Origin of the sequence: Variovorax boronicumulans (genome assembly GCF_030812215.1) — a bacterium.
Taxonomy (GTDB): domain Bacteria; phylum Pseudomonadota; class Gammaproteobacteria; order Burkholderiales; family Burkholderiaceae_C; genus Variovorax; species Variovorax boronicumulans_C.
The window spans coordinates 1-111,449 of record NZ_JAUSSG010000001.1 but is presented as its reverse complement, the minus strand read 5'-3'; the positions used below and the strand labels follow the sequence as shown (position 1 = coordinate 111,449).

Annotated in this window: 107 protein-coding genes, 3 tRNA genes and 1 pseudogene (1 of these 111 running past the window's edge); 71 read left to right on the top strand and 40 right to left on the bottom strand. The window is 66.6% G+C overall.

Going from position 1 to position 111,449, the window contains the following annotated elements; genetic code table 11:
- The 15 genes in view from J2W23_RS00555 to J2W23_RS00485 are tightly spaced (at most 21 nt apart) and all read left to right on the top strand, a layout consistent with a single transcriptional unit that may run on beyond the window.
- Positions 1–1,756, top strand: partial view of a TonB-dependent receptor domain-containing protein gene (locus tag J2W23_RS00555; RefSeq protein ID WP_307647297.1) — the 3' portion only. It extends 206 nt beyond the left edge of the window; only the last 1,756 of its 1,962 coding nucleotides appear in the window; the start codon falls outside the window, past its left edge; its stop codon occupies positions 1,754–1,756.
- A complete protein-coding gene (locus J2W23_RS00550; protein ID WP_307647296.1) occupies positions 1,741–3,168 on the top strand; it encodes a cobyrinate a,c-diamide synthase in 1,428 nt (475 codons plus the stop codon). Before J2W23_RS00555 ends, J2W23_RS00550 begins: the two co-directional genes overlap by 16 nt.
- The gene (locus J2W23_RS00545; protein ID WP_176657884.1) at positions 3,158–3,733 is read left to right on the top strand and encodes a bifunctional adenosylcobinamide kinase/adenosylcobinamide-phosphate guanylyltransferase; all 576 of its coding nucleotides are present in this window, start codon (positions 3,158–3,160) and stop codon (positions 3,731–3,733) included. The genes J2W23_RS00550 and J2W23_RS00545 overlap by 11 nt, the downstream gene beginning before the upstream one ends.
- Positions 3,733–4,602, top strand: coding sequence for an ABC transporter substrate-binding protein (locus J2W23_RS00540; protein ID WP_307647295.1), 870 nt, complete (start codon positions 3,733–3,735; stop codon positions 4,600–4,602). The genes J2W23_RS00545 and J2W23_RS00540 overlap by 1 nt, the downstream gene beginning before the upstream one ends.
- An 11-nt stretch (positions 4,603–4,613) precedes the next feature.
- Positions 4,614–5,624, top strand: coding sequence for a FecCD family ABC transporter permease (locus J2W23_RS00535; RefSeq protein WP_307647294.1), 1,011 nt, complete (start codon positions 4,614–4,616; stop codon positions 5,622–5,624).
- Complete coding sequence (locus J2W23_RS00530; protein WP_307647293.1) at positions 5,621–6,397, top strand: ABC transporter ATP-binding protein; 777 nt, start codon at positions 5,621–5,623, stop codon at positions 6,395–6,397. The genes J2W23_RS00535 and J2W23_RS00530 overlap by 4 nt, the downstream gene beginning before the upstream one ends.
- 15 nt (positions 6,398–6,412) lie before the next feature.
- Positions 6,413–6,982, top strand: coding sequence for a cob(I)yrinic acid a,c-diamide adenosyltransferase (gene cobO / locus J2W23_RS00525; protein ID WP_307647292.1), 570 nt, complete (start codon positions 6,413–6,415; stop codon positions 6,980–6,982).
- Between the two features lie 5 nt (positions 6,983–6,987).
- Positions 6,988–7,683 carry a 5,6-dimethylbenzimidazole synthase gene (gene bluB, locus J2W23_RS00520; protein ID WP_307647291.1) on the top strand — a complete coding sequence of 232 codons (696 nt, stop codon included), beginning with the start codon at positions 6,988–6,990 and terminating at the stop codon, positions 7,681–7,683.
- Positions 7,683–8,156: a MotA/TolQ/ExbB proton channel family protein gene (locus tag J2W23_RS00515; RefSeq protein WP_176657878.1), complete on the top strand. Its 474-nt coding sequence runs from the start codon at positions 7,683–7,685 to the stop codon at positions 8,154–8,156. The genes bluB and J2W23_RS00515 overlap by 1 nt, the downstream gene beginning before the upstream one ends.
- Positions 8,153–8,509 (top strand): DUF2149 domain-containing protein, encoded by a 357-nt coding sequence (locus J2W23_RS00510; RefSeq protein WP_307647290.1) that lies wholly within the window; start codon positions 8,153–8,155, stop codon positions 8,507–8,509. The genes J2W23_RS00515 and J2W23_RS00510 overlap by 4 nt, the downstream gene beginning before the upstream one ends.
- The gene (cobN, locus tag J2W23_RS00505; protein WP_307647289.1) at positions 8,506–12,537 is read left to right on the top strand and encodes a cobaltochelatase subunit CobN; all 4,032 of its coding nucleotides are present in this window, start codon (positions 8,506–8,508) and stop codon (positions 12,535–12,537) included. The genes J2W23_RS00510 and cobN overlap by 4 nt, the downstream gene beginning before the upstream one ends.
- 21 nt (positions 12,538–12,558) lie before the next feature.
- Entirely contained in the window at positions 12,559–13,527 is a 969-nt protein-coding gene (gene cbiB, locus J2W23_RS00500) for an adenosylcobinamide-phosphate synthase CbiB (protein WP_307647288.1), read from the top strand.
- Positions 13,524–14,534 carry an aminotransferase class I/II-fold pyridoxal phosphate-dependent enzyme gene (locus J2W23_RS00495; protein WP_307647287.1) on the top strand — a complete coding sequence of 337 codons (1,011 nt, stop codon included), beginning with the start codon at positions 13,524–13,526 and terminating at the stop codon, positions 14,532–14,534. The genes cbiB and J2W23_RS00495 overlap by 4 nt, the downstream gene beginning before the upstream one ends.
- Positions 14,535–14,538: 4 nt before the next feature.
- Positions 14,539–14,892 carry a CidA/LrgA family protein gene (locus J2W23_RS00490; protein WP_307647286.1) on the top strand — a complete coding sequence of 118 codons (354 nt, stop codon included), beginning with the start codon at positions 14,539–14,541 and terminating at the stop codon, positions 14,890–14,892.
- Positions 14,889–15,617, top strand: a complete 729-nt coding sequence (locus tag J2W23_RS00485; RefSeq protein WP_176657872.1) for an LrgB family protein — start codon at positions 14,889–14,891, stop codon at positions 15,615–15,617. The genes J2W23_RS00490 and J2W23_RS00485 overlap by 4 nt, the downstream gene beginning before the upstream one ends.
- 10 nt (positions 15,618–15,627) lie before the next feature.
- Here the strand turns inward: J2W23_RS00485 and J2W23_RS00480 are convergent, their stop codons facing one another.
- Both J2W23_RS00480 and J2W23_RS00475 read right to left on the bottom strand, forming a co-directional pair.
- On the bottom strand, positions 15,628–16,473 hold the full coding sequence (locus tag J2W23_RS00480) for a PhzF family phenazine biosynthesis protein (RefSeq protein ID WP_307647285.1): 846 nt from the start codon (positions 16,471–16,473) through the stop codon (positions 15,628–15,630).
- Positions 16,474–16,496: 23 nt separating this feature from the next.
- Complete coding sequence (locus J2W23_RS00475; protein WP_307647284.1) at positions 16,497–17,471, bottom strand: Bug family tripartite tricarboxylate transporter substrate binding protein; 975 nt, start codon at positions 17,469–17,471, stop codon at positions 16,497–16,499.
- 121 nt (positions 17,472–17,592) lie between these two features.
- On the opposite strand from J2W23_RS00475, the gene J2W23_RS00470 reads away from it, so the two are divergent.
- Together J2W23_RS00470 and J2W23_RS00465 are read left to right on the top strand one after the other, a co-directional pair.
- Complete coding sequence (locus J2W23_RS00470) at positions 17,593–18,432, top strand: helix-turn-helix domain-containing protein (protein ID WP_307647283.1); 840 nt, start codon at positions 17,593–17,595, stop codon at positions 18,430–18,432.
- Positions 18,433–18,462: 30 nt separating this feature from the next.
- Positions 18,463–18,942 carry an OsmC family protein gene (locus tag J2W23_RS00465; protein WP_307647282.1) on the top strand — a complete coding sequence of 160 codons (480 nt, stop codon included), beginning with the start codon at positions 18,463–18,465 and terminating at the stop codon, positions 18,940–18,942.
- 68 nt (positions 18,943–19,010) lie between these two features.
- Here the strand turns inward: J2W23_RS00465 and J2W23_RS00460 are convergent, their stop codons facing one another.
- On the bottom strand, positions 19,011–19,925 hold the full coding sequence (locus tag J2W23_RS00460; protein WP_176657867.1) for a LysR family transcriptional regulator: 915 nt from the start codon (positions 19,923–19,925) through the stop codon (positions 19,011–19,013).
- 182 nt (positions 19,926–20,107) lie between these two features.
- On the opposite strand from J2W23_RS00460, the gene J2W23_RS00455 reads away from it, so the two are divergent.
- The 4 genes from J2W23_RS00455 (at position 20,108) to J2W23_RS00440 (ending at position 27,247) form a co-directional block, all read left to right on the top strand.
- Entirely contained in the window at positions 20,108–20,983 is an 876-nt protein-coding gene (locus tag J2W23_RS00455) for an alpha/beta hydrolase (RefSeq protein ID WP_176657866.1), read from the top strand.
- Between the two features lie 151 nt (positions 20,984–21,134).
- The gene (locus tag J2W23_RS00450) at positions 21,135–22,391 is read left to right on the top strand and encodes an efflux RND transporter periplasmic adaptor subunit (RefSeq protein WP_307647281.1); all 1,257 of its coding nucleotides are present in this window, start codon (positions 21,135–21,137) and stop codon (positions 22,389–22,391) included.
- A gap of 53 nt (positions 22,392–22,444) precedes the next feature.
- Entirely contained in the window at positions 22,445–25,738 is a 3,294-nt protein-coding gene (locus J2W23_RS00445; protein WP_307647280.1) for an efflux RND transporter permease subunit, read from the top strand.
- 30 nt (positions 25,739–25,768) lie between these two features.
- Positions 25,769–27,247 carry an efflux transporter outer membrane subunit gene (locus J2W23_RS00440; protein WP_307647279.1) on the top strand — a complete coding sequence of 493 codons (1,479 nt, stop codon included), beginning with the start codon at positions 25,769–25,771 and terminating at the stop codon, positions 27,245–27,247.
- Here J2W23_RS00440 and J2W23_RS00435 read toward each other — a convergent pair.
- Positions 27,222–27,449 carry a hypothetical protein gene (locus tag J2W23_RS00435; protein WP_307647278.1) on the bottom strand — a complete coding sequence of 76 codons (228 nt, stop codon included), beginning with the start codon at positions 27,447–27,449 and terminating at the stop codon, positions 27,222–27,224. The genes J2W23_RS00440 and J2W23_RS00435 overlap by 26 nt on opposite strands.
- Positions 27,450–27,508: 59 nt before the next feature.
- Entirely contained in the window at positions 27,509–27,643 is a 135-nt protein-coding gene (locus J2W23_RS00430) for a hypothetical protein (protein WP_307648075.1), read from the bottom strand.
- Between J2W23_RS00430 and J2W23_RS00425 the strand changes: the two genes are divergently transcribed.
- The 4 genes from J2W23_RS00425 to J2W23_RS00410 all read left to right on the top strand — a co-directional run bounded on the left by J2W23_RS00425 (position 27,603) and on the right by J2W23_RS00410 (position 31,621).
- Positions 27,603–29,153: a cobyric acid synthase gene (locus J2W23_RS00425; protein ID WP_307647277.1), complete on the top strand. Its 1,551-nt coding sequence runs from the start codon at positions 27,603–27,605 to the stop codon at positions 29,151–29,153. The two genes, J2W23_RS00430 and J2W23_RS00425, sit on opposite strands and share 41 nt — an antisense overlap.
- Positions 29,150–30,190: a nicotinate-nucleotide--dimethylbenzimidazole phosphoribosyltransferase gene (gene cobT, locus J2W23_RS00420; RefSeq protein WP_307647276.1), complete on the top strand. Its 1,041-nt coding sequence runs from the start codon at positions 29,150–29,152 to the stop codon at positions 30,188–30,190. The genes J2W23_RS00425 and cobT overlap by 4 nt, the downstream gene beginning before the upstream one ends.
- A gap of 64 nt (positions 30,191–30,254) precedes the next feature.
- Positions 30,255–31,049, top strand: a complete 795-nt coding sequence (locus tag J2W23_RS00415) for an adenosylcobinamide-GDP ribazoletransferase (RefSeq protein WP_307648038.1) — start codon at positions 30,255–30,257, stop codon at positions 31,047–31,049.
- Entirely contained in the window at positions 31,046–31,621 is a 576-nt protein-coding gene (locus J2W23_RS00410) for a histidine phosphatase family protein (RefSeq protein ID WP_307647275.1), read from the top strand. Before J2W23_RS00415 ends, J2W23_RS00410 begins: the two co-directional genes overlap by 4 nt.
- A gap of 10 nt (positions 31,622–31,631) precedes the next feature.
- Here the strand turns inward: J2W23_RS00410 and J2W23_RS00405 are convergent, their stop codons facing one another.
- The 3 genes from J2W23_RS00405 to nth form a co-directional block, all read right to left on the bottom strand.
- Positions 31,632–32,543 carry a hypothetical protein gene (locus J2W23_RS00405; RefSeq protein ID WP_307647274.1) on the bottom strand — a complete coding sequence of 304 codons (912 nt, stop codon included), beginning with the start codon at positions 32,541–32,543 and terminating at the stop codon, positions 31,632–31,634.
- A 120-nt stretch (positions 32,544–32,663) separates the two neighbouring features.
- Positions 32,664–33,512 (bottom strand): Ivy family c-type lysozyme inhibitor, encoded by an 849-nt coding sequence (locus J2W23_RS00400; RefSeq protein ID WP_307647273.1) that lies wholly within the window; start codon positions 33,510–33,512, stop codon positions 32,664–32,666.
- A gap of 18 nt (positions 33,513–33,530) precedes the next feature.
- Complete coding sequence (nth, locus tag J2W23_RS00395; protein ID WP_307647272.1) at positions 33,531–34,178, bottom strand: endonuclease III; 648 nt, start codon at positions 34,176–34,178, stop codon at positions 33,531–33,533.
- Between the two features lie 144 nt (positions 34,179–34,322).
- Here nth and J2W23_RS00390 point away from each other — a divergent pair, with 144 nt between their 5' ends.
- Positions 34,323–35,510: an aminotransferase-like domain-containing protein gene (locus J2W23_RS00390; protein ID WP_206179001.1), complete on the top strand. Its 1,188-nt coding sequence runs from the start codon at positions 34,323–34,325 to the stop codon at positions 35,508–35,510.
- Positions 35,511–35,525: 15 nt separating this feature from the next.
- Here the strand turns inward: J2W23_RS00390 and J2W23_RS00385 are convergent, their stop codons facing one another.
- On the bottom strand, positions 35,526–35,753 hold the full coding sequence (locus J2W23_RS00385; protein ID WP_013541760.1) for a hypothetical protein: 228 nt from the start codon (positions 35,751–35,753) through the stop codon (positions 35,526–35,528).
- A 57-nt stretch (positions 35,754–35,810) separates the two neighbouring features.
- Here J2W23_RS00385 and J2W23_RS00380 point away from each other — a divergent pair, with 57 nt between their 5' ends.
- Positions 35,811–36,134, top strand: a complete 324-nt coding sequence (locus tag J2W23_RS00380; RefSeq protein ID WP_307647271.1) for a DUF6172 family protein — start codon at positions 35,811–35,813, stop codon at positions 36,132–36,134.
- Positions 36,135–36,138: 4 nt separating this feature from the next.
- Here the strand turns inward: J2W23_RS00380 and J2W23_RS00375 are convergent, their stop codons facing one another.
- Genes J2W23_RS00375 through mfd form a run of 3 tightly spaced genes read right to left on the bottom strand, consistent with a single transcriptional unit; the run spans position 36,139 to position 41,398 of the window.
- Positions 36,139–37,212: an Ldh family oxidoreductase gene (locus J2W23_RS00375; RefSeq protein WP_307647270.1), complete on the bottom strand. Its 1,074-nt coding sequence runs from the start codon at positions 37,210–37,212 to the stop codon at positions 36,139–36,141.
- On the bottom strand, positions 37,209–37,919 hold the full coding sequence (serB, locus tag J2W23_RS00370; protein WP_307647269.1) for a phosphoserine phosphatase SerB: 711 nt from the start codon (positions 37,917–37,919) through the stop codon (positions 37,209–37,211). The genes J2W23_RS00375 and serB overlap by 4 nt, the downstream gene beginning before the upstream one ends.
- Positions 37,916–41,398, bottom strand: a complete 3,483-nt coding sequence (gene mfd, locus J2W23_RS00365) for a transcription-repair coupling factor (protein WP_307647268.1) — start codon at positions 41,396–41,398, stop codon at positions 37,916–37,918. Before mfd ends, serB begins: the two co-directional genes overlap by 4 nt.
- Positions 41,399–41,514: 116 nt before the next feature.
- Here mfd and ispD point away from each other — a divergent pair, with 116 nt between their 5' ends.
- Together ispD and ispF are read left to right on the top strand one after the other, a co-directional pair.
- Positions 41,515–42,228 (top strand): 2-C-methyl-D-erythritol 4-phosphate cytidylyltransferase, encoded by a 714-nt coding sequence (gene ispD, locus J2W23_RS00360; RefSeq protein ID WP_176657850.1) that lies wholly within the window; start codon positions 41,515–41,517, stop codon positions 42,226–42,228.
- 61 nt (positions 42,229–42,289) lie between these two features.
- A complete protein-coding gene (ispF, locus tag J2W23_RS00355; protein WP_307647267.1) occupies positions 42,290–42,781 on the top strand; it encodes a 2-C-methyl-D-erythritol 2,4-cyclodiphosphate synthase in 492 nt (163 codons plus the stop codon).
- A 10-nt stretch (positions 42,782–42,791) separates the two neighbouring features.
- Here ispF and J2W23_RS00350 read toward each other — a convergent pair whose 3' ends face one another.
- On the bottom strand, positions 42,792–44,204 hold the full coding sequence (locus J2W23_RS00350; protein WP_176657848.1) for a sensor histidine kinase: 1,413 nt from the start codon (positions 44,202–44,204) through the stop codon (positions 42,792–42,794).
- An 83-nt stretch (positions 44,205–44,287) separates the two neighbouring features.
- Positions 44,288–45,019, bottom strand: a complete 732-nt coding sequence (gene ompR, locus J2W23_RS00345) for an osmolarity response regulator transcription factor OmpR (RefSeq protein WP_007837017.1) — start codon at positions 45,017–45,019, stop codon at positions 44,288–44,290.
- A 172-nt stretch (positions 45,020–45,191) separates the two neighbouring features.
- On the opposite strand from ompR, the gene J2W23_RS00340 reads away from it, so the two are divergent.
- Together J2W23_RS00340 and J2W23_RS00335 are read left to right on the top strand one after the other, a co-directional pair.
- Positions 45,192–45,548, top strand: a complete 357-nt coding sequence (locus J2W23_RS00340; protein WP_176657847.1) for a hypothetical protein — start codon at positions 45,192–45,194, stop codon at positions 45,546–45,548.
- 49 nt (positions 45,549–45,597) lie between these two features.
- On the top strand, positions 45,598–46,299 hold the full coding sequence (locus J2W23_RS00335) for an SIMPL domain-containing protein (RefSeq protein WP_176657846.1): 702 nt from the start codon (positions 45,598–45,600) through the stop codon (positions 46,297–46,299).
- A gap of 109 nt (positions 46,300–46,408) precedes the next feature.
- Here the strand turns inward: J2W23_RS00335 and J2W23_RS00330 are convergent, their stop codons facing one another.
- Complete coding sequence (locus J2W23_RS00330) at positions 46,409–47,179, bottom strand: 3-hydroxybutyrate dehydrogenase (protein ID WP_307647266.1); 771 nt, start codon at positions 47,177–47,179, stop codon at positions 46,409–46,411.
- 26 nt (positions 47,180–47,205) lie between these two features.
- On the opposite strand from J2W23_RS00330, the gene J2W23_RS00325 reads away from it, so the two are divergent.
- The 6 genes from J2W23_RS00325 to rimO all read left to right on the top strand — a co-directional run bounded on the left by J2W23_RS00325 (position 47,206) and on the right by rimO (position 53,237).
- Positions 47,206–48,201 (top strand): alpha/beta fold hydrolase, encoded by a 996-nt coding sequence (locus J2W23_RS00325; protein ID WP_307647265.1) that lies wholly within the window; start codon positions 47,206–47,208, stop codon positions 48,199–48,201.
- Between the two features lie 14 nt (positions 48,202–48,215).
- Positions 48,216–50,456: a RelA/SpoT family protein gene (locus J2W23_RS00320; RefSeq protein WP_176657843.1), complete on the top strand. Its 2,241-nt coding sequence runs from the start codon at positions 48,216–48,218 to the stop codon at positions 50,454–50,456.
- Positions 50,457–50,505: 49 nt separating this feature from the next.
- Positions 50,506–50,582, top strand: a tRNA-Val gene (locus J2W23_RS00315).
- A 170-nt stretch (positions 50,583–50,752) separates the two neighbouring features.
- Positions 50,753–51,121, top strand: a complete 369-nt coding sequence (locus J2W23_RS00310) for a hypothetical protein (protein WP_307647264.1) — start codon at positions 50,753–50,755, stop codon at positions 51,119–51,121.
- Between the two features lie 70 nt (positions 51,122–51,191).
- On the top strand, positions 51,192–51,752 hold the full coding sequence (gene phaR, locus J2W23_RS00305) for a polyhydroxyalkanoate synthesis repressor PhaR (RefSeq protein ID WP_013541748.1): 561 nt from the start codon (positions 51,192–51,194) through the stop codon (positions 51,750–51,752).
- A 78-nt stretch (positions 51,753–51,830) separates the two neighbouring features.
- Complete coding sequence (gene rimO / locus J2W23_RS00300; RefSeq protein ID WP_307647263.1) at positions 51,831–53,237, top strand: 30S ribosomal protein S12 methylthiotransferase RimO; 1,407 nt, start codon at positions 51,831–51,833, stop codon at positions 53,235–53,237.
- A gap of 78 nt (positions 53,238–53,315) precedes the next feature.
- On the opposite strand, the gene J2W23_RS00295 is transcribed toward rimO, so the two are convergent.
- Together J2W23_RS00295 and J2W23_RS00290 are read right to left on the bottom strand one after the other, a co-directional pair.
- Positions 53,316–53,400, bottom strand: a tRNA-Leu gene (locus J2W23_RS00295).
- 164 nt (positions 53,401–53,564) lie between these two features.
- Positions 53,565–53,649: transfer RNA gene (locus J2W23_RS00290), tRNA-Leu, on the bottom strand.
- An 81-nt stretch (positions 53,650–53,730) separates the two neighbouring features.
- Between J2W23_RS00290 and rnr the strand changes: the two genes are divergently transcribed.
- Together rnr and J2W23_RS00280 are read left to right on the top strand one after the other, a co-directional pair.
- Positions 53,731–56,001 (top strand): ribonuclease R, encoded by a 2,271-nt coding sequence (gene rnr, locus J2W23_RS00285; protein ID WP_373423851.1) that lies wholly within the window; start codon positions 53,731–53,733, stop codon positions 55,999–56,001.
- Positions 56,002–56,049: 48 nt separating this feature from the next.
- Positions 56,050–56,817 carry an SDR family oxidoreductase gene (locus J2W23_RS00280; RefSeq protein WP_176657755.1) on the top strand — a complete coding sequence of 256 codons (768 nt, stop codon included), beginning with the start codon at positions 56,050–56,052 and terminating at the stop codon, positions 56,815–56,817.
- Between the two features lie 7 nt (positions 56,818–56,824).
- Here J2W23_RS00280 and J2W23_RS00275 read toward each other — a convergent pair whose 3' ends face one another.
- A complete protein-coding gene (locus J2W23_RS00275) occupies positions 56,825–58,288 on the bottom strand; it encodes an NAD(P)H-hydrate dehydratase (protein WP_307647262.1) in 1,464 nt (487 codons plus the stop codon).
- Between the two features lie 30 nt (positions 58,289–58,318).
- Between J2W23_RS00275 and J2W23_RS00270 the strand changes: the two genes are divergently transcribed.
- On the top strand, positions 58,319–58,747 hold the full coding sequence (locus J2W23_RS00270) for a hypothetical protein (RefSeq protein ID WP_307647261.1): 429 nt from the start codon (positions 58,319–58,321) through the stop codon (positions 58,745–58,747).
- Here the strand turns inward: J2W23_RS00270 and J2W23_RS00265 are convergent.
- Complete coding sequence (locus J2W23_RS00265; RefSeq protein ID WP_307647260.1) at positions 58,737–59,990, bottom strand: D-amino acid dehydrogenase; 1,254 nt, start codon at positions 59,988–59,990, stop codon at positions 58,737–58,739. The two genes, J2W23_RS00270 and J2W23_RS00265, sit on opposite strands and share 11 nt — an antisense overlap.
- Before the next feature lie 53 nt (positions 59,991–60,043).
- The gene (locus J2W23_RS00260) at positions 60,044–61,369 is read right to left on the bottom strand and encodes an amidase (protein ID WP_307647259.1); all 1,326 of its coding nucleotides are present in this window, start codon (positions 61,367–61,369) and stop codon (positions 60,044–60,046) included.
- A 211-nt stretch (positions 61,370–61,580) separates the two neighbouring features.
- On the opposite strand from J2W23_RS00260, the gene rpsB reads away from it, so the two are divergent.
- The 21 genes from rpsB (at position 61,581) to J2W23_RS00155 (ending at position 83,305) form a co-directional block, all read left to right on the top strand.
- A complete protein-coding gene (rpsB, locus tag J2W23_RS00255) occupies positions 61,581–62,336 on the top strand; it encodes a 30S ribosomal protein S2 (protein WP_176657750.1) in 756 nt (251 codons plus the stop codon).
- An 81-nt stretch (positions 62,337–62,417) separates the two neighbouring features.
- Positions 62,418–63,341, top strand: a complete 924-nt coding sequence (gene tsf / locus J2W23_RS00250; RefSeq protein WP_176657749.1) for a translation elongation factor Ts — start codon at positions 62,418–62,420, stop codon at positions 63,339–63,341.
- A 96-nt stretch (positions 63,342–63,437) separates the two neighbouring features.
- Entirely contained in the window at positions 63,438–64,160 is a 723-nt protein-coding gene (gene pyrH, locus J2W23_RS00245) for a UMP kinase (RefSeq protein ID WP_176657748.1), read from the top strand.
- A gap of 11 nt (positions 64,161–64,171) precedes the next feature.
- Complete coding sequence (gene frr, locus J2W23_RS00240) at positions 64,172–64,732, top strand: ribosome recycling factor (protein ID WP_007836991.1); 561 nt, start codon at positions 64,172–64,174, stop codon at positions 64,730–64,732.
- Positions 64,733–64,740: 8 nt separating this feature from the next.
- Positions 64,741–65,460 carry a polyprenyl diphosphate synthase gene (gene uppS / locus J2W23_RS00235; protein WP_307647258.1) on the top strand — a complete coding sequence of 240 codons (720 nt, stop codon included), beginning with the start codon at positions 64,741–64,743 and terminating at the stop codon, positions 65,458–65,460.
- Positions 65,461–65,481: 21 nt separating this feature from the next.
- A complete protein-coding gene (locus J2W23_RS00230; RefSeq protein ID WP_176657746.1) occupies positions 65,482–66,327 on the top strand; it encodes a phosphatidate cytidylyltransferase in 846 nt (281 codons plus the stop codon).
- Positions 66,324–67,511 (top strand): 1-deoxy-D-xylulose-5-phosphate reductoisomerase, encoded by a 1,188-nt coding sequence (gene ispC / locus J2W23_RS00225; RefSeq protein ID WP_307647257.1) that lies wholly within the window; start codon positions 66,324–66,326, stop codon positions 67,509–67,511. The genes J2W23_RS00230 and ispC overlap by 4 nt, the downstream gene beginning before the upstream one ends.
- Before the next feature lie 24 nt (positions 67,512–67,535).
- Positions 67,536–68,906: an RIP metalloprotease RseP gene (gene rseP, locus J2W23_RS00220; protein ID WP_176657744.1), complete on the top strand. Its 1,371-nt coding sequence runs from the start codon at positions 67,536–67,538 to the stop codon at positions 68,904–68,906.
- A gap of 38 nt (positions 68,907–68,944) precedes the next feature.
- A complete protein-coding gene (bamA, locus tag J2W23_RS00215) occupies positions 68,945–71,407 on the top strand; it encodes an outer membrane protein assembly factor BamA (RefSeq protein ID WP_307647256.1) in 2,463 nt (820 codons plus the stop codon).
- Positions 71,408–71,953 (top strand): OmpH family outer membrane protein, encoded by a 546-nt coding sequence (locus J2W23_RS00210; RefSeq protein ID WP_176657742.1) that lies wholly within the window; start codon positions 71,408–71,410, stop codon positions 71,951–71,953.
- 14 nt (positions 71,954–71,967) lie between these two features.
- Positions 71,968–72,945 (top strand): UDP-3-O-(3-hydroxymyristoyl)glucosamine N-acyltransferase, encoded by a 978-nt coding sequence (gene lpxD / locus J2W23_RS00205; RefSeq protein ID WP_307647255.1) that lies wholly within the window; start codon positions 71,968–71,970, stop codon positions 72,943–72,945.
- 23 nt (positions 72,946–72,968) lie between these two features.
- Positions 72,969–73,418 carry a 3-hydroxyacyl-ACP dehydratase FabZ gene (gene fabZ / locus J2W23_RS00200; RefSeq protein WP_013541729.1) on the top strand — a complete coding sequence of 150 codons (450 nt, stop codon included), beginning with the start codon at positions 72,969–72,971 and terminating at the stop codon, positions 73,416–73,418.
- Positions 73,419–73,443: 25 nt separating this feature from the next.
- Complete coding sequence (gene lpxA, locus J2W23_RS00195; protein WP_307647254.1) at positions 73,444–74,232, top strand: acyl-ACP--UDP-N-acetylglucosamine O-acyltransferase; 789 nt, start codon at positions 73,444–73,446, stop codon at positions 74,230–74,232.
- Between the two features lie 10 nt (positions 74,233–74,242).
- On the top strand, positions 74,243–75,391 hold the full coding sequence (gene lpxB / locus J2W23_RS00190) for a lipid-A-disaccharide synthase (protein WP_307647253.1): 1,149 nt from the start codon (positions 74,243–74,245) through the stop codon (positions 75,389–75,391).
- Positions 75,363–76,082, top strand: a complete 720-nt coding sequence (gene rnhB, locus J2W23_RS00185; protein WP_307647252.1) for a ribonuclease HII — start codon at positions 75,363–75,365, stop codon at positions 76,080–76,082. Before lpxB ends, rnhB begins: the two co-directional genes overlap by 29 nt.
- 7 nt (positions 76,083–76,089) lie before the next feature.
- Complete coding sequence (locus J2W23_RS00180) at positions 76,090–76,875, top strand: TrmH family RNA methyltransferase (protein WP_307647251.1); 786 nt, start codon at positions 76,090–76,092, stop codon at positions 76,873–76,875.
- Between the two features lie 139 nt (positions 76,876–77,014).
- Complete coding sequence (gene carA / locus J2W23_RS00175; protein WP_307647250.1) at positions 77,015–78,208, top strand: glutamine-hydrolyzing carbamoyl-phosphate synthase small subunit; 1,194 nt, start codon at positions 77,015–77,017, stop codon at positions 78,206–78,208.
- Positions 78,201–81,452, top strand: coding sequence for a carbamoyl-phosphate synthase large subunit (gene carB / locus J2W23_RS00170; RefSeq protein ID WP_176657734.1), 3,252 nt, complete (start codon positions 78,201–78,203; stop codon positions 81,450–81,452). Before carA ends, carB begins: the two co-directional genes overlap by 8 nt.
- A 14-nt stretch (positions 81,453–81,466) precedes the next feature.
- On the top strand, positions 81,467–82,336 hold the full coding sequence (locus tag J2W23_RS00165) for a Kdo hydroxylase family protein (RefSeq protein WP_307647249.1): 870 nt from the start codon (positions 81,467–81,469) through the stop codon (positions 82,334–82,336).
- A 64-nt stretch (positions 82,337–82,400) separates the two neighbouring features.
- Positions 82,401–82,877: a transcription elongation factor GreA gene (greA, locus tag J2W23_RS00160; RefSeq protein WP_176657732.1), complete on the top strand. Its 477-nt coding sequence runs from the start codon at positions 82,401–82,403 to the stop codon at positions 82,875–82,877.
- Between the two features lie 11 nt (positions 82,878–82,888).
- On the top strand, positions 82,889–83,305 hold the full coding sequence (locus J2W23_RS00155) for a DUF4149 domain-containing protein (protein ID WP_307647248.1): 417 nt from the start codon (positions 82,889–82,891) through the stop codon (positions 83,303–83,305).
- 38 nt (positions 83,306–83,343) lie between these two features.
- Here the strand turns inward: J2W23_RS00155 and J2W23_RS00150 are convergent, their stop codons facing one another.
- Both J2W23_RS00150 and J2W23_RS00145 read right to left on the bottom strand, forming a co-directional pair.
- On the bottom strand, positions 83,344–84,063 hold the full coding sequence (locus J2W23_RS00150) for a glycosyltransferase (RefSeq protein ID WP_176658943.1): 720 nt from the start codon (positions 84,061–84,063) through the stop codon (positions 83,344–83,346).
- A gap of 41 nt (positions 84,064–84,104) precedes the next feature.
- Positions 84,105–84,584: a YhbY family RNA-binding protein gene (locus tag J2W23_RS00145; protein WP_042578204.1), complete on the bottom strand. Its 480-nt coding sequence runs from the start codon at positions 84,582–84,584 to the stop codon at positions 84,105–84,107.
- Between the two features lie 88 nt (positions 84,585–84,672).
- Between J2W23_RS00145 and J2W23_RS00140 the strand changes: the two genes are divergently transcribed.
- From J2W23_RS00140 to J2W23_RS00120, 5 genes are all read left to right on the top strand, one after another.
- Complete coding sequence (locus tag J2W23_RS00140) at positions 84,673–85,341, top strand: RlmE family RNA methyltransferase (RefSeq protein ID WP_307647247.1); 669 nt, start codon at positions 84,673–84,675, stop codon at positions 85,339–85,341.
- Positions 85,342–85,508: 167 nt separating this feature from the next.
- Positions 85,509–87,425 carry an ATP-dependent zinc metalloprotease FtsH gene (gene ftsH / locus J2W23_RS00135; RefSeq protein ID WP_176657729.1) on the top strand — a complete coding sequence of 639 codons (1,917 nt, stop codon included), beginning with the start codon at positions 85,509–85,511 and terminating at the stop codon, positions 87,423–87,425.
- Between the two features lie 124 nt (positions 87,426–87,549).
- A complete protein-coding gene (gene folP, locus J2W23_RS00130) occupies positions 87,550–88,347 on the top strand; it encodes a dihydropteroate synthase (protein ID WP_307648036.1) in 798 nt (265 codons plus the stop codon).
- A 29-nt stretch (positions 88,348–88,376) separates the two neighbouring features.
- Positions 88,377–89,717 carry a phosphoglucosamine mutase gene (glmM, locus tag J2W23_RS00125; protein WP_307647246.1) on the top strand — a complete coding sequence of 447 codons (1,341 nt, stop codon included), beginning with the start codon at positions 88,377–88,379 and terminating at the stop codon, positions 89,715–89,717.
- The gene (locus tag J2W23_RS00120) at positions 89,714–90,196 is read left to right on the top strand and encodes a GNAT family N-acetyltransferase (protein WP_176657727.1); all 483 of its coding nucleotides are present in this window, start codon (positions 89,714–89,716) and stop codon (positions 90,194–90,196) included. The genes glmM and J2W23_RS00120 overlap by 4 nt, the downstream gene beginning before the upstream one ends.
- 84 nt (positions 90,197–90,280) lie before the next feature.
- Here the strand turns inward: J2W23_RS00120 and J2W23_RS00115 are convergent, their stop codons facing one another.
- From J2W23_RS00115 to lexA, 9 genes are all read right to left on the bottom strand, one after another.
- Positions 90,281–91,552, bottom strand: a complete 1,272-nt coding sequence (locus J2W23_RS00115; RefSeq protein ID WP_176657726.1) for an acyl-CoA dehydrogenase family protein — start codon at positions 91,550–91,552, stop codon at positions 90,281–90,283.
- A 34-nt stretch (positions 91,553–91,586) separates the two neighbouring features.
- Positions 91,587–92,693, bottom strand: coding sequence for a phosphotransferase (locus J2W23_RS00110; RefSeq protein ID WP_176657725.1), 1,107 nt, complete (start codon positions 92,691–92,693; stop codon positions 91,587–91,589).
- 1 nt (position 92,694) lies between these two features.
- On the bottom strand, positions 92,695–93,414 hold the full coding sequence (locus tag J2W23_RS00105; protein ID WP_206179042.1) for a Crp/Fnr family transcriptional regulator: 720 nt from the start codon (positions 93,412–93,414) through the stop codon (positions 92,695–92,697).
- A gap of 60 nt (positions 93,415–93,474) precedes the next feature.
- Positions 93,475–94,254, bottom strand: coding sequence for an oxepin-CoA hydrolase, alternative type (locus tag J2W23_RS00100; RefSeq protein WP_176657723.1), 780 nt, complete (start codon positions 94,252–94,254; stop codon positions 93,475–93,477).
- Between the two features lie 32 nt (positions 94,255–94,286).
- Positions 94,287–95,807 (bottom strand): 3-hydroxyacyl-CoA dehydrogenase, encoded by a 1,521-nt coding sequence (locus J2W23_RS00095; protein ID WP_307647245.1) that lies wholly within the window; start codon positions 95,805–95,807, stop codon positions 94,287–94,289.
- Positions 95,808–95,951: 144 nt separating this feature from the next.
- Complete coding sequence (locus J2W23_RS00090) at positions 95,952–97,109, bottom strand: MFS transporter (RefSeq protein ID WP_307647244.1); 1,158 nt, start codon at positions 97,107–97,109, stop codon at positions 95,952–95,954.
- 60 nt (positions 97,110–97,169) lie between these two features.
- Positions 97,170–98,177, bottom strand: coding sequence for a D-2-hydroxyacid dehydrogenase family protein (locus J2W23_RS00085; RefSeq protein ID WP_176657720.1), 1,008 nt, complete (start codon positions 98,175–98,177; stop codon positions 97,170–97,172).
- A 100-nt stretch (positions 98,178–98,277) separates the two neighbouring features.
- Positions 98,278–98,634, bottom strand: coding sequence for a hypothetical protein (locus tag J2W23_RS00080; RefSeq protein WP_307647243.1), 357 nt, complete (start codon positions 98,632–98,634; stop codon positions 98,278–98,280).
- Between the two features lie 138 nt (positions 98,635–98,772).
- On the bottom strand, positions 98,773–99,456 hold the full coding sequence (gene lexA, locus J2W23_RS00075; RefSeq protein ID WP_013541704.1) for a transcriptional repressor LexA: 684 nt from the start codon (positions 99,454–99,456) through the stop codon (positions 98,773–98,775).
- 73 nt (positions 99,457–99,529) lie between these two features.
- Here lexA and J2W23_RS00070 point away from each other — a divergent pair, with 73 nt between their 5' ends.
- Positions 99,530–100,492: an asparaginase gene (locus J2W23_RS00070; RefSeq protein ID WP_307647242.1), complete on the top strand. Its 963-nt coding sequence runs from the start codon at positions 99,530–99,532 to the stop codon at positions 100,490–100,492.
- Between the two features lie 29 nt (positions 100,493–100,521).
- On the opposite strand, the gene adk is transcribed toward J2W23_RS00070, so the two are convergent.
- The 6 genes from adk to J2W23_RS00040 form a co-directional block, all read right to left on the bottom strand.
- Positions 100,522–101,178 (bottom strand): adenylate kinase, encoded by a 657-nt coding sequence (gene adk, locus J2W23_RS00065; protein ID WP_176657717.1) that lies wholly within the window; start codon positions 101,176–101,178, stop codon positions 100,522–100,524.
- Between the two features lie 124 nt (positions 101,179–101,302).
- Positions 101,303–102,088, bottom strand: coding sequence for a 3-deoxy-manno-octulosonate cytidylyltransferase (gene kdsB, locus J2W23_RS00060; protein ID WP_307647241.1), 786 nt, complete (start codon positions 102,086–102,088; stop codon positions 101,303–101,305).
- Entirely contained in the window at positions 102,085–102,267 is a 183-nt protein-coding gene (locus J2W23_RS00055; RefSeq protein WP_007836935.1) for a Trm112 family protein, read from the bottom strand. The genes kdsB and J2W23_RS00055 overlap by 4 nt, the downstream gene beginning before the upstream one ends.
- Entirely contained in the window at positions 102,248–103,279 is a 1,032-nt protein-coding gene (lpxK, locus tag J2W23_RS00050; RefSeq protein ID WP_307647240.1) for a tetraacyldisaccharide 4'-kinase, read from the bottom strand. The genes J2W23_RS00055 and lpxK overlap by 20 nt, the downstream gene beginning before the upstream one ends.
- The gene (locus tag J2W23_RS00045; protein WP_373423886.1) at positions 103,280–103,705 is read right to left on the bottom strand and encodes an ExbD/TolR family protein; all 426 of its coding nucleotides are present in this window, start codon (positions 103,703–103,705) and stop codon (positions 103,280–103,282) included. It abuts the gene before it with no gap.
- A gap of 11 nt (positions 103,706–103,716) precedes the next feature.
- Entirely contained in the window at positions 103,717–104,349 is a 633-nt protein-coding gene (locus tag J2W23_RS00040) for a MotA/TolQ/ExbB proton channel family protein (RefSeq protein ID WP_307648035.1), read from the bottom strand.
- Between the two features lie 313 nt (positions 104,350–104,662).
- Here J2W23_RS00040 and xseA point away from each other — a divergent pair, with 313 nt between their 5' ends.
- The gene (gene xseA, locus J2W23_RS00035) at positions 104,663–105,976 is read left to right on the top strand and encodes an exodeoxyribonuclease VII large subunit (protein WP_307648034.1); all 1,314 of its coding nucleotides are present in this window, start codon (positions 104,663–104,665) and stop codon (positions 105,974–105,976) included.
- Between the two features lie 50 nt (positions 105,977–106,026).
- Entirely contained in the window at positions 106,027–106,608 is a 582-nt protein-coding gene (locus J2W23_RS00030; RefSeq protein WP_013541695.1) for a superoxide dismutase, read from the top strand.
- A gap of 69 nt (positions 106,609–106,677) precedes the next feature.
- Here the strand turns inward: J2W23_RS00030 and J2W23_RS00025 are convergent, their stop codons facing one another.
- The 3 genes from J2W23_RS00025 to J2W23_RS00015 form a co-directional block, all read right to left on the bottom strand.
- Positions 106,678–107,145 (bottom strand): DUF192 domain-containing protein, encoded by a 468-nt coding sequence (locus tag J2W23_RS00025; protein ID WP_176657710.1) that lies wholly within the window; start codon positions 107,143–107,145, stop codon positions 106,678–106,680.
- A 94-nt stretch (positions 107,146–107,239) separates the two neighbouring features.
- Positions 107,240–107,428: a hypothetical protein gene (locus J2W23_RS00020; protein ID WP_176657709.1), complete on the bottom strand. Its 189-nt coding sequence runs from the start codon at positions 107,426–107,428 to the stop codon at positions 107,240–107,242.
- Positions 107,429–107,579: 151 nt separating this feature from the next.
- Positions 107,580–107,918 (bottom strand): cell envelope biogenesis protein TolA, encoded by a 339-nt coding sequence (locus tag J2W23_RS00015; RefSeq protein WP_176657708.1) that lies wholly within the window; start codon positions 107,916–107,918, stop codon positions 107,580–107,582.
- Positions 107,919–108,137: 219 nt separating this feature from the next.
- Between J2W23_RS00015 and icd the strand changes: the two genes are divergently transcribed.
- Entirely contained in the window at positions 108,138–109,397 is a 1,260-nt protein-coding gene (gene icd / locus J2W23_RS00010) for an NADP-dependent isocitrate dehydrogenase (RefSeq protein WP_307647239.1), read from the top strand.
- A 364-nt stretch (positions 109,398–109,761) separates the two neighbouring features.
- Positions 109,762–111,294, top strand: a pseudogene (locus J2W23_RS00005) (AAA family ATPase); the annotation flags it as partial.
- Positions 111,295–111,449 lie beyond the last annotated feature (155 nt).

Sequence of the window (111,449 nt, the reverse complement as noted above, 5' to 3'; positions counted from 1 at the left end):
GCCGCTGTCGGACCTGGTGGGCGACGTGTCCATCATCGACCGCGAAACCGTCGAGCGCAGCGGCGCGACCGGCGTGGCCGACGTGCTGGCCCGCCAGCCCGGCATCGAGATCACGCGCAACGGCGGCGTGGGCAACAACACCAGCCTTTACATCCGCGGGGCCGAGACGCGCTTCACCGCCGTCTACCTGGACGGCGTGCGCATCGACTCGCAATCGACCGGCGGCGCTGGCTGGGAAGGCATTCCGCTCGCGCAGATCGACCGCATCGAAGTGCTGCGCGGCCCGGCCGCCGCGGTGTACGGCTCGGACGCCATCGGCGGCGTGATCCAGCTCTTCACCAGGCGCGGCGAAGAGGGTGTGTCGCCCTACGCGGGCATCGGCTTCGGCAGCCACGGCCTTCGCAAGATCGAAGGCGGCGTGAGCGGCAAGTCGGGCCTGTTCGACTATTCGTTCGGTGTCGCGCATGAAGAAAGCAAGGGCTTCAACGTGCAGCCCGCCGACAAGCGCACGCCCTCGAAGGACGGCTTCACCAGCCCCGACCGCGACGGCTACCGCAGCACCTCGGGCAACCTGAAGCTGGGCTTCCAGATCACGCCAGACCAGCGCATCGAAGCCACCTTGCTCCAGAGCAACGTCGAGGCCGGCTACGACGCCTCGGTCAGCTTCAGGACCCGGCCGCCGATCCGCTTCAGGAACGACGTCTCGGACAACACGCTGCGCACCGCCGGCCTCACCTGGTCGGCCAAGTGGAACGAGATCTACAGCACCCGTGTGCAGGTGACTGACTCGCAATCGGTCTACAAGACGCAGCCTTCGTTCTATCGCACCGAGACCAACCTGCGCGGCTACCTGTTCCAGAACGAGTTCCGCTTCGGCCCGCACCTGGTGACGGCCACCCTGGAGCGCCGCGAGGATGCGCTGGAAAACGCACCCACCACCTCGGCCAAGCTGTTCTCGCAAGACCGCTCGCAGAACGCGCTCGCGCTCGGCTACGGCTTCGTGCAGGGCCCGCACTCGCTGCAACTGCATGTGCGCCGCGACCGGGACAGCGAGTTCGGCGGCAAGACCACCGGCAGCGCCGCCTACGGTTTCGCCATCCTTCCGTCGCTGCGCTTCACCGCATCGGCCGGCACCGCCTTCCGCGTGCCGACGCTCTACCAGCGCTTCAGCGAATACGGCGTGGCGACGCTGCAGCCCGAAGACAGCCGCAACGTCGAGCTGGGCCTGCACTACGCCAAGGACGGCACCACCGCCGGCATCGTGGTGTACCGCAACCGCGTACGCAACCTGATCAACTTCGTGGGCACCGCCACGGGCTGCGCCTCGACGTTCGGCTGCTACACCAACGTGGCCCGTGCCACGCTGCAGGGCGCGACGCTCTCGGCCAGCCAGCGCATCGGCGACGTCACGCTGCGCGCCTCGCTCGACGTGCAGGACCCCAAGGACGCAGACACCGGCAACCTGCTCGCGCGGCGCGCCAAGCGTCACGGCACGCTGGGCGCCGACTGGCGCGTGGCCGGCTGGACGCTGGGCGCGGAAGTGCAGGCATCGAGCCAGCGCTACGACGACGCGGCCAACAAGATCAAGCTGGGCGGCTATACGCTGCTGAACCTGTCGGCCAGTACGCAGATCGCACGGGACCTGAACCTCGTGGCCCGCATCGACAATGTGGGCGACAAGGACTACCAGTACGCACGCCTCTACGCCAACGGGGGCCGCACCGCCTACCTCGGCCTCAAGTGGACACCGCAGTAAACGACCTTTCGCCACGGCGCGACGGCACCGCAGCCTCTTGCGCCGCGGTGCTGATCGCTGCGCCCGCCTCGGGACAGGGCAAGACCACGGTGGCGGCTGCGCTCGCGCGGCTGCATGCGCGGCAAGGCCGGCGGGTGCGGGCCTTCAAGTGCGGGCCGGATTTTCTCGATCCGCACTGGCTGGCGCTCGCCACCGGCGCGCCGGTGCATTCGCTGGACCTGTGGATGACGGGCGAGGCCGATTGCCGGGGGCGCCTGCATGCCGCAGCGGCCGAAGCCGATCTCGTGATCGTCGAAGGCGTGATGGGTTTGTTCGACGGCACGCCTAGCGCGGCCGACCTCGCGGCGCGCTTCGGCCTGTCGGTGCTGGCCGTGATCGACGCGCACGCGATGGCCGGCACCTTCGGCGCGCTGGCCTACGGATTGCAGAACTTCAGGTCAGGCCTGCCGTGGGCCGGCGTGCTGGCCAATCGCGTGGCGAGCGAGCGGCATGCGGGCATGCTGAAGGACGCGCTGCGCGAGCCGTCGCAATGGATGGGCGCCTTGCCGCGCGATGCGCGGTTCGCATTGCCCGAACGGCACCTGGGCCTTGTCGGCGCGAACGAACTCGACGACGCGATGGCGCGGCTCGACGCGGCAGCCGACGTGCTGGCCGAAACGCCGCTGGGCCGGCTGCCGGTTTCGCAGTTGCCGCAGGTGCGCTTCGATGCGGCTCCTGCGCAAGATGCCGCCACGCCGCCACTGCTGGCGGGCCGAACCATCGCCATCGCGCGCGATGCGGCGTTCTCCTTCATCTATCCCGCCAACCTCGACGTGCTCTCGGCACTCGGTGCGCGGCTTTCATTCTTCTCGCCGCTGGCGGGCGATGCGTTGCCGGCCTGCGATGCCGTCTGGCTGCCGGGCGGCTACCCCGAGTTGCATGCCGAGGCACTGTCGGCCAACGAGCGGATGCGCGCCTGCCTGGCTGCGCATGTCGCCGCAGGCAAGCCCGTGTGGGCCGAGTGCGGCGGCATGATGGCGCTGTTCGACGAACTGGCCACGCACACCGATGCCGGGCCGCAGCAGGTGCGCCGCCTCTGGGGCCTGCTCCCCGGCCGCGTGACGATGCAGAAGCGCCTTGCCGGCCTCGGGCCGCAACAGCTCCAGCTTGGCAGCTACACCCTGCGTGGCCACACCTTTCACTATTCGAGCTGCGAAACGCCGCTCGCGCCTTCCGCCTACACCGCCCGGCCCGGCGCCACGCAGGCCGTCGGTGCGCGCGGCGGCGAGGCCTTCTATGTGCATGGCCCGGTGCGAGCCAGCTATTTCCATGCGTGGTTCGCTTCCAGCCCGGAAGCCACGGCGCGACTTTTCGGCGCCATGCCGATCGAGCTGGGCAACGATGCAGCAAAGGACGGGATCGATGAACGTTGAGCACGAATTCATCCTCGGCGGGCAAAAAAGCGGCAAGTCGCGCCGCGCCGAGCAGCGCGCCATCGACTGGCTGGCCGCCGCGCCCGGCGCGCACCGCGCGGTGCTGATCGCCACCGCACAGGCCCATGACGACGAGATGCAGGAGCGCATCGTGCGCCACCAGGCCGACCGCGCCCAGCGGGTGCCCGGCATGCGGACCATCGAGGAGCCGATCGAGCTCGGGCGCGCCATCGTCACGCAGAGCGCGCCCGAGACGCTGGTGGTGGTCGACTGCCTCACGCTCTGGCTCACCAATCTGCTGATGCCCATGCGCACAGAAGCCGCGCGCCCGGTGACGCGCACGCCCGCGGCGCACGCCACCATGCTGAAGATCGCGCTGCGCGAGGCGCGCGGACCGGTGGTGCTGGTCGGCAACGAGATCGGCCTGGGCGTGATTCCGCTCGGCCGGGAGACGCGCGCCTTCGTCGATGCGCTGGGCCGCCTGAACCAGGACGTGGCGGCCGCTTGCAGCCGCGTGACGCTGATGGCGGCCGGTCTGCCGCTGAGCCTGAAGGCGCCCGCCTGATGAAGATGAGTCGATTCCCCTCGCTCCTTGCCGCCATCGGCCTGTCGCTGTGCGCACTCGCGGCGCACGCCTTCGATGTGGTCGACGAACGCGGCATCACCGTGAGCCTGCCGCAGCCGCCGCAGCGCATCGTCTCGCTCTTGCCGTCGCTCACCGAATCCGTCTGCGCGCTCGGCGCCTGCGAACGACTGGTGGGGGTGGACAACTATTCCAACTCTCCGGCGTCGGTGCGCGCCCTGCCGCAGATGGGCGGCGGGCTCGAACCGAATGTGGAAGCCATCGTCGCGCTCAGGCCCGATGCGGTGCTGCTGGCCAAGTCGTCGCGCGTCACGCAGCGGCTCGAGGCGCTGGGCTTGAAGGTGCTGGTGCTCGAACCCAAGAGCCATGCCGACGTGCAGCGCGTGCTCGACAAGCTCGACCAGGTGCTCGGCACGCACGAGGCGCCGCGCGTGTGGCGCGTGATCGATGCGAGCGTGTCGGCGGCGGCGCAGTCGGTGCCCGCGAGCGTGCGGGGCAAGCGCGTGTACTTCGAGATCAACAGCACGCCGTATGCGGCGGGCGAGTCGTCGTTCATCGGCGAGACGCTCGCGCGGCTGGGCATGAAGAACATCGTGCCGGCCAGGCTCGGGCCGTTTCCCAAGCTGAACCCCGAGTACGTGGTGCGCGCGAATCCCGACCTCATCATGGTCAGCGTGCGCAGCGCGCAGGGGCTGGAGCAGCGGCCCGGCTGGGGCGGCATCCGCGCGGTGCGTGAAGGCCGCGTCTGCCGCTTCGATGCGCTGCAGTCCGATGTGCTCGTGCGCCCCGGCCCGCGCATGGACGAAGCCGCGCGCCTGATGGCGCAATGCCTGGTGGACAAGGGCAAGTGAGCGCCGCGCGCATGCACACCGCCCACCTGCGCCGCGTCGTGCTGCTCGGCGCGGCCTTGCTGGTGCTGGGCGCCGCGCTGCTGCTGTTCGGCCTCGGCATCGGCAGCACCGGCTTCGAGAGTTTGCTGGCCGCGCGGCACGACCCGGTCGCGCTGCAGATCGTGTGGGACATCCGCCTGCCGCGCACGCTCGGCGCGTGGCTCGCGGGCGCGCTGCTCGGGCTCGCGGGCGCGGTGGCGCAGGGGCTGTTCCGAAATCCGCTGGCCGATCCCTATCTGCTCGGCAGTGCCTCGGGCGCTTCGCTGGGCGTGGCAGTGGCGCTGATGCTGTTCGGCGGCTCTGCCGCGAGCACGCAGTGGGTGATGCGGCTCGGCCTTACCGGCGCGGCCTTCGTCGGCGCGGTGCTCGCGGTGCTGCTCACGCTCACGCTGGCGCGCGGTGTGCAGCAGACGCTGCGGCTGCTGCTTGCGGGCGTGATCGTCGGCGTGGTGCTCGGCGCCGCCAAAGACCTGATCACCATCGCCTCGGCGGACATCCTGCAGGCCATCCAGGGCTTCATCCTCGGCAGCACCGGCCTGGTCGGCTGGAGTGCTTGCGCCGTGATGGGCGCGGTGTGCGCTGCGTGCCTGCTGGCCGCATGGGCGCTCGCGCCGGTGCTGGACGGTTTGGCGCTCGGCGAGGCGACCGCCCGCAGCCTCGGCCTGCCGCTGGGCGCCATGCGCGCCGCGCTGGTCGTGGTGCTCGCGCTGGCCACCGGCGCGGCCGTGGCGCAGACCGGCCTGATCGCCTTCGTCGGCCTTGCGGCGCCGCACCTGGTGCGCTCGGTGGTCAAGACCACGCATGCGCGGCTGATCGTGCTCGCGGCGCTCATGGGCGGCCTGCTGCTGATGGCCGCCGACCTGCTGGCACGCTGGCTGATCGCGCCACAGGAACTGCCGGTGGGCGTGCTCACCGCGGTGCTCGGCGGCAGCTACCTGCTGTGGCTGATGCATCGGCGCAGCGCGCGCGGAGGCTTGTCATGAGCGTCACCGCCGCCATCGAGGCCCGCCAGGTCAGCGCCACGCTCGGCACGACCGAGGTGCTGCACGGCATCGACCTCGCGCTCGCGTCCGCCCGCTGGACCAGCATCGTCGGCCCGAACGGCGCGGGTAAGTCGACGCTGCTCAAGGCGCTCGCGGGCCTGCTCGCGCACCGGGGCGAGGTGCGGCTGTTCGGCGAGGCCGAGGGAGGGATCCCGGCCCGCATCCGCGCGCAGCGCCTCTCGTGGCTCGGCCAGAGCGGCACGGGCGAAGCCAGCGCCGACGACCTCATGGTCTACGACGTCGCCATGCTCGGCCGCCTGCCGCACCAGCGCTGGCTCGCTGCCCCGAGCGCGGCCGACCGCGAAGCCGTGGAACGGGCCCTGCGCAGCACGCAGGCCTGGGACTGGCGCGACCGGCCGCTCGGCCAGCTCTCGGGCGGCGAACGCCAGCGCGTGCTGCTCGCCCGCGCGCTCGCGGTCGAGGCCCAGGTGCTGCTGATGGACGAGCCGCTCGCCAACCTCGACCCGCCGCACCAGGCCGACTGGATGCAGACCGCCCGCGCGCTCGTGGCCGAGGGCCGCACCGTGGTCAGCGTGCTGCACGAACTGCCGATGGCACTGGCGGCCGACGAAATGGTCGTGATGGACAAGGGCCGCGTGGTCCACCACGGCGGCTGCGACGACCCGGCCACCCACACCGCGCTCGAACAGGTGTTCGACCACCGCATCCGCGTGCACCGCGTGGCGGAGCAGTGGATCGCGCTGCCGAAATAAGCAAGGAACACACACATGCAGATCGAAACTCCCCCCAGCGAAAAGCCCTACGAAAAGCCCGAAGGCGAGCGCCGCGGGATCGTCATCGTCAACACCGGCGATGGCAAGGGCAAGAGCACCGCGGCCTTCGGCCTCGCGCTGCGCGCCCACGGCCGCGGCAAGGCCGTGAAGATCTACCAGTTCATGAAGGTGCCCTCGGCGCGCTTCGGCGAACACCGGATGTTCGAGCAGATCGGCATTCCCATCGAAGGGCTCGGTGACGGCTTCAGCTGGAAGAGCCAGGACCTGGAGCGCTCGGGGCAGCTTGCGCGCGACGGCTGGGAGAAGGCCAGGGCCGCGATCCTGTCGGGCGAATTCTTCCTCGTGGTGCTCGACGAGATCACCTATCCGCTGATCTACGGCTGGCTGCCGCTCGAAGGCGTGCTCGAAACGCTGCGCGCACGGCCGAAGCACGTGCATGTGGCGCTCACGGGCCGCCGCTGCCCGCCCGAGATCATCGCGCTGGCCGACACCGTGACCGAGATGACGCTGGTCAAGCACGCGTTCAAGGCCGGCATCCCGGCGCAGCGCGGCATCGAGGATTGAACGCGATGCCGCAGCAGCCGCACGCATTCGCGGCCGACGAGGCGAGGGCGGTGTACCGCGCCATCCGCGAGCGGCGCGACATGCGGCACTTCGCGGGCGGCGAGGTCGCGCCCGAGGTGCTGCTGAGGCTGCTCGACGCGGCACACCACGCGCCCAGCGTCGGCTTCATGCAGCCGTGGCGTTTCATCCGCATTCGCGATGCCGCTTTGCGCCGGCGCCTGCACGATGCGGTCGAGCGCGAACGCGTGCTCACGGCGCGCGCCCTGGGCGAGCGCGAGGACGAGTTCATGCGCCTCAAGGTACAGGGCCTGCTCGATGCGGCCGAGCTGCTGGCCGTGTCGCTCGCCGACGACCGCGACAGGCACGTGTTCGGCCGCCGCACCTTGCCGCAGATGGACCTGGCCTCGGCCTCCTGCGCCATCCAGAACCTCTGGCTCGCGGCGCGCGCCGAAGGGCTGGGCATGGGGTGGGTGTCGTTGTTCGATCCGGCCGAGCTGAGCACCTTGCTCGGCCTGCCCGAAGGCGCCGAGCCCATCGCGCTGCTGTGCCTCGGTCCGGTGCATGGCTTCTACGAAGAGCCGATGTTGCAGCGCGAACGTTGGGCGCGGCGCGAGCCGCTCTCGGCGCTGGTGTTCGACGAACGCTGGGGCCAGCCGTCGGACCTGTTTTCCCTCACCCCGTCTTCCGTGGAACCCGCCTGATGCTGGCCTTCGATACCGTTCTTTTCGAACTCGCGCGCCTGTTCCTCTGGCCGGTGACGCTCGGCGTGCTGCTGTCGTTCGTCTACGCGGTGTACTGCCTCGGCGCGTTCGGCATCGAGTACCTGCAGCGCCGCCGCGACCCGTCGCGCGCGCTGGTGCTGCAGCGCCATGCCCACGCGAGCCAGGAGCAGATGGAGTTGGTGGTGCTGAAGCACCTCGAAGGCGTGCGCCTGTGCAGCCGTGTCGCGCCGATGCTCGGGCTGATCGCCACGATGATTCCGATGGGGCCGGCACTGGTCGCCGTTGCTTCGGGCGAATCGCAAGGCGTGGCGCAAAGCCTCGCGCCTGCATTCGCCGCCGTGATCGTTGCGCTGGCTTCGGCCTCGATCACCTTCGTGGTCTACACCGTGCGCCGGCGCTGGCTGATGCGCGAGCTGGTGACGGTGCTCGATGCGCGGGACCGCTTGTCATGAGCCGGAGGCAGTTCTCGATCTTGAGCAGCCTGGACAGCGACGACGACGACCCGGTGCTCTCGACCATCAACCTGATCGACGTGTTCATGGTGGTCATCGGCATGTTGATGATCGCGGTCATCAACAACCCGATGAACCCGTTCGCGCAGGACAAGGTCACGATCATCCGCAACGAGGGCAAGCCGGACATGGAGATCATCACGCGCGAAGGGCAGAAGGTCACGCGCTTCAAGGCCAGCGGCGCGACGGGGCAGGGCGACGGCGAGAAAGCCGGCACCGCCTGGCGGCTGAAGGACGGCACGATGGTTTATGTACCGGCCGATGCGGTGCCCGCGGCGCAGGGCGGGAAGTGACGCGGTTTCTTTTCGGGCTCTTGTGGATGGCGCTGGCGTTCTGCGCGCACGCCGAGCCGGACGAGCCTTCGCGCATCGTGGTGCTGAGCACGTCGCTCGTGTCGCCGGCGCGTGTGGTGCGGTTGCAGGAGGCAGCGCATGAGGTGGGGCTGCCGATGCAGGTGGTGTCGGCTGCGAGGGAGTCGCCTGAGGCGCTGGCCTCGGCGCTCCAGGGCGCGCGGCTGCTGGTGATCGATGCGCCGCACATCAGCGTGGCGCAGGCCGCGGCGGCGCGGTTCGGCGACATGGTTTCGCGCAGTGACGTGCCCTATGTGCTGATCGGCGAGTTCGCGCTCGTCGCCAAGGGGCAAGCCTCCAGCGCGGCGCCTCTTGCTGCCGAGCGCGGCGTCGATGCGGTCTGGGCCCAGCGGCTGCGGGCGTACTGGCGGTTCGCGGGCACGGCAAACCTCCAATCCGCGATGAAGGCGCTGGCGCAGATCGACGACGTGAACGGCCTGCCGTCGCCCGTGCCGACGCCGCTCTCGGGCTTCTATCATCCGCGCTGGCCGCGCGTCGAGACCGATATCTCCGCAATCGCCGGGCTCGCGGGCACCGCGGGAACCGTCGCCATCGCCATCAACAGCGCCACCGTGACCGGCGACGACACCGGCTGGCTCGACCGCCTGATCGGCGCACTTGAACAGCGTGGCCCGCGCGCCTACGCCTTCTACGGGCCGCGCCAGCAGAAAGACCTGTTCTTCCGCATGACGCACGCCACCGGGGCGGAGGAGCGGCGCGTGGCTGACCTGATCGTCAACGCCTCGCTGGTCTTCACGCCGAACGAGCGCAAGGCCGAGCTCGAACGCATCGGCGTGCCGGTGCTCCAGACGCTGCCCTCTCTCGCGATGGATGCCACACAGTGGGCGCAGAGCAAGGACGGCCTCGCGCAGACCGACATCGCCTCGTACTACAGCCCGAGCGAACTGGCCGGCATGACCGACCCGATGCTCGTGAGCGCGCGCGATGCCGCCTCCGGCACGCTTCAGCCGCTGCCCGCGCAGATCGACGCGGTGGCCGGCAAGGCGGCCGCACTGCTGCGGCTGCAACGCACGCCGGCCACGGACCGGCGCGTCGCGATGCTGGTCTACAACTACCCGCCGGGCGAGGCGAACTTCGGCGCGTCGTTCCTCAACGTGCCGCGCAGCGTGAACAACATGCTCGCGGCGATGCAGTCGGCGGGCTACCGCACCGAGATACCCGGCGCGGATGCGCTCGTCGCGCAAGTGCAGGCGACGATGAAGGCGTACTACCCGGTCGATGGCGGCGATGCGTTGCAGCCGCTGCTCGACAAGGGGCTGGCCGATTCGCTGCCGCTGGCGCGCTATGTCGCGTGGTTTCGTTCGTTGCCCGCCGAGACGCAGCGCCGCATCGAGGCTTATTGGGGGCCGCCTGAGACGTCGACCATGCTGCGGCCGGTGGCGGGGGAGCCGGCCTTCGTCATCCCGCGCGTGCAGTTCGGCAATGTCGTCGTGCTGCGCCAGCCGCCGCGCTTCGAGCCGGGCACGCAGGTGGCGGGCAAGGCCGAGCAGGTCTACCACCGCTCGGCGATTCCGCTGAGCCACGGCTACCTCGCCACCTACCTCTGGCTGCGCACGCAGTTCGGTGCCAGCGCGGTCGTGCACGTGGGCACGCACGGCACGGTCGAATGGTCGGCGGGCAAGGAGCGCGGGCTCTCGGTGCAGGACGATCCGCTGCTCGCGCTCGGCGACCTGCCCAACGTGTACCCGTACATCATGGACAACCTCGGCGAGGCCACGACCGCCAAGCGCCGCGGCCGCGCGACGATGGTGAGCCATTCGACGCCGATGTTCGCGCCGGCGGGCTTTCGGCCGGGTGTGCAGGCGATGCACGAGCGGATGCACGATTGGCAGACGCTGTCGCTCGGGCCGGTGAGGGCTGCGATGGAAAAGCAGCTTGCCGCGGAGTTCGTAGAGCAGCACTACGACCGCGACCTGAAATGGACGCCTGCACGCATTCGCGCCGACTTCATGGGCTTCATCGCGGTGCTGCATCCGTACCTGGACGAGCTGACGCAGACCGCGCAGCCGCTGGGCTTGGCGACCTTCGGGCAGGCGCCCGATGCGGAGCGGCGCCGCATGACGATCCTGCAGATCCTCGGCAAGCCCTTGGTCGCGGCGCTGGGCGAAGACGTCCATGAAGCCTTCCTCATCGACGCGAAGAACATCGCGGTTTCGCGTCCGGTGCGATGGATCGAAGTGGCGCTCAAGGATGCCGATGCCGCGAGCGCGATGGGCGCGAATGCCTCGAAAGCCGAAGCACTGCGAACCATGGCCGAGCGCGCCAGGAAGATCGACGCCGCACTCGCCCGCAACGAAGAAATCGAAGGCTTGCTCACCGCCCTCGACGGCCGCTACCTCAAGGCCAGCTACGGCGGCGACCCGGTGCGCAACCCCGACAGCCTGCCGACCGGGCGCAACCTCTACGGCTTCGACCCGAGCCGCGTGCCGACGCGCGCCGCGTGGGACGTCGGCGTCGCCGCAATGGATGCGTGGATCGCCGAGCACGCCAAGGGCCATGCCGGCAAGCCGCCCGAGAAGATCGCCTTCACCCTCTGGGCCGGCGAGGCCTCGCGCCACCAGGGCGTGCTGGAGAGCCAGGCCTTCTACGCCATGGGCGTGAAGCCCCGCTGGGACGATGCCGGGCGCATCGCCGGCATCGAGGTGCTGCCTGCTTCGGTGTTGAAGCGGCGGCGCATCGATGTGCTGGTCAGCGTTACCGGCTCGTACCGCGACCAGTTCCCGAACGTGATGCGCTGGCTCGACGAGGCGGTGCAGCAGGTGGCCGCCCTGAACGAACCCGGCAACGCCGTCGCGCGGCACAGCGAGGCGCTGGCCCGCAAGCTCCGCGCGGAAGGCGCCACGCCGGCCGAGGCGAAACGCTGGTCGACCGCGCGCGTGTTCTCGAACGAGCAGGGCAGCTACGGCGCCGGGCTCGAAGAGGCGGCGCTTGCGAGCGACGTGTGGACCTCGCAGCGGCGCGGCGGCGGCGATGCGCAGATGGCGCAGCTCTACATGGACCGCATGGGCCATGCGTACGGCCAGGGGCTCGACGGCACCGCGCGGCCGGGTGCGTACGCCGGCAATCTCGCGCAGGTCGATGCGGCGCTGATGGCGCGCACATCGAATCTGTATGGCGTGCTCACCAACGACGATCCGTTCCAGTACCTCGGCGGCATCGCGCAGGCGGTGCGGCAACTCACCGGCAAAGACCCGGCGCTCTACGTGCAGAACCTGCGCGACGCCGGCACGGTGCGCACCGACACCGCAGCAGGTGCCATTGCGCGCGAAATGCAGACGCGCTACCTGCACCCGCAATGGATCGAGGCGCAGAAGGCCGAGGGCTACAGCGGCACGCTGCAGGTGCTCAAGACCGCGCAGTTCCTCTGGGGCTGGCAGGTCACGGCGCCGGGCACCGTGCGGCAGGACCAGTGGCAGTCGCTGCACGATGTGTATGTGCGCGACCGATACAAGCTGGGCACGCGCGAATGGCTGGAAGGCGACAACCGCGCCGCTTTCGCGCAGACGCTGGAGCGCATGCTCGATGCGGTGCGGCTGAACTACTGGGCACCCGATGCCGCGACGCGGCGCGAGCTGGCGAAGGCCTACGCCGAGGCGGTGCGCGCCACGGGCCTGCGCGAGCGCAACACGGCGGTGCAGCGCTTCGTGCAGGCGGAGCTGGCGCCGCGGGTTGCCGTGCCGGTGGAGGCGCAGAAGGCGCCTGCGGCACCACCGGCCGCCGCGCCTTCGCCCGCGCCGACATCCGACAAGCCCAACGCGCATGACGGCAGCGTCCAGCCCGTGACCGGCCTCAAGCTCGACCCCACGCCCGACGAGGCACCACACCCGAAGGCCGAGGGCGTGGTGCTCCGCCTCTGGGTCGCCTTCGGCGCGGCGCTGCTCATCGCGCTCGGCGCCTTCGCGCAGTGGCGGCGCGGCCGGGCGCAGCACCCGGGTGCCACCGCCGGCTGATTCGCGAGAATGACGGCGCCCATGCCAGCTCTCTCCTTCGCCCATGCCATCGTCGCCGTCGCGGCGCTCTGGCTCGCGCTGGCCATCGACCGCTGGCTGGGCGAGCCGACGGCGCGTCTGCATCCGGTGGTGTGGATGGGACAGTACCTCGGCTGGATCGGCTCGCGCATCGCACCGGAGTCGCACCGGGTGAAGCGCGTGGACCTGCCGGTCTTCTTCATCGGCGCGCTGACGTGGTGCGTCGGCGGCATGGCGGTCTGGTGTGCGGCGCAGCTGCTGCAATCGCTCGTCACGCTGCACCTCCCCGCATGGGCCGCGGCTGTGTTGCTCGGGTTGTTGTTGAAGCCGCTCTTCGCATGGCGAATGCTGCGCGACGAAGTGCTCGCGGTCGAGGCGGCGCTGGCCGAGTCGCTCGACGCGGGCCGGGCGCAATTGGCCCGGCTGGTGAGCCGCGATGTTTCCGCGCTCGGCGAGCGCGAGGTGCGCGAGAGCGCGATCGAATCGCTGGCCGAGAACCTCAACGACTCGCTGGTGGCGCCGCTGTTCTGGTTCGTGCTGCTCGGCCTGCCGGGCGCCGCTCTCTATCGCTTCGCCAACACGGCCGATGCGATGTGGGGCTACCGTGGATTGCGCAGCGGGCGCGACTGGACCTGGCTCGGTAAATGGGCTGCGCGCGCCGACGATGTGCTCTCATGGCTTCCCGCGCGCATCACCGTGCTGCTGCTGGCACTGGCGGCACGGCGATGGCCGAGGGACCTGGGGCGTGAGGCGCGCCGTACGCCGTCGCCCAACAGCGGCTGGCCGATGGCGGCGATGGCGCTGCTGGTCGGCGTGCGGCTTGCGAAGCCCGGCGTCTACACCCTGAATGGCGAGGGCCGCAAAGCCGCGGCAGGGGACACGCGGCGCACCGCGGTGCTCGGCGGCAGGGCGGTGCTGGCCGCCGGCGTGTTCGCATCGGCGGCCATCGTTGCGATGGCGAGGTGGCCATGACATTCACCCCTGGCCTGCACGGCGGCCCCGATGAAACTGGCACGGCGCCGCACGACTTCTCGACCAACGGCAACGCGGTGGGCGCATGCCCGGCTGCGGTGGCTGCGTTGCGCGCGGCCGATGCGGCGCACTATCCCGATCCGCGCTACACCGCGCTGCGCGAGAGGCTCGCCGCCTTCCATGGCGTGACGAGCGAACGCATCGTGATCGCGGCGAGTGCGAGCGAATTCATCCACCGCATCAGCGCTGCTGTGGCGCAAGGCGGTGGCCAGCGGGTCTGGCTGCCGGCGCACAGCTACGGCGACTACGAGCGTGCGGCGTCGGCGTGGGGCCTGCAGGTGCTTCGCGCGCCCGAGCCGCATGAAGGCGCAGCGCTGCATTGGTGCTGCGAGCCATCGAGCCCGCTGGGCCAGGCGCAAGCCGATCTCGCACTGCATGCCGAGGCCGGCAGCACCTGCGTGCTCGACATGGCCTACGAGCCGCTGCGCCTCGAAGGCCGCGCTTCACTCGACGCCGCGCAGCGCAACCGCGTCTGGCAACTCTGGACACCGAACAAGGCCATGGGCCTCACCGGCATCCGCGCTGCCTATGCGATCGCTCCCGACGATGTCGGTGCGAATCCATTGCTGCAGCGGCTCGAACGACTGGCACCGTCGTGGCCGCTCGGCGTCCACGGTGTCGCGTTGCTTGAAACCTGGACCGGCGACGAGGCGCAAGCCTGGCTTGCCCAAAGCCTGCAGACCTTGCGCATCTGGAAGGCGCAGCAACGCACGCTTTGCGAATCGCTCGGCTGGCAGTGCCTTCCCAGCGACGCCAATTTCTTCTGTGCCCGCACCGACACGCCATACCCTCGGCTCGCAGCCGCGCTGCGCGCCGAGGGCATCAAGTTGCGCGACTGCACCTCCTTCGGCCTGCCGGGCCACGTGCGCCTGGGTGTGCTGCCGCCGCAGAGCCAACAGGCGCTGAAGGAAGCCTGGACACGCGCCGCCGCTTCGACCGAAGATTGAAGACATGCTCTACGCCATCACCTCGCTCTTTCTTTGCCAACTGGCCGGCGAACTGCTCGTGCAGTGGCTGGGCCTGCCGATTCCCGGTCCGTTGATCGGCATGGTGCTGATGTTCATCGCGCTGTTGGTGCGCGGCGGCGTGCCGCAGGCGCTGACCGACACCTCGGGCCATCTGCTGCGCAACCTGATGCTGCTGTTCATTCCGGCCGTGACCGGCGTCATGCTGCATTTCGAGCGGGTGGGGCGCGAGTGGCTGCCGTTCCTGGCAGCCGGCATCGTCGGGGCCGCCTTCACGATGACCGTTACCGCGCTCACCTTCCGCTGGATGATCCGCATCACCGGAAAGAATGCGGAATGACTGCGCCGGCGAAGCTCTCCGAGATCTGGGTCTTTCTTGCGCAGTCGCCGCTGCTGTGGCTGTCGCTCACGCTGCTGGCGTACCTGGGCGCGCTGTGGCTGCATCGGCGCAGCGGCGCGAATCCGATGGTCAATCCGGTTCTGATTTCGGTCGTCGTCATCGTGACGGTGCTGCTCGTCACGCGCACGCCCTACGACACGTATTTCGAAGGCGCGAAGTTCGTGCACTTCCTGATCGGCCCCGCGACCGTGGCGCTGGCGGTACCGCTCTACGGCCAGATCGCGCGGCTGCGGCGGCTGTGGCTGCCGATCGGTGTCGCGCTGCTGATGGGCTCCGTGGCGGCCATCGTCTCGGCCATCGGCATCGCGTGGGCGCTGGGCGGCTCGCACGAGCTGATCATGTCGCTCGCATCGAAGTCGGCCACCATGCCCATCGCGATGGGCGTGGCCGAAAAGATCGGGGGCCTGCCGTCGCTGGCTGCGGTGGCGGCTGCGGTGGCCGGCATCTCGGGCGCGATCATGGCGACGGGTCTTTTGAACCTGCTGCGCATCAAGGAGCCCGCGGTGCGCGGCTTTGCGGTCGGCATGGCGGCGCACGGCATCGGCACCGCGCGAGCCATCCAGGTGAACGAGACGGCTGGTGCGTTCTCAGCGCTCGCGATGGGGTTGAACGGCATCGCGACGGCGTTGCTGGTGCCGCTGCTGGTCAAGCTGCTGGGCGCCTGACGCCGCCTGCTCACATCGCCCGCGCTTCGCCGCGCAGCCAGCAGCCTTGCGCTTCCTTGCCGCGTGCGGGAAGCCGCACGCCGATCACCGAAGGCGAGCCCATCGCTTCGCCTTGCCGGACCGTCACGAGCGTGGCCGCATCGCCCGCCAGCGTCTGTTCGCGCAGGCCCCAGGCCAGCGCCGCAGCAGCGATGCCGGTGGCTGCGTCTTCCGGATAGCCGGACGAGCGCGGAAACTGCCGCGCGCTGACCACAGGGCCATTGCCGTCGACGAGCGCAAAGGGGTAAAGACCGGTTGATTCGAGCCGGTCGCACAGCGCCTCGACGCTGCCCAGGTCCACGCGCAGTGTGTGCAGCACATCGAGGCTTTCGAGGCGAACGAGCGTCTTGACGCGGCTCGTCGCCGAGTTGAGCACCGGCCCGACGATCTGCCGCATCTCCACGCCGAGGCAGCGCGCAATTTCCTGCACCAGCGCGTCGCCCACGACCTGGACTTCGGCGCGCGGCTGGCTGATCTCGACTGTGCCCTGCACGTAGCGGCCCCGGACTGTTCCGCTCAAGGTTTCGACCGCCACCGGTTCGCCGTTCCAGAGGCCGCGCGCGTGCAGCAGCCACAGCGCGCCGATGGTCGCGTGGCCGCACATCTCCATCTCGTGGCGGGGCACGAAGTAGCGCATGCGGAATTGGTGGTCGGCACTCGATGGCTTCAGCACGAACACCGATTCGTGGCCGCTCAGGCGCGTGTGTTCCTGCATCTGTTCAGTGGTCATGTCGTCGGCGCCGAGCCAGACGGGCGCCGGGTTGCCGCCGGTGTCGGCGCCGGGCAGGGCGAATACGCGAACGAGCTGCATGGTCATCTTTCTTTCCTTGTTCTTTTTCCTCAGTCGGCCTTCGCGTTGACGGCGCGGGCGATGCCGCCCCACAGCGCGATGTCGGCACGGATCCTTTGCGCGAACGCTTCCGGGCTCAGGCTTTCCGGGGCGACGCCCTTGCTCATCATCTCGGCGCGCAGGTTGCGGTCTTGCAGCACCTTGTCGAGCGCGGTGCGCAGGCGCTGCAGCACGTCCTTGGGCGTGGCGGCGGGCGCCATGAGGCCATACCAGAGCTCGGGCTTGAAGTCCTTGATGCCCGAGGCCTCGAAGGTCGGCAACTCGGGGAACACCGCTGAGGGCTGGCTGATCGCCAGCGCGCGCATGCGCGAGGCGCGCACCTGCGGCGCGAGCGCGACCGGGTTGTCGAACAGCGCCTGGATCTGCCCGGCCATCAGGTCGGTCTGCGCGGGCGCCGCGCCGCGGTAGGGGATGTGCGTCATGTCGACGCCGGTGCGCTGCTTGAAGAGCTCGGCCGCCAGGTGGCTCGCGGTGCCGTTGCCGATGCTGCCGTAGTTGAGCGTGCCGGGCTTGGCCTTGGCGTAGCGGATGAACTCGGCCAGGTTCTGCGCGGGCAGCGAGGGCGACACCACCAGAACGAAGGGCGTGGTGCCGAGCGTGCCGACCGGCGCGAGGTCGGCCAGCGGGTCGTAGGGCAGCTTGGGGTAGACGGCCTGTGCCGAGGCGATGGTGGTGGTCGTCGCGGCGACCAGCGTGTAGCCATCTGGCGAGGCCTTGGCTGCGTAGCCGGTGCCGACGGTGCCGCCCGCACCGGCGCGGTTGTCGATGATCACCGGCACGCCCAGTTCGGCCTGCAGCTTCACCTGCACCGAACGGAAGATCACATCGGTGCCGCCGCCCGCGGGGAAGGGCACGACGATGGTCACGGGCTTGGCCGGGTAGGCGGCGTGTGCGGCCGCTGCGGCCGTCAGCACACCGGCTGTCGCCAGGCGGAGGCCGGCGCGCACGAGGGACGAGGGGGTCATGAGGATTGTTCCTTGCAGGATCGACGGTGGGATGTGAGCTAGTCTTGTCGAAGGCGCCGCTCGGGGTGCGCCGGATCGCGACACCCGCGCGCACGAAAGCGACATTGGCGACAATCGGCCCATGCCACCGAAAGACGCCCCGCCCGGCCTGCGGATTTCGCCGTTCATCGACCGGCTCGCCCACAAGGCAACGATGGTGGCGAACGCGCGCGAGGGCTATGCGACCAGCACGCATGCGCACGATTGCGACATGCTCTTCGTGCCGCTGGCGGGCCGCTTCGACATCGTCGATGCACAGGGCGATCCACTCCAGTCTTCCCCCGGCCACTTTCTCTGGTTCGCTGCCGGCGCCGCCCACGCGACGAGCGCGCAGACGCTGCGGCAGACGCATGTCGCGGTGTACGTGGAATCCGAGTTCTGGGAGATGGCATTGCGTGCCCAGGGCGTGCATGCGCCGGCGCAGGGCATGCGCGCGGGCAGCGCCGCGCTCACCGCGCTGTCGCAGCAGATGCTGTCGCTCGCGCAGGCGGGGGAGGCCGAGGAGCGCGTCGTCGCCCATTGCGGCGCACTCGTCATGGAGGCGGCGCGGCTCACTGCCCATCCGCTCGTGCAGCCGAACGACCGGGGCGCGCCCGCGCAGGTGCTCGCGGCGCTGCTGGCCGACGACATCGAGGCGGACCTCGCGCGTGCGCTCTCGCTCGATGCGTTCGCCGAGCGGCACCGGCTCTCGCGGCGGCAGGTCGAACGGATCTTCAAGGCAGCCTTCGCCGCGTCGCCGCTCGAATTCCAGCAGCGCAAGCGCCTGGAGCGCGCGCGCTACCTGCTCGAGAGCACCGACGACTCGGTGCTCTCGGTCGCGCAGCAGGTGGGGTGGGAGTCGGGCTCCTACCTCTCGCGCATGCTCGGGAAGGCATGGGCCGTGACCGCCGCGCAGATCCGCGCTTCGGCACCGCGCCCCTGAACGAACACCTCATCACGGAGAACGACGACCATGTCCGAATACACCGCAGAAGTCCTGTGGCAACGAGGCGACCAGGACTTCCTGGCCAACACCTACAGCCGGAGGCACTCGCTGCGCTTCGACGGCGGCGCGGAATGGGCGGGCTCGTCGTCGCCGCACGTGGTGCCGCTGCCGTTCTCCGATGCATCGGCGGTCGATCCGGAAGAGGCTTTTGTCGCATCGCTGTCGAGTTGCCACATGCTGTGGTTCCTCACGATGGCGGTGAAGCGCAAGTTCTGCGTCGACCGTTACTTCGACGCGGCGACCGGCGTCATGGAGAAGAACGCGGAAGGCAAGATGGCCATGACCGTGGTCACGCTCCGGCCCGAGGTCACGTTCTCGGGCGAGAACCTGCCCACGCGCGAGCAGATCGAGCACATGCACCACCGCGCGCACGAGGAGTGCTTCATCGCGAATTCGGTGAAGACGGAGGTGCGCTGCGAGCCGCGGCTCCTGGGAGCGAACCATTGATTCGCTCGAGCGGGAGGGCGGGTCATGGCGGCTGCGTCAGCCGGCCATGGCCTCCCATGTAAGCGTATTCAGCGGCGCTGCAGCCGCGGGTTCTTGGCAAACAGCTCGGCCGCCCAATCCACGAATGCCCGCACCTTCGCGCTCAGGTGGCGATTCGGCGGATAGACCACGTGGATCGGCAGCGGGTCGCGGCTCCAGTCGGCCAGCACCTCGATCAGCTCGCCGTTTTCCAGGTGCGGTTCCGCCATGAAGGTGATGCACTGCGAAATGCCGAAGCCCCCGAGAACAGCGGCCATGTGCGCGTTGCTCTCGTTCACCGACACGCGGTACGGCCCGTTCAGCTCGATGCGCTCGTCGCCCTTGTGGAACTCGTGCGGGTAGATGCGCCGCGTGGTGCCCGAAAAGTAGCTCACCACCGTGTGGCGCTTCTCGATGTCGTTCGGATGCTGCGGTGCGCCATAGCGCTTGATATAGGCGGGCGAGGCCACGGTCACGAAATGCAGCGTGCCGATGCGGCGGGCCACCAGCGACTGGTCGCTGAGTTCGCCCGCACGGATCACGCAGTCGACGTTGTCGCTGATGAGGTCGACCGTGCGGTCGCTCACACCCAGGTCGACCTGGATGTCGGGGTAGCGGTCGCAGAAGCTGGCCAGATTGGGCAGGATGATCTGCCGGGCCACCGAAGTCCCGACGTCGATGCGCAGCCGCCCCGTGGGGCTGGCCTGCGCATTGGTCATGCTGGCCTCCATGTCGTCGAAGTCGTTCAGGAGACGGGCGGCGCGTTCGAAGTAGGCGGCGCCGTCGGGCGTGACCGTCACGCGGCGCGTGGTGCGATTGAGCAGCTTGACGCGCAGGCGCGATTCCAGCGCCTGGATCTGTTTGGTGACCGTGCCTTTGGGCAGGGCGAGCGAATCCGCCGCCCGGGTAAAAGTGCCGGCTTCCACCACGCGGACAAAGATCCGCATTGCCTGGATTTGATCCATTGAATGCCTGTTTCTGGAGGCCGGCCCACGCCGGAGGGAGGCGGATTCTCACACAAGGCGTTCAACCCCCTGTGGCATACGGATTGTTAGCCGTTTGGAAACAGAGTGGGGTCAGGTTGCCTGTTTCATGTCACACACGGCGCCTTATATTTCAACCATCGCCCATCACCCTGAGGTCGTCCATGTCACCCGTTCCATCGTCCCGTTCTGCCGAAGCTGCCGCTGCTGCTGCCGCGGTGCAAGGCGTGGAAGCCGATCTGCTGATCGAGCTGCCCGGTCGCGAACCGGTGGCCGCGCGTGTCTACGGACAGCGTGCCAAGAGTGAAACGGCGCCTCTGGTGCTGCATTTCCACGGTGGCACTTTTGTGTGCGGTGGCCTGGACAACGGGCGCAACGTGGCCCGGCTCCTGGCCGGCTCCGGCGCGGTGGTGGTCTCGCTGGCGTACCCGCTGGTACCGTTTCCGGAGCCCATCGAAGTAGGTTATGCCGCCCTCGAATGGCTCTACAAGCAGCGAAACAAGCTGGGCGGCAAGGGCGCGCTGATCTATCTGGCCGGCGAAGAAGCCGGTGGCAACCTGGCTGCGGCGGTTGCGTTGATCGCCCGCGACCGGGCCCATCCGCCGCTGGCAGGCCAGATCCTGCTGTCGCCGATGCTCGATCCGTGCGCAGGCACCGCGTCGCTGCGCAAGGCGACCAACGATGCGCCCGAATGCCGCTGGGCCAGCGGCTGGGAAAAGTATTTGAGCTGCCCCTCGAACGCGACGCACCCCTATGCGGTGCCGAGCGGCTCGCTGCGCCTCTCCGCCCTGGCGCCCGCACTGGTGCTGGTGGGGCAGGACGACGCGATGCGCGACGAAGCCATGACCTTCGCAGGCCGTTTGCGCGCGGCCGGCATCGAGGTCACCAGCAGCGTGCTGCCCGGCGCAGCGAATTGGCCCAAGGCGCTGTACGACCCTGAAAACGAGGGTTGTCGGGACTGTGCGGCCAACGTGCAGCAGCACTTTCGCGAGTTCTTCAGTGCGACGGCGGCGCCTCCCGCGGCGCCCGAGCCCAGCTAGACCCGCAAGAGTCAGAGCCACCCACTGACAGCCGCCGCCTCCCCTGAGGCGGGCGTCCGGCCCCTCTTTTCCCTGAAATCCGCCTCCTGGTGCCAAAAGCACCGGGGTGGCCTGTTGCATCCCAAAAAGTCATCGAGAAGGACGAAACATCATGTCGAACAACGAACAACAGAAGCTCTCTTCCGCCGCCCGCAAGGGCCTGTGGCCCGCCGTGACCGGCCTGACCGCACTGCTGGCGGTGGCCGCCGCAGTCGTCGGCATGTACAGCTTCAAGGCCGAGGCCACCGCGCCGGTGGCTGCGCAGCAGGGCACGCCGGTGTCGGTCGCGACCGTTGCCGCGAGCGAGATCAATGCATGGGACGAGTTCTCCGGCCGCCTCGAAGCGGTCGAACGCGTCGACGTGCGGTCCCGCGTGGCGGGCGCCGTGCAGGCGGTGCACTTCCGCGAAGGCGCGCTGGTCAAGCAGGGCGACCTGCTGATCACCATCGACCCCGCACCGTATGCCGCCGAAGTGGAACGCGCCGAGGCGCAGGTCGCCTCGGCGCAAGCCCGCCAGTCGTTCAGCCGCAGCGAGCAGGAACGTGCCAAGCGCCTCTGGGACGAGCAGGCCATCGCGCAGCGCGAACTCGACGAGCGCGTGAACGCCGGCCGCGAAGCCGAAGCCAACCTGCGCGCCGCGCAAGCGTCGCTGCAATCGGCCCGCCTGAACCTGGGCTACACCCAGGTGCGTGCGCCGGTCTCCGGCCGCATCGGCAAGCTCGAAGTGACGGTGGGCAACCTCGTCGCCGCGGGCCCCGGCGCACCGGTGCTGACCACGCTGGTGTCGGTGAGCCCGATCTACGCGAGCTTCGATGCCGACGAGCAGGTCGTCACCCGCGCCCTGAAGGACCTGCCGGCCAACGCCGGCGCACGCGGCCAGATCGACACGATTCCCGTGCAGATGGGCACTGCCGGCCTGGACGGCACGCCCTTCACCGGCAAGCTGCAGTTGATCGACAACCAGGTCGACGCCCGCAGCGGAACCGTGCGTGTCCGTGCTTCCTTCGACAACAAGGACGGCTCGCTCATCCCCGGCCAGTTCGCCCGCATCCGCATGGGCCAGGCGCGCAACGACACGGCGCTGCTGGTGAGCGAACGCGCCATTGGCACCGACCAGAACAAGAAGTTCGTGATGGTCGTGGGCGAGGACAGCAAGGCTGTCTACCGCGAAGTGACGCTGGGTGCCTCCATCAACGGCCTGCGTGTCGTGAGCAAGGGCCTGAAGGCCGGCGATCGCGTCGTGGTCAACGGCCTGCAGCACATCCGCCCGGGTGCATTGCTGGCGCCGCAGACCGTGACGATGGACGCCAAGGCCGACACCACGAAGCAACAACAACCGGAACGCGTGGCCGAAGCCGCAAAGTCCTGAATCGAATTCGATGAACTCGGAGGGGACGCTTCTGCGTCCGCCGGAGAACCAACATGAATCTCTCTAAATTCTTCATCGACCGGCCGATCTTTGCCGGCGTGCTGTCGCTATTGATGCTGATAGCCGGCCTGATCGCGCTGCGCGGGCTGCCGATCTCGGAATACCCGGAAGTCGCGCCGCCTTCGGTGGTGGTGCGCGCCCAGTACCCGGGTGCCAACCCCAAGGTGATCGCTGAAACCGTGGCCACGCCGCTCGAAGAGCAGATCAACGGCGTCGAAGGCATGCTCTACATGGGCAGCCAGGCGACCACCGATGGCGTGATGACGCTCACCGTCACCTTCCGCCTCGGCACCGATCCCGACAAGGCACAGCAGCTCGTGCAGAACCGCGTCTCGCAAGCCGAGCCGCGCCTGCCCGAAGAAGTGCGGCGCCTGGGCATCACGACCGTCAAGAGCGCGCCCGACCTGACGATGGTGGTTCACCTCGTCTCGCCGAACAACCGCTACGACATCAACTACCTGCGCAACTACGCGGTGCTGAACGTGAAGGACCCGCTCGCGCGCATCGAAGGCGTGGGCCAGGTGCAGATCTTCGGCGGCGGCGACTACTCGATGCGCGTCTGGCTCGACCCGCAGAAGGTTGCGCAGCGCGGCCTCTCGGCGAGCGACGTGGTGGCTGCGATCCGCGGCCAGAACGTGCAGGCCGCGGCCGGCGTGGTCGGCGCTTCGCCGGGCCTCTCGGGCGTGGACATGCAGCTCTCCATCAATGCGCAAGGGCGCCTGCAGAGCGAAGAAGAATTCGGCGACATCATCGTCAAGAGCGGCACCGACGGCGCCGTGACCCGCCTGCGCGACATCGGCCGCCTCGAAATGGGCGCCGCCGACTACTCGCTGCGTTCGCTCTTGAACAACGACCCGGCCGTCGGCATGGGCGTGTTCCAGGCGCCGGGCTCCAACGCGCTCGACATCTCGGCCAATGTTCGCAAGACGATGGCCGAGCTCAACAAGAACATGCCCGAGGGCCTGGAATACCGCATCGCCTACGACCCGACGCAGTTCGTGCGTGCGTCCATCGAATCGGTGATCCACACGCTGCTCGAAGCCATCATGCTGGTGGTGCTGGTCGTGATCCTGTTCCTGCAGACGTGGCGCGCGTCGATCATTCCGCTCCTGGCCGTGCCGGTGTCGGTGATCGGTACCTTCGCGGTGCTGCATGTGCTGGGTTTCTCGATCAATGCGCTGAGCCTGTTCGGGCTGGTGCTGGCCATCGGCATCGTGGTGGACGACGCCATCGTGGTGGTGGAAAACGTCGAGCGGAACATCGAAGCCGGGCTCACGCCGCGTGAAGCGACGTACCGCGCGATGCGCGAAGTCTCCGGGCCCATCATCGCGATTGCGCTGGTGCTCGTGGCCGTGTTCGTGCCGCTCGCTTTCATCAGCGGTCTCACGGGGCAGTTCTATCGCCAGTTCGCGGTGACCATCGCGATCTCGACGGTGATCTCGGCCATCAACTCGCTCACGCTGTCGCCGGCGCTCGCTGCCTTGCTGCTGCGCGGCCACGACCAGCCCAAGGACGCGCTGACCCGCGGCATGGACAAGGCCTTCGGCTGGCTCTTCCGCGGCTTCAACAGGTTCTTCCATCGCGGCTCCGAGGCCTACAGCGGCGGCGTCAAGCGCGTGATCTCGCGCAAGACGCTGATGCTGGTGATCTACCTCGCGCTGGTCGGCGTGACCTTCGGCCTCTTCAAGGCGGTGCCCAGCGGCTTCGTGCCGGCGCAGGACAAGCAGTACCTCATCGGTTTTGCCCAACTGCCTGACGGCGCCACGCTCGACCGCACCGACGAAGTGATCCAGCGCATGGGCGAGATCATGAAGAAGAACCCGAACGTGGAAGACGCCATCGCCTTCCCGGGCCTGTCGATCAACGGCTTCACCAACAGCTCGAACTCGGGCATCGTGTTCGCCACGCTCAAGCCCTTCGACCAGCGCAAGCGCGCCGACCAGAGCGGCGGTGCGGTGGCCGGGCAGCTCAACGGCGCCTTCTCGAGCATCCAGGACGCGTTCATCGTGATGTTCCCGCCGCCGCCCGTGGCGGGCCTGGGCACCACGGGCGGCTTCAAGCTTCAGATCGAAGACCGCGCCTCGGTCGGCTACGACCAGATGGACGCCGCGGTGAAGGCCTTCATGGCCAAGGCGTACGCTGCACCCGAACTCACGGGCATGTTCACGAGCTGGCAGGTCAACGTGCCGCAGCTGTACGCGGACATCGACCGCACCAAGGCCCGCCAGCTCGGCGTGCCGGTGACGGACATCTTCGACACGATGCAGATCTACCTGGGTAGCCTGTACGCCAACGACTTCAACAAGTTCGGCCGCACGTACTCCGTGCGCGTCCAGGCCGATGCGCCTTACCGCGCCCGTGCCGAAGACGTGGGCTTGCTGAAGGTGCGCTCGACCTCGGGTGAGATGGTGCCGCTGGCCGCGCTGATGAAGGTCAATTCGACCTTCGGTCCGGAACGTGCCATGCGCTACAACGGCTACCTCGCGGCCGACATCAACGGCGGCCCGGCACCCGGCTATTCGTCGGGCCAGGCGCAGGACGCGATCACCAAGATCGCGGCCGAGACGCTGCCCAAGGGCGTGAGCTTCGAGTGGACCGAGCTGACCTACCAGGAAATCCTGGCCGGCAACTCCGCCTTCCTGGTGTTCCCGCTGGCCATCCTGCTGGTGTTCCTGGTGCTGGCCGCCCAGTACGAGAGCCTGACGCTGCCGATCGCGATCATCCTGATCGTGCCGATGGGCATCATGGCCGCGATGGCGGGCGTATGGATATCGGGGGGTGACAACAACGTCTTCACGCAGATCGGGCTGATCGTGCTGGTGGGGCTGAGTGCGAAGAACGCGATCCTGATCGTGGAGTTCGCACGGGAGCTGGAGTTCGCCGGACGCACGCCCATCCTGGCCGCGATCGAAGCGAGCCGCCTGCGCCTGCGCCCGATCCTGATGACCTCGCTGGCCTTCGTGATGGGTGTGCTGCCCCTGGTGCTGTCGACCGGCGCGGGCTCGGAGATGCGCAAGGCGATGGGCGTGGCGGTGTTCGCCGGGATGATCGGAGTGACGGCCTTCGGCCTGTTCCTGACGCCGGTGTTCTACGTACTGATGCGCCGCCTGGCGGGCAACCGGCCGCTCAAGCTGCATGGCGAAGTGCCGCATGGCGAGGAGTTCGTCTCGGCGGGCCATCCGGCCGCTTCGGCTCCGCCGTCGTCGTCTTCGCACGGTGGTTCGGGCGGTGGCGGACTGCACCCGGTGCCGGCGTCGCCGCGTCCCTCGCACGAGTCGCATGACTGATCGCATCGTCGATCAAGAAGAAAGTTCATCATGAAATTCGCATTCCAACCTTTGGTCCGCGGCGCCTTGCTGCCGCTGGTGGCGGCCCTGGCACTGGCCGGCTGCGCCACCGTGCCTTCCGGCGTGCCGGAGATCCAGACCACGGCGCAGTTCAAGGAGCAGGGCGCCACGCCGCCCGCCGGCTTCACGAAGGCACTGCCTTCCGAAGCGCAGGCCCGCGGCGCCTGGTGGCTGGCGTTCAACGACCCGGTGCTCAATGCGCTGGTCGAGAAGGCCGACGTCAACAACAACAACATCCAGGCCGCGGCGGCGCGGCTGGCCGAGGCCCGCGCGCTTGCGCGCAGCGCCAACGCCGACCGGCTGCCGCAGATCGGCCTCGGCGCGGGTGCCAACCGCGGCGCGGGCCTGGACAAGGCCACGGCCAGCGTCACGCCCGGCACGATGACCAACATCGGCGCCACCTTCTCCTACGAGGTCGACCTGTTCGGCCGCCTCTCGGGCGCCAGCAACGCGGCCAAGCTCGACGCGGTGGGCCGCGAAGGTCTGCTGCAGAGCACGCGCCTGGCGGTGCAGGCCGAAGTGGCGCAAACCTACCTGCAACTGCGCGCGCTCGACGCCGAACGCGCGCTGATGCGCGAGACCGTCGAGGCCTACAGCGACACGCTGCGCCTGACGCAGCGCCGCCAGGCGGCCGGCGACATCGCCGAACTCGATGTGGCGCGGGTGCAGACCGAGGTGTCCTCCACCGAATCGGATGCGCTGGCGCTCGACCGCCAACGCGCCCAGGTCGAGCATGCGCTCGCGGTGCTGGTGGGCGATTCGGCCTCCAGCTTCGGCGTGCGCACCGACGAGTGGGCGACTGCCTTGCCCGCCATTCCGCCCGGCGTACCGGGCACGGTGCTCACGCGCCGGCCCGACGTGTCGGCCGCGCAGAACGCGGTGCTCGCGGCACAAGCCCGCGTGGGCGTGGCGCAGACCGCATGGTTCCCGAACATCTCGCTGACCGGTGCTGCCGGCTACGCCTCGCCCGAGATCGGCGACCTCTTCAAGTGGTCGGCCCGCTCGTGGGGCGTCGGTGCGCTGCTGTCGCTGCCGATCTTCGACGGCGGCCGCCGCGAGGCCGGCGTGCAGGGCGCCAATGCCCAGCTCGACGGTGCGCTGGCGAGCTACCGCACGCAGGTGCTGGTCGCGTTCCAGGAGGTCGAAGACCAACTGGCCGCGATCCGCATCCTGCAGGAACAGTCGGTGGTCCAGGCCAAGGCGGTGTCGTCGGCCCAGCGGGCGACCAGCCTGTCGGACACGCGCTACCGCAACGGCTACATCAGCCAGCTCGACTTGCTGGACGCACGCCGGAGCGAGTTGCGCAACCGGCGCCAGGCGCTGCAGGTGAAGTCGGCGCAGTACCAGGCTGCCGTGGGCCTGATCCGCGCGATCGGCGGGACCTGGGAGGTGCCGGCATCGACGGCATCGGCCCCCGCTGCCGCTACGGAGAAGGTCGCGACCCGCTGATCTTCTGGAGCTCTGCAACGCCCATGGCCAGGGCGTTGGAGTAGCTGGCCTGCGGCTTGGCGGCCGAGCGGAACACCCGGTAATCGAGGGTGTCGTGAAGGTCTGAATGGCCGCTGTTGTCGAGGGCTTCGAGCAGGGTCCAGTAGAACTGGCCCGGCTCGCGTTCCTCGACCGTGAGCGCCAGGTCGTTGAGGGCAGGCATGGGTCCGTGATCGCAAGGCATTGAGGTGTCTTGTATACGGATAAGCGCCGACCCCGGATTCAAAACGCAACTGCGCCTTCGGCCGCCAGCGTGAAAGATGCCACATTTTTCCGCCCGAATCGGGGCGCGCGGCGCTCAACGACAATCCGGCCCATGAGTTCAACGGCGAAAAGCAGGCCGGCGCGATGCGTCATGGTTCTGGGCACCACCAGCGGAGCCGGCAAGAGCTGGCTGGCCACGGCGCTGTGCCGCTGGTATGCGCGGCAGGGGCTGAAGGTGGCGCCCTTCAAGGCGCAGAACATGAGCAACAACGCCCGCGTGGTCGATGGCGGCGAGATCGGAAGTGCCCAGTATTTCCAGGCCCTGGCCGCCAATGCCGTGCCGGATGTGCGGATGAATCCGCTGCTGCTCAAGCCCGAGCGCGATACCCACAGCCAGGTCGTGCTGATGGGCCAGGTGAGCGAGGCGCTCTCGGCCTTGCCCTGGCGCGGGCGCAGCGAGCGCGTCTGGCCGCAGATCGCCGAGGCGCTCGACGAGCTGCGCGCAGAAAACGACGTGGTGGTGATCGAAGGCGCGGGCTCGCCGGCCGAGATCAACCTCATGGCCAGCGATATCGTCAACATGCGCGTCGCCCGCTACGCCGAGGCCCGCTGCCTGCTGGCCACCGACATCGACCGCGGCGGCGCCTTCGCGCATCTCTACGGCACCTGGGCGCTCTTGCCCGAGGCCGACCGCGCGCTGCTGCACGGTTTCGTGCTGAACAAGTTTCGTGGCGACGCCTCGTTGCTCTCGCCCGCGCCCGAGAAGCTGCAGGCGCTGACCGGCGTGCCCACCGTCGCGACGCTGCCGATGTGGTGGCAGCACGGCCTGCCCGAGGAAGACGGCGTATTCGACGACCGAACCACGTGGACCCCCACGCTCGGCACTGTCGTGTCCTCGCTGCCCCCCGAGGGGGCGCTCGCGCCCAGGGGCGGCCCGTCGGCGCTCGGCGCGAGCGGCACCGTCACGCGGACCGTGGCGGTCATCGCCTATCCGCGCATCAGCAACCTCGACGAATTCCAGTCGCTCAAGAACGTGCCCGGCGTGCGCCTCGTCTGGGCTCGCACGCCTGCCGACGTGGCCGGCGCCGACTGGATCGTGCTCCCCGGCTCCAAGCACACGAGCGGCGACCTGGCCTGGCTGCGCGCGCAGGGGCTGGACAGTGCCGTGGCCACCCATGCATCGCGAGGCGGCGTGGTGCTGGGCATCTGCGGCGGATTGCAGATGCTGGGTGAGGCGCTGGTCGATCCGCATGGCATCGACGGCAACGCGCCGGGGCTCGGCCTGCTGCCGCTGGTGACGGTGTTCGAGCGTGAAAAGACGGTGCGCCACCGAGCTGCCACCTTCGGCGCGCTGACCGGCGACTGGGCCGCGCTGTCGGGTGTGCCGATGGCCGGCTACGAGATCCACCACGGCCAGACCGCCGCGCACCCGCAGATGGCGCAGGACGGCCATGCCGTGATGCCCGAAGGGCTGGCCTGGCAGAACGCGCGCGGCAACGTGCTCGGGCTGTACCTTCATGGGCTTTTCGAGGATGCGGCGGTGCTGCATGCGCTGTTCGGCGCCGCGGCGCCCACGCTCGACCGCACCTTCGACGGCCTGGCTGATTTCATCGACACCCATTTCGACACCGGCGTCCTTGCCGGCCTGATTGAATCCGCATGAACGAAACGATCCCCTCCATTTCCGATATCGCCGATGCCGCGCTGGCTGCGAAGCTGCAGAGCGCCATCGACAACAAGACCAAGCCGCTGGGTGCACTCGGCCGGCTCGAGACGCTGGCCTTGCGGATCGGCACGATCCTCGGCAGCGAAGCGCCGGTGCTCGAAGCACCGCAGATGCTGGTCTGCGCGGGCGACCATGGGTTGGCGGCGCGCGGCGTCTCGGCATTTCCGAGCGACGTGACCTGGCAGATGGTCGAGAACTTCCTGGCGGGCGGGGCCGCGGTCAGCGTGCTGGCGCGGCAGCACGGGTTGGCACTGACCGTGGTCGATTGCGGCGTGCGGCGGGACTTCCAGCCGCGCCCGGGGCTGGTGTCGCGGCGGATCGCTGCCGGAACTGCGGATGCGTCGGCCGGCCCGGCGATGACCGCCGAGCAATGCGCGCAAGCCATCGTCAACGGCCGCGAGGTGGTGCGCGCGCTGCCGGGCAATGCCTTGCTGCTGGGCGAGATGGGCATCGGCAACAGCTCGTCGGCGGCGCTGCTGCTGTCGCGGCTCGCGGGGCTGGACATCGGCGCCTGCACCGGCGCGGGCACCGGTCTCGACGCCGCAGGGCTGGCACGCAAGCGGGACGTGCTGCGCGAGGTGCTCGCACTGCACGCGGGTGCAACGACGCCACTCGAAGCGCTGGCCGCATTCGGTGGCTTCGAAGTCGCCACGCTGGTCGGCGCAGTGCTGCAGGCGGCGGAAGAACGCCGCGTGATCGTGGTCGATGGCTTCATCGCCAGCGCTGCGGTGCTCGTTGCGCAGGCGCTGCAGCCACGTGTGACGCAGCGCTGCGTGGCCGCGCACAGCTCGGCCGAGCCGGGGCATGCGCTGCTGCTGAAGCATCTCGGTCTCGAGCCCTTGCTGAACCTGGACCTGCGCCTGGGCGAAGGCTCGGGCGGCGCGCTGGCCTGGCCGCTGCTCGAGTCGGCTTGCCGCATCCTGCGCGAGATGGCGAGCTTCGAGGCGGCGGGCGTGTCGCGCAAGGACGCATGAGCCGCCGGGCCACTCCCAAGGCGAATACCGTAGCGCGAAGCGCGAAGGTTTCTCTATGCGTTCGATGAACGGCATTCGCCACTTTCTGCTCGCACTGCAGTTCTTCACCCGCGTGCCGGTGACCGGTTCGCTCGCGGCATGGGTCGGATTCAGCCCGCAGATGCTGCGCGCGAGCGCGGCGCATCTGCCGGGCATCGGGTGGCTGGTGGGCGGGGTGGCCGCGCTGGTCTTCGTGGCCGTGGGCGTCGGGTTGCAGAGCGTGGCGGGCGCGTTCGCCGCAGCGGTGCTGAGCACCGTCGCCACCGTGATGCTGACTGGCGCCTTTCATGAAGACGGCCTCGCCGACGTCGCCGACGGCCTGGGCGGCTCGGCCCACCGCGACCGCGCGCTGGAGATCATGAAGGACTCGCGCATCGGCGCTTTCGGTGCCGTGGCGCTGGTGCTCGCACTGGGCCTCAAGTTCGCGCTGCTCGCCACGCTGGCCGGGCGCGGACTGGAAGCGGTGGCCGTGGCGATCGTCGGGGCGCACGTGCTGTCGCGGCTCGCGCCGCTGTTCCTGATTCGCTGGTTGCCCTATGTGGGCGACAGCGGGGCGAGCAAGGCGAAGCCGCTGGCCGATGCGATCAGCGGCGGGGCATTGGCGATTGCGGTGCTGTGGTCGATTCCCGCCGTGGCGTTGCTGCTGTGCGCGCATGACGTCGTGCACGTTGGCGCGGCGCTGCTGGCTGTCGTCGTGGCCGCGGGATGGATGGCGCGCCTTTTCTTGTGGCGCCTGCAGGGTTTCACCGGCGACGGTCTGGGCGCGACACAGCAGGTCTGCGAGCTGGCGATCTATCTCGCGCTCGCCTGGCAGGCATGACGACGCCCCGCCGGACCCTCTGGCTTCAACGTCATGCGCCCGTGGTGGCGGCGCACGGCCTTTGCTATGGCGCGACAAACCTGGAAGCGCACGCGGCCGACACCCTGCAGGCCGCCGAGCGCATTGCGCACTGGCTGCCGCAAGGCATTGCGCTGTGGAGTTCGCCGCTCAGGCGATGCACGGCCCTGGCCGAAGCGATCGTTGCGTTGCGGCCGGATCTTTCCGTGCGGCAGGACCTTCGGCTGGCCGAGATGAATTTCGGCGCGTGGGAAGGACGGCCATGGTCCGCGATCGCGCGCACGGAATTCGACGCCTGGACGGCCGACTTTGCCGGGGCGCCTGCCGGCCAGCATGGGGAGAGCGTGCGCGCGTTCATGGCGCGCGTGGCCGAAGCGCACGACGAATGGCGCTCGGGTGAGGGCGACGCACTGTGGGTCACCCATGCCGGCGTGCTGCGCGCCGTGACGCTCCTGCAGCGTGGCATCCGCTGCCCCGCAACCGCCGCCGACTGGCCTGCCGGCGATCTTGCATTCGGCGGCTGGTTGACCTTCGATCACCCTGCAGCCGGCTGACCCCTACGCACTACGCCCGCGCGAACCACAGTTCGAAGTGGTTGAAGTGCACGTTGCCGCAGAGCTTCGGCGGCAGTTCGGTCATCGTTGGCGCCGGAGCCACCTGGCTGGCCGTGGCCGTCCGCACCCGGTCCAGCGCCGTGGGCGAGACCTTGTCCTTGCAGTAGCGCACGCTGTTCTGCCTGGGCGTGCTCTGCGCCGGCACCAGCTCGATGCCGGGCACGATCATCCCGGCCTGCCGCAATCCCTCCGATGCCTTGGTCGCAGCCGGCCAGTCGGCCCGGTCGCCGACCTGCAGGTAGATGCGGATCGGCAGCGAGGTGTTGTCCAGCGCCGCCGCCACGAGGCTGGGCGCGGCAGCCGCCGGCGCCGGTTCGGCGGCGACGCTCGCCGCGGCCGGCGTGCCCCAGGCCTGCATCGCGGAGAGGCCCGCCTTGTCGAAGAAGGTGTAGATCGCCTGGCTGGCGACGCGCTCCTCGGGCGTGGCATTGGGCCGGTTGCCGGCTTCGGCCGTGCTCCGGAACAGCGCGACGATCTGCCCCGACACCTGCTTGTCGATCCCGTCGCCGGCCGAGAGGCTGTTGAGCAGCACGATGGCCATGTCCACCTGCGGGCGCTTGTCGGAGGTGAGCAGGGGGCCGAGCTTGAGCAGCATGTCCGCGTCGCGTCGGCTGCGCTCGGCGAGCTCGCGGCGTGCGATCTCTTCCTGGTCGAGGTAGCGCTGCAGCTTGGTGAAACCCGTGGCGACGATGCCTGCCAGCACCGTCGTCAGCAGCCAGAAGCCGACCTTGGAATCGCCGAAGGCCGAGAGGCGGTCCATCAGCGTGGGTGGCCTTGCCGGGGTGGCGAGGGATTTGCGCACTTCCATCCGGAAGTACTCCTCTTCGCGGATGTCCTGCTGCTGCTCGGGCGTGAGTGCCATGGCGTCTGCTTCCTCCACCGTGGTTGTGGGGTGCAGTGTCTGCCTCCGTCGGCCGTTGCACATCCATCGTTGGTGGTAGTGCGTTGGGGCGGCCGGGCCCCGGGGGAAATGCGCGTCAGCTCAGTTCTTTTGCCGCCACTGCTCGCGCCAGAGCTTGTCCAGCTGCGGTGCCAACGTCTGCGGCGGCGCGCCCACGAGGGTGTTCTTGCCGTTGCGCTGCACCAGTCCGTAGATGCGCCCCGAGCCCTGGTCGTAGAGCGCGATGGCGTTGTTGTCGAAGCAATCGTGCGGCTTGCAGAAGGCGTGCAGCACATAGCGCGTGCCGTCCACGGTGACCCATTGCGGCTCGGGCGCCGGGCCTTCGCGGCGCACCAGCCAGCGGTCGTTTTCCTTGGTGCCGAGTGCGGCGCGCCAGGCTTTCTGCATCGCGGGGCCCTGCGCGAGCGCAGCGGGGCTGCCGGTCGGCGGAGGCGGCTGCTTCGTGGCGGCCGGTTCCGCGGGCGGCGTCGCGGCGCGCGCGGGGCCGTCGCATCGCCAGTAGCGCAGCTTCATCAGCTCGGGGCCCAGTTGGCCTGCCACCGGCTTCGCGGCATCCAGCGTGATGGACTGCCCCCGCGTTTCGCGAAAGACCAGGAAGGTCAGCGCGCCGGCCTTGTCGACGTTGCTCATCAGCGCGACGTCGAAGCGCGCCGGCGGCTGGCTGTTGCCGAAGAAGCTGTGGGCCGTCTCAGGCGATTGGCCGACCACGCGGCGCTTGCCGCTTTCGACGATCAGCTGGTCCTCGCGCACCTGCAGCGTCGGCGCGGACGCATCGGCGCACGAGGTCGACCAGCGGCCGCCATAGGCCGCCATGACGTCGGGTGGCAGGCCGTTGCCGCCTTGCTGCGACCAGGCCGCGGCCGGCAGGAAGGCGATGGCAGAGAGCAGGGCGGTGGCGAGGGCGGTGCCGTGATTCTTCGAGGTCTTCATTCGTGGAGTGTCAGGGTGTCAGGCGGTTTTCGGCGCGGGTGTCTTGGGTTTGTAGTCGCAGTACGGCGCCACCGCGCACTCCCAGCAGCGCGGCTTGCGCGCCACGCAGATGTAGCGGCCGTGCAGGATGAGCCAATGGTGCGCGTGCAGCCGGTATTCCACTGGGACGCGCTTCTCCAGCTTGAGTTCCACCTCCAGCGGCGTCTTGCCCGGTGCGAGGCCGGTGCGGTTGCCCACGCGGAAGATGTGGGTGTCGACCGCCATGGTCGGCTCGCCGAAGGCCACGTTGAGCACTACGTTGGCGGTCTTGCGGCCGACGCCGGGCAGGGCCTCGAGCTCGGTGCGCGTCCTTGGCACCTCGCCGCCGTGCAGCTCGACCAGCATGCGGCAGGCCTCGATCAGGTGCTTGGCCTTGCTGCGGTACAGGCCGATGGTCTTGATGTATTCCTCCAGCCCCTCCACGCCCAAGTCGAGGATCGCCTGCGGCGTGTTGGCCACCGGAAAGAGCTTGCGCGTGGCCTTGTTCACACCCACGTCGGTGGCCTGCGCCGAGAGCAGCACGGCGGCCAGCAGCTCGAAGGGGGTGTCGTATTCGAGCTCGGTCTCGGGCGTGGGGTTGGCCGCCTGCAGGGTGGCGAAGAAGAGGGGGATGTTGTCTTTTTTCATGGGAATCGGGGTGCGCGGCCCCTGTCTGCCGGGCGGTGCGGGGCGGCGGTAGGCGCAATATATCGTTGAAAGCCGATAGCCTTACGCAGCATTCATGCACCCGGCTTTCGCGACAATGACGCCCAGAAAGTGAGACTGACCATCATGCAATTCGCCTCCCGCCTCGACAACGTCGAAACCTCCGCCATCCGCGAACTCTTCAAGCTGCTCGGCAAGCCCGGCATCATCAGTTTTGCGGGCGGTTTCCCGGACAGCGCGATGTTCGACGTCGAGGGCCTGAAGGAGGCGAGCCAGAAGGCATTGACCGAGGAGCCCGGCGGTGCGCTGCAATACGGCGCCACCGAAGGCTACGAGCCGCTGCGCAGCCAGCTCAGTTCCTTCATGAAGACCAAGGGCGTCGATGTGGACCCGAGCGGCCTCATCGTCACCACCGGCAGCCAGCAGGCGCTGGACCTGCTGGGCAAGACCATGATCTCCCCCGGCGACAAGGTGATCGTCGAAGGCCCGACCTTCCTGGCCACCATCCAGTGCTTCCGCCTCTACGGCGCGCAGCTCATCAGCGCGCCCATCGACGCCAACGGCGTGAAGACCGACGAGCTCGAAAAGCTCATCGCGGAGCACAAGCCCAAGTTCGTCTACCTGATTCCGACCTTCGGCAACCCCAGCGGCGCGATGCTGACGCTGGAGCGCCGCAAGAAGGTGCTCGAACTCGCCGTGAAGTACCAGACGCTGATCGTCGAGGACGACCCGTACGGCGACCTCTACTTCGGCGAAGCGCCGCCGCCGTCCATCCTCGCGCTGAGCAAAGACGTGCCCGGCAGCCGCGAGCTGCTCGCGCATTGCGGCAGCCTCAGCAAGGTGCTGAGCCCGGGCCTTCGCATCGGCTGGATGATCGCGCCGCCCGAACTGCTCGCCAAGGCGACGATGTGCAAGCAGTTCAGCGATGCGCACACCAGCACCTTCTCGCAGGCCACGGCCGCGCAGTACCTCAAGAGCGGCCGCATGCCCGCCACGCTCGCGCATGTGCGCGAGGTCTACGGTCAGCGCGCGCAGGCCATGGGCGCGGCGCTCCAGCGCGAACTGGGCGATGCGGTGAGCTTCACGCAGCCCAATGGCGGGTTGTTTTTCTGGGCGCGCCTCACGGGCGCCAACGGCAAGCTGGCCGATGCGAACGAGCTGGCCAAGCGCGCGATCGAGAAGCTCGTGGCCTTCGTGCCCGGCGCGCCGTTCTTCGCCGAGAAGCCCGATGTGGCGACGCTGCGCCTGAGCTTTGCGACGGCCGACGTGGCGAAGATCGAAGAGGGCGTCAAGCGCCTCGGCCAGGCGCTGTAAGCCCTCGGCACGCGTTCAGGGCGAGCGATGCAGGCGGGGTGCCGCCAGCAGGTCCAGGTTGTCTGAAATGGCCGCATCCACGTTCGGATAGCGGCCTTTCATCTTGGAGAGCGTCATGATGGTCTGCAGCGCCTTCAGGTCCTTGACCGAGGGCGCGACCTTGATCTGCGCGATGGCCGCGGGGGCGTTGCCGCCGTTCACCAATGCCATCACCTTGCTTGCCCAGTCGTTTGCGCGCGCCATGTCTTCACCTGCTTTCCATTTGAACCGCCGACTTTACACAGCGGGTTAGGATCACCCATGAGAAAAACCTTTCAGCTCCAGGTCGAGGGCAAGCACCCCGACCGTCTCGTCGAAGCCATCAAGCACGAGATCCGCAAGTACATCAAGCGCGAACGCCGCCGCGACCTGCCCGAAGGCAGCGACTTCTGGGACTTCGATTGCAAGTTCGGCGCAGCGCAGGAATCGGCCGAGGTCGTCCATCTGCCGGCCATCAACAAGCTGATCGACGGCATCGTGAAAGAGGCCGGCAAGCAGTTCTACGTCGAGATCCTGGCCAAGCCCGGCAAGCGCACGCCGCGCCCGGTCGGCGACCGGACCGGGGAAGCGCCCGAAGAAGACTGATTCTTCAAAGAAGCGCCTGCGCGAGTTGCAGGCCGTGGCGCTGCTCCGCGTCCTGCAGCGAGCGCGCGATCGACGGGTGCAGCCGCACCCCGTTCTTCGATTGCGCTTCCCGGCGCTTCAACCCGCCTTCTCCCGGCAGCCGGACCGGTTTCGCAGCGTCGATCGGTGCGTTGTTCCGGCACTGGGCCGCAACGTGGTCCATCTGGTGCAGGAACGCTTCCTTGCCGCCGAACGCATTCAGGTCGTGCAGCGTGATGTGCACCGTCGCGCCCCAGCCCTCTTTCGGATCGGCCCGGCCGAAGCCCGCCAACCCGGCCGTCAACGTCTCCACCAACAGCGCCATGCCGTAGCCCTTGTGGCCATGGCTCAGGCCGCCCACGGGCAGCAGCGTGCCCGGCGGCTGGTCGAACAGCACCTGCGGGTCGTTCGTCGGCTTGCCGCTGGCGTCGATCAGCCATTCCTCGGCGAAGGTCTCGCCGGCCGCGCGCTTGCGGTTGCTCATGCCGTTGGTGGTGATCGAGGCCGAGATATCCACCATCACGCCGCCCGTCGAGAGCGGAAATCCCATCGCCAGCGGATTGGGCGTGAACACCGCCTGCGTGCCGCCGAAGGGCGCGACGCTGGCGCTGTTGGGGTCGGAGCAGGCCAGGAGCATCAGCATGTCTTCCTGCAGCGCGCGCAGCATGTAGACGGCGAGGCAGGCGATGTGGTGGCTGCGGCGGATCACGAGCGAGGCGGTGCCCAGTTCGCGTGCTCGGGGCACGAGCAGGTCCATGCCCTGGTCCATGAGCCAGGGGCCGGGCAGGCGCTTGCCGTCCCACAGCACGGCGGCGGGGCGGTCCGACAGCACCTCCGGCGCGCCGTCGCGTGTCATGCCGCCGGATTCGATTTCCTTCACATAGCCCGCCAGCAGCGCGAGGCCGTGCGTGTCGTGGCCCAGCAAGTCGCCCTCGACCAGCGTGCGGGCGACGCTGTCGGCCATCGACGCGGCGAGGCCCGCTTTCTGCAGCAGGGCACTCGCGTAGTCCTGCAACGCGTCGGCGCGGTAGAGCGGGGCGTCGATTGCGGCGGCGGTCATTTCAGGATTTCGAGCAGGCGGTCGAGCCCGCCTTCGTTGATCGCCACCATGGCCTGTTCGCGGACCTTCGGCTTCGCGTGATAGGCCACCGAGAGGCCGGCCTCGCCCATCATCGGCAGGTCGTTGGCGCCGTCGCCGACGGCAATGGTTTCCTGCGGCGAAATGCCCATGAGCGATGCGACTTCCAGCAGCGTGCGGCGCTTCTCGGCGCCGTCGCAGATGTCGCCCCAGCTCTGGGTCACGACCTCGCCGGTGAGCTTGCCGTCGGCTTCGTCGAGCAGGTTGGAGCGCGCGAAGTCGATGCCCAGCCGGTCCTTCACGCGGTTCGCGAAGAAGGTGAAGCCGCCCGATACAAGCAGCACCTTGAGGCCCGCCTTCTTGCAGGCGGCCACCAGCTCGGTCGCGCCGGGGTTGAGCTTCAGGCGCTCGTCGTACACCTGCTGCAGCGCCGCGACCGGCACGCCCTGCAGCAGCGCCACGCGGCGGCGCAGGCTTTCCTTGAAGTCCTTGATCTCGCCGCGCATCGTGGCCTCGGTGATCGCGGCCACCTCGGCCTTCTTGCCGACGGCATCGGCGATTTCGTCGATGCATTCGATGTTGATCAGCGTCGAGTCCATGTCGAAGGCGATCAGCTTGAAGTCGGCGAGGGCCAGCGGCGGTTTCACGCGCTGGAGGACGAGGCCGGGGGAAGTTTCTGTAGCGCTCATGCGGGGGCGGGTTCCTTGACGAGGGGTTGACCGAGGCTGCGAAGCACGTCTCGCACCATCTGCGCGCGGTCCTTGGGCTCTTTCAGCTCGCGCTCGATGCGCAGCTTTTCATTGCCTGCGAGCTTGATGTGCTTGTTCTTCTGCACCAGCTGGATGATGGCCATGCCGTCGACCGGTGCGTCCTTCTTGAAGGTGATGTTGATGATGCCCGGCGCCGCATCGACCTTCACCACGCCATACGGCCGCGCGAGCACGCGCAGGCGGTGCGTATCGATCAGCGTCTGCGCCTGCGGCGGCAGCTTGCCGAAGCGGTCGACGATTTCCTCGAGCAGCGTGTCGATCTGGTCGGGCGTCTTCGCGGTGGCCAGCTTCTTGTAGAACGACAGCCGCAGGTGCACGTCTCCGCAGTAGTCGTCGGGCAGGAGGGCGGGGGCGTGCAGGTTGATTTCGGTCGTGACCGACAGCGGCGAGAGCAGGTCGGGCTCTTGCCCGGCCTTGAGCGCGCGCACCGCCTCGCTCAGCATCTCGTTGTAGAGCTGGAAGCCGATCTCCATCATGTTGCCGCTCTGGTTCTCGCCGAGCACTTCGCCCGTGCCGCGGATTTCCAGGTCGTGCATTGCGAGGTAGAAGCCTGAGCCCAGTTCTTCCATCTGCTGGATGGCGTCGAGCCGCTGGGCTGCCTGCTTGGTGAGGCCCTCGGTGTCCGGAACCATCAGATACGCATACGCCTGGTGGTGCGAGCGCCCGACGCGGCCGCGCAGCTGGTGCAGCTGCGCGAGGCCGAACTTGTCGGCGCGGCTCATCACGATGGTGTTGGCGGTCGGCACGTCGATGCCGGTCTCGATGATGGTCGAGCACAGCAAGAGGTTGTAGCGCTGCGCCACGAAGTCGCGCATCACCCGCTCCAGCTCGCGCTCGGGCATCTGGCCGTGGGCGACCGCGATGCGGGCTTCGGGCAAGATTTCTTCGAGCTTCTGGCGCCGGTTCTCGATGGTCTCGACCTCGTTGTGCAGGAAGTAGACCTGCCCGCCGCGCTTCAACTCGCGCAGCACGGCTTCGCGGATCACGCCGGTGCCTTCGTTGCGCACGAAGGTCTTGATGGCCAGCCGCCGCTGCGGCGCGGTGGCGATCACGCTCAAATCGCGCAGGCCCTCGAGCGCCATGCCCAGCGTGCGCGGAATCGGCGTGGCGGTGAGGGTGAGCACGTCGACCTCGGCGCGCATCGCCTTCATCGCCTCTTTGTGGCGCACGCCGAAGCGGTGCTCCTCGTCGATGATGAGCAGGCCCAGGTTCTTGAACTTGACCGACTGCGAGAGCAGCTTGTGCGTGCCCACCACGATGTCGATCTGGCCCTCGGCCAGCCCCTTTGCGGCAGCCGTGATTTCCTTGGCCGAGCGGAAGCGGCTCATCTCGGCCACCTTCACCGGCCACTTGGCGAAGCGGTCGACCAGCGTCTGATAGTGCTGCTCGGCCAGCAGCGTGGTCGGCGCAAGAAACGCTACCTGCTTGCCGCCGGTGATCGCGATGAAGGCGGCGCGCAGCGCGACCTCGGTCTTGCCGAAGCCCACGTCGCCGCAGACCAGGCGGTCCATCGGCTGGGGCGAGATCATGTCCTGCACCACGGCGTGGATCGCGGCCTTCTGGTCGGCGGTTTCCTGGAAGCCGAAGTCGTTGGCGAACACCTCGTAGTCGGCGGCCGAGTAGCGGAAGGCATGGCCTTCGCGGGCGGCGCGGCGGGCGTAGATGTTGAGCAGTTCGGCGGCCGAGTCGCGCACTTGTTCGGCGGCCTTGCGCTTGGCCTTTTCCCACTGGCCGGAGCCCAGCCGGTGCAGCGGCGCCTCGTCGGCGCTCACGCCGGTGTAGCGGCTGATCTGGTGCAGCTGCGACACGGGCACGTACAGCGTGGCCTTGTCGGCGTACTCCAGGTGCAGCATTTCCTGCAGGAGCGGCTTGCCTTCGGCGTCGAGGCCCTGGCCCAGGTCCATGTGCATGAGGCCGCGATAACGGCCGATGCCATGCGCGGTGTGGACCACCGGGTCGCCGACGTTCAGCTCCGAGAGGTCCTTGATCAGTGCTTCGACGTCGCTGACCTGTTCCTGCTTCTTGTTGCGCCGGCGTGTGGTGGGCGCAGTGGCGAAGAGCTCGGTCTCGGTGACGAGGTCGATGCCTTGCTCGCGCCAGGCGAAGCCCGAGGCCAGCGCGGCGGTGACGATGCCGATCTTCTCGTCGGTGGAGGCCTCGAACTCGGCCAGCGAATCGAAGGCCGGCGGGCTCACGCCGCTGGCGCGCAGGAAGTCGAGCAGGCTCTCGCGGCGGCCGTCGCTCTCGGCGACCATCAGCACGCGGTGGGGCGTGGCGGCGATGTGAGCCTTCAGGCCGACCAGCGGGTCTTCGGCGCCGCGCACCACCGCGAAGGGCGGGAGCTTGTCGAACTCGGCGTAGGGCGTGTCGGTGGCGATGTCGCCGCGGATCGCAAGCTGGGCGTGCGGCTTGGCGCGCTGGTAGAACTGTTCGGCGTTCAGGAACAGCGCCTCGGGCGGCAGCGCGGGGCGCTCCGGGTCGCCTCGCACCAGCCGGTAGCGCTCGTTCGCGTCCTGCCAGAAATGCTGGAACGCAGGTTCGAGGTCGCCGTGGAGCACCACGGTGGCGTCGGGGCCGAGGTAGTCGAACACCGTGGCCGTCTCGTCGAAGAACAGCGGCAGGTAGTACTCGATGCCGGCGGTGGCCACGCCGTTGCCCATGTCCTTGTAGATGCGGCTCTTGGTCGGATCGCCTTCGAGCAGTTCGCGCCAGCGGCTGCGAAAGCGCGCGCGGGCGTCGTCGTCCATCGGGAACTCGCGGCCCGGCAGGAGGCGCACCTCGGGCACGGGGTAGAGGCTGCGCTGGGTGTCGGGGTCGAAGGTGCGGATCGAATCGATCTCGTCGTCGAACAGGTCGACACGGAACGGAACCAGCGAGCCCATGGGGAACAGGTCGATCAGGCCGCCGCGCACCGCGTATTCGCCGGGGCTCACCACCTGCGTCACGTGGCTGTAGCCGGCCAGCGTGAGCTGTGCCTTGAGCTTGGATTCCTCCAGCTTCTGCTTGGCCTTGAAGTGGAAGGTGTAGCCGGCCAGGAACGCGGGGGGCGCCAGGCGATAAAGCGCGGTGGTGGCGGGCACCAGCACCACGTCGGCCTCTTTCTGGCTGATGCGCCAGAGGGTGGCCAGCCGCTCGCTGATCAGGTCCTGGTGCGGCGAGAAGCTGTCGTAGGGCAGCGTTTCCCAATCGGGGAAGAGGGCGCAGCGCAGGTCGGGCGCGAAGAAGGCGATCTCGTCGATGAGGCGCTGGGCATCGTTGGCGTCGGCCGTGAACATCGCGGTGGCGCGGCCGGCAGCCTTCTCGCGCATGCCCAGCTGTGCGAGCAGCAGGGCATCGGCCGACAGAGGGGGACGCGGCAGCGTGAAACGCTTGCCCGCCGTGAGGTGGGGGAGGTCCATGGAACGCTTCGAGAAATGCACAACACCCCGCGCCGAATGGCGAGGGGTGTGCAGGAGGCAATTCTAGAATGGCGGCCCCTTATCCGCTTGTCGGCCATTGGCCCGTGCCGCACCCCATGTCTTCTTCCCGATTCTTCGTGCTGATTCCTTGTGCCGGCTCCGGCCACCGTGCGGGCGGCGTGCAGCCCAAGCAGTACCAGCGGCTCGCGGGGGCGTCGATGGTGGCGCACACGGTGGAGGCTTTTCGCGCCCTGGCCGGTCGTTTTGCCGGCCTGGCGGTGGTGGTGGCGCCGGACGACCGCGAAGTGCAGGCCGCGCTGCCGCGCTTTCCGGGCGACGACGAGTACCTGCTGCAGGTCGGCGGCCTGACCCGGGCGGCCACGGTGCGCAACGGCCTCGCGGCATTGCGCCAGAAGGGCGCCGGGGCGCACGACTGGGTGCTGGTGCACGACGCGGCGCGCTGCCTCGTCACCTCCAGCCAGATCGAGGCGCTGATCGCCGCCTGCGAGCACGATGCCGTCGGAGGCCTGCTGGCCCATCGGCTGGCCGATACGCTGAAGGTGTCCTCGGCCGACAGCCGCGTTTCCCAGACCCTCTCGCGCGCCGACAAGTGGCTGGCCCAGACGCCGCAGATGTTCCGCATCGGCATGCTGCTAGACGCGCTGGAGCGCGTGGGCGACGTGGTGACCGACGAGGCCAGCGCCATCGAGGCCATCGGCCTTGCGCCGCTGCTGGTGCCAGGCAGCGCCCAGAACTTCAAGATCACCTTTCCCGAAGATTTCGCGCTGGCCGAAGCGGTTTTGCTCAGCCGCAAGAAAGCCATCGCATGAGCGCCGCGCCGGGCCGCCCCAAGCAAGCGCGCACCGCAGCGCGAAGCGCGGAGGTACTCCAATGACACCTGCACCCTTCAATATCCGTGTCGGCGAGGGCTGGGACGTTCACCAGCTCGTGGCGGGGCGCAAGCTCATCCTGGGCGGCATCGAGGTACCGCACACCACGGGCCTCCTGGGGCATTCGGACGCCGACGTGCTGCTGCACGCAATCACCGATGCGCTGCTGGGCGGCGCGGGGCTCGGCGACATCGGCCGGCACTTTCCTGACACCGACGTGCAGTTCCGCGGTGCCGATTCGGCCATGCTGCTGGCCGAGGCGGCGCGGCGCGTGCGGGCGGCGGGCTGGGAAATCGGCAATGTCGACAGCACCGTGATCGCCCAGGCGCCGAAGCTGGCGCCGCACATTCCGCTCATGTGCCAGCGCATCGCGGACACGCTGGGCATCGCGCTCGAGCAGGTCAACGTGAAGGCCAAGACGGCCGAGAAGCTCGGCCCGGTAGGCGAGGGCCGCGCGATGGAAGCACGCGCGGCTGTGCTGCTCCACCGCTGAAGGCGGCGGATCAGGCGGGCTTCTTGCCCGGTACTTCGCCCGGCTTGGGCGTCGGCATGGCGCGCGGCATGCGGATGTGCGCCGCGAGCCCGCGCCCCGGCGTGCTGGTGAGCGCGAAGGTGCCGCCCATGCGCTCGATGTTCTTCGCCACGATCGAAAGACCCAGGCCCGCGCCCGCCGCCGAAGTGCGCGCCGCGTCGCCGCGGAAGAAGGGCTTGGTCAGCTGGGAGAGCAGGGCGGGCTCGACGCCCGCGCCGTGGTCGCGCACCTTGATCAGCACCGCATCGTTGTTCGCCTGCGCCTGGATCGTGACGTCCGCCACGCCTGTGGCCGGCGTCTTGCCGTAGCGCCGGGCGTTTTCGACCAGGTTGGAGATCACGCGCGTGAGCTCGACCTCGTCGCCCAGCACCCGCAGGTCGGGCGGGACCTCGACCTTGATATTCATTTCCTCGTAGTCCTGCACGGCATAGGTGCAGGCATCGACCACATCGCGCAGCAGCACGGGGCGCGGATCGACGTGGTCGGGCCGGGCGTAATCGAGGAACTTGTCGATGATCGCGTCGAGCTGGGCGATGTCGGCGGCCATGTGGTCCCGCGCATCCTCGTCGGCCACGCTCATCTCGGTTTCCAGGCGCAGGCGCGCGAGCGGCGTGCGCAGGTCGTGCGAGATGCCGGCCAGCATGATGGCGCGGTCCTGCTCGATCTTGGCGAGCTGGTCCGCCATGCGGTTGAAGCCAATGTTGACCGCGCGGATCTCGTTGGTGCGGGCGCGCTCGTCGAGCCGGTGCGCTTCGTATTCGCCCTCGCGCACCTGCATGGTCGCGCGCGACAGCTGCTTGAGCGGCAGGTTGATGAGCCGGGTGATCAGCGCCGCGCCGGCCAGCGAGAGCGCCATCGCGGTACTGAGCCAGACCAGCCAGGTGCGCCCGCCCACGCGGCTGAAGCGCGTCGGATCGAGCAGCAGCCAGTAGGTGTCGCTCTCGATCGTGAAGCCGATCCACAGGCCCGCCTCGTCGTTGACGCGGCTGGCCACGGTGGTGCCTTCGCCGAGCTGGTCGATCAGCTCCTCGGTCACGCGCTGGTCGAGCGCGCCGCTGGTGTAGGGCTGGAAGCGGTCGTTCGGTTCGCGCGGCAGGATGCGCACGCCTTCCTGGTCGGCCAGCGTCTTGATCAGCGAGACGCGGGTGATGGCGTCCGAATACACCAGCGCCGCGCGCGTGAGGTTCACGAGCGAGGCGATCTGGTGGGCCGTTTGAATGGCGCGCGGCTCGTATTCGAGTGAGCGAAAAGTCTGCAGCCAGGCGACCGTGCAGCCGATCAGCAGCAGTGCGAGCAGGAAGAAAGTGCGCCAGAAAAGGCTGAAGCCCAGCTTGAGGCCGGGGCGACGGTCACGCGCCGCGCTGGCCTCCAGCGGGCTCGGCATGGTGACCTGCGCGCCGTCCTCCTGCGCTTGGCCGGGTCTGGCAGGTCTGGCAGTTGGGCCGATGGCCACCTCTCAGCGGCGGCTCAGGCCGTGCCGTCCGGCACGAAGACGTAGCCCACGCCCCAGACGGTCTGGATGTAGCGTGGCGCCGCGGCGTCCGACTCCACCAGCTTGCGCAGGCGCGAGATCTGCACGTCCAGGCTGCGGTCGAAGGGCTCGAATTCGCGGCCGCGGGCCAGCTGGGCGAGCTTTTCGCGCGACAGCGGCTGGCGCGGGTGGCGCACCAGCGCCTTCAACATCGCGAATTCGCCGGTGGTCAGCGAAAGTTCTTCGCCGTCCTTCTTGAGCGTGCGCGAGCCGAGGTCGAAGGCGAACGGGCCGAAGGTGACGGTCTCGTTCTCGGTGGAGGGGGCGCCGGGCGCCTCGAGCGGCGGACGGCGGCGCAGCACGGCGTGCACGCGGGCCAGCAGTTCGCGGGGGTTGAAGGGCTTGCCGAGGTAGTCGTCGGCGCCGACTTCCAGACCGACGATGCGGTCCACGTCTTCGCCCTTGGCGGTGAGCATGATGATCGGCGTGCGGTCGTTGGCGGCGCGAAGGCGCCGGCAGACGGAGAGGCCGTCTTCGCCGGGCATCATCAGGTCGAGCACGATCAGGTCGACCGTGTCGCGCAACAGGATGCGGTTGAGCGCCTTGCCGTCCTCGGCCACGATCACTTCGAAACCTTCCTGGGTCAGGTAGCGGCGAAGCAGGTCACGGATGCGGGCGTCGTCGTCGACGATCACGATCTTGTCAGTGCGAGCGGGAACTTGAGTCATTTCTACAACGTTGAATTTGTAACAGCGCCGATTCTGAAGGCGTTAGCACCCCATCGAGCCAGATTTACTTATGGTTTGACACTAAGTTACAAAACTTGCGGACGCTCGCCCTCTGGTCATCCGGCGTTAGCGCGGCGGTGGCAAAGTTCCCTGCCTTCATGACCAATACTCGATGAGACTTCCTTTTTCCACACTGCCATTGCTCCTTGTCTGCGCCTGTGGCTCCACATGGGCGGTTTCCGGTGACTTTTTCAGGGTCGGCGAGGTGCGCCGCAGTGAAGTGCGGGATGCCGTGGCCGCCCACCGGGCGGCGCAGCGAGAAGAAATCCGGCGTGAAGAAGCCGCCGCCGGCAGACGCCTGACCGCTGGGGAGCTGTTCGAGCTGCGGCAGCAGATCCGGGGGCAGTGGATGCCGCCCGGCGTGGGGGCCATGGCGAATTCGGCAGAATCGCAGCCAGCCGAGCGGATCACGCCGGCACCGATGCCCGCGGCCCGTTCGCTGACCGTGCCGCGCAGCCAGCGCCACTGAGCGCGCTGGCGCGGGTGTTCCTCGCCACCAACCTAGGGAGTTCCTTTTCTTGAAAAAAATCAAATTGCTCGCCGTTTGCGCCGTCCTGGCCGCTGCCGGTTCCGCACTGGCCCAGAACGTCGTCACGCCAGCGCCGCAGAACGTGCTTCAGCTCACCGCGTCGGGCACCGTCGAGGTCCAGCAGGACCTCTTGAGCATGACGCTGGTGACCACCCGCGACGCGACCGATGCCGCCACCGTGCAGACCCAGCTCAAGGCCGCGCTCGACGCCGCCCTCAACGAAGCCAAGAAGAACGCGCAGCCCGGCCAGCTCGACGTGCGCACCGGCAACTTCAGCCTCTCGCCGCGCTATACGAAGGACGGCAAGATCAACGGCTGGCAGGGTTCGACCGAACTGGTGCTCGAAGGCCGCGACTTTCCGCGCATCACGCAGACGGCCGGCCGCATCACCACGCTCAGCGTGGGGAACGTGGGGTTCGGCCTGAGCCGCGAGCAGCGCGCCAAGACCGAGGCCGAAGCGCAGAACATCGCGATCGAGAACTTCAAGCAAAAGGCCAACGAGCTGGCCAAGGGCTTCGGCTTCGGCGGCTATACGCTGCGCGAGGTGTCGGTGAATGCGAACGACGGCGGCCCCCGCCCGCGCGTGATGGCAATGCAGGCCAAGTCGTTCTCGGCCGATTCGGCCGTGCCCGTTGAAGCTGGCAAGACCAGCGTGATCGTGAACGTGTCGGGGTCGGTGCAGCTCAAGTAAAGAGCACTCGGCGGGCGCCGCCGGGCCGCCCCAAGGCGGCCCGCGCCTCCTCCTCGGGAGGTGGCGAATTACATGACGCGAAGCGGCGTGAAAAGCCGGGAGGCCTTGGTTACTGAGCGGTCCAGCCGCCGTCCATTTGCCAAGCCACGCCGCGCACCTGGTCGGCTGCCGGCGAGCACAGGAAGACCGCAAGGCCGCCGAGTTGCTCGACCGTCGTGAACTGCAGCGAAGGCTGCTTCTCCCCGAGCAGATCGTTTTGCGCCTGCGTGGCCGAGATGCCTTCGCGGGCCGCACGGTCGTCGATCTGCTTTTGCACGAGTTGCGTGAGCACCCAACCGGGGCAGATCGCGTTGCTGGTGACGCCGGTGGTCGCTGTTTCGAGCGCGACCGACTTGGTGAAGCCGACGATGCCGTGCTTTGCCGCCACATAGGCCGATTTCTGCGCCGAGGCGACCAGGCCATGGGCCGATGCGACGTTGATGATGCGGCCCCAGTTGGCTTCGCGCATCGCCGGAATCGCGAGGCGCGTCGTATGAAACGCGCTGGTGAGGTTGATTGCGATGATCGCGTCCCAACGTTCGACCGGGAAGTCCTCGACCTTGGCGACATGCTGGATGCCGGCGTTGTTCACCAGGATGTCGACACGACCGAACTTCGACGCGGCGAACTTCATCATGTCCTCGATCTCGCCGGGCTTGCTCATGTCCGCGCCGTGGTACTCGGCGCGAACGCCGAGCGCTTCGATCTGGGACTTGGGCGTTTCGGCATCGCCGAAGCCGTTGAGCACGATGTGTGCGCCTTGCTGGGCAAGCGACTGGGCAATGGCGAAGCCAATGCCGCTGGTGGACCCCGTGACAAGCGCGGTTTTGCCTTTGAGCATGAAGATCAATCTCCGGATGAATTAGGATGCAACGAGACCATTATCCGCACCACGACCTCCCCCTTTTCATGACCGAACCGACGCTTCATTACGTGGCATGCGACGACGCCCAGGGCGGCCATCGCATGGCCTATTGGCAATGGGGCGACGAACGCAGTGCGCATGTGGTGGTCTGCGTGCACGGGCTCACCCGGCAAGGGCGCGACTTCGACGTGCTGGCAGAGGCCATCGTGGCGCGCGCGGGCGGTGATGTGCGGGTGATCTGCCCCGACGTCGCGGGGCGCGGGCGCAGCGACTGGCTGCGCGATCCGGCCTTTTATCAAGTGCCTGTCTACGCGGCCGACATGGTGGCGCTGATTGCCCAACTGCAACGCGAACAGGCGATCGACACGCTCGACTATTTCGGCACCAGCATGGGCGGGCTGATCGGCTTCGTGCTGGCGGGGCACAAGGAGTTGCCGTTGGCGCGACCGGTGCGCCGCTTCATTGCGAACGATGTGGGCCCGACGATCCAGCCGGTCGCGCTGCAGCGCATCGCCGCGTACGTGGGGCAGGGCGGTCGCTACGGCAGCGTGAAGGACGCGGCCGATGCGATGTGGGCGATCTCCACCAGCTTCGGCCCGCACACCCCCGAGCAGTGGCTCGCGCTGTCGCAGCACATGGTGGTGCCTGCATCGCAGCGCACGGCCGATGGTGCCGCCAAGATCGAATCTGGCAACGACGCAGGCAATGGCCAGTGGCTGCTGCACTACGACCCGGCCATCGCCGTGGCGCTGCGCGCCATCACGCCCGAAGCGGCGGCGCAGGGCGGTGCGATCATGTGGAGCCTGTACGACGCCATCACCGCACGCACGCTGGTGACGCGCGGTGCCGATTCGGACTTGCTCTCGCGCGAGACGGCACAGGCCATGACGCAGCGCGGACCGAAGGCAGCGCTGGTCGAGTTCGAAGGGGTGGGCCATGCGCCGACCTTCATCGATCCCGCGCAGGTCGCCGTCGTCACTTCTTTTCTGTTCGATTGATGGGGTGAAGCAGCGTGAAGCGCGAGTCCTCGAGCCTGCAGACGGCACCCCTGTCCGATACCGCCGTGGTCGACTATCCGTTGTCCGCGGCAACGGCCGACCGCACGCCGGTGATCGAGAACATGCTCGCGCGCGCCCGCGCATTTGCCGAGCCGCTGATCGCCGATGAAAAGCTCGACACCGGCGAGAACACGCTGGCGCATGCCGACGCGGTGGCCGCCATCGTCGCGAAGATGGGTGGCTCCGAGGCGATGCAGGCGGCGAGCTATCTTGTCTATTCGTGCCAACACCTGAACCGGCCGCAGGAGGTGATCGCCAAGGTGTTCGGCGACAACTTCGCGGCGCTCGCGGTCGAGACCACCAAGCTGGTACGCGTGCAGGAGCAGGCCCGCTCGGCGTCGCAGGGTCATCACATCGAAGGCGCCGGTGCGCAGACCGAGAACGTGCGCAAGATGCTGCTGGCGTTCTCGCGCGATCTGCGCGTCGTGATGCTGCGGCTCGCCTCGCGCCTCCAGACCTTGCGCCATGCGGCGGCCAGCAAGCAGCCGGCGCCCGAGAGCGTGGCGCGCGAGTCGCTGCAGGTGTTCGCGCCGCTGGCCAACCGGCTGGGCATCTGGCAGGTGAAGTGGGAGATCGAGGATCTTTCATTCCGCTTCATCGAGCCTGAAACCTACAAGCTCATTGCGCGCCTGCTCGACGAGAAGCGCATCGAGCGCGAAGGCCACATCGAGCAATTGCGCTCGGAACTCGAGCGCGAATTGCAGGCCGAGGGTGTTCACGCCACGGTGCAGGGGCGGCCCAAGAACATCTACAGCATCGTCAAGAAGATGCGAGGCAAGTCGCTCGACTTCGCGCAGGTGTTCGACATCCTCGCGCTGCGCGTGGTGGTGGCGGACGTGAAGGATTGCTATGCGGCACTCGCCTGGGTGCACACGCATTTCCAGCCGATCGACGAGGAGTTCGACGACTACATCGCACGGCCCAAGCCGAATGGCTACCAGTCGCTGCACACCGTGGTGCGCGAACTGGTCGATGGCAAGCCGGGCAAGCCGATCGAGATCCAGATTCGTACTGAAGAAATGCACGACCATGCCGAACACGGCGTGGCCGCGCACTGGGCCTACAAGGAAGCAGGGCACAAGGGGTACGCGGGCGTCTGGGCGAGCGGCGAGTACGACGCGAAGATCGCCGTGCTGCGTCAGCTGCTGGCCTGGGAGCGCGATCTCTCGGGCGGCTTGCAGGGGCAGGGGCTGTTCGACGACCGCATCTATGTGCTGACGCCCGATGCGGCCATCGTCGAATTGCCCCAAGGCGCGACGCCGGTGGACTTTGCCTATACGGTGCACACCACGCTGGGCCACCGCTGCCGCGGTGCGCGCGTCGATGGCGCGATGGTTCCGCTCAACACGCCGCTGTCGAATGGGCAGACGGTCGAGATCATCGCCGCCAAGGAAGGCGGCCCATCGCGCGATTGGCTCAATGCCGAACTGGGTTATCTGGCGAGTCATCGCGCGCGTGCCAAGGTGCGCGCGTGGTTCAACGCACAGATCACGCACGAGACCGTCGCGCGCGGACGCGAGGCGGTCGAGAAGCTGCTGCAGCGCGAAGGCAAGACGGCCATGCGGCTCGAGGACCTGGCTTCGCAGCTTGGCTTCAAGTCGGCGGACCACTTGTTCGAAGTGGTGGGCAAGGACGAGTTTTCGCTGCGCAACATCGAGACGCTGCTGCGCCCGCCGGAGCCGGCATCGAACCCCGACGATGGCGTGCAGATCAAGAAGGCGCGCGGCAGCGAGAAGTCCGGCAAGGGCGGTGTGCTCGTGGTGGGCGTTTCTTCTCTGATGACGCAGCTCGCCAAATGCTGCAAGCCCGCACCGCCTGATGCCATCAGCGGCTTCGTGACGCGCGGCCACGGCGTCAGCGTGCACCGCAGCGATTGCAGCAACTTCCGTACGATGGCTGCGCGCGATGGCGAGCGCGTGATCGATGTCGAATGGGGCGCGACGAAGAAGGGCGGCGATGCGCCGGTCTATGCGGTTGATGTCGCTGTCGAAGCGGCCGACCGCCAGGGCCTGCTGCGCGACATCTCCGATGTGTTCGCTCGAGAAAAGATGAATGTGATCGGCGTGCAGACGCAGTCGGTGAAGGGCACGGCGTGGATGACGTTCACTGTGGAAATCGCTGATGCGGCGCGATTGACGCAGGTGCTCGGCATCGTCACTGCGGTTGTTGGTGTGCGATCTGCACGTCGCCGCTAAAAAAGCGTGTTTTCTCCTGCTACAATAGCTGCTTCTCGGACACATCCTTAGGCGCGTAGCTCAGCTGGTTAGAGCACCACCTTGACATGGTGGGGGTCGTTGGTTCGAGTCCAATCGCGCCTACCAATTTCTGTTTTAACTTCCGGCCAACCACCGGGTCTGTTGAACAGAGCTTTCACCGGGTTCCCCGGTGTTTCAATCGTCCCTTGTGGTGATGCAGAAAAGGACCATGGCATGTTGTTGTGCTACCTTGGCCGCTCTGCAACCCCATCCCCAATTTCTTGACAAGCGATCCGATGAATACGCGATCAACGCTGGTTGATCGGGCTCATGCCGGCGTGCGCGTTGCCGCACTGCTGCGGCAGGCGCCTATAGAGTTTGCGCGCGCGGTTTACGGCATCAACGACCATGCTGGCGGCCGTACTGACACCATGGCAGCGCGCGAAGTGGCGCGAGCCCTCCGGCAAGGCGTGGCGGTGACCGAGGAGCGTGCCGAACAGCGCGCTCGCGCCTACCTGCCGACTGCGGGACAAGAGCATTGCCCGCGATGCTGGGTGGTCTACGGCCACAAGAGTCCGCTTCGCTTTCGCGAGGCGATTGAAGAGCGTCCCGAAACAGCTGCCTGCCACGCATGCGGCGCCGAGTACGCGACATCGCAAGGCTGAAGTGCGACGCGCGGTCAGGGTAAACCTTGTCGCGATGCAGCAAAACCGCTCCCTAGAATCATCCGATGACATGGGCGTCCATGTGAAGGAGTCCGCAGTGCAGAGCAAGAAGTCCGGGGTCAAGCCGGTACAGCGTGTGATCAAGAAGTATCCCAACCGAAGGCTCTACGACACCGAGACATCCACGTACATCACGCTGACCGAGGTGAAGCAACTGGTCATCCAGAATGCCCAGTTCGTGGTGCGCGATGCCAAGACTGGCGACGACCTCACGCGCAGCATCCTGCTGCAGATCATTCTGGAAGAAGAGGCGGGCGGCGCGCCGATGTTCACCGAGCAGGTGCTGGCCAACATCATCCGCTTCTACGGTCAGGCGATGCAGGGCTACATGGGGCCGTACCTCGAGAAGAACATCCAGGCGATGACCGAAGTGCAGGCCCAGCTCGCCGACAAGGCCGAGGGCTTGACGCCCGAGATGTGGTCGAAATTCATGACCATGCAGTCGCCGATGCTCCAGGGGCTCATGGGTAACTACGTCGAGCAATCCAAGAATGTCTTCCTGCAGATGCAGGAGCAGATGCAGAAAAACACCGAACAGGTACTGGGGGCCTTTGGCATCAAGCGTCCCTGAATGGTTGCGGGCCTCGCCAAGGCGGGGCTTGCCCAATGATTGCCCGGTTGTCACCGATAGCTGGGACAATAGAGGCATATGAGCGAAGTTGCCTCCCCCGAACGAACGACCGCGTCGACTGCCCCCAAGGTCGGCTTTGTGAGCCTTGGCTGTCCCAAGGCCCTTACAGATTCCGAATTGATCCTGACCCGGCTGAGCGCCGAGGGTTACCAGACATCCAAGACATTCGAAGGTGCCGATCTGGTGATCGTCAACACCTGCGGCTTCATCGACGATGCCGTGAAGGAAAGCCTGGACACCATCGGTGAAGCGCTGGCCGAGAATGGCCGCGTGATCGTCACCGGCTGCCTGGGCGCCAAGACCGGCGACCAGGGCGGTAACCTGGTGCGCCAGATGCACCCGAGCGTGCTGGCCGTGACCGGCCCCCACGCCACGCAAGAAGTGATGGATGCGGTGCACGCCAACCTGCCCAAGCCGCACGATCCGTTCATCGACCTGGTGCCGAACACTTTCGGCATCGCTGGCCTCAAGCTGACGCCCCGCCACTACGCATATCTGAAGATCAGCGAAGGCTGCAACCACCGTTGCACTTTTTGCATCATCCCTTCGATGCGCGGCGACCTCGTGTCACGGCCGGTGGGCGATGTGCTCGGGGAGGCCAAGGCCCTCTTCGAAGGCGGCGTGAAAGAGCTGCTGGTGATCAGTCAAGACACCTCCGCCTACGGCGTTGACGTGAAGTACCGCACTGGTTTCTGGGACGGCAAGCCCGTCAAGACGCGCATGCTCGAACTGGTGCGCACGCTTGGCGAAATCGCCGAGCCTTATGGTGCCTGGGTTCGCCTGCACTATGTGTACCCATACCCGAGCGTCGACGAAATCATCCCCTTGATGGCGAGCGGCCAAGTGCTGCCTTACCTCGACGTGCCGCTGCAGCACAGTCATCCCGATGTGCTCAAGCGCATGAAGCGTCCGGCCAGTGGCGAGAAGAATCTAGAGCGGCTCGCGCGTTGGCGCGAGGTGTGTCCGGAACTCGTGATCCGCAGCACCTTCATCGCCGGCTTCCCCGGCGAGACGGAGCAGGAATTCGAGCATCTGCTCGACTTCATCCGCGAAGCCGAAATTGATCGCGCCGGTTGTTTTGCCTACAGCCCCGTCGAAGGTGCGACCGCCAATGAGATCCCGGGCATGCTGCCCGAGGCCGAGCGCGAAGCGCGTCGCATCCGCTTCATGGAAGTGGCCGAAGCCGTGTCGATCGCCAAGCTGCAAAAGCGTATCGGCGCGACGATGCAGGTGCTGGTCGACTCCGCTCCCGGCATGGGCCGCAAAGGTGGCGTGGGGCGTACCTATGCGGATGCGCCGGAGATTGACGGCACCGTGCGGCTGCTGCCGCCCGAGAAGATCAGCAAGACGCTGAAGATCGGTGAGTTCACTCGCGCGCGCATCGTGGGCGCCGAGGGGCATGACTTGATCGCATTGCCGATTTGATGATTCGAACGGGCAAGAAAAAAGCCACCGGATGCCGGTGGCTTCATTCGAAAGACCTGGTAGGGGTCTGCTTGACTTTGGTGCCCAGAAGAGGACTCGAACCTCCACGATGTTACTCGCTAGTACCTGAAACTAGTGCGTCTACCAATTCCGCCATCTGGGCTTTTCAGGAAAGCCCACGAGTATACCAAATCGAACGCAGTGATTTCGTCGCGACAAAGGAATTCGTGGGTTGCTCGATGCCGGCTCGGACTCGAGCGGGCAAGAAAAAAGCCACCGGATGCCGGTGGCTTGAATCGAAAGACCCGATGAGGGTCTGTTTAAACTTGGTGCCCAGAAGAGGACTCGAACCTCCACGATGTTACTCGCTAGTACCTGAAACTAGTGCGTCTACCAATTCCGCCATCTGGGCCCACATACCTGCAAAAGCAAGTACGTTTTGAATTTCAGGAAAGAAGGAGATCATATCAAAAATAATGTCAATTCCAGCGGCTTGCTGGACGAATTCGAAGGCACTGTTCAAGGACATCGCGACGGTCACGGCTTCGTGCAACGCGATGACGGCGAGGCGGACATCTATCTGCCCCCGAACGAGATGCGTGCGGTGCTGCACAAGGACCGCGTCAAGGCGCGCGTCGTGCGCCAGGACCGCCGCGGTCGTCCCGAAGGACGCGTGGTCGAGATCGTCGAGCGTCCTGAGCAGCCGATCATCGGCCGCCTGCTGCATGAAGGCGGCATCTGGCTCGTAGCCCCCGAAGACAAGCGCTATGGACAGGACGTCCTGATCCCCAAGGGCGCGACCGGTCCCGCCAAGGTGGGCCAGGTAGTGGTGGTGCAACTTACCGAGCCGCCGGCCCTGTTCGGCCAGCCCGTGGGCCGCGTGAGAGAAGTGCTGGGCGAGATCGACGACCCCGGCATGGAGATCGAGATCGCCGTGCGCAAGTACGGTGTGCCGCATGAGTTTTCCGCCGAGTGCCTGGCCGAGGCCAAGGCCTTGCCAGAGAAAGTCCGCCCCGCTGACAAGAAGGGACGCGTCGACCTCACCGACATTCCGCTCGTCACCATCGACGGCGAAGACGCCCGCGACTTCGACGATGCCGTGTACTGCGAGCCCGCCAAGGTGGGCCGCGGCAAGGGCTGGCGATTGCTGGTCGCAATTGCTGATGTCAGCGCCTATGTGCGGACCGGCTCGGCCATCGACATCGACGCCTACGACCGCGCCACCAGCGTCTACTTCCCGCGCCGCGTCATCCCGATGCTGCCCGAGAAGCTCTCGAACGGCTTGTGCTCGCTCAACCCCGAAGTCGAGCGCCTGTGCATGGTGTGCGACATGCTCGTGGCCGCCGATGGCGAAATCTACGCGTACCAGTTCTATCCGGCTGTGATGTTCAGCCATGCGCGATTCACGTACACCGAAGTGGCGGCGATCCTCGGCAACACGCGTGGCCCGGAAGCTGCGAAACGCAAGGACCGCGTCAAAGACCTGCTGAACCTCGCCGACGTCTACAAGGCTCTGCTCAAGCAGCGCGGCAAGCGAGGCGCGGTCGACTTCGAGACCACCGAGACGCAGATCATCTGCGACGACGCCGGCCGCATCGAGAAGATCGTGCCGCGCACGCGCAACGAAGCGCACCGCCTCATCGAAGAAGCAATGCTCGCAGCCAACGTCTGCAGCGCCGACTTCATCGCCGAAGGCAAGCATCCGGGCCTGTTCCGCGTGCATGAAGGCCCGACGCCGGAGAAGAAGGAAATCCTGCGCGGCTACCTCAAGGCCATGGGCGTTGGTCTCAGCATCACCGACGATCCGAAGCCTGGCGAGTTCCAGGCGATTGCCGAGGCCACCAAGGAGCGCCCCGACGCGCAGCAGATCCACACGATGCTGCTGCGCTCGATGCAGCAGGCGATCTACACGCCGTTCAACAGCGGCCATTTCGGCCTCGCTTACGAGGCGTACACGCATTTCACCAGCCCGATCCGCCGGTACCCCGACTTGCTGGTGCACCGCGTGATCAAGGCGATCCTCACGAAGACCCGCTACCAGTTGCCGATGCTGCCGACCCCGGGCGAGGCGCATGCCAAGCTGGCCAAGCGGCTCGCCTCGCGTGTGAAAGCGCCCACGAACAAGCCGCAGAAGGCGACCATTGCGCCCACCAAGGAGGTGCTGGCCTGGGAGGCCGCGGGCCTGCATTGCAGCGCCAACGAACGTCGCGCCGATGAGGCCAGCCGCGACGTCGAGGCCTGGCTCAAGTGCAAGTACATGCGCGAGCACCTAGGCGAGGAATACGGTGGCGTCGTTACCGCGGCCACCACCTTCGGCATCTTCGTCACGCTCGATGCGATGTACGTCGAGGGCCTGGTGCACATCACCGAGCTCGGCGGCGAATACTTCAAGTTCGACGAGATGCGCCAGGAACTGCGCGGCGAGCGCACCGGCATCCGCTACGCCATCGGCACGCGGGTGCGGGTGCAGGTGAGCCGTGTCGACCTGGACGGCCGCAAGATCGACTTCCGCCTCGTGCGCGAAGGTGAAGACCTGACGGCGCGCGCCATGAAGGACAAGGGTGCCGCATCCGGCGGCGTGCCGGTCAAGGCGTCGGCCAAGCGTGGTTCGCGCCACAAGGCAGAGGCGGCCACCAGCGACCAGCGGGCGGAGCGCAGCACGGCTGCCGTTGCTGCCGGGCCGCAGTCGGCGATGCAGGCCTTCAAGTCGGCGGTCAAGAAGGCAGCCAACAAGATGAAGGGGCGCAAGCCCCGCCGCGGATGATCCCCAAAAAATCGATACGACAGACAAGCCGAGAAGGAGACATTGAGCATGAGCGTTGAAAGCAACAACAAGGGCCGCATCGCGATCGTTACCGGCGCGGGTACCGGCATTGGCCGGGCCGCCGCTCTGGCGCTGCTGGGCGACGGCTGGAGCGTGGTTCTCGCGGGCCGTCGCCTCGAGCCGCTGGAGCAGGTGGCCGAAGAGTCGGGCGCCGGTGCGCGCGCCTTTGCGGTGCCGACCGATGTGTCGAATGCCGAGTCGGTGCAGTCGCTCTTCGCCGCCACGGTGGAGCGCTACGGCCGCGTCGACCTGCTGTTCAACAACGCCGGCGTGGGCAACCCGCCGGGCCCGTTCGAGGACTGGACGCCCGCGCAGTGGCAGGGCGTGGTCGACATCAATCTCACCGGCATGTTCTTCTGCATTCAGCAGGCGTTCCGCACGATGAAGGCGCAGGTGCCGATGGGCGGGCGGATCATCAACAACGGCTCCATCTCGGCCACCGCGCCGCGTCCGAATTCCATTGCGTATACGGCAACCAAGCATGCGGTCGAGGGGCTGACCAAGACCGCGTCGCTCGATGGCCGCAAGTACGACATCGCCGTGGGCCAGGTCGACGTGGGCAACGCGATGACCGAATTGGCTGCGCGCATGGCCAAGGGCGTGCCGCAGGCGAATGGCGAACTCGCGATCGAGCCGCTGATCGACGTCAAGATCGTGGGCCAGTCGGTGCTCTACATGGCGAACCTGCCGCTGGAAGCCAACGTGCTGTTCCACACCATCATGGCGACGAAGATGCCCTTCGTGGGACGCGGCTAGAAAGCTGTCAGAAGGGCGCCTGGCGCGCCAGCGTGCCGGCTGTGAGCGGGGCCGCATTCGTCGGCCAGGCGTCGGCGATGTGCCCATGCCGCCAGACGGCTTCGCATGCCGCCTCGAACGCGGGTTGCTGCGCTGCCAGCGCGGCAGCGATCATGCCGGCGAGCACGTCGCCGGTGCCGGCGGTCGCGAGCCGCGCGTTGCCCGTGAGGTTGAGCACCGCCGGCGCGCCGTCGTCGTCGTCCGCGATCGCCGTCCCCGATCCCTTGAGCACGGCGACGACGCCGAAGCGCGACGCGAGCTGGCGGGCTGCCGCCAGCCGGTCTGCCTGAACATCGCCGACCGTGCAACCCAGCAGACGCGCTGCTTCCAATGGATGGGGTGTGATCACCGTCGGCCTTCCGCGCCGGGCGCGTGATGCCAGTTGCGTCTGCAGCGCGCTGTCGGTGGCGATGGCGTTGAGTGCGTCGGCATCGAGCACCAGTGCAGCCGCCGTCGCCAGCACGCGCGGCAGCACCGGGCGAACGTCCGTGCCGCCGCCACAGCCGCAGACAGCGGTCATGTCCGAGAGGTCGAGTTCGTTGGCGTCCCGGAGCATCAACTCGGGTTGCGCCGTGTCCACTGGCGCAGCGCTGGGATCGAGCAGTCCGACAAACACGCGGCCGGCACCTGCATGCAGGGCGGCCGACCCGGCCAGCAGAGCTGCGCCCGCCATGCCCGACGCTCCACCGATCACTGCGACATCGCCATAGCTGCCCTTGTGCGACGTGTGGGGGCGGACCTGCGCCTTGGGCGTGCCTGCCAGGCGTGCGGTCGGCGGCTCGGCGGTGTCGCCGCAGCCGAGATCGTCGAACCACACGGTTCCTGCTGCATCGCGGCCATGTGCGGTGAAGAGGCCGGGCTTGAGGGTCAGGAAGGTCAGGCAGAAGCGAGTCGTGTCCGCATGGGCTCCGGTGCTGCCCGACAGCACACCAGTGTCCGCATTCAATCCAGAGGGCACATCGACGCTGAGTACCGGCTGGCCTCCCGCATCCATCTCGCGGAGCCACTCGGCGATCACGCCTTCGGGTGGCCGGGTCGACCCGATACCGAGCAGCGCATCGATCGCCAGCTCGTATTCGGCGGGCGGCTTCTGCGCAAAGATGACGCTGGCGTCGCGGGCGCGCTGCAGCGATGCCTTGGCATCGGGCGGCAGCCGGTTCTCGTCGCCGAGGAACGTGACGATCGGCATGAAACCGCGATGCTGAAGCTGCGCCGCGGCTTCGAGGCCATCGCCGCCGTTGTTGCCCGGTCCGCAGGCGATCCAGATCGTGCGCGCATGCGGCGCAATCGCCATCGCCAGCCGCGCTACGGCGAGGCCGGCACGCTGCATCAGCGTGTGGGCGGGCAGGGCGGCGGCGGCTGCCTGCTCGATGCGACGCGTTGCCGCGATGTCGAACAGGCCGGCGACGGTGGCGGAGGTGATGCGGTGCATCGAGGTATTTTGCCGTCCTATGATCGGCGAATGAAGCTCAAGAGCCTTGGCTGGCTGCTGGTCCTGCTGCTCGCGTGGATCGTCTTTTTCGTGGTCGCGACGGCGGCGTGGATCGGCGGTACGGCATGGTCGCTTGCCCTGCTGGCCATCGTGTGGGGCGCCTTCCTGCTGGCCGAACTGAAGCGATGGGTTCCATTGCGCGATGTGGCCTGGGTTGCAGGCGTGGCCTACGCTGTCTGCGTGATCCGCTGGTTCGACCTGCCGGTCGAGGCGCTTTCCTTCACGCAGCGTTGGCTGATGATGGGCGCCGATCTGCTGTGCCTTGTCTTCTTTGCGCTCGTGGCGCCCGCGCTGTTGGCATGGGTCGCCCAGAAGCTCAGGCCGGCTGCGCCGCCCGACCTGCCGGTCGAGCAGCCGCCAAGTCCCGAAATGCGGCGGCGGTGGGGTCCTAAAGACTGAGCCGTTCGACGCCCAGGCCTTCGAGATCGACGCCCGGATCCCGTCCGCCGATCAGGTCGCCAAGCACGCGCGCGCTGCCGCACGAAAGCGCCCAGCCGCTCGAACCGTGCCCAAGGTTGAGCCACACGCCGGGGATGCCGCTGGCGCCCAGCACCGGCGGGCCGTCGGGGAGCATCGGCCGCGCGCCTTTCCACTGCTGCACGCCCGATTGCAGCGTCGCGGCGCCTGGAAACCAGTCGTGCAGTACCTTGTAGAGCGTCTGGATCGCGGCCGGATTCATCGCGTCGAGCGAGCCGCCGATCTCGGCGCTGCCGGCCACGCGCACGCGTTGGCCCAGGCGCGAGATGGCGACCTTGTAGCGCTCGTCCATCACTGCGCTACGCGGCGCATTGAGTGGCTCGCGCACCGGCGCGCTGACCGAGTGGCCGTAGACCGGTGCGAGCGGAATCCGCAGGCCCAGCGGCCGCAACAGCGGCGCCGAGGCCAGGCCGGCACACACGATCACGGCGTCGAAACGCAGCGCTTCCGAGCCGCTGGCAAGCGAGAGCGAGGTGGGGGCCGCGCGGCTGAGCGGCGCGATGTCGCAGTTGAAATGAAACTGCGCGCCGAGCGCTTCGGCCTCCCACTTGAGCAGCAGCGCGAACTGGCGGCAATTGGCGACTTCGTCTTCCGGCAGGTGGATGGCGCCTGCCAGCGGCGTGTCGGCATTGAGCGCGGGTTCGATCCGGCGGGCTTCGTCGGCATCGACTTCGCGGAACACGCTGCCGGCCGTGCGCAGCACTTCGAGGCCGGGCTGGATCAGTTTTTTCTCGCGCTTGGAGCGCAGCAGCACGAGGTAGCCGTCGCTGCGTTCGTAGCTGAGCTCGCGCGCTTCGGTCACCTCGTGCAGCCGGGTGCGGCTGTAGAAGGCCAACCGCTGCATGCGGGCGCGGTTGGCGAGGTAGGTCTCGAGCTTGCAGGCCTTCTGCCAGCGGGACATCCAGCCGAGGTCGCGCGCGCCCAATGGCCAGCGCAGCTTGATGGCGCCGTGCGAGGAGAGCAGCGAGCGCAGCACCTTCATCCGCATGCCCGGCGCGGCCCATGGCGTGACGTAGCCCGGCGCGACGACGCCTGCGTTGGCAAAACTGGCTTCCTCAGCCGCGGCGCCGCGGCGCTCGAACACAGTCACTTCATGGCCGTCGGAGACCAGTTCCCAGGCGGTGGTGACGCCGATGATGCCGGCGCCCACGATCGCGATTTTCATTGATTGTTCAGAGGTAAAGGAGACGGCTGACGCCCGTGGAGAGGCGTGGACGGCTATTGGTTTTGCAGCGCCCGCTCCGCCTGCAGGGCGATGGCGAGCACGGCGTCATCATGCAGCGCGGCGTGCCAGAGCATCAGGCCGACCGGCAATTCGCCGGCGGCGTGGCAGGGCAACGAGAGGGCGCAGCCGTCGAGCATGTTGACGATCGACGGGTTGCGCAGCAGCAATGCGTTGACGCGGAAGAATTCGTCGTCGCGTTCGGCGCCCGGTGCCACGCTGGCGATGGATGGCGCTGTGATGGGCACGGTCGGCGAGAGCACGGCGTCGAAGGGCGCAAGCGCCGTTTCGACACGGGCGATCCAGGCACGGCGGGCGTTGAGCAGGTCGATGTACTCGTGCGCCTTCATCGTGGCGCCGCGCAGGATGCGCTGGGCCACGCGCGGGTCGTAGCCTGCACCCCTGCGCTCCATCAGCAGGCGGTGCCAGGCGTGCGATTCGGCCGCCGAGAAGCCGCCCGTGGCGTTGATGGATTGCAGGTCGGCCAGCTCGGGCAGGTCGATTTCCTCGATGAGGGCGCCTGTGCTGCGGAGCGTTCTCAGCGTGCGTTCGAAGGCGGTGGCCACGGCCGGCTCGATGCCATCGAAGAAAACGTTCTTCACGACGGCCAATTTGTAGGCGGCGAGCGGGGCGGTGCCGGCCGTTACGCGACGTGCCGAGAGGATCTCGTGCGCAGCGACGGCGTCGCGGACCGAGCGCGTCATGGCGCAGACGGTGTCGAGCGTGGTCGAGAGCGGCAGCGCGCCGTCGGCCGGCACCAGGCGGGCCGTGTTCTTGAAGCCGACGATGCCGTTCAGCGCGGCCGGGATGCGGATCGAGCCGCCGGTGTCGGAGCCCAGGCCGATGAAGGCGGCGCCGCTGGCCACCGAAATCGCCGCACCGGAGGAGGAGCCTCCCGGGATGCGCGGGGTGGCCTTGTCGCTGACGTTGACCGGCGTGCCGTGGTGCGGATTGACGCCCACGCCCGAGAAGGCGAACTCGCTCATGTTGGTGCGGCCGGTGAGCACGCCGCCTGCAGCGCGGAGCCGCGCCACTGCGACGGCGTCGGCCTTGGCGGCCGGGGCATGGGACAGGACGACGGACCCCGCGGGTGTCGGTTGGCCTGCGATGTCGAACAGGTCCTTGGACGTGAAGGCGAGTCCGGCGAGCCTGCTTTCGGGGTTGGCTTCGGCGGCGCCTTGGAGGGCCTCGTCGAACATCGTGCGGGTGAAAACGTGGACGCAGGCCGGGGACTGAGAGGTTTCGATGGCGCGCTCCATCTCGGTGCGTGCATCGGAGCCGCCTGCCTGAAGGGTGAGACGGGCGGCGTGAAGGTCGTTCATGGGTGGCTGCGGGTGCCCGGGCGGGCTCGGTTCAAGGGGGAAGGAGGGTTGCGGCCGTGCTATACTCTTTGGGTTTCGCTGGTCGAGCGACGGCTCCCGTTGCATCCAGCCAAACACATCCGCAAACCGGCCCAATCAAGGTGTTGTGACTCCATTCGAAAGGAGCACAAAACGGGCTGGATTTTAGACCCAACCTTTGGAGTAATTTCTAATGTCTACCACCATGCGCGAAATGCTGGAAGCCGGTGTCCATTTCGGTCACCAAACCCGCTTCTGGAACCCCAAGATGGCTCCGTTCATCTTCGGCCATCGCAACAAGATTCACATCATCAACCTGGAAAAGTCGCTCCCGATGTTCCAGGATGCGATGAAGTACGCCAAGCAACTCACGGCCAATCGCGGCACGATCCTGATGGTCGGCACGAAGCGCCAGGCCCGTGAAATCGTTGCTGCAGAAGCTCGCCGCGCCGGTGTGCCTTTCGTCGACACCCGCTGGCTCGGCGGCATGCTGACCAACTTCAAGACCGTCAAGACCTCGATCAAGCGTCTGAAGGACATGAAGGCCCAGCAGGAAGCTGGCCTCGACAGCCTGAGCAAGAAGGAGCAGCTGACCTTCTCGCGCGAAATCGCGAAGCTCGAAAAGGACATCGGCGGCATTCAGGACATGGCCGCCTTGCCTGATGCCATCTTCGTGATCGACGTGGGCTTCCACAAGATCGCCGTGGCCGAAGCCAAGAAGCTGGGCATTCCGCTGATCGGCGTGGTGGACTCCAACCACTCGCCCGAAGGCATCGACTACGTGATTCCCGGCAATGACGACTCGTCCAAGGCTGTCACGCTGTACGCGCGTGGCATCGCCGACGCGATCATTGAAGGCCGCAACAGCGCCACCGGTGACGTGGTCAAGGCCATTGCTGAAGGCAGCAGCGACGAATTCGTCGAAGTCGAAGAAAGCGCTTCGGCCTGATCGGTTCTCTCGCGAGCCTGAAGAAGGGGCTTTGGTGCCCCTTTTTTTTAACCTGATTTTTGGATTTACGGAGATATACAAATGGCTGCAATCACCGCAAGCATGGTCGGCGAACTGCGCGCAAAGACCGACGCGCCCATGATGGAATGCAAGAAGGCCCTGACCGAGGCCGACGGCAACATGGAAAAGGCCGAAGAGCTGCTGCGCATCAAGCTCGGCAACAAGGCCGGCAAGGCATCGGGCCGCATCACGGCTGAAGGCGTGGTCACGGCTTTCGTCGACGGCGCTGCCGGCGGCATGATCGAGATCAACTGCGAAACCGACTTCGTCACCAAGAACGACAGCTTCCTGGCCATGGCCAATGCTGCCGCGATGCTGGTTGCCAAGAACAATCCCGCAGACATCGCTGCTCTGGGCGCTTTGCCCTACGAGCAGGACGGCTTCGGTCCCACGCTCGAAGACGTGCGCAAGGGCCTGATCGGAAAGATCGGCGAGAACATGAGCTTCCGCCGCTTCAAGCACTTCACGGGCAACGGCAAGCTGGCTTCGTACCTGCATGGCACGCGCATTGGCGTGATGGTCGAGTTCGAGGGCGACGACACGTCGGCCAAGGATGTCGCAATGCACATCGCCGCCATGAAGCCGGTCGCCATCCAGGCGTCGGACGTGCCTGCCGACCTGATCGAAAAAGAGCGCGCCGTTGCCGCTGGCAAGGCCGAGGAAGACCGCAAGACGGCCGAGGCCGAAGGCAAGAAGCCGCAGCCGGCCGATATCGTTGCCAAGCGCATCGAGGGTGGCGTTCAGAAGTACCTGAAGGAAGTCTCGCTGCACAACCAGCCGTTCGTGAAGAACGACAAGCAGACCGTCGAGCAGATGCTCAAGGCCGCCAACACCTCGATCAAGGGCTTCACCCTGTACGTGGTTGGGGAAGGCATTGAGAAGAAGGTTGACGACTTCGCTGCCGAAGTGGCCGCGCAAGTTGCAGCAGCCAAGGCCGCTGCTTAAGCCATAAGGCTTCCAACGACGGCGCGTGTTTGCGTGCCGTCGTTTTTTCATCGCTACGTTTTACACTCGTCACCGCCAACTCAAAGGAAATTGCCCATGTCTGATGCCCGCCCAGCCCACAAGCGAATCTTGTTGAAGCTGTCGGGAGAGGCACTGATGGGCGATGACGCCTTCGGCATCAACCGCGCGACCATCGTGCGCATGGTGCAGGATGTGGCCGAGGTCGTGAACATGGGCGTGCAGGTCGCAGTCGTGATCGGCGGCGGCAACATCTTCCGCGGCGTCGCGGGCGGCTCGGTCGGCATGGATCGTGCCACCGCCGACTACATGGGCATGCTGGCCACCGTCATGAACTCGCTGGCGCTGGCCGACGCGATGGACAAGCAGGGTCTGGTTGCCCGCGTGATGTCCGCCATCGCGATCGAGCAGGTGGTCGAGCCCTATGTGCGTCCCAAGGCCCTGCAGTACCTCGAAGAGGGCAAGGTCGTGGTGTTCGCGGCCGGTACCGGCAACCCGTTCTTCACGACCGACACGGCGGCTGCGCTGCGCGGCGCCGAGATCGGTGCCGAGCTCGTGCTCAAGGCGACCAAGGTGGACGGCGTCTACACCGCCGACCCCAAGACCAACCCCGACGCGACGCGCTACGTCTCGCTCAGTTTCGACGAGGCGATCGCAAAGAATCTCGGCATCATGGACGCCACGGCCTTCGCGCTGTGCCGCGACCAGAAGTTGCCGATCAAGGTGTTCTCGATTCTCAAGAGCGGCGCTCTCAAGCGCGTCGTGATGGGCGAGGACGAGGGCACGCTGGTGCATGCCTAGGAGTATTTGAGATGACCATTGCAGACATTCGCAGTGCGACCGACGCGAAGATGAATCAGTCGCTCGCCGCATTCCAGAACAACCTCACCAAGATCCGTACGGGCCGCGCCAATTCGGCGCTGCTCGACTCGATCCATGTCGAGTACTACGGCTCGCAAGTGCCGCTGAGCCAGGTGGCCAACGTGTCGGTGCTCGACTCGCGCACCATCAGCGTCCAGCCCTGGGAAAAGGGCATGGGCGCCAAGATCGAGAAGGCCATCCGCGAAAGCGACCTGGGCTTGAACCCCGCATCGATGGGGGATCTCATCCGCGTGCCGCTGCCCGCCATGAGCGAAGAGCGCCGCAAGGAAATGACCAAGCTGGTTCGCAACGAAGGCGAAACCGCCAAGATCGCCACGCGCAACCTGCGCCGCGACGCGAACGAGTCGGTCAAGAAGCTGGTCAAGGACAAGCTGGCGTCCGAGGACGACCAGAAGCGCGCCGAAGCCGAGATCCAGAAGGTCACCGACCGCCACATCGCGGAAATCGACCGTCTGGTCGCGGCGAAAGAAGCGGAGATCATGGCCGTTTGAGGCCTGCCATGGCCTCTTCGCCGCCGCGCATTCCCCACCACGTTGCCGTCGTCATGGATGGCAACGGTCGTTGGGCGACGAAGCGATTCCTGCCTCGCGTGGCGGGGCACAAGCAGGGTGTCGAATCGCTCCGGCGCTGCGTCAAGGCCTGCGCCGATCGCGGCGTGGGTGTTCTCACTGTGTTTGCGTTCTCCTCGGAGAACTGGAATCGTCCCCCCGAAGAAGTCTCCGGCCTGATGTCGCTGATGGTGGGTGCGCTGGCGCGCGAGGTGCCACGCCTGAGTCGCGATGGCGTCCGGCTGCATTTCGTCGGCGAGCGCGGCGGCCTCTCCGACAAGCTGGTGGCCGGACTGGTCAGTGCCGAAGAGGCGACCGCGCACAACACGCGGCTCGTGCTCAACATCTGCTTCAACTATGGTGGGCGCTGGGATATCGCCCAAGCCGCGGCCAAGCTCACCGAGCAGGGCCTTCCGATGACCGAGATGAACATGGACCGCGCGATGGCGCTGGCCCATGTGCCCGACCCCGACCTGTTCATCCGCACGGGCGGCGAGCAGCGGTTGTCGAATTTCCTGCTCTGGCAAAGCGCCTACGCCGAGCTGTTCTTCAGCGACAAGCTCTGGCCCGAATTCGACGAGGCCGCGCTGGACGAGGCCATCGCCGCGTTCCAGAGCCGCGAGCGCCGTTTCGGCCAAACCTCGGCACAGGTCTCGACGGCTGCGGCCTGAGAAGGCCTCACAACCTCCCGCATGCTCAAACAACGCATCCTCACGGCGATCGTGCTGCTCGCGATCCTGCTGCCAGCGCTGTTCTACCGAAACTACATTCCATTTGCCTGCGTGATGCTCGTGCTGATCGGCGCGGCTGCGTGGGAATGGGGGCGCCTGAACGGCTACGGCCAGGGCATGTCGCTGTTTCTCGGCGCCGAGATGGTCGCGCTCTGCGGGCTCTCGTGGTGGCTGGGCCTGCTCGAACAACCGCTGGTCCTGATGTGGATGTTGGCCAGCGCGGCCTGGGTGCTTGGCGGCGCTGCGCTGCTGCGCGTGGCGGTGCCGGGCTGGCCCCGCATTCCGCGCGGGCTGCGCCTGGTCGGCGGCCTGCTGGCACTTTGGGTCGCGTGGCTCGCCGCTGTGCAGGCGCGCATGGTCGGCATCAACTTCCTGCTGTCGATCCTCGTGCTGGTCTGGGTGGCGGACGTATTCGCCTATTTCGCAGGCCGTGCCTTCGGCCTGAAGTTCACCCGCGGCAAGCTGGCCCCGGCGATCAGCCCCGGCAAGAGCTGGGAGGGCGTCTGGGGTGGAATGATCGGCGTCCTCGTGCTGGCGGTTGCGTGGGTCTTCGCCGACAAGGCCCTCGGCGCCACGGTGCCGAGCCTCTACACCCGCCTGAACGAGCGCGGCTGGTGGCTGCTCCTGATCGGCGCCGTGTTCCTTGCCGCGATGAGCGTGGTGGGCGACCTGGTCGAATCGCTGATCAAGCGCAGTGCCGGCGCCAAAGACAGCAGCCGCCTGCTCCCTGGCCACGGCGGTGTGCTCGACCGCGTGGATGCCCTCTTGCCCGCGCTTCCCATTGCCATGATGCTGGCCTTCCTGTGAACACTCCCAAACAACGCGTCACGGTGCTGGGGTCGACCGGGTCGGTCGGCGTGAGCACGCTCGACGTCATTGCGCGGCATCCCGATCGCTTCGAGATCTTTGCGCTGTCTGCGGCCACCAAGGTGGACGAGATGCTGGCGCAATGCGCGCAGTTCTCGCCCCGGTTCGCCGTCATGGCGAGCGCGCCGCATGCCGCATTGCTGGCCGAAAAGCTCAAGCAGAACAGCTTGGCCACTGTCGTGCTGACGGGCGAGGATGCTATTGAAAAGATAGCTTCGCACGAAGAGGTCGACGCCGTCATGGCGGCCATCGTCGGTGCTGCAGGGCTCGGTCCATGCCTGGCTGCCGCGAAGGCCGGCAAGCGCTTGCTGCTGGCCAACAAGGAAGCCCTGGTTGTCGGCGGCGAGCTGTTCATGCAGACGGTGCGCGAGGGCGGCGCCACGCTGCTGCCTATCGACAGCGAACATTCGGCCATCTTCCAGTCGCTGCCCGAAGACCCGTCCACCTGGGCGCGGCGCATCGACAAGATCATCCTGACCGCTTCGGGCGGTCCGTTCCTCGCGCGTGCGCCCGGCTCGCTGGGCGCCGTGACGCCCGAGCAGGCCTGTGCACATCCGAACTGGGTCATGGGCCGCAAGATTTCGGTCGATTCGGCCACGATGATGAACAAGGCGCTCGAGGTGATCGAGGCGCGCCACCTGTTCGGCGTGTTGCCCGAGCAGATCGAGGTCGTCATCCATCCGCAGAGCGTGGTGCATTCGATGGTGCAGTTCACCGATGCCTCGGTCATCGCCCAGCTCGGCACGCCCGACATGCGGGTGCCGATCGCGGTCGGCCTGGCCTGGCCTGAGCGCATCGAGAGCGGGGCAGCACGGCTGGATTTCCGCCAGATGGCGTCGTTGACCTTCGATGCGCCCGACGCGGCGCTCTTTCCCGGCCTGGGTCTTGCGTGGCATGCATTGCGTGCCGCGCCCGGCACGACGGCGGTGCTCAATGCGGCCAACGAGGTCGCTGTCGAGGCCTTTCTGGACCGGCGCCTGCGTTTCGATTGCATTCATGCGGTCAACATGGAAACTTTGGAAGCCATTGCCCCCTCCAAGCCGGCGTCGCTGGCCGATCTGCTGGCGCTCGATGCCAGCGCCCGCGCCGCGGCCAATGCCGCTGCGCTGCGTTTCGCAGCCTGACTTCCCCCATTCGTCGAGGATCCGATGCTCACTGTCATAGCCTTCGTGGTTGCACTCGGCGTCCTGATCGCGGTGCATGAATATGGCCACTACCGCGTGGCCGTCGCCTGTGGCGTCAAGGTGGAGCGTTTCTCGGTCGGGTTCGGCAAGGTGCTGTTGCGCTGGCAGCCCAAGCGGCAGCACCCCGGGCAGCAGACGGAATTCGTCATAGGCGCCTTCCCATTGGGCGGCTACGTCAAGATGCTCGACGAGCGCGAGGGGCCGGTGGCGCCCGAGGAGCGGCACCGGGCCTTCAATACCCAGCCCCTGCGCTCGCGCGCAGCCATCGTGGCAGCCGGACCCATCGCCAACCTGCTGCTGGCGATCGTGCTTTACACGGCCGTCAACTGGATCGGCGTGGAAGAGCCGGTTGCCAAGCTGGCGCGACCGGTGGCGGCTTCGCTGGCGGAGGCCGCGGGCCTGCGTGGCGGGGAGCACATCACGCGTGCCGGTTTCGACGGCGATCTGACGCCGGTCCAATCCTTCGAGGACCTGCGCTGGCGCATGACCCAGGGCGCGCTCGACGCCCGGGACCTCACGCTCGAAGTCGCCGGCGAAGACGGCAGGCCCGCGCGCCAGTTGGTGTTGCCGCTGAGCCGGATGGAGGCCAAGGACGCCGATCCGCAGATGTTTCGCAAGATCGGCGTACTCGCACCCCTGACCCGGCCGGAGATCGGCGATGTCATGGCAGGCGGTGCCGGCGAGCAGTCGGGGCTGCGCAAGGGCGATCTGGTGCGCGCCATCGGCGACACCGCCATCTACGACGGGCAGCAACTTCGCGAGGTGATCCGCGCTTCGGTCGACGGCGACCAGCCGCGCACCCAGGCCTGGGAGATCCAGCGCGGCGGCCAGTCGCTCACGCTCGAGGTGAAGCCCGAGGTGCGCGAGGAGGGCGCCGTCAAGGTCGGTCGCATCGGCGCGTATGTCGGTGCGCCGCCGGACATGGTGACAGTGCGCCAGGGCCCGGTCGACGGTGTATGGCGCGGCGTGGTGCGCACATGGGAGATGTCCGCGCTGACCGTTCGCATGATGGTCAAGATGGTGACCGGTCAGGCTTCGCTGAAGAACCTGAGCGGTCCGCTGACGATTGCCGACTATGCAGGCAAGTCCGCGAGCCTTGGCCTGACCCAGTACCTGATCTTCCTCGCGGTCATCAGCGTGAGCCTGGGCGTGCTCAATCTCATGCCGCTGCCGGTCCTCGATGGAGGACACCTGATGTATTATCTTTGGGAGGGCCTGACCGGCAAAAGCGTCTCTGACGCCTGGATGGAACGGCTTCAGCGCGGCGGTGTCGCCTTGCTGCTGGTCATGATGTCGGTCGCACTCTTCAACGACGTCACGCGGCTCTTTGGTTAACTTTCTGCCGGCCCTTTCCGTGCCGGCTCAATTCACAGATGAACAAAAACTCCAATCGCTTTCGCCTGCGTAGCGTTGTCGCGGTGGTTGCCAGTGCGCTCGCAGCCACGGCAGCCTGGGCCGTCGAGCCTTTCACGGTGCGCGACATTCGCGTCGAAGGCTTGCAGCGCGTCGAGGCCGGCACGATCTTCGCGTCGTTGCCGTTGCGCGTGGGCGATACCTACAGCGACGAACGCGGCTCGGCTGCCATTCGCGCGCTGTTCGACCTGGGGCTGTTCAAGGACGTGCGCATCGATGTCAACGGCAATGTTCTGGTGGTGATCGTCGAAGAGCGCCCGACCATCGCAGACGTCGACTTCGTAGGCACCAAGGAGTTCGACAAGGCGGCGCTGCAGAAAGCACTGCGCGAAATCGGTCTGACCGATGGCCGTCCTTACGACAAGGCGTTGGCCGATCGCGCAGAGCAGGAACTCAAGCGCCAATACGTGAGCCGCAGCCTGTACAACGCGCAGGTTGTGACCACCGTCACGCCCATCGAGCGCAACCGCGTCAACCTGACGTTCACCGTCACTGAGGGCGAATCCGCGCGCATCCGCGAAGTCCACATCGTCGGCAGCAAGGCCTTCAGCGAGTCGACGTTGCTGAGCCTGTTCGACCAGGACAGCGGCGGTTTCATGAGCTGGTACACCAAGTCCAACCAGTACTCGCGTGCCAAGCTCAACGCCGACCTCGAAACGCTTCGCTCGTACTACATCACGCGCGGCTACCTCGAGTTCCGCATCGATTCGACCCAGGTCGCCATCTCGCCGGACCGCAAGGACCTGACGGTCACGGTCAACATCACCGAAGGCGAGAAGTTCGTGGTGGCGGGCGTCAAGCTCAACGGTAACTACCTGGGCCGCGACGACGAGTTCAAGTCGCTGATCACCATCAAGCCCGGTGAGGCCTATAACGGCGAACTGGTCACCGAAACCACCAAGGCTTTCAGCGATTATTTCGGCACCTTCGGCTACGCCTTCGCCCGTGTGCAGGCCGTCCCGGAGATCGACCGCGTCAACAACCGCGTCACGCTCACGCTGCAGGCAGAGCCTTCGCGCCGTGTGTACGTGCGCCGTGTGTCGGTCGGCGGCAACAACAAGACCCGTGACGAAGTCATTCGCCGCGAGTTCCGCCAGTTCGAAGCCTCCTGGTACGACGGCGACAAGATCAAGGTCTCGCGCGACCGTGTGGACCGCCTGGGCTTCTTCACCGAAGTGAACGTCGAGACCCAAGAGGTGCCCGGCTCGCCTGACCAGGTGGACCTGACCGTCAACGTGGCCGAAAAGCCCACTGGCAGCCTGCAACTCGGCGCCGGCTATTCGAGCGCCGAGAAGGTTGCGCTGACCTTCGGCATTTCGCAGGAAAACGTGTTCGGCTCGGGCAATTTCCTGGGCGTACAGGTCAACACCAGCAAGTACAACCGCACGCTGTCGCTGACCACCACCGATCCGTACTTCACTAAGGATGGCATCTCGCGCACGATCAGCGTCTATCACACGACGACGCGTCCGTACTCGGAGACCACCGACGGTGACTACAAGCTGGTCAACCAAGGTGCGTCCATCCGTTTCGGCGTGCCGTTCAGCGAGCTCGACACCGTGTTCTTCGGCATCGGACTCGAGCGGTATGCGTTTGAACCGAACTCATCGACAACGCTCTCGGGGCTCTATACGCCCAAGTCCTACCTGAGGTACTTCCAGTGCAGGACGAATACCGAGGGGCCGTGGCCGGCGGGCTGGATCGTGACTGGATGCGACCAGAAGAGCGTCTGGGGCGTGCCACTCACCATCGGATGGGGTCGCGACAGCCGTGACAGCGCGCTGGTTCCGACCACCGGGCGCCTGCAGCGCGCCAACCTCGAGCTTGGCGCCGGTGGCGACATGCAATACATCAAGACGAACTACCAATACCAGCAGTTCTTCGCGATCAACAAGCAATACACCTTCGCGATCAACGCGGACGTTGGCTACGCGAAGGCGCTGGGCGGCAAGGCCTATCCGATCTTCAAGAACTTCTATGCGGGTGGCCTGGGTTCGGTCCGCGGGTTTGAACAGAATTCGCTCGGCCCGCGCGACGTGCCGCTGCTCGGACAGACCGATGGCGCACCACTGGGCGGCACCAAGAAGGCGGTCTTCAATGCCGAGCTCAGCACGCCGTTCCCGGGTGCCGGCAACGACCGCACCTTGCGTCTTTATGGTTTCTTCGACGTGGGCAATGTGTTTGGCTCCCGCGCACCCGGCCTGACCGATGAGCAATGGAAGGCGCAGAAGAAGCTGCGTGCTTCTGTAGGCCTCGGCATCAGCTGGATCTCGCCGCTGGGCCCGCTGCGCCTCGCCTATGCCTTCCCTATCAAGTCGCAGAAGGAAGTGACGGGAACGGACCCGCTGACGGGGGCATCTACCATCGTGATCCCCAAGGATAGAATTCAGCGCTTGCAATTCCAGATCGGAACGTCTTTCTAAATGAAGCATTTGATTCGCGCCGCTGCTGGTGCGTTGTTGATCCCCGCTTTCGCGATCGTCGCTGCGCCTGCGCAGGCGCAGGAAACCTTTCGCATCGGATTCGTCAATCCGGACCGCGTGCTGCGTGAAGCGCAGCCGGCCAAGGCAGCCCAGGCGAAGCTCGAAGCGGAGTTTCTCAAGCGCGAAAAGGATCTCACCTCGCAGGGCGACGCACTGAAGACGGCATCGGAGAAGTTCGAGCGCGAAGCGCCGACCTTGTCTGAAAGCCAGCGTGCCTCGCGCCAGAAAGCACTGATCGACCAGGACCGCGATTTCCAGCGCCGTCGCCGCGAATTCCAGGAAGACCTGAATGCGCGCAAGAACGAAGAGCTTCAGCAGGTCTACGAGCGCGCCAACCGCGTCGTGAAGCAGGTGGCTGAAGCTGAGAAGTACGACGCCATCCTGCAGGAAGCGATCTACATCAATCCGAAGCACGACATCACCGACAAGGTGATCAAGGCGCTCAACGCGTCGGTCGGCTCCACAGCGCCCGCGGCCGGCAAGTAACGCCGCGAACCGGCGTGTCGCTGCAGCTCGGAGCCATCGTCGCCGCCCTGGGGGGCGAGCTTCACGGAGATACCACGCTGTCCATCGAGCGGCTCTCGCCGCTCCAGAATGCACAGCCCGATGCGCTCAGCTTCCTGAGCCATCCCAAGTACCAGCAGGAACTGGCGGCTTCGAAAGCCGCCTGCGTGATCGTGTCGCCTGCCATGCAGGAGGCGGCTGCTGCACGCGGGGCGTTCATCGTCACGCCCGATCCTTATTTCTACTTTGCGCGCCTGACGCAACTCTGGAAGTCGCACCATGCGCGACCGGAGGCCGACCTCATCCATCCGTCTGCCGTGATCCATCCAGAAGCCCATGTCGACGCCACGGCGCGCATCGGTGCGCTCTGCGTGGTGGAGCGGGGCGTGCGGATCGGTGCGGGCACGGTGCTGAAGTCGCGCGTGACGGTGAGTGAAGACTGCATGATCGGCGACCGCTGCCTGCTGCACCCGGGCGTGGTGATCGGTGCCGACGGCTTCGGCCTCGCGCTGCACCAGGGGGCCTGGGTCAAGATCGAACAGCTGGGGGCGGTGCGCATCGGCAATCACGTTGAAATCGGCGCCAACACCTGTATTGATCGTGGCGCGCTGGACGACACGGTCATCGAGGACGGCGTGAAGCTCGACAACCTGATTCAGATCGGCCACAACGTGCGCGTCGGCAAGAACACCGCCATGGCGGGCTGCGTCGGCGTGGCCGGCAGCGCGACCATCGGCGCCAACTGCACCTTCGGCGGCGGCGCCATCGTGCTGGGCCATCTGACGGTGGCCGATGGCGTGCACGTGTCCGCCGCGACCGTGGTGACACGCTCCATTCACAAGGCCGGCCAGTACACCGGCATGTTTCCCATCGATGACAATGCGAGCTGGGAAAAAAATGCGGCAACGCTCAAGCAGTTGCACAGCCTGCGCGAACGACTGAAGGCGCTGGAGAAGGCTCCCCCGAAAAAATGACGACGATGCAGGAACAGAAAATCATGACGACGACGCTCGATATCCATCAAATCCTCAAGCTGCTTCCCCACCGCTACCCGTTCCTGCTGGTGGACCGCGTGCTGGACATGGAAAAGGGCAAGCGCATCACGGCGCTCAAGAACGTGACGATGAACGAGCCGTTCTTCAATGGTCATTTCCCGCACCGTCCGGTGATGCCGGGCGTGCTGATGCTCGAAGCCATGGCGCAGGCCGCGGCGCTTTTGTCGTTCCACTCGCTCGACATCGTGCCGGACGACAACACCGTCTACTACTTCGCCGCCATCGACGGCGCGCGCTTCAAGCGGCCCGTGGAGCCCGGCGACCAACTCACGCTCGAAGTCGAAATCGAACGCATGAAGGCTGGCATCTCCAAGTTCAAGGGCCGTGCGCTGGTGGGCAGCGAACTCGCCTGCGAAGCCACGCTGATGTGCGCCATGCGCCAGATCAGCTGATCCCGGCCTTCGTCATCAGCAAGGCATGACCCAGGTTCATTCGACAGCGCTCGTCGACCCCCAGGCACAGCTCGACGCCTCGGTGTCGGTCGGGCCCTACACCGTCATCGGCCCGCACGTGCAGATCGGGGCGGGTACCACCATCGGCGCGCATTGCGTGATCGAGGGGCGCACGACCATCGGGCGCGACAACCGGATCTTCCAGTTCTCCTCGCTCGGCGCGATCCCGCAGGACAAGAAATACGCCGGCGAGCCGACCAAGCTCGTCATTGGCGACCGGAACGTCATTCGCGAGTTCTGCACCTTCAACCTCGGCGTGCCGGGGGCGGGGGGCGTGACCAGCGTGGGCAACGACAACTGGATCATGGCGTACACGCACATTGCGCACGACTGCCATGTCGACAACCACACCACGCTGGCCAACCAGACGACGCTGGCGGGCCATGTGCACTTGGCGGACTGGGTCACGATCGGCGGGCTCACCGGCATCCACCAGTTCGTCTCGATCGGCGCGCATGCCATGGTCGGCTTCGCGAGCGCGGTCTCCCAGGACGTGCCGCCCTTCATGCTGGTCGACGGCAATCCGCTGGCGGTTCGCGGCTTCAATGTCGTGGGCCTGCGCCGGCGCGATTTCTCGGCACAGCGACTCGCTGCGGTCAAGCAGATGCACAAGCTGCTGTATCGCCAGGGCAAGACGCTCGAAGAGGCGCGTGCAGGCATCACCGCGCTGGCTGCCGAGATGCCCGAGGCGGCGGGAGACGTCGCCCTGATGGAGTCCTTCCTCGCCAACTCGACGCGCGGCATCGCGCGTTGATGTGACGCCGATGCAGACAGCCGAACAGCGACGTTTCGCGCTGGTCGCGGGCGAAGCGTCCGGCGACCTGCTCGCAGGGCTTCTTCTCGATGGCCTCCAGGCCCGCTGGCCCGACCTCCAGACCGGCGGCATTGGCGGCCCCCGCATGCTCGCGCACGGCTTCCAGAGTTGGTGGCCGCAGGAAAAGCTCGCGGTGCGAGGCTACATCGAAGTGCTGCGGCACTACGCGGAAATCGCAGGCATTCGCCGCCAGCTGAAGGCTCGGCTGCTGCAGGAGCGCCCCGAGCTCTTCATTGGCGTCGATGCACCCGACTTCAACCTCGATCTCGAAGCAGGCCTGCGCAGCCAGGGCATCAAGACCGTTCATTTCGTCTGCCCCTCGATCTGGGCTTGGCGGCCGAAGCGCATCGAGAAGATCCGGGCGGCCGCCGACCACGTGCTGTGCATTTTCCCGTTCGAGCCCGAGTTGCTCGAAAAGCAGGGCGTTGCCGCGAGCTACGTGGGTCACCCGATTGCCAATGTGATCCCGATGACGCCCGACCGCGCCGCGGCGCGCGCCGCGCTGGGCCTGGCGCCCGATGCACAGGTCGTCGCCTTGCTGCCCGGGAGCCGCCGCTCCGAGATCCGCTACCTGGCCGCCCGGTTCTTCGCCGCCGCCGCGTTGATGCAGAAGGCGCGGCCCGGACTCCGGTTCGTGGCGCCCATCATCCCCAGCCTGCGCGCCGAGGTCGATGCCTTGCTCCAGGCGAGCGGCATGGCGGGCCGCGTGAAGCTGCTCGATGGCCAGTCGCACGCCGCGCTCGCCGCCTGCGACGCCACGCTGATCGCCAGCGGCACCGCCACGCTCGAGGCAGCGCTTTTCAAGCGGCCGATGGTCATCGCTTACAACATGAACGGGCTCTCGTGGCGCCTGATGCAGCGCAAGCAGTTGCAGCCGTGGGTCGGATTGCCCAATATCCTGTGCCGCGAATTCGTGGTGCCCGAGTTGCTGCAGGAAGCCGCCACGCCCGAGGCGCTGGCCCAGGCGACGCTGGCCTGGCTCGAGGCACCCGAAAAGACGCAAGCCCTGCAACAAAGATTTTCCGAGCTGCACGTGCAATTGCAGCGCGATACGCCGACACTTTGCGCCGATGCGATCCAGAAAGTTCTTGAAGGCTGAGCAAGCCCGCCTGGTGTGGGACGCGCCGGGCCTGCTTGCGGGCGTCGATGAGGCCGGCCGCGGTCCGCTGGCGGGGCCCGTGGTGGCCGCGGCGGTGATCCTCGACGACACACGGCCGATCCGTGGCCTGGCGGACTCCAAGACCCTCACCGCCCTGCAGCGTGAGCGCCTGCACGACCAGATCCTGGCCAAGGCCCTGTGTTGTTCCATCGCCCAGGCGAGCGTCGAGGAAATCGACACGCACAACATCCTGCAGGCCACGATGATCGCCATGCGCCGAGCCGTCGAGGGCCTGCGCCTGAAGCCGGCCAAGGTGCTGGTCGACGGCAACCGCCTGCCGACACTGGACGTGCTGGCCGAAGCCGTGGTCAAGGGCGATGCGCTGATCAAGGCGATTTCGGCTGCGTCGATTCTGGCCAAGGTCCATCGCGACCGGCTGTGCGAGCAGTTGCACGTCGAGTTCCCGCACTACGGTTTTGCGGGCCACAAGGGCTACGGCACCCCCGAGCACCTCGAAGCGCTTCAGAAGCACGGCGCCTGCGTGCATCACCGCAGGTCGTTCAGCCCGGTGGCCGCGGCACTGACGCGAACGGCGGCCAGCGCTTCCCTGGTCATCGAAACGCAAACAGCGATGCCAATGGTGATCGCGGCGACCGAGACCGTGCACCTCGACCTGCGCACTGCGCCTTGATCCGCAGATGACCACCGACGCCGGCGCGAGCCACATCAGCTCGCGCGACAACCCGCTGCTCAAGGATCTGCGCAAGCTCGCGCAAGACCCGGGCGCTTATCGCAAGCTCGGGCGGATTTGGCTTGAAGGCGATCACCTGTGCCGGGCGGCGCTGGCGCGTGGCGTCAAGCCGGCGATCGCGGTGTTTTCCGAGTCCTTTTGGCCGATTGCTCCAGCCGAATGGGGTGCGAGTGCTATCAAAACCGTAGTTGTCGCCGACGATCTGCTGCGCGGCATCAGCGGGTTGGAATCGCCGGCGCCGATGGGCTTCGTGCTCGACCAGCCGGCGCGGCCGGAATTGATCCCGGACGCCCCGAGCGTGGTGCTCGACCGCCTGCAGGACGCGGGCAATGCCGGCTCCATTCTGCGCAGTGCGGCTGCTTTCGGTTTCACTCAGGTGATCGCGCTCAAGGGCACGGCCGCACTCTGGGCGCCGAAGGTGCTGCGTGCCGGCATGGGCGCCCATTTCGGCCTGCGGTTGATCGAGGGCGTCGAAGCCGATGCGCTCGAGGCGTTGAAGATTCCGCTGGTGGCGACCAGTTCGCACCATGGCGATTGGCTGCACAAAGCTCGCCTGCCGCACCCTTGTGCCTGGCTCATGGGTCATGAAGGCCAGGGCGTTTCCCCTGCACTGGAGGCTCGGGCGACCCATCACATCCGCATCGCCCAGCCCGGTGGCGAGGAATCACTGAACGTGGCCGCCGCCGCCGCGATCTGCCTGCATGCAAGCGGTGCGGCCCTTCAGACCGGATAGGCCTCCAGTCCGGGCTACAATCGGGGGCTTACTCGCAATAGCGTCGCCCGGCCGCCTTTAACGCCAAAATCCCCTTAAGCAGCAGTCCGCAGGCAACGCGCCTGGGGCTCCGGGCGACCGTAACCATCCGGAGAACCCAGTGCTTTTGTCTCTCAAGGGAAATTTCCCGCCCGCCATCCTGGCGCTCGCAGACGGCACGGTCTTTCAAGGCAATTCGATCGGAGCCACCGGCTCCACGACCGGTGAAGTGGTGTTCAACACCGCCATGACCGGTTACCAGGAAATCCTCACCGACCCGAGCTACTGCCAGCAGATCGTCACCTTGACGTATCCGCACATCGGCAACTACGGCGTCAACGGGGAAGACATCGAAGCCGACAAGATCCATGCCGCGGGCCTGATCATCAAGGACCTGCCCCTCGTCGCCTCCAACTTCCGCCAGACCGCCACGCTGAGCGAATACCTCGTGGCCGGCAAGACGGTCGCCATCGCGAACATCGACACCCGCAAGCTCACGCGGCACCTGCGCACCCACGGCGCGCAGAACGGCTGCATCCTGGGCCTGGCCGAAGGCGAAGCCGTGACGCAGGTGTTGATCGACAAGGCCATCGCTGCCGCCAAGGGCGCGCCGAGCATGGCGGGCCTCGATCTCGCCAAGGTGGTGTCGGTCACCGAGACCTACGAGTGGACCGAGACCGAGTGGAAGCTGGGCGCAGGCTACGGCGTGCAGATCACGCCGAAATTCCACGTCGTCGCCTTCGACTACGGCGTCAAGAAGAACATCCTGCGCATGATCGCCCAGCGCGGCGCGCGCATCACCGTGGTGCCCGCGCAAACGCCCGCGGCCGATGTGCTCAAGCTCAAACCCGATGGCATCTTCCTGGCCAATGGCCCCGGCGACCCGGAGCCTTGCGACTACGCCATCAGCGCCGTCAAGGAGCTGATCGAGACAGGCATTCCCACCTTCGGCATCTGCCTCGGCCACCAGATCATGGCGCTCGCCTCGGGCGCCAAGACCTTCAAGATGAAGTTCGGCCACCACGGCGCGAACCACCCGGTGAAGGACCTGGACAACGGCCGCGTGAGCATTACCAGCCAGAACCACGGCTTTGCGGTCGACGAGAAGTCGCTGCCGGCCAATCTGCGTCCCACCCACATCAGCCTGTTCGACAACACGCTGCAGGGCCTGGCGCGCACCGACAAGCCCGCGTTCTGCTTCCAGGGCCACCCGGAAGCCTCGCCGGGCCCGCACGACATCGGCTACCTGTTCGATCGCTTCACGGCACTCATGGAAAAGAACAAGACGGAAAAGACGGAGAAAGAGAATGCCTAAGCGCACAGACCTCAAATCGATCCTCATCATCGGCGCCGGCCCGATCATCATCGGCCAGGCCTGCGAGTTCGACTACTCCGGCGTGCAAGCCTGCAAGGCGCTGCGCGAAGAGGGCTACAAGGTCATCCTGATCAACAGCAATCCCGCGACGATCATGACCGACCCGGCCACGGCCGACGTCACCTACATCGAACCCATCACCTGGCAGACGGTTGAAAAAATCATCGCCAAGGAACGCCCCGACGCGATCCTGCCGACCATGGGCGGCCAGACCGCACTGAACTGCGCGCTGGACCTCTGGCGCAACGGCGTGCTCGACAAGTACACGGGCGCGTCCACCAACAAGCCGGTCGAACTCATCGGCGCCACGCCCGAAGCCATCGACAAGGCCGAGGACCGCCTGAAGTTCAAGGACGCGATGACCAAGATCGGCCTCGGCTCGGCGCGCTCGGGCATTGCTCACTCGATGGACGAAGCCTGGGCTGTGCAGAAGTCGGTCGGCTTCCCCACGGTGATCCGTCCCAGCTTCACGCTGGGCGGCACCGGCGGCGGCATCGCCTACAACCCGGAAGAGTTCGAGACCATCTGCAAGCGCGGCATCGAAGCCTCGCCCACCAACGAGCTGCTGATCGAAGAGTCGCTGCTCGGCTGGAAAGAGTACGAGATGGAGGTCGTGCGCGACAAGGCCGACAACTGCATCATTGTTTGCTCGATCGAAAACCTCGACCCGATGGGTGTGCACACCGGCGACTCGATCACTGTGGCGCCCGCGCAGACGCTCTCCGACAAGGAATACCAAATCCTGCGCAACGCCTCGCTGGCCGTGCTGCGCGAGATCGGTGTCGATACGGGCGGCTCGAACGTCCAGTTCTCCATCAACCCGAAGGACGGCCGCATGGTCGTCATCGAGATGAACCCGCGCGTCTCGCGTTCCTCGGCGCTGGCCTCCAAGGCCACGGGCTTCCCGATCGCCAAGGTCGCGGCCAAGCTGGCCGTGGGCTACACGCTCGACGAGCTGCGCAACGAAATCACCGGCGGCGCCACGCCCGCGTCGTTCGAACCGTCGATCGACTACGTGGTCACCAAGATCCCGCGTTTCGCGTTCGAGAAATTCCCGCAGGCCGACTCGCGTCTCACGACGCAGATGAAGTCGGTGGGCGAGGTGATGGCCATGGGCCGCACCTTCCAGGAATCGTTCCAGAAGGCCCTGCGCGGCCTCGAAGTGGGCGTCGACGGCCTGAACGAGAAGACGCAGGACCGCGAAGTGCTCGAAAAGGAACTGGGCGAGCCCGGTCCCGAGCGCATCTGGTACGTGGGCGATGCCTTCGCCATGGGCCTGAGCGTCGATGAAGTGTTCGCGCTGACCAAGATCGACCCGTGGTTCCTGGTGCAGATCGAAGAGATCGTGAAGATCGAGCTCGAGCTGGAAACCAAGTCGCTGGACGACATCGACAAGGACACGCTGCTCGCGCTCAAGAAGAAGGGCTTCTCCGACCGGCGCCTGGCCAAGCAGTTGAAGACCACCGACACGGCCATCCGCGAGAAGCGCCGCGCCCTGGGCGTGCGTCCGGTCTACAAGCGCGTGGACACCTGCGCGGCCGAGTTCGCGACCAACACCGCCTACATGTACTCGACCTACGAGGACGAGTGCGAAGCCGACCCGACGGACAAGAAGAAGATCATGGTGCTCGGCGGAGGTCCCAACCGTATCGGCCAGGGCATCGAGTTCGACTACTGCTGCGTGCATGCCGCGCTCGCCATGCGCGAGGACGGCTACGAGACCATCATGGTCAACTGCAATCCCGAGACCGTGTCGACCGACTACGACACCTCCGACCGCCTGTACTTCGAGCCGCTGACGCTCGAAGACGTGCTGGAAATCGTCGACAAGGAAAAGCCGCTCGGCGTGATCGTGCAGTACGGCGGCCAGACGCCGCTGAAGCTCGCGCTCGACCTCGAGGCCAACGGCGTGCCGATCATCGGCACCTCGCCCGACATGATCGACGCGGCCGAAGACCGTGAGCGCTTCCAGAAGCTGCTGCACGAGCTGGGCCTGCGCCAGCCGCCGAACGCGACCGCGCGTACCGAACCCGAAGCGCTCGAGAAGGCTGCAGCCCTCGGTTATCCGCTGGTGGTGCGTCCGAGCTACGTGCTCGGCGGCCGCGCGATGGAAATCGTGCACGAGCAGCGCGACCTCGAGCGCTACATGCGCGAAGCTGTCAAGGTCAGCAACGACTCGCCGGTGCTGCTGGACCGCTTCCTGAACGACGCCGTCGAGTGCGACGTCGACTGCATCCGCGACGGCGAAGGCGCCACGCTGATCGGTGGCGTGATGGAGCACATCGAGCAAGCCGGCGTGCACTCGGGCGACTCCGCCTGCTCGCTGCCGCCCTACAGCCTGAGCGCCGAGACGATCGCCGAGCTCAAGCGCCAGAGCGCCGCGATGGCGGCCGCGCTGAACGTGGTGGGCCTCATGAACGTGCAGTTCGCGATCCAGCAGAAGGACGGCAAGGACGTCATCTACGTGCTCGAAGTGAACCCGCGCGCCTCGCGCACGGTGCCTTACGTGAGCAAGGCCACCGGCATCCAGCTCGCCAAGGTGGCGGCACGTTGCATGGCCGGCCAGTCGCTCGCATCGCAGGGCGTGACCAAGGAAGTGACGCCGCCGTACTTCAGCGTGAAGGAAGCCGTGTTCCCGTTCGTCAAGTTCCCGGGCGTGGACACCATCCTCGGCCCCGAGATGAAGTCGACCGGTGAAGTGATGGGCGTGGGCAAGACCTTCGGCGAAGCTTTCGTGAAGTCGCAGCTGGGCGCCGGCACGCACCTGCCGAAGTCGGGTAAGGTCTTCATCTCGGTGAAGAACAACGACAAGGCGCGTGCCGTGGAAGTGGCGCGTGGCCTCGCGAAGCTGGGCTTCGAGCTGATCGCCACCAAGGGAACGGCCGCCGCCATTGCCGCCGCGGGCATCGAATGCGCGACGGTGAACAAGGTGACCGAAGGCCGCCCGCACATCGTGGACATGATCAAGAACAACGAGATTGCCTTGGTCATCAACACGGTGGAAGAGCGCCGCAACGCGATCACCGATTCGCGGCAGATCCGCACCTCGGCGCTGCTGGCTCGCGTGACCACCTTCACCACGATCTTCGGCGCCGAAGCCGCGGTCGAGGGCATGGGTTTCATGGACGAGCTGGGGGTGATCTCGGTGCAGGAGATGCACGCGCAACTGGCAGCGGTGGCCTGAGCCTGAGCGTCATCATGGAAACCCAGCTCGTCGAACTGGACCTTCGCGACTGGAACGCGGCCACGCCCAATGAGGCGTGGATCGCGGAGCTGGAAGCGGGCAAGGTGCTGTACTTTCCGCGCCTGGGCTTCGAGCTGCTGCCCGAAGAGCGAAGCCTGCTCACGCCCAGCCTGCTGTCGCCCGACGTGCGCAACATCAGCCTGGACGCCAACGGCAAGCTCAAGGGCGCCGTCGGGGACGAGGAAGTGCAGCGCAAGGCGGCGGCGATGGTGGGGCGGTTTCGCGCGCAGGCGCAGCAGCTCATCCACGGCCTGCTGCCGCACTACACGCCGGCCTTGCGCCTGGCGCCCACGAGCTACCGGCCGGCGCAGGTCGAGACGCGCGTGCAGTCCTGGCGCGCGGACGATCGCCGGCTGCACGTCGATGCATTCCCGTCGCGACCCAACTACGGCGAGCGCATCCTGCGCGTGTTCACCAACGTGAACCCCGAAGGTGCGCCACGCGTGTGGCGCGTGGGCGAGCCTTTCGAGGACATCGCCAGGCGCTTCCTGCCGCAGGCCAAGCCGTACGTGCGCTGGCAGGCCAAGCTGCTGCAGGCGCTGCATGTGACCAAGTCGTTCCGCAGCGAATACGACCACCTGATGCTGCAGCTGCACGACGGCATGAAGTCGGACATGGCATACCAGGAAACTTCGCCGCAGGAGAAGGCCGAGTTCCCGCCGGGCTCGGTGTGGGTGTGCTTTTCCGACCAGACCTCGCATGCCGTGATGGCGGGCCAGTACATGCTCGAACAGACCCTTCATCTGGCCGCTTCGAAGCAATACAATCCCGACTCGAGCCCGCTCGCCATCCTGAGCCGGCTGACCGGACGCAATCTCGTCTGATCTGTCCCCCCAATCGACCGCCGAACGGCATCGTTCGGCGGTTTCGCTTTATGGAGAACCAAACATGGCCACCATTCCAATCACCAAGCGCGGTGCCGAAAAGCTGCGCGCCGAGCTGCATCAACTGAAGACCGTGGACCGCCCCTGGGTCATCAATGCGATTTCCGAAGCCCGCGCGCAGGGCGACCTGAGCGAGAACGCCGAGTACGAGGTCGCCAAGGACCGCCAGGGCTTCATCGAAGGCCGCATTCAGGAAGTCGAAGGCAAGCTGTCGGCCGCGCAGATCATCGATCCGGCCGAGCTCGATGCCGGCGGCAAGGTGGTGTTCGGCTCGACCGTGGAGCTCGAGGAAGAAGAGTCGGGCGAAGCCGTCAAGTACCAGATCGTGGGTGAAGACGAAGCCGACCTGAAGCTGGGCCTCATCAACATCTCCAGCCCGATCGCCCGCGCGTTGATCGGCAAGGAAGAGGGCGACACCGCCGAAGTGCAGGCCCCGGGCGGCCTGAAACGCTACGAGATCGTGGCCGTCCGCTACCTCTGATCGATTCCTCGATGAAAGACCGCCTGGCTCTGCTGCTCGCCGCCTTCTGGTGGGGCAGCCTCACGACGATCGGCTTCCTGGTGGTGCCGATGTTGTTCGCCAAGCTCGGCAATCCGGCCGTGGCGGGTAATTTCGCCGGCCAGCTGTTCGAGGCGCAGAGCTGGGTCGCCATCGGCTGCGGCCTGATCCTGCTGATTCATTTCCGCAGCAAGGCCGACGAACGCATGGATGCGGCCACGATGACGTCCATCGGCCTTGTCCTCGCTGCCCTGTTGCTGGCGCTGCTCCAGCAGTACGCCGTGGCCCCGCGCATCCTGGCGCGGGAGAACCTCAAGCTGTGGCACGCCGTCGGCAGCGGCATGTATGTCGCGCAATGGCTGTGCACCTTGGTGTTGCTCTGGCGAATGGGCGCTCGGCTCGGTCGCTGACAAAGCGGCGATGGCGGCTTTCGCCGCCATCTGCACACTCACTCTTTCCAGAATTTCGCGACCCAGTTCGCGGGCCGGATGTAGCGGAATGCGCGATTGCGCCGCCCCGCCAGCGCATCGGGCGGATTGCACTCGCCATGAAAAATCATGATACGCGCGCCTTCGGGGACGAAGGGCTCTTCCCAGTAATTCGTCGGCCAGGTCGGGATGCCGTGGTATTTGAAGCTCGGGCACCAAGCCTCGGGCCAGTAGGACAGCTTGCCCTGCTTGTGCAGGAAGTCCGACAGGTAGGCCTGCTCGTTGCGGTGTTCGGCCTGCACCTTGTCCATGTTGGCGCGGAAATACGCCAGCACGTCGGCGTGGGCGCCCAGCTCGAAGCGATAGACCGATGAATTCCCGGTGATCCGCTCGCGTCGCCAGGGGCGGGCGTAGTCGTGAATGATCAGGAACTCGCCGGGCTGCTCGAAAAAGGCGTCCAGGCTGCCCACGACGACCACGTCGACGTCCAGGAAGAGGGCGGTACCGCGCAGGCCATGCAGGTCCTGCTCGAAGGTGGTGAGCTTCTTCCAGGCGCCGTCGCGCTGGCCGGGAGCCAGTTGCAGGTTCAGCGGCGGGATCGGCAGGCACGTCACTTCGGGGCGGATGCCGCTGCCGTCATCTGTCAGGCAGACGAACTTGAAGTCGCCGCTCAGGTTGCGGCGCACCATCGCGTAGAGGCGGTTGACGTATTCGGGGCCATATTTCGTGCCCCATTTCATGCAGAGGATGTGGCGCTCGGCGCCTTGCGCTCCCACCCGGCTCAATCCGACTGGTTGCGCTTCTTGGCCGACAGCGGCCGCTTGGCCTTGGCGCGCTTGATGGTGCCGCCGGGGGTGAGGCGCTGGTTGCCGAGCACGCGCAGGGTCTTGATTTCGGGGCGCTGGCCGCCGCGCTTGCTGTACTTCAGGACCTTGACGTCGCGCGGACCGGGCATGCGGTCTTCATCGATCACACGCTCTTTTTCGGGCTTCGGGCGCCACAGCACCAGGAGCTTGCCGATGTGCTGGATCGGGGCGGCATCGAGCTCTTCGGCGAGTTCGCGCAGCATGGCGTCGCGGGCGAGGCGGTCGTCGGAGAAGACGCGGACCTTGATCAGGCCATGGGCCTTGAGCGCTGCGTCGGCTTCCTTTTTCACGGCAGGGGTGAGCCCGTCTCCACCGACCATGACGATCGGATCCAGGTGGTGAGCTTCGGCGCGGTGCACCTTGCGCTCGGCAGGGGTAAGTTGAATGGCGGGCATCCCCGTATTATCGAGGGTAGAAAGCACCTCCTGAGCCGCCGGGCCGTTCCCAAGGCGAATACCGCAGTGCGGAGCACAGAGGTTCCCAATGAGCACCAAAGCAAAAAGCAAAAAAGTCAACAAAGCCTGGCTTCACGATCACATCAATGATCCGTACGTGAAATTGGCCACGCGAGAGGGATATCGCGCACGCGCTGCCTACAAGCTCAAGGAGATCGATGAGTCGCTGGGGTTGGTCAAGCCGGGCCAACTGGTGGTCGACCTGGGCTCCACGCCCGGGGCCTGGAGCCAGTACCTGCGGCGGCGCATGTCACCTGAGGGTGCTGCGGTCGGCACGCTGAACGGCACCATCATCGCGCTCGACCTGCTGGCCATGGAGCCCATCGAGGGTGTCACATTCCTCCAGGGGGATTTCCGTGAGGCGGAGTTGCTGGACCAGATTCTCGGGGTGCTGGCGGGCCGGAAAGCCGACCTGGTCGTCTCGGACATGGCGCCCAACCTGTCGGGCATCCATTCGGCCGACGGTGCCCGCATTGCACACCTGATCGAGCTTGCAGTCGACTTCGCCCAGCACCACCTGAAGCCTGAAGGCGCTCTGGTGGCCAAGCTTTTCCACGGAGGCGGCTACGACGAGTCGGTCAAGCTGTTCAAGGCCAGTTTCCGTACCGTCAAGCCGTTCAAGCCCAAGGCTTCGCGCGATAAATCGGCCGAGACTTTCCTCGTCGGGATGGGATTGAAGGCCCTGGATACGCCTTGATACCTTGCCGCCGCACGCCGTCAGGGGGCGCAAACCCTTGTCAGGCTATGGCTGCTTTAGGGAAATGCCCGTTTTTCGCAGCTTGAAAAGCCTAAAATGGGGCGCAATTGCGTACCCATAGCGCGTTTTTTCACATCCTCGTCACGCGCTTTCGACTGGAGCTTCGTTTGAACAATCAGTGGTTTTCCAAAGTTGCCGTATGGCTCGTCATTGCCATGGTGTTGTTCACTGTGTTCAAGCAGTTCGACACCCGCGGTGGCGTCGGCTCGGGAGCAGTCAGCTACTCCGAATTTCTCGACCAGGTTCGCAGCAACCAGATCAAGAGCGCCGTCATCCCTGAAGGTGCCGGCGGCGGTGAGATCGTCGCTGTCACCAACGACGATCGCAAGATCCGCACGACCGCCACGGTTCTCGACCGCGGCCTCGTGGGCGACCTGATCGACCACAACGTCAAGTTCGACGTCAAGCCGCGCGAAGAGGGGTCGCTCCTCATGACGCTCCTGGTGAGCTGGGGCCCGATGCTGCTCCTGATCGGCGTTTGGATCTACTTCATGCGACAGATGCAGGGCGGCGGCAAGGGCGGGGCATTCAGCTTCGGCAAGAGCAAGGCCCGCATGATGGACGAGAACAACAACACGGTCACTTTCGCCGACGTCGCAGGCTGCGACGAGGCCAAGGAAGAAGTCCGCGAAGTCGTCGACTTCCTCAAAGACCCGCAGCGCTTCCAGAAACTCGGCGGCCGCATTCCGCGCGGCCTGCTGCTGGTCGGCCCTCCCGGCACCGGCAAGACCCTGCTGGCCAAGTCGATCGCTGGCGAAGCCAAGGTGCCTTTCTTCTCGATCTCCGGCTCCGACTTCGTTGAAATGTTTGTCGGCGTGGGTGCTGCCCGTGTCCGCGACATGTTCGAAAACGCCAAGAAGAACGCACCCTGCATCATCTTCATCGACGAAATCGATGCGGTGGGTCGTCAGCGCGGCGCTGGCCTCGGCGGCGGCAACGATGAGCGCGAGCAAACGCTCAACCAGATGCTCGTCGAGATGGACGGCTTCGAAACCAACCTCGGCGTGATCGTGGTGGCTGCCACCAACCGCCCGGACATCCTGGACGCCGCACTGCTGCGCCCCGGCCGTTTCGACCGCCAGGTCTATGTCACGCTGCCCGACATCCGCGGTCGCGAACAGATCCTCGGCGTGCACATGCGCAAGGTCCCGCTGGGCCAGGACGTGAACCCGAGCGTCATCGCCCGCGGCACGCCCGGCATGTCCGGCGCCGACCTGGCCAACCTCTGCAACGAAGCCGCCCTGATGGCTGCCCGCCGCAATGCGCGCGTCGTCGAGATGCAGGACTTCGAAAAGGCCAAGGACAAGATCTTCATGGGTCCCGAGCGCAAGAGCATGGTCATGCCCGAGGAAGAGCGCCGCAACACGGCCTACCACGAGTCCGGCCACGCCCTCATCGGCAAGCTGCTGCCCAAGTGCGACCCGGTCCACAAGGTCACGATCATTCCGCGTGGCCGCGCCCTGGGCGTGACCATGAGCCTGCCGGCGCAGGACCGCTACAGCTACGACCGCGAATACATGCTCAACCAGATCAGCATGCTGTTCGGTGGCCGTATTGCCGAAGAGGTGTTCATGCACCAGATGACCACCGGTGCCAGCAACGACTTCGAACGTGCGACCTCCATCGCCCGCGACATGGTCACGCGCTACGGCATGACCGATGCGCTGGGCCCGATGGTCTATGCCGAGAACGAGGGCGAAGTGTTCCTCGGCCGCTCGGTCACCAAGACCACGAACATGAGCGAGCAGACCATGGAAAAGGTCGACGGCGAAGTGCGCCGCATCATCGACGAGCAGTACGCCCTGGCGCGCCGCCTGATCGAAGAGAACAGCGACAAGATGCACGCGATGGCCAAGGCGCTGCTCGAATGGGAAACCATCGACTCCGAGCAACTCGACGACATCATGGCCGGCCGCGCACCGCGCCCGCCCAAGGACTGGACACCGCGTATCCCGCCTTCGGGCAGCGGTGGCAGTGGCGGCACGCCGGCCGTCAATCCTGACCCGGCGCCGACTGCCGCTTGAGGTGGGCTTGAAATCAAGCAACAACGGGGCCGCTGGCCCCGTTTTCCATGGTGGTGCGCCGAATGGCGGACCGCAGGTCTGGCAGACCTCGCGCTTCAGGATCGACCTCGCGCAGCCGCGCGTGATGGGCATCGTCAACGTGACGCCCGATTCTTTCTCCGATGGCGGCGCACATGCCTCCACCGAAACCGCCCTGCGGCACTGCGAGCAGCTGCTGAAGGAGGGGGCCGACATCCTCGACATCGGTGGCGAATCCACTCGCCCGGGGAGCCCGGCCGTGCCGCTCGACGCCGAACTCGCGCGCGTGCTGCCGGTGGTGCGCGAGGCGGTGAAGCTGAACGTGCCGCTCTCCATCGACACCTACAAGCCCGAGGTCATGCGCGCGGTGCTCGATCTGGGGGCGGATATCGTCAACGACATCTGGGCGTTGCGCCAGCCGGGCGCGCGCGAAGCCGTGGCGGCGCATCCGTCGTGCGGCATCTGCCTCATGCACATGCACCGCGATCCGCAGACCATGCAGGCCGTGCCCATGCAGGGCGACGTGATTCCCGAAGTCCTGTCGTTCTGGGCCGTGCAGCTGGCGAAGCTTCACGCGCTGCAGATCAATCCATCGCGCATCACGCTGGACCCCGGCGTTGGTTTCGGGAAAACCGTGGCGCAGAATTTCGCCCTGCTGGGCCGGCAGCGCGAGCTGCTCGGTGCCGGCTATCCGCTGCTCCTGGGCTGGTCGCGCAAGTCCTCGATCGGTGCGGTCACTGGCATCGAGGCGGCGGGCGAGCGCATCGTGCCCAGTGTCGCGGCCGCTGTGCTGGCCGTGGACCGCGGCGCTGCCGTGGTGCGCGTGCACGACGTGCGCGATACGGTGGCCGCCATCGCGGTGTGGCGCGCAATGAACGCCACGGCACGGCAAGCACAGCCATAACCACAACAAACAAAAGAGGAACCTACAGCATGACTCGCAAATACTTTGGCACCGACGGCATCCGCGGCACCGTTGGCCAGGCGCCCATCACACCCGACTTCGTGCTGCGCCTCGCGCACGCCGTGGGCCGCGTGCTCAAGAAAACCGAGTCCCGCCCCCGCGTGCTGATCGGCAAGGACACCCGCATTTCGGGCTACATGCTCGAATCGGCGCTCGAATCGGGCTTCAATTCGGCCGGCGTCGACGTCGTGCTGCTGGGCCCGCTGCCCACGCCCGGGGTGGCGTATCTCACGCGTGCCCAGCGCGCGAGCCTCGGCGTGGTGATCAGCGCCAGCCACAACGCCTTTCCCGACAACGGCATCAAGTTCTTCAGCGCGCAGGGCACCAAGCTCGACGACGCATGGGAGCTGGCCGTCGAAGCCGCGCTGGAAGAAGCGCCCGTGTGGGTGGATTCCGCCAGCCTCGGCAAGGCCCGCCGTCTCGACGATGCGTCCGGCCGCTACATCGAGTTCTGCAAGAGCACCTTCGCCAACGACCTCACGCTGCGCGGCATGAAGCTGGTGGTCGATGCGGCGCACGGCGCGGCCTACCAGGTGGCGCCCAACGTGTTCCACGAACTGGGCGCGGAAGTGAGCAGCATTGGCTGCGCACCCGACGGGCTCAACATCAACAAGGGCTTCGGCGCCACCCATCCCGAGGCGTTGGTCGCCGCGGTGACGGCGCAGAAAGCCGACTACGGCATCGCACTCGACGGCGATGCCGACCGCCTGCAACTGGTCGATGCCAGCGGGCGCCTGTTCAACGGCGACGAACTGCTTTACCTGATGGTGGCCGAGCGTATCGCGCGCGGCGAGAAGCCGGTGGGCGTGGTCGGCACGCTCATGACCAACAAGGCGGTGGAAGTCGCGTTGCGCGGGCAGGGCATCGAGTTCGTGCGCGCCAAGGTGGGCGACCGTTACGTGCTCGAAGAGCTCGACAAGCGCGGCTGGCTTCTGGGTGGCGAGGGCTCGGGCCATCTGCTGGCGCTCGACCGCCACACCACCGGCGACGGCATCGTCAGCGCGCTGCAAGTGCTGCAGGCTTGCGTGCGCAGTGGCAAGACCGTGGCGCAGTTGCTCGAAGGCGTCACGCTGTTCCCGCAGACGCTGATCAACGTGCGCCTCGCGCCCGATCAGCAGAAGTGGCAGGACAACAAGGCGCTGGCCAGCGAAACGAAGCGCATCGAGGCCGAACTGGGCGACGGCGGACGCGTGCTGATCCGCGCGAGCGGCACCGAGCCGCTGGTGCGCGTGATGGTCGAGGCGCGTGATGCAACGCAGTCTCGCTCGTGTGCAGAACGCCTCGCAGCGACGCTGCAGCCGGCGCAATGAGCGTCCGGACCTTCGTCGCGGATTACGGCGACGCCGCGCAGGCGGCTGCGCTGGTCGGCCTGCTCGATGCGTACGCCCGCGATCCAGCCGGCGGCGGCACACCGCTCGACGCCTCCGTGCGCGAAGGCTTGCCTGCGGCGCTGGCGGCGCGCCCGCAGGCCTTCAGCGTGCTGGCCTTCGATGGCGAGGCGCCGGTGGGCCTGATCAATTGCATCGAGGGCTTTTCGACCTTCGCCTGCAAGCCGCTGGTCAACGTGCACGACGTGGTCGTGCTGCCCAGCCATCGCGGCCAGCGCGTCGCGCAGCAGATGTTTGCGCTGGTGGAAGAGGAAGCACGCAAGCGCGGCGCCTGCAAGCTCACGCTCGAAGTGCTGTCGGGCAATGCCCCGGCGCTGCGCTCGTATGAGCGTGAAGGCTTCGTCGGCTACCAGCTCGATCCGGCCTTCGGGCAGGCGATCTTCCTGCAGAAGAAGCTCTGAAAAGGAAAAGGGCCGAGGCGATTGGATCGCCGTCGGCCCTCAACCCGACCTTCTCCCCGAGGGGAGAGGCGCGAGACAACAGAATCAGAAGCGCGTGACGGGTGCGTCGGCGTCGGACTTGCTGGGCGCGTACTTGCCCAGCTCCCACTTCGCGATCGCATTGCGGTGCACTTCGTCCGGGCCGTCCGCAAAGCGCAGCGTGCGCGCGCCGGCGTAGGCGTAGGCGAGCGGGAAGTCGTCGCTCATGCCACCGCCGCCGTGGACCTGCATGGCCCAGTCGATCACCTGGCAGGCCATGCTCGGTGCCACCACCTTGATCATCGCGATCTCGTTCTTGGCGACCTTGTTACCGGCCACGTCCATCAGCCATGCGGCCTTGAGCGTGAGCAGGCGGGCCATGTCGATCTTGCAGCGCGCTTCGGCGATGCGTTCCTGCGTCACGGTCTGCGAGGCGACGGTCTTGCCGAAGGCGACGCGTGAAGAGGCGCGCTTGCACATCAGTTCGAGCGCGCGCTCGGCCAGGCCGATCAGGCGCATGCAGTGGTGGATGCGTCCGGGGCCAAGGCGGCCCTGGGCGATTTCGAAGCCGCGGCCTTCGCCGAGCAGGATGTTGTCGACAGGCACGCGCACGTTCTCGAAATACATCTCGACGTGGCCGTGCGGCGCGTCGTCGTAGCCCATCACGTTGAGTGGACGCACGATGCGAATGCCCTTGGCATCGGCCGGCACGATCACCATGCTCTGCTGCGAGTGGCGCGGTGCGTCCGGATCGCTCTTGCCCATGGTGATGAAGACGGCGCAGCGCGGATCGGCCGCGCCCGAAATCCACCATTTGTGGCCGTTGATGACGTACTCGTCACCCTGGCGTTCGATGCGGGTCGAGATGTTGGTGGCGTCGCTCGATGCCACGTCGGGTTCGGTCATCGCGAAGGCCGAGCGGATCTGGCCTTCGAGCAACGGCTTGAGCCAGCGTGCCTTGATTTCTTCGGAACCGTAGCGGGCGATGGTTTCCATGTTGCCGGTGTCGGGCGCGGAGCAGTTGAAGGCTTCGCTTGCCCACGGCACCGCACCCATGATCTCGGCCAGCGGCGCATATTCCTGGTTCGTCAGGCCGGCGCCGGCATAACCGGAGGCCGAGGCGCTGTCGACCGGCAGGAAGAGGTTCCACAGGCCTTGGGCCTTGGCCTTTTCCTTGACCTTCTCGACCGTCTTCAATGCAGTCCACCGCTTGCCGGCCGCCGTGTTCGCAGCCAACTCGGCGCTGTACTCGGCCTCTGCCGGGTAGATGTTTTCATCCATGAACGCCTTGACGCGTTTCTGCAGTTCCTTGGTCTTGGCCGAATATTCGAAATCCATGCTGTCTCCTGGTGGGTTTATGGGGGAGGGCTGGCTACGCCTTTTGGGCGAACTGCCAGGCCATCTCGGCCATCGGTCTCGCGCCGCGGGCGGATGCCACGGCTTGCTCGCTCGATGCAGTACCGGCTTCCACTCGCTTCGCAATGCCCTGAAGAATCGCGGCCATGCGGAACAGGTTGTAGGCCTGATAAAAGTTCCAGTCGGGCGCCAGCGCCTCGGGCGTGCTGATGCGCGTGCGCTCGCAATAACGGCGGATGTATTCGCTCTCGGTGGGAATGCCCAGCGCCGCGACGTCCACGCCGCCGATGCCACGCCCGGTCGTGGGCGGCATGTGCCACGACATGCAGTGGTAGCTGAAGTCCGCCAGCGGGTGGCCCAGCGTGGACAGTTCCCAATCGAGCACCGCGATGATCCGCGGCTCGGTGGCGTGAAACATCACGTTGTCCAGGCGGTAGTCGCCATGCACGATCGAGACCTTGCTCTCGTCGCGCGCGCTCGCCGGCATGTGGGCGGGGAACCAGTCGATCAGGCGCTCCATCGCCTCGATGGGCTGCGACAGTTCGCCCGCGCCATCGGCCGAAGCCTTGTACTGCTTGCTCCATCGACCGATCTGGCGCTCGAAGTAGTTGCCGGGCTTGCCGTAGTCGGCCAGGCCCCGGGCGGCGAAGTCGACTGTGTGCAGCGCCGCGATGACGCGGTTCATCTCGTCGTAGTAGGCCGCGCGCTCGGCGTTGCTGAAGCCGGGCAGCGACTGGTCCCAGAGCACGCGGCCCTGCATGAACTCCATCACGTAGAAGGCGCGGCCGATGACGGACTCGTCCTCGCAAAGGCAATGCATGCGCGGCACGGGCACGTCGGTACCCTGAAGGCCGCTCATGACCTTGAACTCGCGCTCCACCGCATGCGCCGAGGGCAGCAGCTTGGCGACCGGGCCCGGCTTGGCGCGCATCACATAGCTTTGCGAGGGCGTGATGAGCTTGTAGGTCGGGTTGGACTGCCCGCCCTTGAACATCTCCACCGTCAACGGGCCCTTGAAACCCTCGAGGTTCTTCTCGAGCCAGGCGGCGAGCACCTCGACGTCGAAGGCGTGCTGCTGCGACACCGCACGGGTGCCGACGAAGTTGGAGAAGTCCTGGCTCATGTCAGATATCCGCTTCGGAGATGCGCCTCAATGCCGCGCGGTCGAGAACCACCAGGCCGCCCGGCTCGATCCGGATGCTGCCCTCGCGTTCCATGGTCTTGAGCTCCTGGTTGACGCGCTGGCGCGATGCGCCCAGCAACTGCGCCAGCTCTTCCTGCGCCAGTTGCAGGCCGATGCGCATCTGGCTGCCGTCGTCCAGGTTGGGCACGCCGTAGCTGCGCACCAGGTGAATCAGCTGCTTGGCTAGACGTGCGCGCAAGGGCAGGGTGTTGAGGTCTTCCACCAGACCGAACAGCGTGCGGATGCGCCGCGCCTGCAGGCGCATCAGCGCTTCGTACAGCTCCACGTGCGCGGCCAGGATCTTCTGGAAGTCGGCGCGCGCCACGCAAAGGATGGTGCTGTCCCCATGCGCATAGGCGTCGTGCGTGCGCCGGTCCCCGTCGAACATCGCCACGTCGCCGAACCAGATGCCCGGCTCCACGTAGGTCAGCGTCACCTGCTTGCCCGAGACGGCCGTCGAGCTGACCCGCACCGCGCCCTTGGCGCAGGCAATCCAGTGTTCGGGAGGGTCGCCGCGTGCGGCGATCAGGTCGCCGTCTTTGTAGCGTTTGACGAAAGCGCATCGGAGGATGTCGTGCCGTAGCGATGGAGATAGGGAAGAAAACCAGCGACCACTGTTGATCGCTTCACGTTCTTCGATGGTAAGAATGGGGTCGTCCATTGGTTGTCCTCTCGGCGACTGAAAAGCTGGGGGGTGTCACGGGAGCGACGCCACAAGGCGCTACTCGTACTGCGGCGGTTTCTTCTCCAGGAATGCGGCGATGCCGATGCCCGCGTTCGCATGGTGCAGGTTTCGCACGAAATGGTCGCGCTCCTGCGAGAGCTGCGAGGCCAGCGTGGCGCCGCGTGCTTCGCTCAGCAGCTCCTTGATGCTGGCGAGCGAATTGGGCGCGCGGGCGTTGAGTTTCTTCGCCAGCGCGAGGGCGCCGGCAAGAGCCTGTCCGTTCTCGGTGAGTTCGTTCACGAGGCCGGCCGCATGCAGGCGCGGCGCGGCGATGCGCTCGCCGTTCATGAGCCATTCGCTGGCCAGCTGGCGCGGCAGCTGCTGCCCCAGGTGCCAGCTCAGGCCCCCGTCGGGCGACAGTGCCACGTTGCTGTACGAGGCCGCGAATACGGCGTCGCGCGCGGCCACCACGAAATCGCAGGCGAGGGCCAGCGAAAAGCCTGCGCCCGCCGCGGCACCTTCGACCGCCGCGATGATCGGCTTGGGAAAGGTGCGGATCGAATCGATCCAGTTGTGCAGCCCTTCGATGCTCTCGGCCTGCACCGAGCGGTCGAGATCCCGATTGGCCAGGAGGCGCTGCAGCGAGCCGCCGGCGCAGAACCACGCGCCTTCGCCCACGATGACGACGCTGCGGATCTCGCTGCTGCTTTCGGCGCCATTGAGCGCCTCGATGCCCGCGGCGTAGATCTCGGGGCCCAGCGCGTTGCGCTGGGTGGGGTTGGCGATCGTCAGCACCATGGTGCTGCCTTCGCTCGTGCTCTTGAGTTCGGCGGTCATCGCTGTCGCGTTTCCAGTCGGTTGGTGGTTGTTTATTCTTCTTCGTGCAGGAGGCTCAGGCCCAGCGCGCCGCGGCGGCGCAGCCACGGGCTCGGACGATAGCGCGGGTCGCCGTAGACGGTCTGCAGGTTGAACAGCACCTCGAGCATGTTGGTCGGGCCGTAGAGGTTGCCCATCGCGAGCGGACCGCGCGGATAGCCAAGACCCAACTGCACCGCGGTCTCGAGATCAGCCGGCGAGCACACGCGCTGCTGGCACATGTCCGTGGCGATGTTGACGATGGTGCCGATCACGCGCTGCGTGACGAAGCCGCCGCTGTCGCGGATCACGCTCACCGCCTTGCCGTCGCGCGCGAAGAGGGCGTGCGCGGCATCGCGGACGTCGCGGCGCGTGGCCGGGTTGGTGGCGAGCACGCGGCGCTTGGTGGCGGCATCGTCGATCAGCATGTCGATGCCGACGGTGCGCGTGGCGTCCAGGCGTTCGACGGCTGCGACGGTGGTCACGTCGAAGCCCAGCGGGGCCACGAGGATCAGCGAATGCGGCGCGGCCGTGGCGCCGCTGTCGATCTGGGCGCCCAGCGTGTTGATCAGGCGCAGCAGTTCGGCACGGCGCGCGGCGCGGGGCGAGACCCAGACCGAGGGCGTGCCGTCGACCACGGGCGCAGGCGCCTCGGGCGTCTGCTGCATCACGCCCTCGGTGTAGCGGTAGAAGCCTTCGTTGGTCTTGCGGCCGAGGGCGCCGGCGGCCAGGCGCTGCGCGGTGATCACGCTCGGGCGGAAGCGCGGCTCCTCGAAGTACTGGTGGTAGATCGACTCCATCACCGGATGCGACACGTCGAGCGCCGTCAGGTCCAGCAGTTCGAACGGGCCGAGGCGGAAACCGGCCTGGTCCTTCAGGATGCGGTCGACGGTCGCGAAGTCGGTCACGCCCTCGCCGACGATGCGCAGCGCCTCGGTGCCGTAGCCGCGGCCCGCGTGGTTGACGATGAAGCCGGGCGTGTCCTGCGCCTGCACCGCGCTGTGGCCCATCTGCACCGCGTAGCCGGCGAGCTGCTTGCAGATCTCGGGCGCGGTCTTGAATCCCGCGACCACCTCGACCACCTTCATCAGCGGCACGGGGTTGAAGAAGTGAAAGCCCGCAAAGCGCTCCGGATGCGCGAGCCCGGCGGCAATGGCCGTCACAGAAAGCGACGAGGTGTTGGTGACCAGCGTGGCCGTCGGCGCCACCACGGTCTCGATCTCACGGAAGAGCTTGCGCTTGACCTCGAGGTCTTCGATCACGGCCTCGATCACGAGGTCGCAGCCGGCGAGGGCCTGGATCGAATCGACGGCTTTTACGCGTGCGATCTGCGCATCGCGGGCTGCGGCGTCGAGCTTGCCCTTTTCATGCAGCTTGTTCCATTGGGCGATGAGGGCTTCGCGCCCGCGCTCGGCGGCACCTGCAAAGCTGTCCAGAAGCAGCACCTCGCTGCCGGCCTGTGCGGCGATCTGTGCGATCCCGCGACCCATGGCGCCCGCGCCAATGAGCCCGATCCGTTGGTAGTTCACTGTCATTTGATGGAGATTTTCGCTGGTTGAGTGGTATGAGGGCCTGACGCGCAGGTGCTGGCCGGGCGTGGCAGAAGGGCGTCGGCAGCCTGCGATTTTGCAATCCCGCGCGGTCGATGCGTCCCGGGTCTTACGCGGGCCTCGTGTTTTTCAGGCCGGACGGCGGCTGCGGTCGATGGCGACGCTCAGGCCAATGGCGACCAGCAACAGCGCCAAGCCGACCCGGCTCATCCAGGGCGCCGCATCGTTCGCGAGCAGCCAGCCGCCGAGCGCCGCGCCAACGGCCTGGCCGATGTAGATGCCCGAACTGTTGAGTGCGACGGAGCCCGGCGCGAGCGCGGGCGCCAGGCCCACCAGCCGCGCCTGCTGGGCCGAGTTGGTGGCGAAGCAGCCGATGCCCCAGGGCACGATCACCACCGCGAGCCAGGCGAGCGTGCTCGCGAGCGGCCAGAGCAGCAGGCTCAGCGCGATCAGCGAGGACGTCAGCAGCACCATGCGGCCGGCACCCGCGCGGTCGATGTAGCGGCTGACCACCATGTTGCCGATCAGCCCGAAGGCGCCGAACAGGGCCCACATCAGGCTCAGCGTGTTGGCATCCGCACCGAAGCTCTGCTTGAGGACTGGCCCGAAATAGCTGAACAGCACGAACTGCCCCGCGCCCTGCAGCGCCGTGACCGAGACGATGCCCATCAGCACCGGGCTGCGCAGCACGCGCGACCACGCGGCGGCCGTGAGCGCGGCGGGCCGGATGCCGGTGGGCAGCGTGAGCCAGATCGAGGCGGCGCTCACGATGCTGAGCATCGCGATGGCCATGAAGGCCATGCGCCAGCCGAGATGGCCGCCGATCAGCGCGCCGATCGGCAGGCCCAGCACCGAGGCCATCGACCAGCCGAGAAAGACGAAGGTCACGGCGCGCCCGCGGTGTTCCGGCGGCACGAGCATGCCGGCGCAGGCCGCGGCCTGGGGCGTGAAGATCGCCGGCGCTATCACCGTGAGCATGCGGACCGGCAGCAGCGCGGCGAAGCTCGGCATGAGCGTGCAGAGGGCGTGTCCAGCGGCGTACCAGAGAAGCGTGAGGGCCAGGAGCTGGCGGCGGTCCCAGCCTGCGACCAGGGCCGCCAGGAGCGGCGCGCCGAGGCACATCACGATCGCGGCGGCGGTGATCAGCTGGCCCGCTGTCGCAGCGGTGACAGCAAGCGACGTGCTGATCTCGTTGAGCGTGCCGGGCACCACCATCACGCCGGTGCCGATCACGAAATTGCCGGCCAGCAGCGCCCAGAGCGCGCCCCGGGGCGCAGGCCGGCTCATCGAATGACCTGCGCCTTCGGCGGCGGCATTCGCCGTGAGGCGGCCCGGCAGCTCATGCGCTCACCGGCGAACCTGCAGCGCGCCGGGATTCACGATGTTGGTGGGGTTGCCCTTGATGAAGCTCACGACGTTGTCGAAAGCCTGGCCGAAGTAGCTCTCGTAGCTGTCCTGCTCCACGTAGCCGATGTGCGGCGTGCAGATGCAGTTCTCGAGGCGCAGCAGTGCGTGGCCCTGCAGCGGCGGTTCGCTCTCGAACACGTCGATGGCTGCGAGGCCTGGACGCCCACGGTTGAGCGCGGCCAGCAGGGCATCGGCCTCGACCAGTTCGGCGCGAGAGGTGTTCACGAAGAGCGCCGTCGGCTTCATGCGCGACAGGTCTTCGAGCGTGACAAGGCCGTTGGTCTCCTCGTTGAGCCGCAGGTGCACCGAGAGCACATCGGCCGCGGCGAAGAACTCGTGGCGGTTTTGTGCGACCTGGAAGCCGTCGGACCGCGCCTTGGCGCAGCTCGCCTCGCGCCCCCAGATCACCACCTGCATGCCGAAGGCCTGCCCGTAGCGCGCGACCAGCTGGCCGATGCGGCCATAGCCCCAGATGCAGAGCGTCTTGCCCTTGAGCACCGAGCCGAGTCCGAAATTGGGTGGCATCGAAGCCGACTTGAGCCCTGATTGCTGCCACGCCCCGTGCTTGAGGTTGCTGATGTACTGCGGCAACCGGCGCATGGCGGCCATGATCAGCGCCCAGGTGAGTTCGGCCGGTGCTTGCGGGGAGCCCGTGCCCTCGGCCACTGCCACGCCGCGCTCGGTGCAGGCATTGACGTCGATGTGGCCGCCGACGCGTCCAGTCTGCGAAATGAGCTTGAGTTTGGGCAGCTTTTCGATCAGCTGGCGCGAGATCTGGGTGCGCTCGCGAATCAGCACGATCACGTCGGCGTCCTTGAGGCGAACCGACAGTTGGCCGATGCCCTTGACCGTGTTGGTGTAGACCTTGGCCGCGTACGCGTCCAGCTTGGCGGCACAGCGCAGCTTGCGCACGGCGTCCTGGTAATCGTCGAGGATCACAATGTTCATGGCGTGCCATTGTGCCTCGCAGCATTGGGATGTCGCGCCAGTGAACGTTTGGATACCCACCCCCGGGGCCCTTCTGGAGCGGCTCGCCGGGGGAAATGCCTCAGTGCAGGCGCGTGGAACTGGGCGCGGTTTCCGCCGCCTCGAGTGCGGCCAGTCGGTCGAGCTCCGCACAGACGTCGGCCATGCGGCCCGAGATCACCATGCGGCTGCGGTCTCGGCTTTTTCCGTCGATCACGCGAACCACGCGCAGCGGGCGTGCCGGCGCGGTGGCGGTTGCCGTCGGTGCAGGCGTGCCCGCTGTGCGCGTGGCGCAGGCCGGGCGCACGGCCACGTAGCGCAGTCCGGCAGCGGTGTCGGCGCTGTCCCGGTGACGGGCGCGGCGGGCGGGGATGAGACGGCTGGCAAGCGATTGCAGCGGCATCCAGAAATCAGCGATGGCGAGGAGGGCGATTCCCATGTGAACTCCAAAAAAGTCTGAGGTTGAACACAGGCAGGATTTCTTGAATCGGCCGCGACAGGGTGATGGCGACTTCGCGCCATACGCCCGCCACCTGTTGCGGCCGGATGGGGTGCTGCTGCAAGCAGGCCGCGGCGCCTACATCAGCATGGTGTTGCGGATAAGGCCGACCGCGAGGCCTTCGATTTCGAATGGCTCGCCGGGCTGGACGATGATGGTTGGATAGTCGGGGTTCTCAGCGTGCAGTTCGATGACCTGCTTGTTGCGCTTCAGCCGCTTGACGGTGACTTCGTCGCCCAGGCGTGCCACCACGATCTGGCCGTTGCGCGCTTCCTTGGTGGCCTGCACCGCGAGGAGGTCGCCGTCCATGATGCCGGCGTCGCGCATCGACATGCCGCGCACCTTGAGCAGGTAGTCGGGCTGGCGCTGGAACAGCGTGTTCTCGACGTAGTAGGTCTGGTCGACATGCTCTTGCGCCAGGATGGGCGAGCCCGCAGCGACGCGACCGATGAGCGGCAGCGCCAACTGCGCCATGCCGGGCAGCGAGAGCGAGAACTGCCCGCCTTCGCGATGGCGCGTTTCATTGAGCGAGCGCAGCGCATCACCCTTGAGCCGAATGCCGCGCGAGGTGCCGCTGACAAGTTCGATCACACCTTTGCGGGCCAGCGCCTGCAGGTGCTCTTCGGCGGCGTTGGCCGACTTGAACCCCAGCTCATTGGCGATTTCGGCGCGCGTGGGCGGGGCGCCAGTGCGCGCGATGGCGCTCTGGATCAAGTCGAGGATCTGCTGCTGGCGGGCGGTAAGCTTCACGGCGAACTGCATATGTGGTTCCTTGCGGCACTGGCTAGATATCCAGTACCTGTATTTTTAACCAGTTTTTGGAAGTTGACAAGTCATGGCCAATTCCCCGTTGCCTGAAGTGCGTCGCGTGGTGGTTCTGGGCACAGGCGGCACCATCGCCGGAAAGGCGTCCAGCAGCGGCGACAACATTGGCTACACCGCTGGGCAGGTCGACGTGGCGGACCTGCTGGGCGGCATCGAGGCGCCAAAGGGCATCGCGCTGCTGGCCGAGCAGGTGGCGCAGGTCGACAGCAAGGACATGGCTTTCGACATCTGGCAGAAGCTCGCGCAACGGTGCGTGCACTGGCTGGCGCAACCTGACGTGGCCGGCGTGGTGATCACCCACGGCACCGACACGCTCGAGGAGACGGCTTTCTTTCTTCACTCGGTGCTGGCGCCGGCAAAGCCCGTGGTACTGACCTGCGCGATGCGCCCGGCCACGGCGCTCTCGCCAGATGGTCCACAGAACGTGCGAGATGCTATTGCGGTCGCGGCGACGGCGGGCGCGCAGGGCGTGACGGCGGTGTGTGCCGGCACGGTCCATAGCGGGGTGGATGTGCAGAAGGTGCACACGTACCGGCTCGATGCCTTCGCATCCGGCGATGCAGGACCGATCGGCTACGTGGAAGAGGGCGCGGTGCGGCGCGTGAGGGAGTGGCCGGCTGCGCCGTCTGCCCGGGCGTCGAAGGCGTTGAGTGCATCAGGCCCTTGGCCCCGCGTCGAGATCGTCATTAGCCACGCTGGTGCGAGCGGCGCGATCATCGATGCGCTCCTTCGGGAGGGCGCGCAGGAGCCTGTCCGAGGGCTGGTCCTCGCCACCACGGGCAATGGCACCGTGCACCACGCGCTGGAAGCCGCAGCGCTCAAGGCACAGGACGCCGGCATTGCGGTGCTGCGCGCAACACGTTGCAGCAGCGGGCGCATCCTGCCGAAGCCCGACGATCAACTGCGGGACGCAGGCGCTCTCACGCCCGTGAAGGCGCGCATCGCGCTGATGCTGGAACTGCTGGGAGATTGAATAGCCGCCCTGTCGAAGGGCGGCGGGGATCAACTGCTCAGTGCCGCCAAGGCACGTTGCGTGATTTCGTCGACAGTGCCGACGCCCTTGATCGCGCGGTACTTCGGCGCGGCCGCCGGATCGGCCTTGGCCCAGGCCGAGTAGTAGTCGACCAGCGGACGCGTCTGTTGGCTGTACACCTCGAGCCGCTTGCCCACGGTTTCTTCCTTGTCGTCTTCGCGCTGGATCAGGTCTTCACCGGTCACGTCGTCCTTGCCTTCGATTTTGGGCGGGTTGAACTTGACGTGGTAAGTGCGGCCCGATGCAGGGTGCGAGCGGCGGCCGCTCATGCGTTCGATGATGTCGCCGAAGGGCACGTCGATCTCGAGCACGTAGTCGAGCTTGACGCCCGCGGCCTTCATGGCATCTGCTTGCGGAATGGTGCGCGGGAAGCCATCGAACAGAAATCCCCCGGCGCAATCGGGCTGGGCGATCCGCTCTTTGACGAGGTTGATGATCAGGTCGTCGCTCACCAGTGCGCCTGCATCCATGACGGCCTTTGCCTGCAGTCCGAGCGGCGTGCCGGCCTTGACGGCAGCGCGCAGCATGTCGCCGGTCGAGATTTGGGGGATGCCGTATTTCTGGCAGATGAAGGCCGCTTGCGTGCCTTTGCCCGCCCCGGGCGCGCCCAGCAAAATTAGTCTCATGGTGTCCTCGGACGGTTCTTAGATTTTGTGTCACGCCAAGTGTCGGCCCGAGGGCAGGACAAGGCGGAATTCACGTCGAGGATAGCATGCGTCCCCGTAGGGAATTCCCTCCGTGGCGCACGTCTTAGGAGGCGGACCCGGCAGCAAAGACGGCGCGCACGCGCGCCAGATCCTCGGGAGTGTCGATGCCTGGCCCGGGCGCGACATGGCTCACATGCACCGCGATGCGATGTCCATGCCACAACGCACGCAATTGCTCGAGTGCTTCAGTGGCTTCGACGGGTGCCGGCGGCAGCGACGGAAATCTGCGCACGAAGCCGGCGCGGTAGCCATAGATGCCGATGTGGCGCAGCGGCGCAGGCGAGGGCAGCACGGTCGGTGCCGCGCCGCCGGCGGAACCGTCGCGCCACCAGGGAATCGGCGCACGGCTGAAGTAGAGCGCAGTGCCCTGAGCGTCGAGCACCGCCTTCACCACGTTCGGGTTCATGAAATCGCTCACCGAGTCGATCTCGTGGGCCGCGGTGCTCATCGCCGCCTCGGGATGCAGGGCCAGCGCAGCCGCCACGGCATCGATCAACCTGGGATCGATGAGAGGCTCGTCGCCCTGTACATTGACGACGATCTCGTCGCCATCGAGGCCCAGTTGCTCGCAGGCTTCCGCCAGCCGGTCGGTGCCGCTCGGGTGGTCCTGGCGAGTGAGGATGGCTTCGACGCCGTGCGCCTTGCACGCAGAAACGATGGAGGCATCGTCTCCGGCCACGACAACGCGCGATGCGCCGGACTGGCTCGCGCGCTGCGCCACGCGCACCACCATCGGCAGGCCCGCGATATCTGCCAGCGGTTTGTTGGGCAGCCGCGTGGAAGCGAGGCGTGCCGGCACCAGAACGGTGAAGCTCGCGGGGCCGGTCACAGACCCAGCTCTTCGTCGGACAGCGTGCGCGCCTCGTTCTCGAGCAGCACCGGGATGCCGTCGCGCACCGGGTACGCGAGGCGGGCGCTGCGGGAGCACAACTCCTGCTTCTCGGGGTTCCAGGTCAGGGGGCCCTTGGTCACGGGGCAGACGAGCAGTTCAAGCAGCTTGGTATCCATCGGGCGATGATAGCTTTGCGTCCAGCGCGGCGAAGAATTCCGGCGCAGGTTCGAAGCACAGTGGCACGGCCAGCGCATCGGGCGCCTTGCGCCACAGCTTGACCGCGTCCTTCTCGGTGCAGAGCAAGGTGTATTCGCTGCCGGAAGGGCGCTGCCAAGCGTCGAAATCATGATGATCGGGCAGTGCGATGGTCTCGGCGAGCGTAAGACCGCGCGCGCGCAGCATCTCGAAGAATCCCTCGGGTCGCGCGATCGCAGCCAGCGCGATCAGCGGTTTGCCAGCGAGGGTCTCCAGGGGAAAGCGCTTGCCGTCGCTCCCCACCGCATCCTGCGCAAGGCTGCGTGTGGCGGTGTACCCGCCTGAAAAGGCCGGCTTCTGGCCACTATGAAGCACCAGGTCGCAACGACGTGGCCAGGGTTCGCGCAACAGGCCTGCAGGCAGCAGCCAGCCGTTGCCGATGCCGCGATCGTCGAATACGCAGATCTCGATATCGCGTGCGAGCGCGAGATGTTGCAGCCCGTCGTCGCTCACGATCACTTGTGTGGCCGGATGCTGGTCCAGCAGAGCACGCGCGGCTTCGATGCGTCGTCGCGCGACGAAAACCGGGGCACCTGTGGCGTGGCGAATCAGCGCCGGTTCGTCGCCGACATCGCGGGGATCGCTCTCGGCGAGCACTTCGCGGCAATCGTCGGTGCTGCGGCCGTAGCCGCGCGATACCACGCCGACCTGCAGGCCACGGGCCTGCAGATGCCGGACGACAGCCATCACGACTGGCGTCTTGCCCGCACCGCCCGCAATCACGTTGCCGACGACGATCACGGGAACGGGCACGCGTTCGGCCCGCAGCCATCCGAGGCGATAGAGCCAGCCGCGCAGCGCAAAGATCGCGCCGTAGAGCCGCGACAGCGGCCACAGCAGGCAGGCCAGCAGGCCGCGGTGTAGCCAGGCGTCCTGCAGCCGCGAGGCCGATGCGCTGGATGCGCCCGTGCTGCTGCGGCCTTGCGATGGCACTCAGTGTCCGGCTTGCGCCGTCGACTGGGCGGCGAAGGTGATCTGCATCAGGCCAGCGCGGCGCGCGGCTTCCATCACCGTGACGACGGCCTGGTGCGGGCTGCTCGCGTCGGCGCTGATGATCACCACGCTTTCCTTGCCGCCGGTGGCCGCGGCGCCGAGTGCGGCGGCCACGGTGTTCACGTTGCGGTCCGCCACCGCGGCCTTGTTGACCGTGTAGCGGCCGTCGGCGGAGACCGTCACGATCACTTCCTTCGGATAGTCGCGCTGCGCGTCGACGTCGGCCGTCGGCAGCCGCAACTGCATCTCGGTGAACTTGCTGTAGGTGGTCGACAGCATCAGGAAGATCAGGATGACCAGCAGCACGTCGATGAACGGGATCAGGTTGATCTCCGGCTCGTCGCGCGCGCCGTGGCGAAACTGCATGCGGGCTCTGCTCATTTGCGCAGCGCGTTCAGGTGACGGGCAAAGCGCTCACCCGAGAGTTCGAGGTTCAACAGGTATTCGTCGACGCGGCTGCGAAAGTAGCGCCAGAAGATCAGCGTGGGAATCGCCACGATCAGCCCGAACGCCGTGTTGTAGAGCGCGATCGAGATGCCGTGCGCCAGTTGCGCCGGATTGCCCGAGCCGACAGCGCCGCTTCCGGGCGACTGCGAGCCAAAGATTTCGATCATGCCGATCACCGTGCCCAAAAGGCCGAGCAAGGGAGCTGCCGATGCGATGGTGGCCAGCGCCGGCAGATAGCGCTCCAGCTTGTGCGCGATGGTGCGGCCCGAGGCTTCCATGGCGGCGCGAAGGTCGTCTTCGGTACAGCGTGGGTTGGCGTTGAGCGCCCGCAGGCCTGCGGCCAGCACCTGGCCGAGCATCGAGTTGCGTTCGAGTTTGGTCACGATGTCCGGTCCGGGGATGGACCCGCGCGAGACGGTGATGGTTTCGTCAAGCAATTTCGGCGGCAATACTTTCACGGTCTTGAGACTCGTGAAACGTTCTATAACCAGCGCGAGCGCAATAACCGAACAAGCGAGCAGCGGCCAGATAGGCCAACCCGCGGCAACAATGATGGAAAACAAGAAAATCCTCCGGCCCGTAGACTGCAAATGCGCGGCGATTATCCACCGAGCCCACCATCGGCATGCGGCTTGTTTGCGTGTCGGCAAGGACGCACAGATTCTGTGGATAACTTTGTGATTAACCTGCTTCGCAACTTGCCCGAACCCGCATGGATGGGCCTTTCCGCTAGATCGATTGAATTTTGAGCAGTACTTTTTTTAATGAAATCAACCACTTGCACGAGAAACCGTGCGCCTGCCTCGCATGGGCGGCTTTGGGCAAGGAGAGTCGGGCCTGTTGTGGAAGAGTGGCCTTCGGCCATTCGTGCGCTTTGTGAACTTGCGTGAAACGAATTCCGCGCCCGGGCCGCGCATCTGGGCTGTCGGCGCGCTGTGCCGGGCGGTGGCCGACACGTTGGACGCGCGCTTCAACCCGGTGGCCGTGCGCGGCGAGATCTCGGGTTTTTCGCGCGCCTCAAGTGGACATTGTTACTTTTCGCTCAAGGACGAGTCCGGCCAACTGCGCTGCGCGATGTTCCGCCGCGCGGCCGGCTTGCTCGACTTTTCGCCTCGCGACGGTGACCAGGTGGAGGTGCGCGGACGTCTTGCCGTGTACGAGCCGCGCGGTGACCTCCAACTGGTCGTCGAAAGCCTGAGGCGTGCCGGGCAGGGCGCGCTGTTCGAACAATTCCTGCAGCGCAAGGCGCGTCTCGAAGCCGAAGGGCTGTTCGATCCGGCGCGCAAGCGTGCCCTGCCCACCATGCCGCGTGCGGTGGGCGTCGTCACTTCGCTCGGGGCGGCTGCGCTGCACGACGTTGTCACTGCGCTGCGACGGCGCGTGCCGCACATCCCCGTGGTGCTGGCTCCGGCGGCGGTGCAGGGCGCGAATGCGCCTGCCGAGCTGGTGCGCGCGCTGCAATCGCTCTACACGCTGAAGCCAGCCGTCGACGTGATCCTGTTGGTGCGAGGCGGTGGCTCGATCGAAGACCTGTGGGCCTTCAACGACGAGGCACTGGCGCGGACCATCGTGCAGAGCCCTGTGCCGGTGGTGAGCGGTGTCGGACACGAAACCGACTTCACCATCGCCGATTTCTGCGCCGACCTGCGTGCGCCCACGCCCACCGCCGCGGCCGAACTCGTCAGCGCGCCGCGCGACCTGTGGCTTGGGGCGCTCGACCTGCTCGATGAACGGCTCGGCGATGCGTTGGGCGCGCGCCTCGATGTGCTGGGACAGCGGCTCGATCAAGCGGCTGGACGTCTCGGTCGTCCGTCGAACTTGGTAGCCCGCCAGCAGCTTCGGCTGGCGCACCATGCGCAGCGCCTGCACTTTGCAGTGCTGTCGAGACGCGAGCGCTTGGCGCAGGTGCCGCGATCGATCGCGGCCGACCTTCCTGCGAAATTCGACCGTGCACTCGTGCAGCGGCGCGAACGCCTGGAGCGTGTGGCCCTGCGGTTGAGGCTGCTCGATCCGGCACTCGTGCTGCAACGCGGCTACGCATGGCTCACCGATGTGGATGGCCGCGCCGTCGTCAGCGCGAAGAACCTCAAGGCGGGCGATGCGGTGGTCGCGCGGCTCGCTGATGGCGAGGTCGACATGACCGTGACGCCCGGCGGCGCAACGGGAAGACGTCCGACGCCGCCTCAATAATTACTTTCTAGAATCCTCAATTCCCCGCAACCAACCCACGAGAAAAAACCATGGAACATGTGCTCCCACCCCTGCCGTACGCCCTCGACGCGCTGGCACCCGAGTATTCGAAGGAAACCCTCGAGTACCACTACGGCAAGCATCACAACGCCTACGTGGTGAACCTCAACAACCTGCAGAAGGGCACCGAGTTCGAAGCCCTCACGCTGGAAGAAATCATCAAGAAGGCCAGCGGCGGCATCTACAACAACGCTGCCCAGATCTGGAACCACACCTTCTTCTGGAACTGCATGAAGCCCCAGGGCGGCGGCGCTCCCACCGGCGCGCTGGCCAAGGCCATCGATGCCAAGTGGGGCAGCTACGACGCCTTCAAGGAAGCCTTCGTGAAGTCGGCGGTCGGCAACTTCGGTTCGGGCTGGACCTGGCTCGTGAAGAAGGCCGACGGTTCGGTGGACATCGTGAACACCGGCGCAGCCGGCACGCCGCTGACGACCGCGGACACGGCGCTCTTGACCGTCGACGTCTGGGAACACGCCTACTACATCGACTACCGCAACCTGCGCCCGAAGTTCGTCGAGACCTTCCTGGCCAAGCTGGTGAACTGGGACTTCGCGGCCAAGAACTTCGGCTGAGCCACGTTCGCGCATGAAAAAAAGCCGACCCTCGGGTCGGCTTTTTTGTGGGCGGACGGCAGCGAAAACTCAGCGTTTGGTGGCTGAGAACAGTTCGCCGCTGAGCTTGGCACCCTTCTTGATGTTCTTCTTGGCGAACCAGCCCTGGTTCATCTCGAGCACGTAGCGCACGGGTTCTTCGGAGCAATGCGAGTTCTCGGTCAGGGGCTGCATGTCGACCAGGTTGACGATGCGGCCGTCGTCGGCCACGAAGGCGGCGGTCAGCGGCAGCAGCGTGTTGCGCATCCAGAAGCACTGCGTGGCGGGCTGCTCGAAGACGAAGATCATGCCCTCGGCCTGCGGCATGGTCTTGCGGAACATCAGGCCAATTTCACGCTGCTGCGGCGTCTGGGCAATTTGGGTATCGATCTTGTACAGACCGACCGACAACTGCGTACGCGCAAGATCGGTCTGGGGTTGTTGCTGCTGTTGTTGGGCATGCGTCGGCATCACGAACGAGGCGGACAGCAGGAGCAGGGCGGCTAGACGCTGAAACATCGGACAACTCTTTCAGGGCGGGGGCGTGGAAGGCCCGGCCCGTAACCAATAAAAATGCCCGCTGATGCGGGCATTGCCGGGTGGGCTTGAAAGCTTACACCTTCTTGGCGGCAGCCGTGTGGGCCTTGGCCACGTGGCGAACCTTGTGCTTCTTGACTGCGTGCTTGGCCTTGGCCTTGTGAGCAGCAGGTGCGGCCGGAGCAGCGGCCGCGGGTTCAGGGGTTTGAGCAAAGGCACCGGCAGCGAAGAGACCGGCGACCAGGGCTGCGAGCAGCTTGTTCATGAGAAATCCTTTGAGATTGTTGATTTGGACCACCTCCTGAGGAGGCTCACATTCAACGAACCCCGGTGTGCGCGGTTGACATCAATTCGGCGACCGCAGACGAAAAAAAAGCGCTCCGGAGAGCGCTCTTTTTCCTGGGGGGCAGACCGCCTTACTTGGCGCCCGGCATGTCGGGCGTGCCGCCTTGGGTCGACTTGCGCTTCACGCTGCCGTCCTTGTTGCGACGACGCTGGTCGCGCGTGCTGGCGCGCTTTTCGCCAGAGGCTGCAGCCTTGTCGGCACCGATGGCACCGCCTTCGGGCGTCTTGGCGATGTCGCCGGCGGGAGCTGCCACTTGACCGGCGGGCTTGGCTTCCTTCTTGGCTTCAGCACGTGCTTGCGACTTGCTGTTGGTTGCGTTCCCTTGTTCGGGCGTGGTGCCGGCCGGGTTTTGGGCGTAGGCGCCAGCTGCGAACAGACCAGCGATCATGACTGCGAGAATTTTGCTCATTGAAGATTCCTCTATCGAGAATTGGTTGGAAACGCCTCCCGGCGAGCAGAAGGTCAGCCAGTAACGAGCCCATTGGCCCCATGGTTGACAAACGCCAGCTGATGGGCTGCGTCTAAAATGTACAGCGATTTGTTAGCCGGTTGTACAGCGGAACCCCCTCGCTGTCTGTATTCGCTGACACTCGTCAAAATTACATCACCCCCGGAGCGCATCCCCCTCATGTCCAGCTACCAGCACATCCAAGTCCCGACCGAAGGCCAGAAGATCACGGTCAATGCAGACAACTCGCTGAATGTGCCCGACCAACCGATCATCCCTTTCATCGAAGGCGACGGTACGGGGTTGGACATCACTCCGGTGATGCTCAAGGTGGTGGACGCTGCAGTGGCCAAGGCCTATGGCGGCAAGAAGAAGATCCATTGGATGGAGGTTTATGCCGGCGAAAAATCGACCAAGGTGTATGGCCCCGACGTCTGGCTCCCCGAAGAAACCCTGCATGCCGTTCGCGACTACGTCGTGTCCATCAAGGGTCCGCTCACCACGCCCGTCGGCGGCGGCATCCGCTCGCTGAACGTTGCGCTGCGCCAGGAGCTCGATCTCTACGTCTGCCTGCGCCCCATCCAGTATTTCGAAGGCGTGCCCAGCCCGGTGCGCGAGCCGCACAAGACCAACATGGTCATCTTCCGCGAGAACTCGGAAGACATCTATGCCGGTATCGAGTTCGAAGCCGAAAGCGACAAGGCCAAGAAGCTCATCAAGTTCCTGCAGGACGAGCTCGGCGTGAAGAAGATTCGCTTCCCCAACACCTCCGGCATCGGCGTGAAGCCCGTGTCGATCGAGGGCACCGAACGCCTGGTGCGCAAGGCGCTGCAATACGCCATCGACAACGACAAGCCCAGCGTGACCATCGTGCACAAGGGCAACATCATGAAGTTCACCGAAGGTGGCTTCCGCGATTGGGCCTATGCGCTGGCTGCCAAGGAGTTCGGCGCCGAGCTGATCGACGGCGGTCCGTGGATGAAGTTCAAGAGCCCGAAGACGGGCAAGGAAATCACCGTCAAGGACAGCATTGCCGATGCGTTCCTGCAGCAGATTTTGCTGCGCCCCGCCGAGTACAGCGTGATCGCCACGCTGAACCTCAACGGCGACTACGTGTCCGACGCGCTGGCTGCGCAGGTCGGTGGCATTGGCATCGCCCCGGGCGCGAACCTGAGCGACACCGTCGCGATGTTCGAAGCCACGCATGGCACCGCGCCCAAGTACGCCGGCAAGGACTACGTGAACCCCGGCTCCGAAATCCTCTCGGCCGAAATGATGCTGCGCCACATGGGCTGGACCGAAGCGGCCGACCTCATCATCAGCTCAATGAAGAAGTCGATTGCCAGCAAGCGGGTGACCTATGACTTCGCGCGCCTCATGGAAGGTGCGACGCAGGTGAGTTGCTCGGGCTTCGGGCAGGTCATGATCGAGCACATGTAATCGACTGCGCGCGCTTCGACGTCGTGGGACGTCGCCGCAATGAGCCCTTGACTTCCGGAAGGAATTCAAGGGCTTTTTTGTTGGCCAAGCATTCAACTCATTCAATAGAAATTACTACTTACGAATTTTGAGATCGTCTGCTCCCGGAGAAATTTCACGGATCAATTGCCTGCTTTTTGGGGTTAACCATTGGTAGAAACTGTGCTCCGCACAGGCCTGCGCAAGCACGCAGAATCGCGCCTATTCGAGAAAGCATAGGGAGCGCGAAGTGGGCAGAAAAACGGCAGGCATCGGGGCTTTTCCAAGTGAAGAGTCGCGTGATTTCATTGCGCAATTGACCTCGCCTACGGGCCGATAGGTTGCAATGACGATCTCCCGACGGGCGCTGTTCGGCAAGCTCAATCTCACCTTGTTTCGCGGTATTGAGGCCGCAACAGCATTTGCCAAGCTGAGAGGAAATCCATATGTCGAATTGACGCACTGGATTCATCAAATATGGCAACTCAATGACTGCGATTTGCATCGCATCTGCCGCCATTACCAAATCGATTTTCAAGCCGTCGAAAAAGATCTGATTTCCAGATTGTCGGAATTGCCCTCGGGTGCGACATCGCTGAGCGATTTTTCCCATCACGTCGAGGCGGCTATCGAGCGTGCCTGGATTCTCTCCAGCCTCGAATTCGGCGATCGCAGGGTGCGCAGTGCGTGGCTGCTCGCGGCGCTGGTGCAAACGCCGGATTTGCGGCGCCTGCTGCTTGGCATATCGCCCGCGTTTCGGAAGCTTCCGGCCGAGCAGTTGACGGATGACATCACTTCCCTGATCGCGGGTTCTCCCGAAGACAACGAAGGGTCGCACGACGGCTTGGGTCTTCCAGCTGCAACGCCAGGAGAAGCGAGCGGTGCAATCGCAGATCTGCCGGATGGCAAATCTGCCCTGGCCCGATATTGCAGAGACTTGACCGACTGCGCGCGGGACGGGCAAATCGATCCCGTGATCGGCCGCGAACACGAGATCCGCACGATGGTCGACATCCTGCTGCGTCGGCGGCAGAACAATCCTCTGCTCACAGGAGAGGCTGGTGTCGGCAAGACGGCGGTAGTCGAAGGGCTTGCACTGGCAATCGCCAACGGCGAGGTTCCGCCATCGCTGCGCGATGCCCGCCTGCTCAGTCTCGACGTCGGGGCGCTGCTCGCCGGCGCCAGCATGCGGGGGGAGTTCGAGTCCCGTTTGAAGTTGCTGCTCGAAGAGGCAAGCAGGTCGAGTCAACCGGTCATTCTTTTCATCGACGAGGTGCACACCCTGATCGGTGCTGGCGGACAGGCTGGTACCGGAGATGCGGCCAATCTGCTCAAGCCTGCTCTCGCACGCGGCACATTGCGCACCGTTGGCGCGACCACGTGGAGCGAATACAAGCGCCATATCGAGAAAGACCCAGCGCTGACCCGTCGTTTTCAGACGCTGCAGGTTGCCGAGCCCGAAGAGGCCTCGGCCACCGAAATGGTGCGCGGGCTGGTCGCCGTCTTTGCTGAACATCACGGTGTCACGGTACTGGACGAGGCGGTGCGGGCGGCGGTGTCCCTGTCCCATCGCTACATTCCATCGCGCCAGTTGCCGGACAAGGCCATCAGCCTGCTCGACACGGCATGCGCACGTGTCGCCATGTCGCTGCACACGCCACCTGCCGTGGTAGATCAACTGCGCCAGCGGATTGCCGCCCTGGACGTGGAGATCGCCTTGCTGGCCCAGGAAAGCGCGATCTCACGAGGCGGTGATGTCCGATCGAAGCGCCTCGAAGCAGCAAACGCCCGACTCGATGCCACCGAACATGAACTGTCGACCTACGAGGCCCGGTGGCAAGAAGAACTCGCGATGGTTCAGCAGATTCAATCGCTGAGAACAAAGAAGAGGGAGGAGGAGGAGGGGGAGAGTGGCGGGGGGGGGGGGGGGGGGGGGGGGGGGGCGGGCGGCCGGCGGATAGAAATGCCGGGCCGGGGGCCAGGCACACCCCAGGGTGGTTGAACGGGGGGAGGGGCGGGGTTGTGGGGCCACGC

Excerpts from the sequence above, each read along its gene's own strand:
- nth (WP_307647272.1), bottom strand. The coding sequence starts at position 34,178 with ATGAAAAAAGACAACATCCCCCTCTTCTTCGCCACCCTGCAGGCGGCC.
- J2W23_RS00260 (WP_307647259.1), bottom strand. The coding sequence starts at position 61,369 with ATGAACGACCTTCACGCCGCCCGTCTCACCCTTCAGGCAGGCGGCTCC.
- J2W23_RS00090 (WP_307647244.1), bottom strand. The coding sequence starts at position 97,109 with ATGAGCCGGCCTGCGCCCCGGGGCGCGCTCTGGGCGCTGCTGGCCGGC.
- J2W23_RS00085 (WP_176657720.1), bottom strand. The coding sequence starts at position 98,177 with ATGAACATTGTGATCCTCGACGATTACCAGGACGCCGTGCGCAAGCTG.
- J2W23_RS00140 (WP_307647247.1), top strand. The coding sequence starts at position 84,673 with ATGAGCACCAAAGCAAAAAGCAAAAAAGTCAACAAAGCCTGGCTTCAC.
- carB (WP_176657734.1), top strand. The coding sequence starts at position 78,201 with ATGCCTAAGCGCACAGACCTCAAATCGATCCTCATCATCGGCGCCGGC.
- J2W23_RS00280 (WP_176657755.1), top strand. The coding sequence starts at position 56,050 with ATGAGCGTTGAAAGCAACAACAAGGGCCGCATCGCGATCGTTACCGGC.
- J2W23_RS00105 (WP_206179042.1), bottom strand. The coding sequence starts at position 93,414 with ATGGACGACCCCATTCTTACCATCGAAGAACGTGAAGCGATCAACAGT.
- ispD (WP_176657850.1), top strand. The coding sequence starts at position 41,515 with ATGTCTTCTTCCCGATTCTTCGTGCTGATTCCTTGTGCCGGCTCCGGC.
- J2W23_RS00415 (WP_307648038.1), top strand. The coding sequence starts at position 30,255 with ATGAACGGCATTCGCCACTTTCTGCTCGCACTGCAGTTCTTCACCCGC.
- fabZ (WP_013541729.1), top strand. The coding sequence starts at position 72,969 with ATGACGACGACGCTCGATATCCATCAAATCCTCAAGCTGCTTCCCCAC.
- rpsB (WP_176657750.1), top strand. The coding sequence starts at position 61,581 with ATGTCTACCACCATGCGCGAAATGCTGGAAGCCGGTGTCCATTTCGGT.
- J2W23_RS00325 (WP_307647265.1), top strand. The coding sequence starts at position 47,206 with ATGCAACGAGACCATTATCCGCACCACGACCTCCCCCTTTTCATGACC.
- J2W23_RS00405 (WP_307647274.1), bottom strand. The coding sequence starts at position 32,543 with ATGGCACTCACGCCCGAGCAGCAGCAGGACATCCGCGAAGAGGAGTAC.
- ispF (WP_307647267.1), top strand. The coding sequence starts at position 42,290 with ATGACACCTGCACCCTTCAATATCCGTGTCGGCGAGGGCTGGGACGTT.
- lpxA (WP_307647254.1), top strand. The coding sequence starts at position 73,444 with ATGACCCAGGTTCATTCGACAGCGCTCGTCGACCCCCAGGCACAGCTC.
- J2W23_RS00445 (WP_307647280.1), top strand. The coding sequence starts at position 22,445 with ATGAATCTCTCTAAATTCTTCATCGACCGGCCGATCTTTGCCGGCGTG.
- J2W23_RS00020 (WP_176657709.1), bottom strand. The coding sequence starts at position 107,428 with ATGAACAAGCTGCTCGCAGCCCTGGTCGCCGGTCTCTTCGCTGCCGGT.
- J2W23_RS00400 (WP_307647273.1), bottom strand. The coding sequence starts at position 33,512 with ATGAAGACCTCGAAGAATCACGGCACCGCCCTCGCCACCGCCCTGCTC.
- J2W23_RS00210 (WP_176657742.1), top strand. The coding sequence starts at position 71,408 with ATGAAGCATTTGATTCGCGCCGCTGCTGGTGCGTTGTTGATCCCCGCT.
- J2W23_RS00390 (WP_206179001.1), top strand. The coding sequence starts at position 34,323 with ATGCAATTCGCCTCCCGCCTCGACAACGTCGAAACCTCCGCCATCCGC.
- J2W23_RS00430 (WP_307648075.1), bottom strand. The coding sequence starts at position 27,643 with ATGACGCATCGCGCCGGCCTGCTTTTCGCCGTTGAACTCATGGGCCGG.
- J2W23_RS00110 (WP_176657725.1), bottom strand. The coding sequence starts at position 92,693 with ATGAGCCAGGACTTCTCCAACTTCGTCGGCACCCGTGCGGTGTCGCAG.
- J2W23_RS00450 (WP_307647281.1), top strand. The coding sequence starts at position 21,135 with ATGTCGAACAACGAACAACAGAAGCTCTCTTCCGCCGCCCGCAAGGGC.
- J2W23_RS00455 (WP_176657866.1), top strand. The coding sequence starts at position 20,108 with ATGTCACCCGTTCCATCGTCCCGTTCTGCCGAAGCTGCCGCTGCTGCT.
- rnhB (WP_307647252.1), top strand. The coding sequence starts at position 75,363 with ATGCGATCCAGAAAGTTCTTGAAGGCTGAGCAAGCCCGCCTGGTGTGG.
- cbiB (WP_307647288.1), top strand. The coding sequence starts at position 12,559 with ATGCCAGCTCTCTCCTTCGCCCATGCCATCGTCGCCGTCGCGGCGCTC.
- J2W23_RS00545 (WP_176657884.1), top strand. The coding sequence starts at position 3,158 with ATGAACGTTGAGCACGAATTCATCCTCGGCGGGCAAAAAAGCGGCAAG.
- J2W23_RS00340 (WP_176657847.1), top strand. The coding sequence starts at position 45,192 with ATGAGACTTCCTTTTTCCACACTGCCATTGCTCCTTGTCTGCGCCTGT.
- J2W23_RS00095 (WP_307647245.1), bottom strand. The coding sequence starts at position 95,807 with ATGACAGTGAACTACCAACGGATCGGGCTCATTGGCGCGGGCGCCATG.
- J2W23_RS00120 (WP_176657727.1), top strand. The coding sequence starts at position 89,714 with ATGAGCGTCCGGACCTTCGTCGCGGATTACGGCGACGCCGCGCAGGCG.
- J2W23_RS00435 (WP_307647278.1), bottom strand. The coding sequence starts at position 27,449 with ATGCCTGCCCTCAACGACCTGGCGCTCACGGTCGAGGAACGCGAGCCG.
- serB (WP_307647269.1), bottom strand. The coding sequence starts at position 37,919 with ATGAGCGCTACAGAAACTTCCCCCGGCCTCGTCCTCCAGCGCGTGAAA.
- J2W23_RS00115 (WP_176657726.1), bottom strand. The coding sequence starts at position 91,552 with ATGGATTTCGAATATTCGGCCAAGACCAAGGAACTGCAGAAACGCGTC.
- J2W23_RS00530 (WP_307647293.1), top strand. The coding sequence starts at position 5,621 with ATGAGCGTCACCGCCGCCATCGAGGCCCGCCAGGTCAGCGCCACGCTC.
- frr (WP_007836991.1), top strand. The coding sequence starts at position 64,172 with ATGACCATTGCAGACATTCGCAGTGCGACCGACGCGAAGATGAATCAG.
- J2W23_RS00080 (WP_307647243.1), bottom strand. The coding sequence starts at position 98,634 with ATGGGAATCGCCCTCCTCGCCATCGCTGATTTCTGGATGCCGCTGCAA.
- J2W23_RS00490 (WP_307647286.1), top strand. The coding sequence starts at position 14,539 with ATGCTCTACGCCATCACCTCGCTCTTTCTTTGCCAACTGGCCGGCGAA.
- J2W23_RS00535 (WP_307647294.1), top strand. The coding sequence starts at position 4,614 with ATGCACACCGCCCACCTGCGCCGCGTCGTGCTGCTCGGCGCGGCCTTG.
- J2W23_RS00375 (WP_307647270.1), bottom strand. The coding sequence starts at position 37,212 with ATGACCGCCGCCGCAATCGACGCCCCGCTCTACCGCGCCGACGCGTTG.
- rimO (WP_307647263.1), top strand. The coding sequence starts at position 51,831 with ATGAGCGAAGTTGCCTCCCCCGAACGAACGACCGCGTCGACTGCCCCC.
- J2W23_RS00165 (WP_307647249.1), top strand. The coding sequence starts at position 81,467 with ATGGAAACCCAGCTCGTCGAACTGGACCTTCGCGACTGGAACGCGGCC.
- glmM (WP_307647246.1), top strand. The coding sequence starts at position 88,377 with ATGACTCGCAAATACTTTGGCACCGACGGCATCCGCGGCACCGTTGGC.
- J2W23_RS00145 (WP_042578204.1), bottom strand. The coding sequence starts at position 84,584 with ATGCCCGCCATTCAACTTACCCCTGCCGAGCGCAAGGTGCACCGCGCC.
- J2W23_RS00025 (WP_176657710.1), bottom strand. The coding sequence starts at position 107,145 with ATGTTTCAGCGTCTAGCCGCCCTGCTCCTGCTGTCCGCCTCGTTCGTG.
- J2W23_RS00045 (WP_373423886.1), bottom strand. The coding sequence starts at position 103,705 with ATGCAGTTTCGCCACGGCGCGCGCGACGAGCCGGAGATCAACCTGATC.
- J2W23_RS00030 (WP_013541695.1), top strand. The coding sequence starts at position 106,027 with ATGGAACATGTGCTCCCACCCCTGCCGTACGCCCTCGACGCGCTGGCA.
- ompR (WP_007837017.1), bottom strand. The coding sequence starts at position 45,019 with ATGACTCAAGTTCCCGCTCGCACTGACAAGATCGTGATCGTCGACGAC.
- greA (WP_176657732.1), top strand. The coding sequence starts at position 82,401 with ATGGCCACCATTCCAATCACCAAGCGCGGTGCCGAAAAGCTGCGCGCC.
- lpxB (WP_307647253.1), top strand. The coding sequence starts at position 74,243 with ATGCAGACAGCCGAACAGCGACGTTTCGCGCTGGTCGCGGGCGAAGCG.
- J2W23_RS00495 (WP_307647287.1), top strand. The coding sequence starts at position 13,524 with ATGACATTCACCCCTGGCCTGCACGGCGGCCCCGATGAAACTGGCACG.
- uppS (WP_307647258.1), top strand. The coding sequence starts at position 64,741 with ATGGCCTCTTCGCCGCCGCGCATTCCCCACCACGTTGCCGTCGTCATG.
- J2W23_RS00070 (WP_307647242.1), top strand. The coding sequence starts at position 99,530 with ATGGCCAATTCCCCGTTGCCTGAAGTGCGTCGCGTGGTGGTTCTGGGC.
- lexA (WP_013541704.1), bottom strand. The coding sequence starts at position 99,456 with ATGCAGTTCGCCGTGAAGCTTACCGCCCGCCAGCAGCAGATCCTCGAC.
- J2W23_RS00485 (WP_176657872.1), top strand. The coding sequence starts at position 14,889 with ATGACTGCGCCGGCGAAGCTCTCCGAGATCTGGGTCTTTCTTGCGCAG.
- bamA (WP_307647256.1), top strand. The coding sequence starts at position 68,945 with ATGAACAAAAACTCCAATCGCTTTCGCCTGCGTAGCGTTGTCGCGGTG.
- J2W23_RS00410 (WP_307647275.1), top strand. The coding sequence starts at position 31,046 with ATGACGACGCCCCGCCGGACCCTCTGGCTTCAACGTCATGCGCCCGTG.
- J2W23_RS00100 (WP_176657723.1), bottom strand. The coding sequence starts at position 94,254 with ATGACCGCCGAACTCAAGAGCACGAGCGAAGGCAGCACCATGGTGCTG.
- J2W23_RS00465 (WP_307647282.1), top strand. The coding sequence starts at position 18,463 with ATGTCCGAATACACCGCAGAAGTCCTGTGGCAACGAGGCGACCAGGAC.
- cobO (WP_307647292.1), top strand. The coding sequence starts at position 6,413 with ATGCAGATCGAAACTCCCCCCAGCGAAAAGCCCTACGAAAAGCCCGAA.
- icd (WP_307647239.1), top strand. The coding sequence starts at position 108,138 with ATGTCCAGCTACCAGCACATCCAAGTCCCGACCGAAGGCCAGAAGATC.
- J2W23_RS00265 (WP_307647260.1), bottom strand. The coding sequence starts at position 59,990 with ATGAAAATCGCGATCGTGGGCGCCGGCATCATCGGCGTCACCACCGCC.
- J2W23_RS00385 (WP_013541760.1), bottom strand. The coding sequence starts at position 35,753 with ATGGCGCGCGCAAACGACTGGGCAAGCAAGGTGATGGCATTGGTGAAC.
- J2W23_RS00055 (WP_007836935.1), bottom strand. The coding sequence starts at position 102,267 with ATGGATACCAAGCTGCTTGAACTGCTCGTCTGCCCCGTGACCAAGGGC.
- J2W23_RS00475 (WP_307647284.1), bottom strand. The coding sequence starts at position 17,471 with ATGACCCCCTCGTCCCTCGTGCGCGCCGGCCTCCGCCTGGCGACAGCC.
- J2W23_RS00470 (WP_307647283.1), top strand. The coding sequence starts at position 17,593 with ATGCCACCGAAAGACGCCCCGCCCGGCCTGCGGATTTCGCCGTTCATC.
- cobT (WP_307647276.1), top strand. The coding sequence starts at position 29,150 with ATGAACGAAACGATCCCCTCCATTTCCGATATCGCCGATGCCGCGCTG.
- J2W23_RS00015 (WP_176657708.1), bottom strand. The coding sequence starts at position 107,918 with ATGAGCAAAATTCTCGCAGTCATGATCGCTGGTCTGTTCGCAGCTGGC.
- J2W23_RS00155 (WP_307647248.1), top strand. The coding sequence starts at position 82,889 with ATGAAAGACCGCCTGGCTCTGCTGCTCGCCGCCTTCTGGTGGGGCAGC.
- pyrH (WP_176657748.1), top strand. The coding sequence starts at position 63,438 with ATGTCTGATGCCCGCCCAGCCCACAAGCGAATCTTGTTGAAGCTGTCG.
- J2W23_RS00180 (WP_307647251.1), top strand. The coding sequence starts at position 76,090 with ATGACCACCGACGCCGGCGCGAGCCACATCAGCTCGCGCGACAACCCG.
- J2W23_RS00350 (WP_176657848.1), bottom strand. The coding sequence starts at position 44,204 with ATGCCGAGCCCGCTGGAGGCCAGCGCGGCGCGTGACCGTCGCCCCGGC.
- J2W23_RS00510 (WP_307647290.1), top strand. The coding sequence starts at position 8,153 with ATGAGCCGGAGGCAGTTCTCGATCTTGAGCAGCCTGGACAGCGACGAC.
- bluB (WP_307647291.1), top strand. The coding sequence starts at position 6,988 with ATGCCGCAGCAGCCGCACGCATTCGCGGCCGACGAGGCGAGGGCGGTG.
- J2W23_RS00480 (WP_307647285.1), bottom strand. The coding sequence starts at position 16,473 with ATGACCATGCAGCTCGTTCGCGTATTCGCCCTGCCCGGCGCCGACACC.
- folP (WP_307648036.1), top strand. The coding sequence starts at position 87,550 with ATGGGCATCGTCAACGTGACGCCCGATTCTTTCTCCGATGGCGGCGCA.
- J2W23_RS00310 (WP_307647264.1), top strand. The coding sequence starts at position 50,753 with ATGAATACGCGATCAACGCTGGTTGATCGGGCTCATGCCGGCGTGCGC.
- tsf (WP_176657749.1), top strand. The coding sequence starts at position 62,418 with ATGGCTGCAATCACCGCAAGCATGGTCGGCGAACTGCGCGCAAAGACC.
- J2W23_RS00425 (WP_307647277.1), top strand. The coding sequence starts at position 27,603 with ATGAGTTCAACGGCGAAAAGCAGGCCGGCGCGATGCGTCATGGTTCTG.
- J2W23_RS00270 (WP_307647261.1), top strand. The coding sequence starts at position 58,319 with ATGAAGCTCAAGAGCCTTGGCTGGCTGCTGGTCCTGCTGCTCGCGTGG.
- J2W23_RS00540 (WP_307647295.1), top strand. The coding sequence starts at position 3,733 with ATGAAGATGAGTCGATTCCCCTCGCTCCTTGCCGCCATCGGCCTGTCG.
- rseP (WP_176657744.1), top strand. The coding sequence starts at position 67,536 with ATGCTCACTGTCATAGCCTTCGTGGTTGCACTCGGCGTCCTGATCGCG.
- J2W23_RS00460 (WP_176657867.1), bottom strand. The coding sequence starts at position 19,925 with ATGGATCAAATCCAGGCAATGCGGATCTTTGTCCGCGTGGTGGAAGCC.
- J2W23_RS00275 (WP_307647262.1), bottom strand. The coding sequence starts at position 58,288 with ATGCACCGCATCACCTCCGCCACCGTCGCCGGCCTGTTCGACATCGCG.
- J2W23_RS00440 (WP_307647279.1), top strand. The coding sequence starts at position 25,769 with ATGAAATTCGCATTCCAACCTTTGGTCCGCGGCGCCTTGCTGCCGCTG.
- mfd (WP_307647268.1), bottom strand. The coding sequence starts at position 41,398 with ATGGACCTCCCCCACCTCACGGCGGGCAAGCGTTTCACGCTGCCGCGT.
- J2W23_RS00230 (WP_176657746.1), top strand. The coding sequence starts at position 65,482 with ATGCTCAAACAACGCATCCTCACGGCGATCGTGCTGCTCGCGATCCTG.
- J2W23_RS00330 (WP_307647266.1), bottom strand. The coding sequence starts at position 47,179 with ATGCTCAAAGGCAAAACCGCGCTTGTCACGGGGTCCACCAGCGGCATT.
- adk (WP_176657717.1), bottom strand. The coding sequence starts at position 101,178 with ATGAGACTAATTTTGCTGGGCGCGCCCGGGGCGGGCAAAGGCACGCAA.
- J2W23_RS00380 (WP_307647271.1), top strand. The coding sequence starts at position 35,811 with ATGAGAAAAACCTTTCAGCTCCAGGTCGAGGGCAAGCACCCCGACCGT.
- phaR (WP_013541748.1), top strand. The coding sequence starts at position 51,192 with ATGGGCGTCCATGTGAAGGAGTCCGCAGTGCAGAGCAAGAAGTCCGGG.
- J2W23_RS00515 (WP_176657878.1), top strand. The coding sequence starts at position 7,683 with ATGCTGGCCTTCGATACCGTTCTTTTCGAACTCGCGCGCCTGTTCCTC.
- J2W23_RS00150 (WP_176658943.1), bottom strand. The coding sequence starts at position 84,063 with ATGAAATGGGGCACGAAATATGGCCCCGAATACGTCAACCGCCTCTAC.